This is a genomic window from Nocardia sp. NPDC003726 (assembly GCF_053586955.1).
Window position 1 is genome coordinate 1 of sequence record NZ_JBSFNF010000010.1, and the last position, 112482, is coordinate 112482.

A 112482-nucleotide genomic window follows, 5' to 3' on the forward strand; every position below is an offset into this window, starting at 1 on the left:
CGACCGCCGCTTGCTCCTTCGTCGCGTACGCGGCGGCCGCGCACACGCGAGCCGGGCCGCGAACGGCGGATGCTCGGTCTCGCTTCGCTCGAAAGTCGTGGTCGAGGTGCGCTGGGCGCGTCGGTGTCGCGGCTCGCTGCCGGGGGCACGCCCGTTCGTCGTGGCTGGTGTCGGCTTTCTTCGACCGACCCGCGCGCTCCTTCTTCGCGTATGCCGCAGCTGGGTAGACACGAGCGGGCCGCGAACGGCGGTTGCTTGGTCTCGCTTCGCTCGAGAACGTGGTCGAGCTGGTTGATGGTCTGCGGCGGCAATTCGAAGCGGCGCTGCGGCGTTCGATGTATTTGCGGCAGCGGTCGTTCAGAACAAGGTGGGCTCGCCGAAGCCCGGGGTGCGCTCGATGGCCAAGAGGCGCTGCTTGGTGTCGATGCCGCCGGGGGCGGAGAAGCCGTGTAAGGCGTGGTCGGCGGCCAAGACGCGGTGGCACGGGATGATCAGGGGGATCGGGTTACGGCCCAGGGCTTGTCCGACCGCCTGTGCGCCGCCCGGGGCGCCGACGAGGTGGGCGACCTGGCCGTAGCTGAGGGTGTGGCCCGGGTCGATGGCGCGCGTGACGGCGTAGACGGCGCGGTGGAAGTCGGGAATCCCGCTGGTGTCCAGTGCGATCCAGCGCAGGTCGTCGAGTTCGCCGGCGAGGTGGGCGCGGATGCCCGCGATGGCGGCGGCCACGGCGCCCGTGGGCGGCTCTTCGTGGATTCGCTCGCCGGTGCGTCCGCGTGTGATGCGCGCGCGGGTAGCCGCTGGGGTCGCCTCCGGGAGCTGGAAACGGATCACGCCGTGCTCGTTCCACGCGATCGCGCAGCAGCCGATCGCGGTGTCGAACAGCGTCGCCGCGATCGGGCCGGACGGTGCGGGGCGGCCGGAGACCTCAGGCTCGGTGGCCTCGGCCGCCGGACGATCGGCGGCGAGGCGAGCGGCGTCACTCATGAGGCAAGTCTGCACCGCGGGACCGACAAGTGCGCAATGAGCGGTCCAGTTTTCCGAAACTGGCTTTAGATATCCGGATCGCTTATGGCGCTTCGCCACGGCTGTGGATCGCGGCGAGGTCGGAGTATCTCCGCTGGTGCTCGTAATAGGAGAGAGGTTGGTCCGACATCGGTGTCCGGGGGTGGAAGCGTTCGAGGCGGAAGGTGCGGGTGTCGCGGTCCGGCGCGAATCGGTGGATCAGGAAGCCGAGCAGGGCGGCGGAGAGCAGAGTGGCGAGGACGGTCATGTCCGCCAGCGTGCGCGCCACTGGCCTTGCCAATGAATATCCAATCAGCCGATACTGGACCGATGGCGACGAGAGTGATCGGCGCGGGCAGCCTGGCTCGCGATCTGGGCCGTTGGCGGCACGCGCACGACGGCGATCCGGATGCGGCCGGGCGGCGGTCCACTCGCCCGGCCTACTTGGCGCTCGCCGAGGGCATCCGGCTGCTGATCCACGACGGGCGCGCGCCGCTGGGCGTCGCCTTGCCCAGCGAACGGGATCTCGCCGCCACCCTCGGGGTCAGCCGCACCACCATCACCTCCACCTACGCGCTGTTGCGCGAGCACGGCTACCTGATCAGCCGCCAGGGCTCGCGCAGCACGGTGGCCCTGCCTCGCGACGTGCAGCACGACGGCGTCAAACCGGCCCGCAGCATCCTGGCGATGATGGGCTCGCCCGAGTTGCCCACCGTCGACATGACCTATGCCGCCATGGCCGCCCCGCTGGAGATGCAGGACGCGTATTCCGTCGCTCTGGAAGGGATTCCGGCCTACCTCGGCACGCACGGTATGGACCCGGTCGGCGTGCTCGCGCTCCGCGAGGCCATCGCCCGCCGCTACACCGCGCGCGGGCTGCCCACCGAGCCCGATCAGATCCTGGTCACCCTCGGCGCCCAGCACGGCCTGCGCCTGCTGCTGAACGTGCTCACGGTGCCCGCCGCCCGCGTGCTGATCGACCATCCGACCTACCCGAACGCCATCGAGGCGATCCGCGACGTGGGCGCGCGGCCGGTGCCGGTGCCGCTGCGCCCGGAGGACCCGGCGGGCGGCTGGGACCTCGACGGCATCCGCAGCGCCGCGCGGCAGACCGCGGCGGGCCTGGCCTATCTGGTGCCGGACTACAACAACCCGACCGGCCTGCTGCTCGACGCCGACGGCCGCGCCGAACTGGCCGCCATCGCGCGGGAGACCAGGATGACCATCGTGATCGACGAATCGATGGCGGACCTCGGGCTCGGCGACGAAGTTCCGCCGCCGCCGGTCGCCGCCTTCGCCAAAGGCTCCGAGATCGTGACCATCGGCTCGGCCTCGAAATCGTTCTGGGGCGGTCTGCGCGTCGGCTGGATCCGGACCAGCCAGGCGCTGATCACCAAGCTGCTCGGCATCCGCTCCACGGTCGACCTCGGCACCCCCGTGATGGATCAGCTGGCCACCGTGCATCTGCTGGAGCACGCGGAGGCGATTCTCGACCGGCGCAGGGACCAATTGCGCTCGCAGCGTGCCGCACTGCTCGACGCGCTCGCCGAGGAACTGCCGGACTGGCGCGTCAGCGTCGGCGCGGGCGGAATGTCGGTGTGGGCGCAGCTGCCGACCTCCGTTTCGACGGCGTTGGCCGCCACGGCTCCCAACCACGGCGTATTGCTCGCGGCCGGACCCCGATTCGGTGTGCAGGGCGCGTTCGAACGGTTCCTGCGGTTGCCGTTCACCCACCAGGAACCCGAATTGCGTTTGGCGGTCAAGGCCATCGCGTCCGCCTACGCGGCGCTCACGCCGCGCGCCGCGGATCCGTTGACGCCGTTGACCTGCTACTGAGGCGATTTCGACGAGGTGGGAGTGCCTCCGCCTGCGGCATGTTCCCACACCGCCGAGCACGATCGGCCTGCCACCCCTCGGGACTGGCCCTCGTCGTGCTCGGGCGGTGTGCAGAAGCTCGCACGGCGCGAAGGCCTCCGGCGAGAGCGGCGGTCAAGGAGCGGACCGCATGCGGTCCGCGATTCTCGAAAAGCCACCTGCTCGCGGACAGTATGGCAGGACCGGCACGAAACTGTCGAACCGGTTGGTATGTTACAAGTTTCAATTATCGGCCACGGGGCGGGATGGCGCCACGCCACCCCGCCCGATGCTCACTCGGCCCAGACCGCTTCGATCGGGGTGGCGGTGGTCGGCGGCGGGGTCGGAATTCCGTTCGGGGTGCGGGAGAATCGCGGCGCGGGGGCGTGCTGAGTGATGTTGTCCAGCTCGAGCAGTGAGCCGCGGGCCGCGATGTGCTCGTTGCGCGTCGCCTCCTCGAACGTGAGCACGGGGGAGACGCACGCGTCGGTCCCGACGAAGATCTCGGCCCACTCGTCCCGCGTCTTGGTCCGGAAGCGTTCGGCGAAAAGCTTTTTCAGCGTGTCCTGCCCGGCGGGATCGAGCTGGAACGGCAGGCCGTCGGCGTCGATCTCCAGCCCGGCGAGCAGCTGGGCGTAGAACTGCGGTTCGATCGCGCCGACCGCCATGTACTTGCCGTCGGCGGTTTCGTAGGTGTCGTAGAACGACATTCCGGTGTCGAGCAGGTTCACGCCGCGCTCATCGGACCAGGCGCCCGCGCCGCGCATGCCCCAGATCATGTGCGAAAGGGCAAGGGCGCCATCGACCATGGCCGCGTCGATCACCTGGCCCTTGCCGGACTGCTGCCGCTCGACCAGCGCGGCGAGGATGCCGAACACCAGGAACATCGAGCCGCCGCCGAAATCGCCCACCATGTTCAGCGGCGGAACGGGGCGTTCACCCTTGCGGCCGATGGCGTGCAGCACGCCGGTGATGGAGATGTAGTTGATGTCGTGCCCGGCGCGATCGGCCAGCGGGCCCTCCTGACCCCAGCCGGTCATCCGTCCGTAGACCAGGCGCGGGTTGCGGGCGAGCGCGTCGTCCGGGCCGATGCCCAATCGCTCGGTGACGCCGGGGCGGAAGCCCTCGATCAGCACGTCCGCCTTCTCGACCAGGCCGAGCACCTTCTCGATGTCGGCGGGGTCCTTGAGGTTGGCCTCGACGATGGTCCGGCCGCGCAGCTGCGGACGGTCGAACCCGCCGGGCAGCTGGCCGGCCCGCTGCACCCGCACCACGTCGGCCCCCAGATCGGCGAGCAGCAGCGCGGCGTGCGGACCGGGGCCGATCCCGGCCAGCTCGATGACCTTGATGCCCGCGAGCGGGCCCTGCTTGGCGGTGGATGGAGTGCTCACGCCCTACCTCGGTTCGTCGTTCGATCCAGCGCACCGGTGGCCGGTGCGTCCTCCCGGCAGCCACCGGGAAGGATGTATTGACAGTATGACAATAACGTGGGGGCCGAAGCCCTGGGCATCCTCGAACGTCCACGGGCGCTGAATCGACGGCTCGCCCGATGGTGCGCCCGGCTCTAGGCTGCACGTGTGGAAGCGCTGTCTGATCAGGGGTGGTACAACCTTCTCGCCGGTCTCGCGATCGTGGTCGGTCTGGCCGGGATCGTCGTGCCGATCCTGCCGGGCGTCATCCTGATCTTCGCGGCCATCGCCGTCTGGGCATTCCTCACCGGGGGCGCCACGGCCTGGACGGTTTTCGCGATCAGCACCGTGCTGCTGGTGCTCTCGGGTGTCGTCAAATACACCTGGCCGGGGCGGCGGATGAAAGACGCGGGAGTGTCCAACCGCGCGCTCCTGCTCGGCGCGATCCTCGGCGTGATCGGTTTCTTCGTGATCCCGGTGGTCGGCCTGTTCGTGGGTTTCGTTCTCGGCGTTTACCTCTGGGAACTCCAGCGGCTGCGGGTCAACCGGCAGGCGTGGCAGGCGACGGTGCACGCGTTGAAGGGCGTCGGCCTGTCCATGCTGATCGAGCTGTTCGGCGCGTTGCTGGCCACCGGGGTCTGGCTCGCGGGCGTCTTCGCCGTCTGAGCGTTACCGATCGATGGCGGGAAACGGGACAGTGTCGCCCGCTCGGCTTCCCGGGAGTTCGTCGCGGCGCAGCCGGAGGGTCGGCGGTTCCGGCCGGTGCAACGGCAGCGTGGGAGGCGTGTCGTCGCTGACAGCGCGCTCGCGGGCCGGGAGCCGGTAGAAGGCGCGGGCGTTGTCCTCCAGCACCGCGTACATGTCGGTGCCCACCACGTCGCAGAGCAGGTCCACGTCCGAGTCCCGGAACGGGCGCCCGGCTCTGGTGCCGGGCAGATCGGTGCCGAACATGAGGGCTTCCGGATTCACCGCGTGCACCCGGCGCAGCGTGTCGGCGACATTCATCGCGACCCGGCCGAAACCGGTCGCCTTCACCTTGGCTCCGCGGTCGACCAGATCCAGCAGGAAGGGCACCCCTTCGGCGGACATGCCCAGATGGTCGACCGACAGCGCGGGCAGCTTGGAGATGACCGGTTGCAGCGAGGCCAGCATCGTGCCGTCGATGTAGACCTCGACATGCCAGCCGGCCAGGTCGTAGGCGCGCAGCGCCTGCAACGTCATGCCGGTGATGTCGGTGGCCGCGCGCTTGAGGTTGAACCGCAGCGCGCGCACCCCGATCCGGTCCAGTTCCAGGATCTCCTCGTCGGTGGCGTCCAGATCGAGCCGGGTGACGCCGACCCAGCCCTCGCCCAGTTCGGCGAGGGCGGCCTTCAGGTAGGTCTGGTCCGTGCCCTGGAACGACCCGCTGACCACGGCGCCGCCGCTGATGTCGTAGCGCGCCATGCGCTTGCGGTAATCGGCGATGGTGAACGGGTCGGGCAGGTAGCCCTCGTTCTCGGCCAGCGGAAACCGCGGGTCGAAAATGTGCAGGTGGGCATCGAACACTTGTACAGAATGCCTCAGGGTCGGATTTTCCGCTGCCAGAGCTGGGGTGTCGCGACGGCGGCGGAGCGGTCACTCGGTGGGTGATCAGACCTTGTGCGGTTCGCTGGCGCGCAGCATGTCCTCGCGCTCGACGACCTTGACGCGCTCGCGGCCCTCCGGTTCGCCGAGGGAGCGTTCGTGCGCGTCGAGGCGGTACCAACCGGCCCACGTGGTGAACGGGATGCCCTTGCCCTCGAGGAACTCGATGACGGCCTCCGGCTCGGGCCGCTCGGCCGGGGTGAAGCGGGGAGCGTCGTCCAGCAGGCAGGCGATAGTCTCGTTGGCGTCGCCCTTGGTGTGGCCGATCAGGCCGACCGGGCCGCGCTTGATCCAGCCGGTGACGTAGGTGGCGGGCATGTAGCGCGCGGCGCCGTCGGCGTTCTCGTCGACGAGCACGCGACCGGCTTCGTTCGGCACGGTGCCGGCCTGATCGTCGAACGGCAGGTTGGTCAGGTTCTGCGACAGGTAGCCGACGGCGCGATAGACCGCCTGCACGTCCCAGTCCTTGAACACGCCGGTGCCCTTGACGTTGCCGGTGCCGTCGAGCTGGGTGCGCTCGGTGCGCAGGCCGACGACCTTGCCGTTCTCACCGAGGATTTCGGCGGGGGACTCGAAGAAGTGCAGGAACAGCTTGTGCGGCCGGTCGCCCGCGTCGCGGATGGCCCACTGCTCGAGCGTGTTGGCCACCATGTCGACCTGCTTGGAGTGCCGCCGCGCGGCCTCGGAGCCCTCGTCGTAGTCGATGTCCTCGGGGTCGACGATGACTTCGATGGTGGGCGAGTGGTCGAGTTCGCGCAGCTCCAGCGGGGTGAACTTGGCCTGCGCCGGGCCGCGGCGGCCGAAGACGTGCACCTCGACGGCCTTGTTGGCCTTGAGGCCCTTGTAGACGTTCGGCGGGATCTCCGTCGGCAGCAGCTCGTCGCCGGTCTTGGCCAGCACGCGGGCGACGTCGAGGGCGACGTTGCCGACGCCGAGAACGGCGACCTTCTCCGCGTCCAACGGCCAGGTGCGCGGCACGTCGGGGTGGCCGTCGTACCAGGAGACGAAGTCGGCGGCGCCGTAGGAGCCGTCGAGGTCGATGCCGGGGATGGGCAGGGCACGGTCGGCGTTGGCTCCGGTGGAGAAGATCACCGCGTCGTAGAAGGCGCGCAGGTCGTCGAGGGTGATGTCGGTGCCGTAGTCGATGTTGCCGAGCAGGCGCACCTGCGGCTTGTCGAGGACCTTGTGCAGGGCGGTGATGATGCCCTTGATCCTGGGGTGGTCGGGCGCGACGCCGTAGCGGATCAGGCCGAACGGCGCGGGCATGCGCTCGTAGAGGTCGATCGACACCTCGGCGTCGGACTTCATCAATGCGTCGGCGGCGTAGATCCCGGCCGGTCCGGCGCCCACGATCGCGATGCGGAGCGGGCGGGTCCTCGCGGTGTGCGCGTCAGGCCCGGAGGAGGAAGCCTGCGTCACCACGGAGGGCTCGCGGACACCGCCATCCTCTACTGCACTCTGTTCGGTCATCTCTTTACGCGCACCTTTATGGTCGAAACAATTAATGACGTCTGGGCTTAGCTTAGGCTAAGTTGACGCACCGGCTCGGTCGCACCCGTCCGGTGCGGACGCCGGCGTTGCCGGCTCGTGGCTGCACGGTGCTCCGTTCGCCGCGGCGTGGAGCTGCCGATTCGCTATGACAGCAGGCCGCCGTCCCGCGATTCTATCGGGATGGCCGATGCCGCCCCGCGTCGGTGCGTGAACCCGGCGGATGCCATCCACGGTCATGATCGTCGTCTACCCGCTCGAGCCCGGTCTATCGCCGCCCCTCGCTTCGGATCGGCGTCGCGCCTGGTCCGCAGCCGGGGGGGCGAGCGCTCGATACCGCCGCCGACCAGGGATCATCGACTCATGACCGAACAGCATCCCGCCGCGGACGAGGACGAGATCATCCGCGTCGACCAGACCGACAAACGCTCGGTGGTCCCGTTCGTCGCCGCAGCGGTGGTCGCGGCGATCGTGCTGATCGCGATCGTGCTCGGCGGTGTGCTCTCGCCCGCTGAGAAAAATGTCACAGAGGCCGACCGCATCGCGGCGGCCGTCCGCAACTTCGTCGACGGCTCCAACCGCAGCGACGCCGTGCCGCCGCCCGGCACCGCGTGCCAGGGCTTCGACGCGACCCACTCACCGCTGGCGGGCCAGGACGGCGCCGGAAAGCCGGTCGAGATCACGAAAATCGACTCGCCCATGGTGGACGGCGACCGGGGCAAGGCGACCGTCACCACGAAGGTGGACGGGCAGGAGAAGACGACGACCTGGAATCTCACCAGATCCGGTGACAAGTGGCTGGTGTGCACCTGAGCGTTCGCGCAGGGTGCGCCACCGTTTGACACGGTGACCCGGGTCGGTGCAATCTCAGTCGAAGGTCATGAGAACCAGTGTCAAGCCCCGGCATTGCTGGTCGGCAACCCTCCTCCGCGGTGGGGTGCTCCGGGTGACGACCTGGCGGCGCCTCGGTCCCGGGCGCGGCAAGTGCGGATTCACAGGAGGTGCACATGAGTTATGCCGGTGACATCACCCCGCAGCAGGCATGGGAGCTGTTGCAGAACAATCCGGAAGCCGTCTTGGTGGACGTGCGGACGGAAGCGGAATGGAAGTTCGTGGGCGTCCCCGACACCAGTTCGATCGAGCGGCCGACCGTGCTGATCGAGTGGGTCGACTCGACGGGCGCGCGCAACGAGGCGTTCGTCGAGCAGTTGAAGCAGGCGCTCGACGGCCATGACCCGGAGGCTCCGGTGGTCTTCCTCTGTCGCTCCGGTCAGCGTTCGGTGGGCGCGGCGATCGCCGCCACCTCCGCGGGTTACCGCACCTCCTACAACGTGCTCGAGGGCTTCGAGGGCCCGCTCGACGAATTCGGGCATCGCGGCGGCTCCGGCTGGCGTGCTCTCGGACTGCCGTGGCGGCAGTCGTGATCACCGGCGGCGCGTTCGACAAGCCGCTGCCCGACGGCGTCGGCCCCGCGACGCTCGGCGTGCGCGGCGGCCTGCGGCGCTCCGGTTTCGAGGAGACCGCGGAGGCGCTCTACCTGACCTCCGGCTTCGTCTACGAGAGCGCCGAGGCGGCCGAGGCCGCGTTCACCGGCGAGGTCGAGCACTTCGTCTACTCCCGCTACGGCAACCCGACGGTGGCCATGTTCGAGGAGCGGATGCGCCTGCTCGACGGCGCCGAGGCGTGCTTCGCGACCGCGAGCGGCATGTCCGCGGTGTTCACCGCGCTCGGCGCGCTGCTGGGCGCCGGTGACCGGCTGGTCGCCGCGCGCAGCCTGTTCGGCTCGTGCTTCGTGGTGTGCAACGAGATCCTGCCGCGCTGGGGCGTTGAGACCGTCTTCGTCGACGGCGAGGACCTCGACCAGTGGGAGCAGGCGCTGTCGGTGCCCACGCAGGCGGTCTTCTTCGAGACGCCGGCCAACCCGATGCAGACGCTGGTCGACGTGCGGCGGGTGACCGAGCTGGCGCATGCGGCGGGCGCGAAGGTCGTGCTGGACAACGTGTTCGCCACCCCGCTGCTGCAACGCGGCTTCGAGCTCGGCGCCGACGTGGTGGTCTACTCGGGCACCAAGCACATCGACGGCCAGGGCCGCGTGCTCGGCGGCGCGATACTCGGGGCTCGGGACTACATCGACGGGCCGGTGAAAACGCTGATGCGCCACACCGGTCCCGCGCTGAGCCCGTTCAACGCGTGGACGCTGCTCAAAGGCTTGGAGACGATGCCGCTGCGGGTGCGCCATTCGACGGAGTCCGCCCTGCGCATCGCCCGCTTCCTGGAGAGCAACCCGGCCGTCAGCTGGGTGCGGTACCCGTTCCTGGAATCGCATCCGCAGTACGCACTGGCCGCCGGCCAGATGAGCGGGGGCGGCACCGTGGTCACCTTCGAGTTGAACGCTCCCGAGAACGAGGCAAAGAAGCGCGCGTTCGAAGTCCTCAACCGGTTGCGCGTCGTCGACATCTCCAACAACCTCGGTGACGCGAAGTCGCTGATCACCCACCCGGCGACCACCACACACCGCGCCATGGGCCCCGAAGGCAGGGCCACCATCGGCCTGACCGACGGCGTCGTGCGCATCTCGGTGGGCTTGGAAGACGTGGAGGACCTGCTCCAAGATCTCGACCAAGCATTGGCCTGACCGGGAAGCCGTGGCCCGAGCGGTCAGCGGATCGGCACGGTTACGCCGGGTGACGACGGATCGCCGTGCAGGACCAGATGGCTCGGGGCCTCGTCCTTCTTGTCGTTCTTCTTGCCGTTCTTGTTCTTGCCGGGCAGGTCGAAGGCTAGGCGGAAAGTACCGGCGCGGCCGGGAGCGATGCGCGCGAAGTCGCCGGGCGGATTCAGCTCGGCGGTGCCCGCCGCGTCCGGCGGGAGCGAACGCCCGCCGGTGGTGACCAGTCGTTGCTCCGGGATGGACCAAGTCTGTTCGTGGTCGGACACATTGGTGACGGTAAGCGTCACGATCGTGCGCGAACCGCTTCCGGTGGCCGCGTCGGTGACGGTGAAGGCGAAGTTTCCGTCGCGCGTGGCGGGGCCAGGATTCGCGGACTGCGCACCGGTCGAGGAATTGGTCGCCATCGCTTCGCGGTCGGTCGTGCTCGCGACGGGCGCGGACCCGTTGTCGATGCCGCCTGCCACCAGCCACACCGCCGCCGCGGCGGCCAGCGCCGCCGCCGCTGCCGCGGTCGCGATGCGAAGTTTCCGCCGAGGGCCGCGCTGCCCGGTCGGGGCGGGGGGCCGGACCTCGGGTGGCGGTTGCGTGGAGGTGACGACGGGCATGATCCTGGTCGGCGTACGGCCGGACGGTGGCATGGAGCCCGGTACCGGCGTGTTCGGTCGCGCGGACGGGTTCAGGGCTGCCGATGCCGCGGCGGCGAACTGTCCCGCGCTGCCGTAGCGCGCGTCCGGCTCCTTGGCCATTCCGCGGGCGATGACGTCATCGAGTGCGGCCGGGACGCCGTCGGCCGCACGTGACGCGCGCGGCGGCTCGGTCATCAGATGCGCGCGCATCTGCTGGGCCGGATCGCCAGCGCCGTAGGGCGGTTGTCCGGTCAGAGCCTCGTAGAGCACGCAGGCCAGCGAATAGACATCCGACCTGGCGTCGACCGTGCCCGTGAAGCGTTCCGGCGCCATGTACCCCAGCGTGCCCACCACCAGCCCGGTCGCGGTGAGCGCCGTGCCGTCGGCGGCGCGGGCGATGCCGAAATCGATCAGATACACGAAACCGCTGGTGTGCAGAAGGATGTTGCCGGGCTTCACATCCCGGTGCACGAGTCCGGCCGCATGCGCGGCATCCAGCGCCTCGGCGGCCTGGGCGATGACGTCCACGGCCCGGTCCGGCGGTAGCGCGCCCGATCTCAACCGGGTGCCGAGATCGATGCCATCGATGTAGGCCATCTCCAAGAACAGGTGGCCGTCGACCTCGCCGAACGCGTGGATGGGCACGATATGCGGATTGCGCGCCCGAGCCCCCAACCGCGCCTCCCGCTCGAAGCGCTGCCGATAGAGCGGATCGGCGGTATATGCCGAGGACAGCACCTTGAGCGCCACGGCGCGGCCGTCACGGTCGTGTGCCAGCCACACCTCGCCCATGCCGCCACGACCCAGCAAGCGTTCGAGGAAGTAGTTCCCGAACGTGCCACCGGCGCTCTGGATGGACATGCCTCGACGGTAGCGCCGGGTTCGGCCGCAGGCGCGGGCGGGCTTCGATGCCGCGCGTCATGCGGAGACGGCTGTCGAGGGCCGAGCGATGGCCCGCAGGCCTGCCGGCGCCGGGCGTTCCGCTGGTCAGCCGTCGGTGCGTTCGATGTCGGTGAGATGGGCGATGTTGGCCTGGTCGTCCGGGGCCGAGCTCGGTTCGGTGGTGAACCAGGCGTCGAGGATTTCCCTGAGTTCGGCGCTCGAGGTCGAACGCAGGCTCAGGGCAAGGACATTCGCGTCGTTCCAGGTGCGGGCGCCCGCCGCGGTCGATGCGTCGGCGCAGAGCGCGGCGCGGACGCCGGCGACCTTGTTCGCGGCGATCGATGCGCCCGTGCCGGTCCAGCAGCAGACGACGGCCTGCTCGGCGTGACCGGAGGCGACGTCGCGGGCGGCCGCTTCGCTGGCCCACGCCCAATCGTCGCGTTCCTCGTCGGACAGCGCGCCGTGCAGCAGGAGTTCGTGGCCGCGCTTGCCCAGCTCGTCGACCAGTTCCGCGGCCACACCCACCCGCTCGTCCGCCGCCACCGAAATTCGCATGCGTCCAGCGTAGTTGCCGGTTCGCGGGTCCGCCGTTCCGCGATTGACAGCATACTGTCAAATATGACAGCATACTGTCATGATACAGACAGTGCACATGGCCGTTTACGACACGCTCGCCGACTGGGAGGTGGGCGCGGCCACCGCGCACATCAACAAGCCGAACTGGCATCGGGAGCCGGGAACGTGGCAGGTGCAAACGGTCGGCCCGACGACGGAACCGATCACCACGATGGGTGGCATGCGCATCGTGCCGGACATCGCGCTCGCCGACCTGACCCCCGCGGACAGCGCAATGCTGATCCTGCCGGGCGCGGAGACCTGGGAGGGGCCGCAACTCGATCCGTTCGCGCACAAGGCGCGCGAGTTCGTGGACGCCGGTGTTCCGTCGCCGCGATCTGCGGCGCGACGTTCGGCTTGGCCAAGGCGGGACTGCTCGACACCCGCAGGCACACCAGCAATGTCGCCGAGTACCTTCGCTACAGCGGGTATTCGGGCGCGGATCACTACGTCGACGAACCGGCCGTCACCGACGGTGACGTGATCACCGCCGGTGCGAGCGCGCCGTTCGAATTCGCCCGCGAGGTGCTCGGCAGGCTCGGCGTGTACGAGCCGCATGTGCTGGACGGCTGGTACGCGTTGTACGCGCACTCCGATCCGGCCGGATGGGCGGTGCTCGCGGAGTACGACGCGCAGCATGCGTGAGCGAGAATCGTCGGTGATCCGGGAAACCGGCCGCGGGTACCGGAGGTGAGCATGACCCCTGAACAGGAACTGTTCGCGGGGGCGGCGATCACGTCGTTCCGCCTGAACGGTCAATTCCTCGCGGTGGCCGAGGATTTGGCGCGACCGGCTGGTCTCACCGCCGCGTGGTGGCAGGTGCTCGGCGCGGTATTGCGAGCGCCGTTACCCGTCGCGGGGATCGCCCGCGCAATGGGCATCACCCGGCAGAGCGTCCAGCGCATCGCGGATCTGCTGGTGGACAAGGGTCTTGCCGAATACCGTCCCAATCCCGCGCACCGCCGCGCGAAACTCGTCGCGGTCACCGACGCGGGCCTGGCCGCGGTCGGCCGGATCAATCCGCAGCACGCGGTGATGGCGGAGCGGCTCGCCGAAGAACTCGGCCGCGAGCAGCTGGCGCTGACCGTCGAGGTGCTCACCAGGTTGTCCGCCGCGCTGGACGCGATCACCGTCGGCCGCGCGTAGTACGGCGCGCGCAGTTGGGCGCCGGTAACGGCGGCACCGGGGGTGCGGGTGGATTTCACCCGCGGACGACTGATCCTGCGACGATCCGAAGCCTTCGGACGCCGGCGTTCCGCGTCGCGCGGGTCCGGTCGGAAGGGGCGTCGATCCCCGGCCCACTGTCCGCTCGGCGGAGGTCGCTGGACGGGCGCCCTGCCTCGCTGCGCCTTTCGAGGCGATCGCCCGACAGGTCGGTGCCCATCGCGCGGTGGCGAGCGGCTGGATATCGATCAGTCCGTGAACGGGGCTTTGGTCTTGCCGATCAGATCGGCGACCGAGTCCACGACCATCGTGGGACGGTAGGGGTAGGCCTCGAAGGACGCTCGGGTGGAGATGCCCGAGGTGACCAGGATGGTGCGCATGCCCGCTTCCAGGCCGGAGATGACGTCGGTGTCCATCCGGTCGCCGATCATCACCGTGGACTGGGAATGGGCGCCGATGCGGCGCAACGCGGAGCGCATCATCAGCGGGTTCGGTTTGCCGACGTAGTAGGGATCGCGGCCGGTGGCGCGGGTGATCAGCGCGGCCACCGAGCCGGTCGCGGGCAGCGAACCCTCGCGGGACGGGCCGGTCGGGTCCGGATTGGTCGCGATGAAGCGCGCGCCGCGCTCGACCAGCCGGATCGCGGTGGTGATCGCCTCGAACGAGTACGTCCTGGTCTCGCCGAGGACCACGTAGTCCGGGTCGCTGTCGGTCAGCACGTAGCCGATCTCGTGCAACGCGGTGGTGAGCCCGGATTCGCCCACCACGTACGCGGTGCCGTTGGGGCGCTGTTCGTTCAGGAATGTGGCGGTGGCCAGCGCGGAGGTCCAGATCGCTTCTTCGGGGATGTCGAGGCCGGTGTGCCGCAGCCGCGCCTGCAGATCGCGCGGCGTGCGGATCGAATTGTTGGTCAGCACCAGGAATGGCGTGTCGTTGGCGCGCAGTTCGGCGAGGAACTTGTCGGCGCCAGGGATGAGGTGGTCCTCGTGCACCAGCACGCCGTCCATATCGGTCAAGTAGGACAGGATCGGCTCGTCGTCTGCGTTCACGCGGCCATTATCCGCTATCGCTCAGCATCCGCCACGGCGGAAACATTTCGCCCCCTCGGCGGCGTTCTCCGCCGTGAAGATCATCCGCGCCGGGTCGTCGGCGCGGAGGGCGGCGGGGTTGACTACTGTCGATGACGGATCGCGATGGCGGCGAAACGAAACGCGAGGAGCGTGGCAGATGAGCGGACTCAAGCTCGGATACAAAGCATCGGCGGAGCAGTTCGGTCCCCGTGAACTCGTCGAGATCGCGGTGCTGGCCGAGGAACACGGCTTGGACAGCGCCACCGTGAGCGACCATTTCCAGCCCTGGCGGCACAAGGGCGGCCACGCGCCGTTCTCGCTGGCGTGGCTGGCCGCGGTCGGCGAGCGCACCGAGCGCATTCAGCTCGGCACGTCGGTGCTCACCCCGACGTTCCGCTACAACCCCGCGGTGATCGCGCAGGCGTTCGCCACCCTCGGCTGCCTGTACCCCGATCGCGTCATGCTCGGCGTCGGCACCGGTGAGGCGCTCAACGAGATCGCCACCGGGTACACCGGCGAATGGCCGGAATTCAAGGAGCGTTTCGCGCGCCTGCGCGAGTCGGTCGACCTGATGCGCGCCCTGTGGACCGGCGACCGCGTCGACTTCGACGGCGAGTACTACAAGACCGTCGGCGCCTCCATCTACGACGTGCCCAAGGGCGGGATCCCGATCTACGTCGCCGCGGGCGGCCCGCTGGTCGCGCGGTACGCCGGGCGCGCGGGCGACGGCTTCATCTGCACCTCGGGCAAGGGCATGGACCTCTACACCGAGAAGTTGATGCCCGCCGTCGCGGAGGGCGCGGCGAAGGCGGGGCGCAGCGCCGACGACATCGACCGGATGATCGAGATCAAGCTCTCCTACGACACCGATCCGGAGCTGGCCAGGGAGAACACCCGGTTCTGGGCTCCGCTGTCGCTCACCGCCGAGCAGAAGCACAGCATCACCGACCCGATCGAGATGGAGGCCGCCGCCGACGCGCTGCCCATCGAGCAGATCGCCAAGCGCTGGATCGTCGCCAGCGACCCCGACCAAGCGGTGGAACAGATCAAGCCCTACCTCGACGCGGGCCTCAACCACCTGGTCTTCCACGCCCCCGGCCACGACCAGCGCCGCTTCCTCGACCTCTTCCAGCGCGACCTGGCCCCCCGCCTCCGCGCGCTGGCCTAGACGTCCGCGAGTGGCACACCACGGAGAGGTCTTCTCGGCCGATGCCACGGTGGTGTGCCACTCGCGGGGTTACGCCCGGGGTTCCGCCCGGCGGAGGGCGAAGATGCGCAGGTCGCGGGTGGTGCGGGTGCGGTAGGCGGCGTAGGCGCCGGTGATGTCGACGAAGCGTTGGAAGATGGCGTCTTTGTCGGGGTCCGGGACCGGAGTCGCGGTGACCTGGATGCGCTCGCCCGCGATCGCCACCGTCGCGGTGGGGTTGGCCAGGAGGTTGGCGGTCCAGGCGGGGTGGTGCGCCTGGCCGAAGTTGCTGCCGATCACGTAGAGGGTGTCGCCGTCGTGCACGTACAGCAACGGCTGGGTGCGCGGCTGACCGGACTTGCGTCCGATGGTGGTGAGCAGAATGACCGGCGCGCCGATCGGGCCGAGCACGGTGTACTTCGCGCCGGTACGCTCCAAGACCGCCCGGTCCAGCGGGGTGAGCGCCCGAACGAGCCGGGAGCCGGCCTTCGTCGCCGCGAATCTGCTTGCCGCGCGAGCGAATAGGTTGGTCCGCGAACCCCACTGCCGATCCGGAAATTGCTCAGCCATGCCCGGACTATAGCGGCAGGGGAGCCCCGACCCCGGCGGCTTCGCGCCCGCAGCAGCACCCCCGCGGGTGACGATCGTCGCGCGGCGGGGTCCGGTTGCCGCTGGTTCACTAAGCTCTCGGACATGGCCGACAACGCTCCATCCGCCGTGTACATCGCCTCTCCCGAGGGCGACACCGGTAAGTCGACGGTGGCACTCGGGGTACTGCAGACGCTGTGCGCGACGACCGCGCGGGTCGGGGTGTTCCGGCCGATCACCCGCTCGACCACCGAGCCCGACTACATCCTGGAACTGCTGCTCGAGCACAGCACCGCGGACATCGACTACGCGCAGGCGGTCGGCACCACCTACGAGCAGGTCCACGCCGACCCGGACGCGGCGATCAGCGAGATCGTCCTGCGCTTCCACGAGGTCGCCAAGCTCTGTGACGCGGTGGTCGTGGTCGGCAGCGACTACACCGACGTGGCCAGCCCCAGCGAGCTGCGCTTCAACGCCAGGATCGCGGTCAACCTCGGCGCGCCGGTGTTGCTCGTGCTCCGCGGCGCGGGCCGCACGCCGGACGAGGTGAAGCAGCTGGCCGAGCTGTGCGCGTCGGAGCTGGCGCACGAGCACGCGCAGCTGGTCGCCGTCATCGCCAACCGTTGCGACCCGCAGCGGCTGGACGAGGTGGCCGCGGCGCTGGGCGGCTTCGACGTCCCGTCTTGGACGTTGCCCGAGGTCCCCTTGCTGATCGCTCCCACCATGGCCGAGCTGTGCGCCGCGATCGGCGGCGAGATGTACAGCGGCGACCCGGAATTGCTGCACCGCGAGGCGCTGAAGGTCATGGTCGGCGGCATGACGGCCGAGCACATCCTGGAACGGCTGACCGAGGGCGTGGTGGTGATCGCGCCTGGCGATCGGTCCGACGTGCTGCTCAGCGTCGTGAACGCGCACGAAGCGGAGGGCTTTCCGTCGCTGTCGGGCATCATCATGAACGGCGGCCTGCTGCCGCATCCCGCGATCGCCCGGCTCATGACCGGCCTGAAGCCCAAGCTGCCGATCCTCACCACCGAGCTCGGCACCTACGACACGGCGGGCGCCGCGTACCGCACCCGCGGCCGCATGTCCGCGGGCAATCCGCGCAAGGTGGACACCGCCCTGGCCCTGATGGAGCAACACGTCGACGGCGCGGAGTTGCTGCGGCGCATCGACGTTCCGCCCAGTCCGGTGGTCACGCCGCAGATGTTCGAGTACCAGCTCATCGAGCGCGCGCGGGCGGATCGCAAGCGCATCGTGCTGCCGGAAGGCGACGACGACCGCATTCTGCGCGCGGCGGGACGGGTGCTGCAGCGCAAGATCGCCGATCTGATCATCCTCGGCGACGAGACGACGGTGCGCGCCCGAGCCGCCGAACTCGGGGTGGACATCTCCGCCGCGCAGGTGCTGGACCCACGCGCCTCCGGCTACCTGGACGAGTTCGCCGCCGAATACGCCGAGCTGCGCAAACACAAGGGCATGACGCTGGAGCGGGCCCGCGAGACCGTCGCGGACATCTCCTATTTCGGCACCATGATGGTGCACAAGGGCATCGCCGACGGCATGGTCTCGGGTGCGGCGCACACCACCGCGCACACCATCCGCCCGTCGCTGGAGATCATCAAAACGGTGGACGGCGTCGCCACCGTCTCCAGCGTGTTCCTGATGTGCCTGGCCGACCGGGTGCTCGCGTACGGCGACTGCGCGGTCGTGCCCGATCCGACGGCGCAGCAGCTGGCCGATATCGCGATCTCGTCCGCGGCGACCGCCGAGCGTTTCGGCATCGAGCCCAGGGTCGCGATGCTGTCGTATTCCACCGGCGAATCGGGCAGCGGCGCGGACGTGGACAAGGTGCGCGTGGCGACCAAGCTGACGCGGGAACGCGCACCGCAGTTGCCGGTGGAGGGGCCGATCCAATACGACGCCGCGATCGAACCGACCGTCGCCGACGCCAAACTGCCCGATTCCGAAGTGGCCGGGCGCGCGACGGTATTCGTGTTTCCCGACCTCAATACCGGCAACAACACCTACAAGGCGGTGCAGCGCAGCGCGGGCGCGATCGCGATCGGCCCGGTGCTGCAAGGGCTGCGCAAGCCGGTCAACGACCTGTCCCGCGGCGCGCTGGTGGCCGACATCGTCAACACCGTGGCGATCACCGCCATCCAGGCGCAGGACAGCTGATGCGCGCCGGCGCCGCCGCGGCGCGTGCGCGTCGCGGAACAAGCGCGTCGTGATCGTGGTTGCCGAGCGAGTGCGACGCGAGCGCGCGACACAGGAGGCGTGATGAGCAAGACGGCCGAAGGCATGGTGCTGGTGATCAACTCCGGCTCATCGTCCATCAAATACCAGCTGGTGGACCCGGATTCGGGTGTGGTCGCGGCATCGGGCATGGTCGAGCGGATCGGCGAGGACGAAGGCGGGATCGAGCATCGCGCCGACGGCGAGACCACCGAGCGCCGCGAGCGGATCGCCGATCACGCCGCCGGGCTGCGACTGATCTTCGACACCTTCGCCGCGACGGGTCACGATCTGGTGCGCGAAGGCGTGCGTGCGGTCGGGCACCGGGTGGTGCACGGCGGCGAGGTGTTCTACCGGCCCACCCTGATCGACGACGGCGTGGTGGCCGCGATCAGCGAACTCGCGGCGCTGGCGCCGCTGCACAATCCGGCCAACGTCGCCGGGATCGAGAGCGCGCGGCAGCTGTTGCCGGGCGTGCCGCAGGTGGCGGTGTTCGACACGGCGTTCTTCCACGGCCTGCCCGCGGCCGCGAAGACCTACGCCATCGACGCCAAAGTAGCGGCGGCGCACGGCATCCGGAAGTACGGCTTCCACGGCACCTCGCACGAGTACGTGTCCGGCCGTGCCGCCGAGCTGCTCGGGCGCGATCCCGCCGAGCTGCGGCAGATCGTCTTCCACCTCGGCAACGGCGCGTCGGCGTCGGCCATCCGCGGCGGGCATCCGATCGACACCAGCATGGGCCTCACACCGCTGGAAGGCCTGGTGATGGGCACCAGGTCCGGTGATCTCGATCCCGGCATCGTGGCGCACCTGGCGCGGTCGGCGCACCTGGACATCGATGCGATCGACACACTGCTCAACCGGGATTCCGGGATCAAGGGCCTGTCCGGCGTGAACGACTTCCGCGAACTGCGCCGCCTCATCGACAGTGGCGACGAGGCGGCGCGGCTGGCCTACGACGTGTACATCCATCGGCTGCGGCGTTACCTGGGCGCGTACCTGATCGAACTCGGCGGCGTCGACGCGATCACCTTCACCGCAGGAGTCGGCGAGAACAGCCCGCAGGTGCGCGCGGACGCCCTGGCCGGTCTCGGCGGGTTCGGCATCGAGGTCGATCCGGCGGCCAATACCGCCGAAGACCGCGCCGCGCGGCGTATCTCCCCGCCCGGCGCGCAGGTCGCGGTGCTCGTGGTGCCGACCAACGAGGAACTGGCCATCGCACGCGCCGCGCGGCAGGTGGTCGACGGCTAGATCCAGGTCTTCGCGCGAATCGAGTTGGCCAGGTCGACGAGCGCGTAGCGATGCCTGCGGTTGGGCGCTCCGCGAGCCAGCGAGCGCAGGCCCGCTTCGGCGCCTGCTCGCAGTTCCCGTTCGGTGAACGCGGCGCCGAACAGCGTGGCATCGGGACGTTTCGGCGTGTTCCCCGCCTGCAGCCACGCCAGGGCCGCGCCGAGCACCAGCACCCGCATCTGCGCGGCGCGACTCTCGCCCGCGGGCAGGCTCAGCACGCGGGACGCCGAGATGTGCAGGGTCGCCTCGTCGAGTTCGGCCACCGGCTCGGCGGTGACCATGAGCAGCACGGCCGTCATCCGCGCGGTGGTGAAATGCCGCGACGCGGCGGGCACGGCGTCGAGCGCCCGCACGGCCTGGTCCACCCGCCCGTCCGCCGCCAGTTGCCTGGCCAGCCCGAAAGCGGCGCTCACCACGGTGCGGTCGGTGCGCCAGACGGTCTCGTAAGCCTGCTCGGCGTAACTGCGCCATTGTTCGGGGTCCGGCGAATCCCAATGCTGGAGGATCAGTTCGGCGGTAGCGGCGAGCGCCAGTTGCGGCGCGAGTTCGCCGGGGAGCACGCGGAAGACCTCGTCGAAGTCGGTGAAGGCGCGCTCGTACTCCCGGTCGAGCAGTTCGGCCATGCCTCGATACCAGCTCACTCGCCAATCGCGTTCCGGCAGTCGCGAGAGCAGGTCCAGGACCGTGGCGGACTCACGCAGATCGAGCCGCACCCGCGCCTCGGCGAGGGTGAGTTCCAGATCGAGCGACTTCGGGGCGTTGCCCGGATCGGCCTCGGCTCGCTCGCGTGCCTGCCGTAGCGCCTCCAGCGCGTGGGCGGGGTCGGGGTGCACGGCGGCCGAGAGCAGGGGGGCCGACGGATCGGCCGGGTCCAGCAGCGGAATCGGCAACGCCGCCGCCACGTCCGGGGCATCGAGCAAGCTGCTGCGGGGGCGGCCGTCGGTGTAGGCGTCGGTCTGGCTGATCAGTTCCTCGGTGCCGAAACTGGCCCGCGGCGGCGTGAAGACCGTGGACAGCTGCGGGTGCTCGGTGTCGGTCTCCTGGGCGAGGATCTCCCGCAGCACGCCCGACATCTGGGCGGACATCGCGCGGGCGGAGGGGAAGCGGCGCTGGGGGTCCGGGTCGGTGGCGCACAGCAGCAGACGATGGAAGCACTGGTAGCGGGCCAGCACGGGCTGATCGTCGGGCTCGGGCAGGCCGTCGAGATAGCGGCCGTGCTCCGAGGGCATGTTCAAGGTGAGCACGGCCAGCGTGCGTCCGACGGTGTAGATGTCGGAGGCGATGGTCGGGCCGGTACGCGCGATCTCGGGCGCTTGGAACCCCCTGGTGCCATACAGGTTTCCGTACGCTTCGATAGTGGCGACGGCCCCCAGATCGATCAGTTTGACCTGATCATCGGTGACCATCACGTTGTCGGGCTTGAGGTCGTTGTAGGTCAGCCCGGTCGAGTGCAGGTAGTCCAGCGCGGGCAGGATCTCCAGCAGGTAGGCGATCGCCTCGGTGACCGGCATGCGCTGCGGGCGTTCGTAGGAGTCCAGGATGTCGCGCAACGACCGGCCGCCCACGTACTCCATGACGATGTAGCCGACGGGCGTGCCGTCCGCGCCGGTGTGCTCGACGAAGTTGTAGATCTTGACGATGCTGGGATGCGCCACCTCGGCGAGGAATTGGCGTTCGGCCACGGCGACCGCCTGCGCTTCGGCGTCACCGGCGTGCAGCAGGCCCTTGAGCACCACCCAGCGGTCGCTGACATTCCGGTCGATCGCCAGATAGATCCAGCCGAGTCCGCCGTGCGCGATGCAGCCCTGGATCTCGTACTGCCCGGCCACCATGTCGCCCGGGTACAGCGTGGGCCGGAAATCGAAGGGCGCGTCGCAGGTCGCGCAGGTGCCCGCCGTGGTCGCGGGCCTGGTCGCCGTCGCCCGGCCGACCGGTTTGCCGCAGCGCCAGCAGAATCGCCTCCCCTCGGAGACCACCGCGTCGGTGAGGACGGCGTCGCGGGGATCGGCGGGCGTCACCGTCGGGATCGGCACCAGCCCCGCGCCCAGTCGCCGGACCGCCGGGCGGGTGCGCGCGGTGCGCACGCTGCGTCCGGAGGTGCGCTGCGGAGCCGACGCGGGTTCGGAGTCCGTGCGCCGCGTCTGGTCCGATGTTGCTGCGGTCGCCGGCTCGTGCGCAGCCGTGCCCTGGATATCCACCGCTTCCGGTGGCTGTTGGCGTCCGGTGGGATCGGGCGACCATGCGGCCGTGCTCGACGTCGCTTCCGGTCGGTTCGTCTGCGGTCGGGTCGCGTCCGAACCCGCCTCGGCTGCCGACTGTTGCGCGTCCTTGGACGACGCTTCGCGTTTCGCGTCCCGCGCGCTGTCCCGCGTGGCCGTGCCGTGCTGTTCCGTGCGGGTGCGGTGGCGTGGGTCATCGGTGTGGGATGCCGATTCCCCAGTGACGGGTGCGGCTTGGTGCGGCGTCGCCGGTGCGTCGTCGGTGGGCGGGGCCGATTTTCCGGCTTCGCGAGCGGCCTGGTTCGGGTTCGCCTGCGCGTCATCGGTGGGGGAGGTCGATTCCCCGGCGGCCGGGGCGGCTGGGTTCGGTATCGCCGGTGCGTCGTCGGGCGGGTCCGTGTCTTCGGCGCGGTTCCAGGCGACCGTGCCGAACGCGGTGGCCGCGCGACCGATCGGCGTGTATGTGGTGTGCTGGAGTTCTTCGGGCGCAAGAGGTTCGGCGTCGTCGATCCTTCCGCGCCGCCCCGTCCCCGCGGGGCGAGACCCCAGGTGGCGCGGGCTCGCGTGGTCTGCGCGCGGTGGTTCGGCCGCCTCCTGTCCCTGCTGTCGCCCGGCCGACGCGGTGGATTCACCCTCGCACACGGCGGCCGGGCCGGGCCCTCCCGCGGCGTTCTCGTCCGGGTCGGGCTCGGGGGCGGACCGTGTGTTCATCGGCCCGTCAATCCTGATAGGTAGGGGCGGGCGGAGCGGGGACGGGGCCGAGGACGGTGAGATATTTCTGGTACAGCCCGACCCAGGTGCCGTCGTTGCGGATGCGTTCCAGCGTGCCGTTGACGAAGCGCACCAGGTCGTCGTTGCCCTTGGTGATGCCGAGGCCGTACGGCTCCTCGCTGATGCTGGCGCCGACCAGTTCGGTGTACGGGTCCTGGGCGGCCAGGCCCGCGAGGATGGCATCGTCGGTGCTGACCGCGTCCACCTGGCGTTGTTGTAGCACGACCAGGCAGTCGGCCCAGCTCGGAACGGTGAGGATGGTCGCGGCGGGCTGGTTGCGGCGCATGTGCTCCAGCGACGTGGTGCCGGAGACGATGCAGACCCGGCGACCCGCCAGATCGGCCAGGCTGCGGATCCCGGAGTTCTTCACCGCGAGCACCCGTTGATTGGCGCGCAGGTAGACGGTGGAGAACGTGACCTTCTCGCGCCGCTCGCAATTGATCGTCATGGTCTTGGCGACCAGGTCGACGGTGCGGTTCTGCAACGCCGACTCCCGCTCGGCGGAGCCGAGGCTGCGGAACTCGATCAGATCCGGGCTGCCGAGCAGATCGCGGGCCACCTCCCTGGCGATATCGGCGTCGAAACCGACGATGGCGCCGGAGACCGGATCGCGGTAGCTGAACAGATTGCTGCCGGTGTCCAATCCGACCAGCAGCCTGCCCCGCGCCCGGATCGCGTCGATCGCGGGGCCACGCGCGCCCGCTCCGGTCGGACGCAGGCTCGCGGTCGGGTCCCCGCACCGCGACGCGCCCGGCGCAGGCGGGACCGGCGAATCGGTCAGCACCGGAACGGCCTTGGCCGGCAACGGGGGATCGGTGTATTTCGGCGTCTTGCTCGACACCGGCGCGCCGGTATCGCTCGCACAGCCGCTCGCCACCGTCACCACGACGAGGGCGGTCACCAGAATGCCGCGCGCGGATCTCATCGGTACTCCCGAAGCCGGGGCCAGATGCCCAGTCCGACATAGCCTGCCGCCAGAATGCCGAGCACCATCGCGCCCGCGCCCAGGAAGTCCAGGATGCGAGCGGCATGGGAGATCTTGTCCCGCAGCGTGTCCCTGGTCGCGGCGACGCCTTGCTCGAGCGAACGGTCCAGCGCCTCCACCTGCACGGTGACGTCCGCCGAGCCGGGGCCGGTCGCCACCACGGCCGCGCTGTTGAAATCGCCCTTGGCCAGCGCGTCGTTCATGCGCTGGTGCGCCACGCGCCAGCGCGCCAGCGCCGGTACGGCATTGCGCATCTCGTTCGCCGCGGGGGCGGAGCCCGGGTAGTTGCCGATCAGATCGGCCAGCCGTTCGATGTTCGCGTCGTAGGTGCGGTCGTAGTCGCCGGTCGCGTCGCGGCGCACCAATTTCAAGGTCTCCGCGGCCCGGGCCTGCTGCACCAGGATCCGGCTCTCGGTCAAGCGCGAGGATGGCACCGCGCCGTCGTCACGGGCGCTGATCATCGCCGCCGCCGACACCGAGCCCGCGATCACCGTCCAGGCCAGCAGGATCAGCATGGCCACCGACGCGAGCACCAGGCCGGGGTTGAGCACCCGCCGCCAGCGGCGCGCCAGATCACGCTGAACCCAGACCAGCACGCCGAGGGTGAGCAGCAGCAGGCCGATCGCCGACCAGGGCGGCCGCACGTGGTTGCGCTGCGCCGTGGTGACCGCCGCCGAGCGATGATTGTGCAGTTCCTCGGCCATCGGCAGCAGCTTGGTCTGCATCTGGTTGGACGCCTCGCTCAAATACGCGGCGCCGACCGGATACCCGCTGCGGTTGTTCGTCCGTGCGGTTTCCACCAGACCGGAGTACACCGGCAGGCCGGTGACTATGCCGGTGCGCAGCCGGGCATCCGGATCGGTCGCCGCGTCGGATTGGGTCACCAATTCCGCGGCTGCTTCGCCCATCGCCTGGGTGTAGCGATCGCGCACCGCTTGTGGTTCCAGCCCGCCCGCGATGAAGGCGGTGCTCGCCGCGGCGTCGGCGATCGACAGCGAGGTGTAGAGCCGCAGCGCCGAGTGCGCGTCCGGTTCGGTGTCCCGCAGCAACACGTCGAGGTCGTGCTGTCGATCACCGACCGTCCCCGCGGTGACGGAGCCCGCGGCCAGGCACAACCCGATGAGCAGCAGTCCGAGCGCGATCAGCCGTCCCGGTGAGGAATTGGCGAACGAACGCAGATTGGCCAGGTCGAGACGTTCGCGCACCACCGCGACGCTCAGGCCGCCCGGATCGTCCCGACCGGCGGGCTCTGGCGCGGACGACGGCCGGAGTTCGGCCGTCGTCGGCTCGGAGCTAGCCATGTCCACCTCCCCAGTTTGGGCCGCGTACGCGGATTTCTCGACGGCTGGACCGGATATCCGATCGATCCGTGCGTGTTGGTGCGGAGTTTATTGTGGTCGTACGGGCGCCGCGGCGTGTGAAACACCCCCGATTGGGAGGAGAAGGCGCTGCCACGGCTGGACGAGGATGGGTAGGACATGCGTGGTGACGGTGACGGGTGGTCGCATGGCCCGGACGGACTGCGGCACTGGGGGCGCTTCGGCGCCGCCGGACTGCTCCTGCGCGCTCCGCTGGCCGGTGGCGGTTCGGCGGTGCTGCTGCAACACCGCGCTCCGTGGAGTCATCAAGGCGGCACCTGGGCGTTGCCCGGCGGCGCGCGGGACAGTCACGAGACGCCGGTGCACGCGGCGGTCCGCGAGGCGTGGGAAGAGGCGGGCATCGATCCCGCCGACGTCCGGGTGCGCGGCGAGCGGGTGACGGCGTCGGCGCTGAGCGGCTGGACCTACACCACGGTCGTCGCCGACGCGGTGATGACCCTGCCGACCAGCAGCAATCGCGAGAGCCTCGAGCTGGCCTGGGTTCCGGAGGACGAGGTCGAGGCCCGTCCGCTGCACCCCGGTTTCGCCGCGTCCTGGCCCACCCTGCGCGCCGCGCCCGCGCGGGTGCTGCTCGCCGAGCTCGGCGACGATCGAGCCGTCGCCGCCGCGCTGCCGCGCACGCTCGACCTCGCCGATCTCGGTTTCGTTTGGCTGCACTCGGATCCGGGCGGGCCCGGCGATTACGCCAGGATCGTCGACGAGCCCGGCGCGCAGGCCGCGGAGCCCGCGTCGAACGGGAACACGGCCGTGGAGACCGCGCTCTCGTTCACCCGAGGACAGGTGCTTTCCTGACCGTGGCGCTCACCCGTTCGCCAGCAGCGCCGTCTTGAGTTCGCGCGCCGCGGCTTCCGGATCTCGCGCCTCGGTGATCGCGCGCACCACGACGACCCGCTTCGCTCCGGCTTCCAGCACCTGCGCGAGGTTGTCGGCGTTGATCCCGCCGATCGCGAACCAGGGCCGGGTGGGATGGGCGTCGGCGGTGGAGCGGACCAGCTCGGGGCCCGCCGCCTGCCTGCCGGGTTTGGTCGGGGTCGCCCAGATGGGACCGGTGCAGAAGTAATCGATGTGCTCATCGATCGCGGCGAGTCCGGCCTGCGCGCGATTGTGCGTCGATCGTCCGATCACCACGTCGGGCCCGAGGATCCGGCGCGCGTACCACGGCGGCAGGTCGCCCTGCCCGAGGTGCAGCACGTCGGCGGTCGCGGCCAGCGCGATGTCGGCGCGATCGTTCACCGCGACCAGCCCGCCGTGCCTGCGCGCGGCGGCCTTCAGCTCGGCCAGCGCGCCGAGCTCGGCCCTGGCCTCCAACGGGCCGAACTTGGCCTCGCCCGGTGATCCTTTGTCCCTGAGCTGGATGATGTCGACTCCGCCTGCGAACGCGGCCTCGGCGAACTTCGCCAGATCGCCCTTCTCCCGGCGGGCGTCGGTGCACAGATACAGCCGCGCGTTCGCCAGACGCTCCCGCGGCGAGGCGGGTCGATTGGGGTGGGAGGGTTGCACGCCTTCGACCGTAGCCGCGCTACCGTGGGGATGCGAAACAGGAGGCAGGTGGATCGGATGCGGACTCTGGCCGTCGTCGGTGGCGGCGCCATCGGGCTCGCCGTGGCCGGGCGGGCCGCCGAGGCCGGTTGGTCGGTCACGCTGTTCGATCCGGCGATCGCGACCGGGGCCTCCTGGGTGGCGGGTGGCATGCTCGCGCCGCTGTCGGAGGGCTGGCCCGGCGAGGACCGGGTGCTCGAATTCGGCGCGGCGTCGCTGGCCCGCTGGCCGGAGTTCGCCGCCCGACTCGCGGCGGCGACCGGCGTCTCGGTCTTCGTGGCGGACGAGACCATGACCCTCGCGCTGGACGCGGCCGACGCGGCCGACTTGCGCACGGTGGCCGACTGGGTCGGCGCGCGCGGGCACGAGCTGCGGCTGCTCGACCGTGCCGGGGTGCGCGAGCTGGAACCCGGCCTGGCCAGGACGGTGCGCGCCGCGCTGCTGGCGCCCGCCGAACCCGCGATCGACAATCGCAAGCTGGTCGCCGCGCTGCGGCAGGCGGCGGAGGCAGCGGGCGTCGTGGTGCGCGCGCAGTCCGTAGACTCGCTGACGGAACTTCCGCACGACCAGATCGTGCTGGCCGCGGGCGCCGTATCGGCCCGGTTGTGGCCGGAGCTGCCGGTCCGCCCCGTCAAGGGCGAGATCCTGCGCCTGCGGCACCGGCCGGGCGTCGCTCCCGCGCCGCGCCGGGTGATCCGGGCCAGGGTGCACGGGCGCGCGGTGTACCTGGTGCCGCGCGGCGACGGGATCGTCGTCGGCGCCACGCAGTACGAGGCGGGTTTCGACACCGCGGTCACCGTCGCGGGCGTACGCGACCTGATCGCCGACGCGGAGGCGGTGTTCCCCGGCATCGGCGAATACGAGCTCGCCGAGGCGAGCGCCGGTTCCCGGCCAGGCAGCCCGGACAACCTGCCGCTGATCGGCAGGCTCACCGACCGGATCATCGCGGCCACCGGGCACGGCCGCAACGGCATGCTGACCATGCCGCTCACGGTGGACGCGGTGGCGGGCCTGCTCGGCGGGGCAACGCTGCCCGAAGCGGAAGTAGCCGACCCGCAACGCTTTTCGACGACTGTAGGAGGAATACGATGACGCTGTCATCCGTCCCCATCGGTGTCACGGTGAACGGCGAGGAGCACGAGTTCGCCGAGTCGCTGACCGTGCGCGAGTTGCTGGAACGCCTCGAATTGCCGTGCCGGGGCGTCGCGCTCGCGGTGGACGGAGCGGTGTTCCCCAAGTCCCGCTGGGACGAACCGGTCGGGCGCGGCTGGCAGATCGAGGTGCTGACGGCGGTCCAAGGTGGCTGAGGCTGCGGCGGCGTCCGCGCATGCCCCACTGCGGATCGCCGACCGGGAGTTCGGTTCCCGCCTGATCATGGGCACCGGCGGCGCGGAGAACCTCGCCGTCCTGGAAGAGGCGCTGATCGCCTCCGGCACCGAGTTGACCACCGTGGCCATGCGGCGCATCGACGCCGCGGGCGGCACCGGCGTACTGGACCTGCTGAAACGACTGGACATCGCGCCGCTGCCGAACACGGCGGGCTGCCGCACCGCGGCAGAGGCGGTGCTCACCGCGCAGCTGGCCCGTGAGGCGCTGGACACCAACTGGGTGAAGCTCGAGGTGGTCGCCGACGAGCGCACCCTGCTGCCCGACCCGGTCGAACTGCTCACCGCCGCCGAACAGCTCGTCGACGACGGGTTCGTCGTGTTGCCCTACACCAACGACGACCCGGTGCTGGCCCGCCGCTTGGAAGAGGCGGGTTGCGTGGCGGTGATGCCGCTGGGCGCGCCCATCGGCACCGGTCTCGGCATCGGCAATCCGCACAACATCGAGATGATCGTCGCCGACGCGAACGTTCCGGTCATCCTGGACGCGGGCATCGGCACCGCCAGCGATGCCGCCCTCGCCATGGAACTCGGCTGCTCGGCGGTGTTGCTCGCCACCGCCGTGACCCGCGCGAAGCGCCCCGAGCTGATGGCCGCGGCCATGGCCGACGCGGTGCGCGCCGGTTACGCGGCGCGCTTGGCCGGACGAATCCCGAAACGGTTCTGGGCCCAGGCGTCGTCCCCGGCGCTGTGAGGCGTCGAGTCGAGTCGCCGACGCCGGGTTCGGGACTCAGCCGTTGACGAAGGCGAGGTTCGTCGCGTCGTAGCGGTCGCCCGCGATCTGCTCCGGCGGGGCGGCGGCCTCGATGGCGGCGAGGTCGTCGGCGGACAGGTCGATGGTCAGCGCGGCGAGGTTCTCCTCCAGGTAGCGCTGCCGCCTGGTGCCGGGAATCGGCACTACGTCCTCGCCGCGGTGCTGCACCCAGGCCAGCGCGAGCTGCCCTGCGGTGACGCCCTTCTCGGCGGCGAGTTCGTTCAGCTTCGCGACGATCGCCAGGTTCCGTTCGAGGTTGCCGTCGGCGAAGCGCGGCTGGCTGCGCCGCACATCGTTGTCCGCCAGAGCGTCCACCGAGCTGTACCGGCCGGTCAGGAACCCGCGCCCGAGCGGGGAGAACGGAACCACGCCGATACCGAGTTCGCGGCAGACCGGGACGATTTCCGTCTCCAGGTCGCGCGTCCACAGGGACCACTCGCTCTGCAACGCGGCGATCGGATGCACCGCGTGCGCGCGCCGAATGGTGTCCGCGCTCGCCTCCGACAGCCCGAGGTGCCGGACTTTTCCTTCCCGCACCAGTTCGGCCATCGCGCCGACGGTCTCCTCGATCGGCACCTGTGGGTCGACCCGGTGCAGGTAGTAGAGGTCGATGTGGTCGACGCCGAGCCTGCGCAGCGAAGCCTCGCATGCCTGTCGCACGTAGACGGCGTCGCCGCGGATGCGGGTGGGCTCGCCCAAGCGGTTGGCGAAGCCGAATTTCGTGGCGAGCACCACGTCGTCACGGCGCCCGGCGATCGCCCGCCCGATCAACTCCTCGTTGTGCCCGGCGCCGTAGAAGTCGGCGGTGTCCAGCAAGGTGACCCCCAGGTCGAGGGCGTGGTGCAGCGTCGCGATCGATTGCTCGTCGTCCGCGGCGCCGTATGCGTGGCTCATACCCATGCACCCGAGACCCTGCGCCGATACCGCCAACTCGCCGAGCTGCCGCCTGCGAATGTCGCTCATACTGCTACCTCCTGCACTCGAATCCGTCGCCCCCGACGCTAAAAGCTGGAGTGCGCTCCATGTCAAACCCCGTATCGATTCCCGCGAGTGGCACATGGTGGAGACCCTTCTCGCGCTTCGCCGCAACCATGTGCCACTCGCGGCCGCTACGCGCGAGCCGGGCGGCGTTGGTGGCGGGTGCGGGCTAGTTCGTAGGCGGTGTGGAGAAGGGTGCGGGCGGGTTCGGCGGTTCGGGGGCCGGGGTTGATGACTGCCAGCCACGCGGCGGATGCGTAGACGGGGTGGGGGAGCACCGTGTCTACCGCGCTGGGATCGGCCGGGGTGGGGTGTTCGCGGGGGGTGTGGCCGGTCCAGTGGGTGAAGGCCTCTTTACCTGCGGCGATGTTGACGCGGAACGTGTTCGGGCGGTTGAGATCGGAACTCTCGTCGCCGGGGTAGTTCTTCGTGACGATCGTCGCGAAGGGTTGGGTCGCCTTCGGCACCACGCCGTCTGGTGAGTAGTAGAAGAACGTATCGCCCCAGCTGATTTCGGGGGAGCCGTCGCCGGGGCCTGGGCGCAGTGTCAGGACGCCCTCTAGGCCGGATACGAAGGCGATGATCTCTTCGATGGTCATGGCATCCAGCGTTTCATTGAAGTGCTTGTGGAGACTTCGACGCGGATATGCCGCAATATGGAGTGTCAACTCTCAACTGGCTGATGCATGCCGAGTCGGGCAGCCCGAGGCTCGGCGGCCTCACCGGGGCGGCACGGCCGCGGATCGAGCGTTCCTGGAGGCTGCTGGATGGAAGAACGCGGGGTTCCTTTCGCCCCGTTCCTGCGCACGGCCGATGTGGCGCGGCGGGCCGGGTATTCCGTGCAGCAGATACGCAACCTCGAACGCGACGGGGTCCTGCCCACGGCGATGCGCACTGCCACCGGCTATCGCAGATACGGCGAGGTGCATGTGCGGTCCGCGCTCGCCTATCGGGCGCTGGCGGCGGGCGTCGGTCCGGTGGAGGCGAAGCGCATCGTCCGCGCCGCCCACGAGGAACCGTTCGCCCAGGTGCTCGCCCTGCTCGACGCGGCACATGCCCGGCTGGACCGGGAGCGCGCCGATCTGGCCTTGGCGAAGCGGGCGGCGGAGGTGATCTCCGCCGAACCGATCGCCGACGTGCGGCCATCGGACGCGATGAGCGTCGCCGAACTCGCCGCCGCGCTGGGAGTGCGCCCGTCGACACTGCGGCATTGGGACGCGGAGGGACTCGTCGTCCCGGATCGCGCGACCCCGCAGGGCACGCGACGGTACTCGCCCGCCCAGGTCAGGGATGCCAGGATCGTCCATCAGCTGCGCAGGGCCGGATACCGCGTCGACACGCTGAAGACCTTGATGCCCGATCTGCCGCGCGGCCACCGAACCGATGACGTGGAGGCGGCGCTGGCGGCCCGGGACGCGAGCATCACGGCACGCTCCCGCGCCCTGCTCGACGCGGCCGCCGCGCTCGCCGGCGTGCTCGCGCTGTAAACGTCCCACGGCCCTGCCGCGATCCTGTTTACAGAGGATTTGCTCGAACGGCGCTGCCAGGATCTTCCAAGCTGCGGCAAGGTCGCTCCCCCATCCTGACGAAAGGGTCGTCTCGACCGGGAGACAGCATCTGCGCAGTGAGAACGTAAATGGGAAGCGGGACCGACCATGGGCGTGCTGATAGTGATGATCTTCGTGTCGGTCGTCGTGCTGATGGCCGTGGTGATTCCGCTGTCGATTCGAGCCGAGAAGTCCCGTAAGGCGGCCATCCGGCAGTGGGCTGCGGCGAACGGATGGACGTTCGCCGAGTCCGGCCGCGCCCAGTGGACCGCGCGCTTACCCGGCCACAACTCGCGCGGGCTCGGCGTGATCCTGAGCCGGCAACTCGGTGGCCGCTGGGTGACGGTGGCGGAGTACTCGTACCGGACGACGTCGTCGAGCAGTTCCTCGACGACCGGCACCACCACGACCACGACCACCACCCATCACTTCGTCGTGGCGCTCGTCCTGCTCGATCGGATGTATCCGCCGATCGGGGTGGTTCCCCGCGGCCTGCTGTCCCAGATGGGACGCGCCCTTTTCGGGGACAAGCCGACGGCGACGGGCAACGCCCTGTTCGACTCGCAGTACAAAGTCGTCACCGCTGATCCGGGCTGCGCGAAAGCACTGCTGGGTCCGCCGCTGATCGGCGCGCACGTCGCCAGGGCGGTCCCGCCGTGGACCCTCGCCGGGGCCGAGCTGCTCACCTACGTTCGAACGTCGGGAGCGCTGCGCGATCCGACCACGATCCCCGGTTACGTCGCGCCACTGCTCCATGTCGCCGAACTGCTCGGCCGCCGGGACATCGACCTCGCTCGAGCACACGAACTGCGCTGACCGGCGCTACGACCATCCCGGTATGGGACCCCACGCCCCTTAGGGGTGCCCGATTCCTCCCCTCATCCTCGAGGATGATCCAACTCGGCACTAATTACCGACGCGCGCGCCGGTGATTTGCGGAATGCTGGGCGGCATGATCGAGCTGAAAGGCCTCACCAAGCACTACGGGCAGACCGTAGCGGTGCAGGATCTGACCTTCACCGTTCGACCGGGGCAGGTGACAGGCTTCCTCGGACCGAACGGCGCGGGCAAGTCGACCACCATGCGCATGATCCTCGGGATGGACAAGCCGACCGCGGGCACCGCCTTGATCAAGGGCAAGCCGTACCGGGAGCTGGACCATCCGCTGCGCACCGTCGGGGCGCTGCTGGACGCCAAGTGGGTGCATCCGAACCGCTCGGCGCGGGCTCACCTGGAGTGGATGGCCGCATCCAACGACATCCCGAAGTCCCGGGTGGAGGAGGTGCTGCGGCTGGTCGGCCTGTCCGAGGTGGCCGGCAAGTCCGCGGGCGGCTTCTCGCTCGGCATGTCGCAGCGGCTCGGCCTGGCCGGCGCGCTGCTCGGCGACCCGGAGGTGCTGCTGTTCGACGAGCCGGTGAACGGCCTCGATCCGGAGGGCATCCTGTGGATCCGCCGGTTCATGCAGCGGCTGGCCGCCGAGGGGCGCACGGTGCTGGTCTCCAGCCACCTGCTGTCGGAGATGGCGCAGACCGCCGAGCACCTGGTGGTGATCGGGCGCGGCAAGCTCATCTCCGACTCCACCACCCAGGAGTTCATCGAACGCGCCTCCGAACAGTCGGTGCGGGTGCGCAGCCCGCAGCTCGACCAGCTGCGCAGCGTGCTCACCTCCAACGGCATGACCGTCCGCGAGGACGGCGCGGGCGCCGACGGCCCCGCGCTCATGGTGGCGGGCGTGTCCAGCGACGCGGTGGGCAAGCTGGCCGGCGAACACAACATCACGCTGTTCGAGCTGGCCCCGCAGCGCGCGTCGCTGGAAGAGGCGTTCATGCGGATGACCGGCGGCGCGGTGGAGTACCACGGCGAAGGTTTCGATTCGCCGGGAGCGACGGGCCCGCAGGCGGCAGCCGGCGTAACCACGAAGGGCCCCGCGGACGGCGGCTCCTACACAGCGATGGGAGGTGCGCTCTGATGGGCGTGCTGGCAGCGGAACGAATCAAGCTCACCTCCACCAGGTCGCCTTGGTGGTGCTCGGCGATCGTCATCGCCCTCGCGCTCGGCATGGCCGCCCTGCTCGCCTCGGTGGCGCGCGCGTCCTACGGCACCGAAGGCGCGATCGACCTGACGGTCTCCACCGCGGTGGTCGGGGTCAGCGGCTTCGGCGTGATGGTCCTGATGATCATGGCCACCCTGTCCGTGACCAGCGAATATCGCTTCGGCATCATCCGGACGACGTTCCAGGCGACGCCGGACAGGACCAAGGTCATCCTGACCAAGGCCGGGCTGGTCAGCGTCTACGGCGCGGTGCTGACCCTTGCCTTGGCGCTGCTGGCCTACGTGGTCGCCAAGGCGATCAGCGGCCCGGACGCGGGCGTGGCCCTCACCCTGTCCAGCGCGGCCGACTGGCGCGAGGTCTACGCCATCCCGATCTACGCGTTCCTGTGCGTGCTGCTCGCGGTCGGCGTCGGCGTGCTGGTGCGGCAGTCCGCCGCCGCGATCTCGCTGATCGTGCTGTGGCCGCTGCTCATCGAGGGGCTGCTCGGCGCGTTCGGCAGCTTCGGGCGCAACGTCACCCCGTTCCTTCCTTTCGCGAACGCGAACCGTTTCATGAGCGCCTCGCCGTCCACGGCCAACTGGCATTGGGGGCCGTGGGGCAGCCTGCTGTATTTCACCGTCTTCGTCGCGATCGTCTTCGGCGCTGCCCTGGTCGTGGTGAACCAGCGGGACGCTTGAGGCGAGTCCCCCTGACGACCCGAGTCGCCCTCCCTCGCCACTCGGGTTGACGGGGCGCCGACCTTGTCGGGAGGTCCGGCGCTCCCGCCACCGCCCGTCACTGCCCGGCGGACGGTGCCATGATCGGCCCGGTGCGACTGCTCGCGCCGGGCCGATCATGCGTGTGAACATCGAGGAAACTATGCCGCTCGGCGCTTTCGAGACCCCTTCTCACCCGAGTAGCGTCGGTGCAGCAACCAGCTCGTTATCCAACGCCGGGCCCGACGACGTGCTCGCTGAGGTTCGTAGCGGAGGGGCGCATGGTGTTGATCGGTGACCTGCCGACGTCCGATCGGCTGAGATACCCTCTGGGCGTGAGTGAAACACCTTCCGGCGGCGCCGAGCCGGGGCCGGGGCCGGAGGCCGATGGAGGCGTACCGCCCGAGGTGGTCATTCCGTTGGAGCCGTCCGATGCGGAAGATGCTCCCCGCCGTTCCGCCGGATTTCGCCGCGGTCAGATATCCGCGCTGGTGAGCGCGGCGAATCAACGGGCGGATCTGATCGGCGTGCTGCGGAAGGCGCGTCAGCAGCTGCCGGGGGACCCCGCTTTCGGCGACCCGCTGTCGGTTTCCGGGCCCGGCGGCGCGCGAGCGGTCGCCCGCGCGGCGGACAAACTGGTCGGCGACTCCCCGAGCGCCGCGCGCGAGATCGGCTTCGGCGCCTTGCAGGTCTGGCAGGCCGCCCTGGAGCGGATGGGACGCGGCAGAGGTAGCCAAGAAGTAACTGTCATGTTCACCGATCTGGTGGCCTTCTCGCGCTGGTCGCTGTCGGCCGGTGACGAGGCCACCCTCGAACTGCTGCGCAAGGTCGCCAAGGCCATCGAGCCGCCGATCGCCGAGCGCGGCGGACACGTGGTCAAGCGCATGGGCGACGGCTTGATGGCGGTGTTCCCCTCGGCGGACCGGGCGGTGCGCGCCGCCGTGAGCGCCAAGCGCAATCTGGCCGACGTGCAGGTGCGCGGCTACACCCCGCAGATGCGGATCGGTTTGCACACCGGTTCCCCGCGCGAGATCGGAGGCGACTGGCTCGGGGTGGACGTCACCATCGCGGCCAGGGTCATGGAAGCGGGCGGCAACGGCAACACCATGCTTTCGGAGTCCACGTTGCAGGCGTTGCGGCCGGAGACGCTGGCGGAACTGGGCCTTGCGGTCAAGCAGTACCGGCGCAGCTTCTTCGCCGCCCCGCTCAACGGCGTCCCCGATGACCTGCGCATCTTCCGGTTGTCGAAGGGCTGACCGGCTGCCTCGCTCGGCCTACCCCAGCCACCAGGCGAGCGCGCCGCCCGCCGCGAGGACGGCGCAGACGGCGAGCGCGATGGACAGCGGCCGGGCCGTCTTCCAGGTGGTGTAGACGCCGCCGAGCAGGAAGCCCGACAGGGCGAACAGAACTATCACGGTGACGTCGCTGGACACGGTGCCATCTTGCTCCAGCCCGCTCGATCACCCGGCGGCCGGGGCGGGCAGTAGTAATTAACAATCACGCATGCTTGCTTTTTTCTTGCCCCGGTGTGATGCTGGTCGCGGAACGCGGACTTCACGGGTGCGGCATGCGGCCCATCCTGCCGGTTCGCCGCACAGGAGGCATTCCCGCTGATGAGTATGCTGGCCGCCGACCCGGACGTGCTCCGGATCGGCAATTGTTCCGGCTTCTACGGCGATCGGCTCGGCGCCATGCGCGAGATGCTGGAAGGGGGACAGCTCGACGTCCTCACCGGCGACTACCTCGCCGAACTCACCATGCTGATCCTCGGCCGGGACCGGATGAAGGACCCGGACCTCGGCTACGCCAAGACCTTCGTCAAGCAGATCGAGGACTGCCTCGGCCTCGCGCTCGAACGCAACGTGCGCATCGTGGCGAACGCGGGCGGCCTGAACCCGGCGGGTCTGGCGCAGCGTTTGCGCAAGGTCGCCGCCGATCTCGGACTGGACGCGAAGATCGCGCACGTCGAGGGCGACGACCTGGTGGCGCGGGCCGGCGACCTCGGCTTCGGCGCGCCGCTGACCGCCAACGCCTACCTCGGCGCGTGGGGCATCGTCGAATGCCTGAACGCGGGCGCGGACATCGTGGTCACCGGCCGGGTCACCGACGCGTCGGTGATCGTCGGCCCGGCCGCCGCGCACTTCGGCTGGGGCCGAACGGATTACGACCGCCTGGCCGGCGCAGTGGTGGCCGGGCACGTCATCGAGTGCGGCACCCAGGCCACCGGCGGCAACTACGCCTTCTTCACCGAACTCGCCGATCTGGGCAGGCCGGGCTTCCCGATCGCGGAGATCCGCGCCGACGGCAGCAGCGTCATCACCAAGCACGCGGGCACCGGCGGCGCGGTCACGGTGGACACGGTCGAAGCCCAGCTCATGTACGAGATCCAGGGTGCGCGCTACGCCGGGCCCGACGTCACCTCCCGCCTGGACACCATCCGGCTCGATCAGGACGGCCCCGATCGGGTGCGGATCAGCGGCGTCACCGGTGAGGCCCCGCCGCCCCGGCTCAAGGTCTCGCTGAACACCCTCGGCGGGTTCCGCAACGAGATGGAATTCGTGCTCACCGGTCTGGACATCGAAGCGAAAGCGGAACTGGCCCAGCGGCAGCTGGAGTCCTGGCTGCCGGCCCGCCCCGCCGAACTGACCTGGACCCTGGCCCGCCTGGACCGCCCGGACGCCGAAACCGAGGAGCAGGCCAGCGCGCTGCTGCGCTGCGTCGTCCGCGACCCGGACCCGAACAAGGTCGGGCGCGCGTTCTCCAACGTCGCGGTGGAACTGGCGCTGGCCAGCTACCCGGGATGCAGCTTCACCACCTTGCCCGGCAACGGCTCTCCCTATGGCGTGTTCACGCCGGGCTTCGTCGACGCCGCCGAAGTGCCGCACACGGCGGTGCTGCCGGACGGCGCCCGCGTCGAGATCGCCCCGGCGACGGAGACGGCCGAACTCGCCGCCGTCGCCGAGCCGCCCGCCCCGGAACCGCTGCCGGCCGGGGAAACCCGCCGCGTGCCGCTGGGAACCATCGCGCTGGCCCGCAGCGGCGACAAAGGCGGCGACGCGAATGTCGGCGTGTGGGTACGCACCGACGAGCAATGGCGCTGGCTGGTGCACACGCTCACCGTCGAGCGCGTCAAAGAACTCCTGCCGGAAGCCGCTTCGCTGACCGTCACCCGGCACGTCCTGCCCAACCTGCGGGCGCTGAACTTCATCATCGAAGGCCTGCTCGGTCAGGGCGTGGCGTATCAGGCCCGCTTCGACCCGCAGGCCAAGGGACTCGGCGAATGGCTGCGGTCTCGTCACCTCGACATTCCAGTGGAGCTTTACGCATGACCGGTCAGGCCCGGAGGCGGCAGCTCGCTTCACCACGCAGGGCCCCCGGTCATGCGAGAAAGGACACCGCATGACGAAACTCTGGGAAACGCCGGAACGACGCGAATTGCGTTCCACAGTGCGTGGATTCGTGGAACGCGAGATCCTGCCGTACCTCGGCGGCTGGGAGCGCGCCGGGGAGATCCCGCGCGAGCTGCACAAGAAGGCGGGCGCGCTCGGCCTGCTCGGCGTGCAGTTCCCGGAATCCGCGGGCGGTTCCGGCGGCGACGGTGTGGACGCGATGATCGTCTGCGAGGAGATGCACCAGGCCGGCGCGTCCGGCGGGCTGTTCGCCTCCCTGTTCACCTGCGGCATCTCCGTGCCGCACATCATCGCCTCCGGCGACGCCGAACAGATCGAGCGTTGGGTGAAGCCGACGCTGGCGGGGGAGAAGATCGGTTCGCTCGCGATCACCGAGCCCGGCGGCGGCTCCGACGTCGGGCACCTCACCACCACCGCGCGCCGCGACGGCGACCACTACATCGTCAACGGAGCCAAGACCTACATCACCTCCGGCGTGCGCGCCGACTTCGTGGTCACCGCGGTGCGCACCGGCGGACCAGGCTCCGGCGGCATCTCGCTGCTCATCGTGGACAAGAACACTCCCGGCTTCACGGTCAGCCGCAAGCTGGACAAGATGGGCTGGCTGGCCTCCGACACCGCCGAGCTGTCCTACGTCGACGTCCGGGTGCCGGTGGAGAACCTGGTCGGCCCGGAGAACTCCGGCTTCTACCAGATCGCGGGCGCGTTCGTCAGCGAGCGCGTCGGCCTCGCGGTGCAGGCGTACTCCAGCGCGCAGCGCTGCCTCGACCTGACCCTGGAGTGGGTGCGCAACCGCGAGACCTTCGGCCGCCCGCTGATCAGCAGGCAGGCGGTGCAGAACACGGTCACCGAGATGGCGCGGCGCATCGACGTCGCGCGCGTCTACACCCGTGACGTGGTGCAGCGCAGCGCCGAAGGCGAGACCGACCTGATCGCCGAGGTGTGCTTCGCGAAGAACACCGCGGTGGAAGCGGGCGAATGGGTCGCCAACCAGGCCGTCCAGCTCTTCGGCGGCCTCGGCTACATGCGCGAATCCGAGATCGAGCGCCAGTACCGTGACATGCGCATCCTCGGCATCGGCGGCGGCACGACCGAAATCCTGACCGGACTGGCGGCGAAGCGATTGGGGTACCAGTCATGACCATCCTGCGCAGCGCCTTGGACACCGCGGCCCCCGAATACGAGGCGGCGGCCGACGCCATGACGGCCAAGCTCGCCGAGGTCGAGGCGGAGTTCGCCAAGGCCATCGCGGGCGGCGGGCCGGACAAGCTGGCCAGGCATCGCAAGCGCGGCAAGCTGACCGCGCGCGAACGCATCGAACTGCTCGTCGACGAGGACTCGCCGTTCCTGGAGTTGTGCCCGCTGGCGGGTTGGGGCGGCGAATTCCACGTCGGCGGCAGCACCATCGCGGGCATCGGCATCGTGGAGGGCGTCGAGTGCATGATCGTCGCGCCCGACCCGACCGTGCGCGGCGGCACCTCGAACCCGTGGACGCTGCGCAAGACGTTGCGGATCAACGACATCGTGCGGGAGAACCGGCTGCCGGTGATCTCGCTGGTGGAATCCGGCGGCGCGGATCTGCCCACGCAGAAGGAGGTCTTCGTCCCCGGCGGCCGGATGTTCCGCGACCTCACGCAGGCGTCGGCGGCGGGCATCCCGACCATCGCGCTGGTGTTCGGCAACTCCACCGCGGGCGGCGCGTACATCCCCGGCATGTCCGATCACGTGGTGATGATCAAGGAGCGCTCCAAGGTGTTCCTGGGCGGACCGCCGCTGGTCAAGATGGCCACCGGTGAGGAGTCCGACGACGAATCGCTCGGCGGCGCCGACATGCACGCGCGGGTCTCCGGCCTCGCGGACTACTACGCCGTGGACGAGCAGGACGCGATCCGCATCGGCCGCTCCATCGTCAAGCGGCTGAACTGGCGCAAACAGGGTCCCGCTCCGCGTGCCGAGGTGATCGAGCCGCTCTACGATCCGGAGGATCTGCTGGGCATCGTGCCGTCGGACCTGAAGATCCCGTTCGACCCGCGCGAGGTGATCGCGCGCATCGTGGACGGATCCGACTTCGACGAGTTCAAGCCGCTCTACGGCAGCAGCCTGGTCACCGGATGGGCGGAGCTGCACGGATATCCGATCGGCATCCTGGCCAACGCGCGCGGTGTGCTGTTCTCCGAGGAGTCGCAGAAGGCCACCCAGTTCATCCAGCTGGCCAACAAGACGAACACGCCGCTGCTGTTCCTGCACAACACCACCGGCTACATGGTGGGCAAGGAGTACGAGCAGAAGGGCATCATCAAGCACGGCGCGATGATGATCAACGCGGTCTCCAATTCCAAGGTGCCGCACATCTCGGTGCTGATGGGCGCGTCCTACGGCGCGGGCCACTACGGCATGTGCGGTCGGGCTTACGACCCCCGCTTCGTCTTCGCCTGGCCCAGTGCGAAATCCGCCGTGATGGGCGGCGCGCAGCTGGCGGGCGTCATCTCGATCGTCGGCCGGGCCGCCGCCGAGGCGAAGGGCCTGCCGTTCGACGAGGAGGCCGACGCCGGGATGCGCGCCATGGTGGAGGCGCAGATCGAGGCCGAATCGCTGGCGATGTTCATGTCCGGGCGGCTCTACGACGACGGCGTCATCGACCCGCGCGACACCCGCACCGTGTTGGGAATGTCCCTTTCGGCCATTCACAACGCCCCGATCAAAGGCGCCGACGGCTTCGGCGTCTTCCGAATGTGAGGCCGCGGATGGTTATCTCGAACGTTCTGGTCGCCAACCGTGGCGAAATCGCCCGCCGGGTCTTCGCCACCTGCCGCCGGATGGGTCTGGGCAGCGTCGCGGTGTATTCCGACGCGGATGCCGCCGCGCCGCACGTCACCGAGGCGGACGCCGCGGTGCGACTGCCCGGAAACACGCCGGGGGAGACCTACCTGCGCGGTGAGCTGATCATCGAGGCGGCGCTCGCCGCGGGCGCCGACGCGATCCATCCCGGATACGGATTCCTCTCCGAGAACGCCGAATTCGCCAAGGCCGTGCTCGACGCCGGACTGGTCTGGATCGGCCCGCCGGTCGAGGCGATCGAGCAGATGGGCTCGAAGGTCGCCGCGAAGAAGATGATGGACGCCGCGGGCGTGCCGGTGCTCGCCGAACTGGACCCGGCCGAGGTCACCGAGGCGCACCTGCCGGTGCTGATCAAGGCGTCCGCCGGTGGCGGAGGGCGCGGCATGCGGGTGGTCCGCGAGCTGGCCGACCTGACCGCGCAGATCGAGGCCGCCCGGCGCGAGGCGGAGTCCGCGTTCGGTGATCCGACGGTCTTCTGCGAGCGCTATCTGGAGACCGGCAGGCACATCGAAGTGCAGGTTATGGCCGACACGCACGGCACGATCTGGGCCGTCGGCGAGCGCGAGTGCTCCATCCAGCGCCGCCACCAGAAGGTGATAGAGGAAGCTCCGTCGCCGCTGGTGGAGCGCACCGAGGGGATGCGGGCGCGGCTGTTCGAGGCGGCGCGGCTCGCGGCGGGCGCCATCGGTTACACCGGCGCGGGCACCGTCGAGTTCCTCGCCGACGAGCAGGGCGAGTTCTTCTTCCTGGAGATGAACACCCGGCTGCAAGTGGAGCATCCGGTCACCGAGTGCACCACCGGCCTGGATCTGGTCCGGCTGCAACTGGAGGTCGCCGCCGGTGGCGCCCTGCCCGCCGAACCGCCCGAGATGCACGGACATTCGATCGAGGTGCGGCTCTACGCCGAGGACCCGGCGCACGACTGGCAGCCGCAGAGCGGAACCGTGCACCGGATCGATATCCCGGCGGTGCGCACCGAGTTCGACTTGCTGGACCGCCCTGGCGTGCGCCTGGACACCGGTGTGGTGGACGGCTCGGTGGTGGGCGTGCATTACGACCCGATGCTGGCGAAGGTCATCTCCTATGCCGAAACGCGGGGCGAGGCAGCTCGATTGTTGGCTTCGGCACTGCACCGCGCGAAGATCCACGGCCTGGTGACCAACCGGGACCTGCTGGTGCGCGTGCTGCGTCATCCGGCGTTCCTGGCCGGTGACACCGACACCGCGTTCTTCGCCACGCACGGGCTGGACGCGCTGGCCGCGCCGCTGGTGTCGCAGCCGGACGAGGAACTGTCCGTCATCGCCGCCGCGCTCGCCGACGCCGCCGCCAACCGGCGCGGCGCTCGGGTGGGCGGCGGCCTGCCCAGCGGGTGGCGGAACCTGCCCTCGCAATCGCAGCGCAAGTCCTACGAGAGCCGCGCCACCGGGACGCACGAGGTGGGTTACCGGTTCGGCCGTAGCGGCGTCACCGTGGACGGTCACGACGGGCTCGAGCTCGTCGAGTCGGCTCCCGATCGCGTCGTGCTGTCGGTGCCTGGCGAACGCGGGCCGGTGCGCAGGCAGTTCGAGGTCGCCCGCTACGGCGATCAGGTCTACGTCGACTCGCCGCTCGGGCCGGTGGCCCTGCGCAGGCTGCCGCGCTTCAGCGACCCGGCCGACCAGGTTGCGACCGGCTCGCTGCTGGCCCCCATGCCGGGCAGCGTGATCCGGCTCGCCGCCGAGGTCGGCAGCCACGTCGAACAGGGTCAGCCGATCCTGTGGCTGGAGGCGATGAAGATGGAGCACACCATCGCCGCGCCCGCCGCGGGCGTGCTCAGCGCCGTCAACGTCACCGTCGGCCAGCAGGTCGACGTCGGCGCCGTGCTCGCGGTCGTCGAACCCGTAGAAAACCAGGAGAGCTGATGTCCTTCATCGAAACCGACGAGCAGAAGGCGCTGCGGGCCGCCGTCGCCGCGCTGGCCGCGAAGTACAACTACCGCGACTACGTGCTGCCGAAGGCGCGCAAGAACGAGCCGCTGGACGAATTGTGGCAGGAGGCGGGCAAACTCGGCTTCCTCGGCGTGAACCTGCCGGAGGAATACGGTGGCGGCGGCGCGGGCATGTACGAGCTGTCGCTGGTGATGGAGGAGCTGTCGGCGCAGGGTGCGGGCCTGCTGCTGATGGTGGTGTCCCCGGCCATCTGCGGCACCATCATCGCCAAGTACGGCACCGAGGAGCAGAAGCAGGAGTGGCTGACCAAGCTCGCCGACGGCTCCGGCAAGATGGTGTTCGGCATCACCGAGCCGGACGCGGGCTCCAATTCCCACCAGATCACCACCACCGCGCGCCGCGACGGTGACGACTGGATCCTCAACGGCCGCAAGATCTTCATCTCCGGCGTCGACCAGGCCGAGGCCGTGCTGATCGTGGCCCGCACCTCCGACCACAAGACCGGCAAGCTCAAGCCCGCCCTGTTCATCGTGCCGACCGACGCCGAAGGCTTCACCAAGACGGCGCAGGAGATGGACATCATCGAGCCGGACCACCAGTACAACCTGTTCCTCGACGACGTCCGGCTGCCGTCCACCGCGCTGGTCGGCAAGGAGGACGCGGCGCTGATGCAGCTGTTCGCGGGCCTGAACCCGGAGCGGATCATGGGCGCGGCCATGGCCGTCGGCATGGGTCGCTACGCCATCGAACGCGCCGTGGAGTACGCCAGGGAGCGCACGGTGTGGAAGACGCCGATCGGTGCGCATCAGGGCATTTCCCATCCGCTGGCGCAGGTGAAGGTGGAAGTGGAGCTGGCGAAGCTGATGATGCAGAAGGCCGCCACCCTCTACGACGCCGGCGACGAGATGGGCGCCGCCGAGGCAGCCAACATGGCGAAATACGCCGCGGCGGAAGCCAGCATCAAGGCGCTGGATCAGGCCGTCCAGACCCACGGCGGCTCCGGCCTGACCAAGGACGTCGGGCTGGCCGCCATGCTCGCCGCCGCCCGCATCGGCCGGATCGCGCCGGTGAGCCGGGAAATGGTCCTGAACTTCGTCGCCCAGTACTCGCTGGGTCTGCCGAAGTCGTACTGAGAGGACGCGCATGACCGAGACGGCTCCGTTCGTCCGCTACGAGGTGAGCGGTGGCGTCGCGACGCTCACCTTCGACTCGCCGCACAACCGCAACGCGCTGTCGTCCAAGCTGGTCGCCGAGCTGCTGCGCGGACTCGACGACGCCGCTGCCGACGAAAAGGCGCGGGTCATCGTGCTCGCGCACACCGGCAACACCTTCTGCGCCGGCGCTGATCTGAGCGAGGCGAGCGACGCCGATCCGGCCGTGGCCGCCGACGAGCGCACCCGGGTCATGATCGGCGTGCTGCGCAGGCTGGTGGAGATCCCCAAGCCGGTGATCGCGCGGATCGACGGCAACGTGCGGGCGGGCGGCATGGGCATCGTGGCGGGCTGTGACATCGTGGTGGCCGGCCCGGGCTCCAGTTTCGCGCTCACCGAGGTGCGCATCGGGCTGGCGCCGTTCATGATCTCGCTCACCCTGCTTCCCAGGCTCGATCCGCGTGCGGCCAGCAGGTACTACCTCACCGGCGAGAAGTTCGACGCGCACGTGGCTCGGGAGATCGGCCTGGTCACGGTGACCGCCGACGATCCGGCCGCCGAGGTGGCGCGGCTGTGCGGCGAGGTGCGCAAGGGCTCACCGCAGGGGCTGGCGGAGGCCAAACGGTTGGTCAACGCGGGCATCCTCGCCGAGTTCGACGCCTCCGCCGAGGAGCTCGCGCGGCGTTCGGCGAGCTTCTTCGGCACCCCCGAAGTGCACGAGGGCATGCTGGCCTTTTTGCAGCGCCGCCCGCCGAGCTGGGCAGAATAGCGACCATGGCGACACCCCACGAACCCAAGCAGGACCGCAGCCGAGCCACCCGGCAGCGCCTGCTCGAGGCGACCATCGACTGCCTGGCCGAGATGGGCTGGGCGGCCGCGACGGTCGCGGTGGTCGCCGAACGGGCCGGGGTGTCGCGCGGCGCGGCGCAGCATCACTTTCCCACCAGGGAGGATCTGATCACCGCCGCGCTGGAGTACATGTTCGACACGCGCAGCGGGCAGGCGGTGCAGGAAGCGTCGACGCTGACGGAGCTGGGCGACGGCGTCGCCCGCACCGAGGCGGTGGTGGCGGGGCTGGTGGAGTCCTACACCAGCCCGCTGTTCAAAGCCGCGTTGCAGGTGTGGACGCACGCCGCCGCCGACCCGGTGCTGCGCGAACGGATCGTCCCGCTGGAAGCTCGCTTCGGCCGTGCGTCACACCGGCGCGCGATCGAGGCGCTCGGTGTGGACGACTCCGATCCGGTCACCCACCACCTGGTCCAGGCGACCCTGGACATGGCACGCGGCCTGGGGTTGGCCGACGTCCTCACCGACGACTCGGCCCGCCGCAAGCGGATAGTCGAGCAATGGGCGGCCACGCTCCACGCCGCTTTGCACGCACCGCGCTGAGCGGGGGTGCGCGCCGGTCGCCGGAAGCGCTACCTGTCCTCCGGCTCTCGGCGCGCCTGTGCACCGCGACCGATCAGCACAATCCTCGCTGCTCGAGACGGCCCGAATCGATGGCGTAGGAAGAGGCTCCGACGGCCGCGCCGATCAGGCCGACGATGATCGCGCCGGGGATCGCGCCGATGAAGAAGACGGGCAGGCCGACCAGCGCGCCGATGGCGGCGCCGATCGCCGCGCCGATGCCCGTGCGCAGTTCGATCGTGTCGCCGGGCGGCAGGCACGCTTTGATGTAGGTGACCTGCGGGGGCTCGCTGGTCGCCGCGGCGACCGGTTCGACGCGGTCGGCGGGCGCGGCCGACGCGGTGGCGGCGAATCCGACGGTGAGCGCGGTTGCGACCAGTGCGCTGACCACCGTCACGGCCAGCTTCATGAAAGCGTTCAACTGTTTCCCTGCATGTTCGCGATGGACACGTGACCTGATGGCCCGGTACTCGGCCGGGGCCCGTCATACGTCCGAACATCATCGCTGGAGTTTTGCGGGATGCCAAGAGCCGGATGCCAGGGGCGGGAACGCGATCCGCACCGGCGCCGAGGTATGACGCCGGTGCGGACGCGGTGTTCAGCGGACGCAGGGGGATTCGCGCTGAACACTGGAAAGCGGTGCGGTCCCGAGGGAATGCAGGGCGGCGGGGCCGCACCGCGTGGTTTCAGTGGGTGGCGGTCAGGTCGTACAGCGTGACGCCGTCCACCTGGATGGCGGTGAAGTTCTCCTCCACCCACTGCGTGATCTGCGCGCTGGGTGAGGAACTCGATGAACCCGGTCCGCCACGGCCGCCGCCGACGAAGTAGTGGATCTTCCCCTCGGCCACGTACTGCTTGAACTGCTCCAGCGTGGGCGAGGGGTCACTGCCGTTGAAGCCGCCGATCGGCATCACCGGAAGCTCGGTGGCCAGCTGCAACCCTGCGGCGCTGTTCGAGCCGATGGCCGCGGCCACCCAGGTGTAGTCGCCGCCGTTCTGCTCGAGCAGGGACACGATCCGCGCGCTCGGTTCGCTCGCCCCGAGCAGACCGCCCATACCACCGCCGCCATTGGGGCCGGGGCCGCCGTCACCGGGCATACCTCCGGTTGCCTGCGGCATCGCGCCGTCCGGTGCCTGGCCGGGCACGTTACCTTGCGGTCCGGCGCCGGGAGCCGCGCTGCCCGGCTGCGGGATTCGGCCGTTCGGCGCCGTTCCAGGCGAACCGCCGTCCGGCGGCGTGCCGCCCGGACCTTGCGCGCCGCCGTCGCGGCCGGTGGTTCCCGTTCCGTCCTGCATGCGGCGGCCCATTCCCGGCATGCCCTCGCCCCACGGGGGCCTGCCGCGCATCGCGACGTTCGGTCCGGCGGAGGGAATCGAACCGGCGTGCGGCGTCGCGATGGTGTCGACGGCATAGGCCACGGGCCCGGCCAGGAAGGTGAACGCGACCGCCAGCGCCGACACCACGGCCAGCTTGCGCGGCGCGGGCAAGAGCACGGCGATCGTCGCCAGCACACCGACGACCAGCACCGCCCAGCGCAGCCACGGCTGCCATTCCGGACTGCGGGACAACAGCATCCACGCGGTCGCGGTGGTGAGTCCCACCGCGAGCGCCGATGCCAGCCGCACCCACAGCTGGTGCCGTCCCCGCCACGCCAGCACCGCGCCCGCCCCGACCAGCGCGGCGATGGCCGGAGCCAGGGCGACGGTGTAGTACTGGTGGAAGATGCCGGCCATGAAGCTGAACACCAGCCCGGTCGCCAGCAGCCAGCCGCCCCAGAGCACGAGCGAAGCGCGTTGCCGATCGGTGCGAGCGGCCCGGCCGCGCAGCAGGATTCCGACGACCAGCGCGACCAGCGCCGCGGGAATCAGCCAGGCGATCTGGCCGCCCTGCGCGGGCTCGAACATCCGCGTGATGCCGGTTTCCCCCCACATGCCGTTGCCGCCGGGCGGAAGATCGCCGCCCGGTCCGACGCTGCCGCGCTCGTTGCCGTTGAGCCGTCCGAGCCCGTTGTAGCCGAGGGTGAGTTCCAGGATCGAGTTCTCGTGCGAGCCGCCGATCCACGGACGGGAGGAGGCGGGCCACAGTTCCACCGCCAGCAGCCACCAGCCCGCGGCCACCACCATCGCGGCAGCGGCAGCGAAGAGTTGCAGGATGCGTTTGCCCGGTTTCGGCGGCCCCGCGAGCAAGTAGGTCAGCGCGAGCGCAGGAACCACCAGCAGCACCTGCAATTGCTTGGTGAGGAAGCCAAAACCGATCAGAGCGCCGGTGAGCACCAGCCACCGCCAGCGTCCGTCCTCCACCGCCCGCGTCATCGCCCAAGCCGCCGCGACCATCAAGAACACCAGCAGCGCTTCGGGATTGTTGAACCGGAACATCAGCGCCGCGACGGGCGTCACCGCCAGCGCCGACCCGGCGAGCAATCCGGCCGCGGGTCCGAACGGCCTGCGCACCGTCGCCCACAGCAGTGCCACACTGGCCACGCCGAGCAGCACCTCCGGCACCAGGATGCTCCAGCTGTTGAGCCCGAAGGCCCGCACAGAGAGCTCCATCACCCACAGCGAGGCGGGCGGTTTGTCCACGGTGATCGAGTTCGCCGCGTCGGAGGACCCGAAGAAGAACGCCTTCCACGAGACCGAACCGGCTTGCACCGCTGCCGAGTAGAACGAATTGGCCCATCCGTTGGCGCTCAGGTTGCACAGGTAGGCCACCGCCGTGCCGAACAGCAGCGCCGCCAGCGCCGGGTACTCCCAATTCCTCGTGGCCCGTGGCCGCGGTTCGGCCGCGACCGGTTGCGCGGTCAGCGTCGCCGTCATCGACGAACCTCCACCGCGGAAGCCTCCCGATCGCTTCCCCCGTCGCGGAACACCCAGCGCAACCCGACGAACCGCAGCAGCGTCGCCACCAGATTGGCCGCCACCAGGACGAACAGTTCCAGATGCACCGAGGCGTCCGGCGCCCACCGATGCAGCGCGAACAACGAACCGCTGGTCAGCGCCAACCCGATGCCGAAGATCAGCAGGCCCTGGAACTGATGCGACACGGCGCCGTTGGAGCCGCGCACGCCGAAGGTGAAGGCCCGGTTGGCCGCTGTGTTACCCACCGCCGTGATCAGCAGGGCGGCGAAGTTCGCCACCTGCGCGCCGGTCAACGGTTGCAGCACCATGTAGAGCAGCAGATAAGCCAGCGTGCTCAGCACACCGACGATCGCGAACCGCACCAACTGTCCCACCATGCCCAGCGGCACCCCGGCCACCAGCGGCTCCCGGCCCACCGATCGGCGCAGTTCGTCCAGTGGCAGCGCGCCGGTCGCCAGCGCCCGGCCCAGCCGCCAGATGCCGAGCAGATCCTTGCGCGCGGTGTCGATGATGTCCACGCGGCTGTCCGGATCGTCGATCCAGTCCACCGGGACCTCGTGGATCCGCAGGCCCGCCCGCTCGGCGAGCACCAGCAATTCGGTGTCGAAGAACCATTCCCCGTCGTGCACCAGCGGCAGCAGGCGGCGCGCCACCTCGGTGCGCATCGCCTTGAAGCCGCACTGGGCGTCGGAGAAGTGCGCGCGCAGCGAGGCTTTCAGCAGCAGGTTGTAGCAGCGGGAGATGATTTCGCGCTTGGGTCCGCGCACCACGCGCGACGCGGCGTCGAGCCTGGTGCCGATCGCCAGGTCGGAATGCCCGGTGATCAGCGGCGCGACCAGCGGGAGCAGGGCGTTCAGATCGGTGGACAGGTCGACGTCCATGTAGGCGACCACCTGCGCGTCCGAGCGTTCCCACACCGCCCGCAACGCCCGCCCGCGCCCCTTGGCGGACAGGTGCACGACGCGCACGTCGTCCAGTTCCTCCGCGAGCAGCTGTGCGACCTGCAGCGTCGCGTCGGTGCTCGCGTTGTCGGCGACCGTGATGCGCGCCGGGAAGGGGAACCCGTCGCGCAGGTAGGCGTGCAGTCTGCGGACGCACACGCCGAGATCGGTCTCTTCGTTGTAGACGGGAATCACCACGTCCAGCACGGGCGCACCCGTGGTCTCGGTCCGTTCCGTCGCCGCGACGGTCAAGGTCTCGGTCATGCGAACCAGAGTCGAGGCCCACACTGCCACACGGCTGGGCCTCAGCTGTGAGGTTCCTGGTAGCCGTGAGGCCCGGCAGACGCCCGGTCAACCGGGCCGTTCGGTGCAGGTAGCATCCGGATTCGTGATGCGCGGCCGGACGGAAGACGACCAGCGGCCGAAACGTGCGGACGCGCGCACCGAGCGCTGGCGCGAGCATCGCCACAAGGTGCGCGCGGAGTTCGTGGACGCGGCGTTGCGCGCGCTCGACAAATTCGGTCCCGCCGTCAGCATGGGCGACATCGCCAAGGAGGCCGGCGCGGCCAAGCCCAAGCTGTATCGCCACTTCGAGGACAAGACCGACCTCTACAACGCGATCCTGGACCGGGTTCGCGACCTGCTCTGGGAACAGGTCATGACCAGCTTCGACCTGACCGGCGACTCGGCCGGTGACCTGGTGCGCCGGGCCGCGTCGGAATACGTGCTCGTGGTGTCGCGGCAGCCGAACGTCTTCCGGTTCATGCTGCACAGCCACTTCACACAACGGTCAGGCGACGCCGACCGCGCGCTGCGAGCGGCCAGGCAGTCCGCCCGGCGCGCCGCGGAGTTGTTCGCCGGCGTGGTGGACGACGAGTCGGTGCGGATCGAGAACATCGAGCTGGTGATCTATTCGATCTTCGGCGCGGTGGCCTCGGCCACCGATTGGTGGCTGGGCGTGAACCGGCCGGAGCCGCCCGCCATGCCGGTCGAGCAGTTCGCCGCCTATCTGAGCGAGATCATCTTCGCGCTGGTGGCGGCGAGCGCTCGGCTGCACGGCATCGCCATCGCGGCCGATCGTCCGCTGCACCTCGCCTTTTCCACGCTGTGACGCCTTTTCCACGTTGTGACCGGAGCGCCCCCCGGGCCGGGCGCCGAGGTCTTGCCGCGTCCACGCCGAACGTCGTTGTTCCGATCGCCTCGCCGTTGAAGCCATCCGTGTCGGCGACGTCCTCAGTATCGCAGCGCCCACCGACAAGAAACGACGCTCAGCTCCGGTGCAACCGCCACAGCGGGGACACCGGCCCGTGGCCCGCGCCGAGATCGTAGGACGCGGCCAGGCAGCGGTAGGTCCATTCCTTGGCGAACTCGACCGCTTCGGGCACCGGATACCCGTGGGCCAGCGCGCAGGCGATCGCGGCGGCCAGCGTGTCGCCGCCACCGTGGTCGTTGCCGGTCGTGATGCGCGGTGCGGTGAACTCCAGGAACTGCTCGCCGTCGAACAGCAGGTCGGTGCTGTACTCGGAGGAGCGCAGGTGCCCGCCCTTGACGATCGCCCACCGCGGTCCCAGCTTGTGCAGCGCCTCGGCCGCGCGCCGCGCCGAATCGTCGTCCTCGACGTCGATGCCGGTGAGCAGGCGGACCTCGTCCAGGTTGGGCGTCACCACGGTCGCGAGCGGAATCAGGGTGCCGCGCAGCGCGTCGAGCGCTTCCGCGTGCAGCAGCGGATCGCCGTGCATCGAGGCCGCCACCGGATCGACGACCAGCGGAATCTCGCCATCGCGGCCGATGCCGACCTCCTGGCACACCGCCGCGACCGCCTCGATGATCGCGGTGGAGGCCAGCATGCCGGTCTTCGCGGCGCCGACGCCGATGTCCCCCGCGACCGAGCGCACCTGATCGGCGACCACCTGCGGCGGAATCTCGTGAAATCCGCTGACGCCCACCGTGTTCTGCACGGTCACCGCCGCCACCGCGACCAGTGCGTGCACGCCGCACATGGCCATGGTGCGGGTATCGGCTTGGATCCCGGCGCCTCCGCCGGAATCGGTACCGGCAATGGTGAGCGCCCGGACGGGGGTCTGCCCCTCGGCGGGCAATGGCAGCAATTTCACGACACAAACCCTACGGGCGACCTCGTCCACCCGCGACGGGCAACCGGCCCCACCCGTCGACGGCAAATGAAAATCGTTATCATTAATCTCATGGACTCCGATCTGCTTCCCGTCACCGTGCTGTCCGGCTTCCTCGGTGCGGGCAAGACGACGCTGCTCAACCACATCCTGGCCAACCGGGACGGCCGCCGGGTGGCGGTCATCGTCAACGACATGAGCGAGGTCAACATCGACGCCGCGCTGGTCGCGGGCCAAGGCCACCTCGACCGCACCGAGGAGAAGCTGGTCGAACTGACCAACGGCTGCATCTGCTGCACCCTGCGCGAGGACCTCATCGAGGCGGTCGCCCGCCTCGCGCGGGAAGGACGGTTCGATCAGCTGGTGATCGAGTCCACCGGCATCTCCGAGCCGATGCCGGTGGCCGCGACCTTCGACTGGGAGTTCGAGGACGGATTCCGGCTCGGCGATATCGCCCGGCTGGACACCATGGTGACCGTGGTCGACGCCTCGACCTTCCTCGCGGAGGTGGCGCGCGGCCAAGCGCTGGCCGAACGGAACCTGGAGGCGGGCGACGGCGACGCGCGCACCATCGCCGACCTGCTGGTGGATCAGGTCGAGTTCGCCGACGTCGTGCTGGTCAACAAGACCGACCTGGTCGGCGCCGCGGCGGCGGGCGCGGTGGAAGCCACGGTACGCAGACTCAATCCCCGCGCGCACGTGCTGCGCACCAGCAACGGCGTGGTCGACCTGCGCGAGGTGCTCGACACCGGCCGCTACAACCCGGTGGTCGCGGCGGAGGCCGACGGCTGGGCCGAAGAACTGGCGGGAGGGCACACGCCGGAGACCGAGGAGTACGGCATCCGCAGCCTCACCTACACCGCCGACCGGCCGTTCCATCCGCTGCGTCTGGCCGACGCTCTGGAGCGGTTGCGTGGGCTGTTGCGCAGCAAGGGATTCTGCTGGATCGCGAGCCGCTCGACACTGGCCGCGGTGTGGTCGCAAGCGGGACCGAACCTGGTGTTCGAACCCGCCGCCTGGTGGTCGTCGCTGGAGGTGCCGCCGGGACAGGAGATCGTGTTCATCGGGGTGAAACTCGATTGCGCGAAGGTGCGCGCGTTGTTGGACGAAGCACTTCTCACCGACGCGGAGTTCGCCGCGGGCCCGGGCGCTTGGGCCGAGTATCCCGATCCCTTCCCGGCCTGGGGTGAACTGCACGAGCACGCCTGATGGCTGTGTCGCTCCAGGCGCCTCGGTGTCGCCGCATGACGTGCTCAGTTCGAGATACCGGGCGCCTGGCGCAGGCAGTCGATGCGCTTGAATCCGCCGTCGCCACACTGGGTCCGGCGCTCGCCAACTACCCCGACGCCAACCCGATTACCTTCCTGGACGACGACTACCGGGGCGTCGCGAGCATGAGGTCCGAAGACGAACCCGGTTTCGACCCGTCCCGGGTGCCGTTCGTGCCCGCCGACCAAGCCGCCGCCGTCGCGACCGCGCACTACGTCTCCGACGCCGCGGTACGGTCGAGCAGAACACCGTGCGGCAGCTCGACGGGATCGAGGTCGAGCGCACATTCGTCGACAAGGCCTCCGGGAAGGACACCGCACGCCCGCAGCTGGACGAGCTGATCGCGTTCGTGCGCGACGGCGACACCGTGATCGTGCACTCCATGGACCGCCTCGCCCGCAACCTGGATGACCTTCGCCGGTTGGTGCGGACCCTGACCGGCAAGGGCGTGCGGGTGGAGTTCGTGAAGGAGTCGCTGACCTTCACTGGGGAGGACTCGCCGATGGCGAACCTGCTGCTGAGCGTGATGGGTGCCTTCGCCGAGTTCGAACGCGCCCTCATCCTCGAACGACAGCGCGAGGGCATCGCCGCGGCGAAGGTCCGCGGCGTCTACACCGGCCGCAAACCTGCCCTCACCACCGAACAAGCCCATGCGCTACGCGCACAGGCCGCGGCGGGGGAGCGCAGGTCCGTACTGGCGAAGGAGTTCGGGGTCAGTCGCGAAACTGTCTACAGCTACCTGCGGGCGGGCGCCGCACCAGCCTGACCCATCTCGCATGTCACTGATCGCTGCCGTCCGATGGAACTCCATCATCCGAACCACGCAGGGAAGCGAGGTGATCGCGGGCGACCACCGTGCGGGGATGATCTAGGCCCAGAATCCGCTCGCGGTCGGCCAGGATCTGCTCGTACAGACTGATCGCCTCGTCCGTCAGACCCACCGCCCGGTAGATGTGGGCAAGGTTGTTGCGTGAGTTCAGGGTGTCGGGATGGTGGGGGCCGAGGACCCGCTCGCGGTCGGCGAGGGTCTGCTCGTACAGGCTGATCGCTTCCTCCGTCCGGCCTGCCGAGTCATAGGCGTGGGCGAGGTTGTTGCGAGAGATCAGGGTGTTGGGGTGGTGAGGGCCGAGGACCCGCTCACTGTCGGCGAGGGTCTGCTCATGCAGCGCGATCGCTTCGTCCGTCCGGCCGGCCGAGTCATAGGCGCTGGCGAGGTTGTTGCGAGAGATCAGGGTGTCGGGATGGTGGGGGCCGAGGACCTGCTCGCGGTCGGCGAGGGTCTGCTCGTACAGGCTGATCGCTTCCTCCATCCGGCCTGCCGAGTTATAGGCGCTGGCGAGGTTGTTGCGAGAGATCAGGGTGTTGGGGTGGTGGGGGCCGTGGACCTGCTCGCGGTCGGCGAGGGTCTGCTCGTACAGGCTGATCGCTTCCTCCGTCCGGCCTGCCGAGTCATAGGCGTGGGCGAGGTTGTTGCGGGCGGTCAGGGTGTCGGGATGGTGGGGGCCGTGGACCCGCTCGCGGTCGGCGAGGTTCTGCTCATGCAGCGGGATCGCTTCGTCCGTCTGGCCTGCCGAGTCATAGGCGCGGGCGAGGTTGTTGCGGGCGGTCAGGGTGAGTGGGTGGTGGGTGCCGAGGAGCCGCTCGAAATGGTTGAGCAGGTGTTGAGTGAGGGGGATAGCGCGCTGCACGTCCACGGCGGTGACCAGCTGTCTGGTCGCCCACACAAGGACATTCAGAAATCTGATGACAAGAGAAAGTGGCTGCCGACGTCGCCGCAGCCACCCTCTGCGGGGCGCTGGTGTGGTGAAGTCGACCAGGTCCGCCCTATGGATGGCGTCGATCTGGTCGACCAGATGCGCACCTTCGACCCGTCGTGTCCACGCCTCGCTGTTGTCGAACAGTCGCGGCTCGATCAGCTCCAGTGCGTGTGTGAGGAGACTGTCTGTGGTGCCGTGGTCGCGGGCTCGTTCGAGTAGCACCCGGGCGGTGAGCCGATGGGCGAGCAGCGTTTCGCTGGTGGTCGACCAGCTCAGCAGGGATCGCTGCACGCAGTGGGTGATCGCCGCGTCGACGAACTCGTTGCACTTGGGATCCGGGTGCACGAGCAGGGACCGATCGACCCCGGATGGAGCGAGGACGGCGAAGAGCCCAAGCACCCAGCCGACCACTTCGTCCAGATCGGAGTTGCCGGTGGGTGCTTCGGCAGCGTGGATGGCGAGCAGGATGGCCTGGTCCACGCGCCAGGGGTATTGCTGGCCTTCACGACGTTGCAGAGCCTGCGGCAGTGGCTGCGCCCGCAGCTGCTGCAGATAGGTTCGGTAGGACAAGCGAGGCCCGTAGGGCGGTGCGATCGCGGTGGCCGCGGCTGCCAACGCCAATGGCAGGTAACCGAGTTCGGCGGCGAGTTCTTTCTCGCCGTCCGGGTCGTCGGTGATGCCGGTGGCCTCGCGCAGGTAGCGATACGCCTGATCAGGGGTGTACCCGGTGCCAGCATCGACGGTGACCGCGGCCAGCCCGAGCATGGCCTGGTTGGTGGTGGTGATCACGACCCGGGTGCCGCCGTGGACCGGGAGCAGTTCACGCACGAGGTCGACGTGTTCGGCGTTGTCGAACACCAGCAGATGCCGATCCTGCGTGGAGCCGAGATAGTCCCGCAGCAGACGCGCCGACTCGATCGTGTCGCCATCCGCGGCCGCGACACCGAGCCGGTCGGCGATCGCGGCCAGCCCGGTGTACAGGGTTTCCGGAGTTTCGGCGTTGACCCAACCGACCAACCCTTCCCGGCGATCGAGCACGCGGCGGGCATAAGCGGCGGCCACGTGAGTCTTCCCCGCTCCTCGCATCCCGGTGACGACCACCGCGCTCCGGTCCGCGGCCAACCCCCCCTCCACATCATCGACCTGTTCACGCTCCACGAAATGCTGCGGCTTCTGCGGAATCAGCCCCGACACCCCCACAGTCACCCCCGCCAACGGAGAAAACTGCACCCGCCCCACCGGTCCGCTGCCCCCGTAATAGTGGTGATTGCTCGTGACTCGGATGTCGCCGCCCGCAGACACCTCCTGCATGGAGGCAGCCACCCCTGGCACGGCGGTTTCTCGGGCCTTGCTCACGGGTGTGAGGCATCACCGCGGCCAGCGTCGATGTCCTTGAAATCCAAGTCGCCGCCGAAACGCGCCTTGCTCACTCTGACACCGGTGCCCGGCGCGCGAACCCCCTCGGCCCGCAAACCCCCTCGGGCTCTCACATTCCCCAGCTCGATACCACTGGCGGGTTCCGCCACCACAGCAGAGGACTGGGCGCGCTGCATCCACAGCGACGCTGCGAACACGCCCACGGTCAATACCGCGACCGCAAGCCACATCCACACCGAATGACCGCCGCCGGTCGCGTAGTTCACCGCCACCGCCAACCCTGTCGACAACGCCGCTGTAGCAGCCGTGGGAACCATCACGCGCCTCACCGCCTGCCCTGAAGCCACGGCAACCCCCTCTATCCCGAAGAAACCCGAAATCTCAGTCAGCCCCCATCCTCACAGCCTCACACCCCAAAAACCAGCCGACATCCACACCGCCGCCCCACCAGCACCCACCCACTACAAACCGAAGCGCCACAGCCTCCTTCGCATCCTGGCGGGCACATCACCTGCACAGGTGATGCCCAACAACCCGGAAACCGCATCAACGGACTTCGCTTCGCCTCGGCGGAGGTGGATGGGCTCATGTCCAGTTGGCGTGGCGGTGCAGTGGCGCGAAAGCGGCAGGAGATCGTGTTCATAGGGGTGAAGCTGCATTACGCGAAGGTGCGCGCGTTGTTGGACGAAGCACTTCTCACCGACGCGGAGTTCGCCGCGGGCCCGGGCGCTTGGGCCGAGTATCCCGATCCCTTCCCGGCCTGGGGTGAACTGCACGAGCACGTGTGAGCGCTGTGTCGACCCACACGTCTCTGTGCCGCCGCATCACGCGCTCAGTTCGAGATGCCGGGCGCCTGGTGCAGGTAGGTGGTGTCGGTCAGTTGCTCGATCATGAAGTCGGCGATGTCGGCGCGGGAGATCTTCAGGGTGAGTCCGGGCTCGTTCGCCGGGAACCCGCGCCGGTAGCTGCCGGTGGCCGGCCCATCGGTGAACGCGCTCGGCCGCACGATCGTCCAGTCCAGGTCGCTCGCCATGACGTGCTTCTCCTGCTCGACGTGATCGGCGTAGGCCGGGCGCAGCAGCAGCCCGAACATCACGTACTTCCACAGGAAGTTCAGGTTGCCCCTGCTGTCGCCCACGCCGAGCGTCGTCTGACAGATCAGCCGTTTCACGCCGGTGCGCCGCATCGCGTCGATGATCGCTTCGGTCCCACCGGCCCGAACCACGCCGTTGCGGCCGTTGCCGAGCGAAATCAGCACCGCATCCTGGCCCTCCACCGCGCGTTGCACCGAATTCGGGTCCAGCACATCGCCTTCCACGACGCGCAGCCGCTCGTGCCGCTGCGTGACGCTCGCGGCGCTGCGGGTGAAGGCCGTCACCTCGTGGCCCTCCCGCAGCGCCCGCTCGACGACGAGACGCCCGACGGTGCCGGTGGCTCCGAAGACCGCGATTCGCATGGTTTCTCTCCTGGTTCGAAAGCTGTTGTGCTGTTGCTGAATCCAGTACATCAGCGTGGATCGAGACGAACCATGGCCGCGACGCTCGATGCCATAAGCGACTGTCTCACCGCAGCGGGGCGAAGAACTCCGTGATCTCCTGCGCCATGAGCGCGGGCGCCACATGGTGCAGGTAGTGGGTGAACACGTCGTGCGTGCGCCACGAGACGATGTTGTGATCGCGCTCGGCGAAGCGGCGGATGCCGTGGAAATCGCCGGTGGAGCCGCACAGCGCGAGCGGAACCGTGCTCGGCGCGGTGGGGTGTTCGGCCTTGTCCTTCTCGAAGTAGTGCCGGATCGCCGAGCCCGCGGTGCCGGTGAGCCAGTGGATGGCGATGTTGGTCAGCACGAAGTCGTCGTCCAAGTCCGGGCCGAGCAGTTGGCCGTTCCAGCCGACCAATCCGGCCGGCGAATCCGTGATCGCGTGCGCCAGCGTCTGCGGCTGCTGCGATTGCAGCACGTTGAAGCCCATCTTGTTCCGCATGAACCAGTCCAGGGTGGCCAGTGACCGCTGCTCGTCCTCGTTCAGATCGGCCAGTTCGGCCGGGTCGCCGGACGGGAACGAGTACACCTGCGTGACGTGCACGCCGACCACGCTTTCCGGCGCGACGCGCCCCAGTTCCGGCGAGATCTGCGATCCGCCGTCGTTGCCCACCGCGCCGTAGCGGTTGTAGCCGAGCCGCCGCATCAATTCGGCCCAGGCACGGGCGATGCGGGCGTCGTTCCAGCCGGCCTCCGTGGTGGGTCCGGAGAAGCCGTAGCCCGGCACCGAGGGGATCACCAGATCGAATCCGGCCGCGGTGAGCGGCTCGATGATGCCGACGAATTCGACGAAGGTGCCGGGCCAGCCGTGCGTGAGGATCAGGGGGAACGCGTCGTCCCGCGTGGACTTCACGTGCAGGAAGTGGATGTTCTGGCCATCGATCTCGGTGGTGAACTGCGGGTAGGCGTTGAGCGCGTTCTCGACCGCGCGCCAGTCGAACCCGTCGCGCCAGTACCCGACCAGGTGGCGCACCCGCTCGACGCTCACGCCGTAGGTATCGCCCGAGCCGGGGATCTGCTCGGCCCAGCGGGTGCGGGCGAGCCGGTCGCGCAGATCGTCCAGCTCGGCTTGGTCGATGTCGATGCGGAAGGGGGTGATCGCGGTCATGTCCAGCTCCTCGTGAAACGGAATGCTCTGTTCTGTTTGAACCGTAGCAGAACGGACCATTCCGTTTCAAGTGCTACGCTGAACCCATGCCGAGAACATCCGCCGCCCCAGCTCAGAAGGGTCTGCCCGGCCGCAAGGCGCAGGCCGCGCGTAATGACGGCCTGATCCTGGAGGCCGCCCGCGCGGTCTTCCTCGCCGACGCCACGGCCCCCATCTCCGCCGTCGCCGAACGCGCCGGCGTCGGGATCAGCGCGCTCTACCGCCGCTATCCGAGCAAGGAGGTGCTGCTGCGCACGCTCTGCCATGAGGGGCTGCGGCGGTACAACGCGGAAGCCGATGCGGCGCTGGAGGATGCGGACGGATGGCGCGGTTTGGTCGGTTTCCTGGAGCGCGTGGTGGACGCGGACGTCCACTCCCTCGCCGTGCACCTGGCGGGCACCTTCACCCCGGACGAATCGATACTGCCCGACGTGCGGCGCTCCGCCGAAGCGACGGAGGAACTCGTCCGCCGCGCCCACGCCACCGGCAAGCTGCGCCCCGACGTCACCCCGCAGGACCTCGGCCTGATTCTGGAGTCCTGCGCGGCAGTCGCGGTGCCCAGCCCGGAGCGCACCACCCAGTTGCGCCGCCGCGTGCTCGCGATGCTGGTGGCCGGGCTGAGCGCCGAAGGCGAACTCCCGGGCCCGCCGCCCGCGCCGGACGAATTCTCCTGGCGTTGGGCGCGGCGATGAATTTCCCCGCGCGAACCGGTCGGCACTGGTACGAATACCGCTGCCCGCCCGAAAGGATGCGCCGTGAACTGGACACTCGAGGTCGTGATCGTCCCCGTCTCGGATATCGACCGCGCCAAGCGCTTCTACGCAGAGCAACTGGGCTTCGTCGTCGACCATGACACGAAGATCGGCGAGGACGCGCGAATAGTGCAGCTCACCCCGCCCGGCTCCGGCTGCTCGATCGTGATCGGCCACGGCGCGGTGCCGGACATGCCACCGGGCTCCCAGCAGGGCCTGCAACTAGTGGTCAACGACCTGCGCAAAGCCCACGAGGAACTGACCTCCCGCGGCGTCGAGGTCACCGAAATCCAAGTCCTCGGCCAAAACCCGCGCCCCGTGCCCGACCCGCTCGACAACGTCGGATTCTTCTTCTTCACCGACCCGGACGGCAACGGCTGGGGGGTGCAACAGATCTCGACCCGTCCATGAGCGACCCCGTGCGGACGGTGGTTCCTCCCGAGCGATTATCGACGGCAAGGCAGTGAGCGCGGCACGGCGCAGGCCGCGCGGGTCAGCGGATCGATTCGTTGACCAAGCTCATCAGTCGGTCGGCGAGGACGGGGGAGGCGGCAATCGTGTCGGGGGAGCCGAGGCTGTGGCGGCGGGAGGTCGAGTCGAGGACGACAGCACCCGCCTCGCGGGCGATGAGCACACCGGCGGCGGTGTCCCAGGGCTTGTTGGACAACATGACGCAGGCGTCGGTGCGCCCCTCGGCGACCCACACCAGATCCAGGGCGGCAGATCCGAACATCCGGACCCGCTCGATGGTGGCCGCCAGCGCGGCGGTCCATCAGATCCAGACCCGTCCGTGAGTGCGTCGGTGACGAACGCCGGGTGGGTCTGCCTCGGTTATCGGGGGCCGAGGAAGAGGGTTTGTGTGCTGCGGCCCAGAGGGCCCTTTTCGTCGTAGAGCGCCGATTCGGCCATACCTATGCCATGGGGTTGGGGGTAGGTGACGGCGTCGAGGCAGACCCATTCGCCCGCAGGCTGGCGGTGCAGGGTGACTGTGAGGTCGGTGTTGATGAAAAGGTACTTCGACCAGTCCAGGACCGCGCTGACGCCGTTGCCGGAATCGGCGGCCGCGAGGGTGCGCTCCAGCGGGCTCGGGTCGGTGCCCGCGACGATCGGGTGCTTGATCCTGATCCAGCAGATCGCCGGGCCGGGTTCGGCGAAGGAGCCGCTGACGAAGCGGTAGTCGATGGCGGTGTGGAAGCCGATCGGCTGGTTGGAGGGGAACGGCTCGGGCGCGTCCGCGTGCTCAGGGCCCGGTCGCGAGCCGGTCGGCAAGAAGCGTTCCGGCAGCGGCAACTCCGGTTCGGACAGCTTGAATCGCCAGGCATTCGCCCGCATCACCGGCCCGCGCTCGCTGGACAACGTCGCCTCGATGAGTTCGACGCTGCGGCCCGGACGCGCGACGCGCGCCTGCGCGGTGAGCGGTGCCAGCGGCACCGGGCCCAGGATCTCTACCGCCACCCGGCCCACCTGGAATCCGGCGCGCGGCTCGCAGCGCTCGATCACGTGACCGAGTAGCGCCGAGGGCGGTCCCGCGTGCTGCGCGTCCGGCGACCAGGGGCCGCGGGTCAGTTCGGTCGAGAGAAAGCGGTCCGGCCGGTCGGGATCGGGGAGGTAGAAGGCGTCAGTCATGACCGTGCCTCGCCCGCGCTCGATTCGATGTGCGCCCGCGCGCCGAGTCCTCGGTTACTTCTCTGACGCTCGCTCACGTCGTCGTCCATCCTTCGGCCGATCGGTCGGTTGCACAACGACGGTAACGCGCACCATAACGCGGTTCATCCTCAGACCCGGCCGAACGCGAGCGCGACGTTGTGCCCGCCGAACCCGAACGAGTTGTTCAGGGCGAAATCGATGCGCTGAGTGCGCGGCGCGCCCGCCACGATGTCCAGATCGATCTCCGGATCGAGATTGTCGAGGTTCAGCGTGGGCGCGACGACCTGATCCCGCAGGGTGAGCATGGTGACCAGCGATTCCAACGCGCCGACCGCCCCGATCGAGTGACCGAGCGCGGATTTCGGAGCGTAGACCGAGGCGTCCGGCACGACGGAGGCGATCGCGTTGGCCTCCGAGGCGTCGCCGATGGAGGTCGACGTGGCGTGGGCGTTCACATGCTGGATGTCCGAAGGCCGCAATCCGGCGGTCTCGATGGCCTTGCGCATCGCGCGGGCCGCGCCGAGCCCTTCCGGCTCGGAGGCGACGATGTGGTAGGCGTCGGAGGTGATGCCTGCGCCGAGCACCCGCCCGTGCACGGTAGCGCCGCGCGCGCGTGCGTGCCGGTCGGACTCGAGCACCAGCAGCGCGCCCGCTTCACCGAAGACGAACCCGTCGCGGTCCCGGTCGAACGGGCGGGACGCGCGTTCGGGCTCGTCGTTGCGGGTGCTCATGGCGCGCATCATGGCGAAGCTCGCGATGGGCACCGCGTCGATGTGTCCTTCGACCCCGCCCGCCACCACCACGTCCGCCTCGCCGGTGCTGATCAGCCGCCAAGCGTGCGCGATCGCCTCCGAACCGGACGAGCAGGCCGAGACGGGAGCGAAAACTCCCGCTCTCGCCCCGATTTCGAGCCCGACGGTGGCGGCGGGACCGTTCGGCATCACCATCGGCACCGACATCGGCGACACCTTCCGGTAGCCGCCCGCGCGCATCGCGTCGACGGCGGAGATCAGCGCGTCACCTCCGCCGAGCCCGGTGCCGATGGCCACCGCCAAGCGGTCGCCGTCCACCTCGGGCGCGCCCGCCGCGCGCCAGACCCGGCGGCCGAGCACCAGCGCCATCTGCTCGACGTAGGAATGCCTGCGCTGTTCGACCCGGCTCAGTTCCGCGCCGGGCTGTGACGTCAACTTGCCGCCGATGCGGACCGGCAGGTCGTACTCGGTGACGAAATCGTCGTCGAGCGCGCCGATGCCGCTGTGCCCCGCCAGCAATTCGGACCAGGTCGTGTCCATGTCGTCGGCCAGCGACGTGGTCGCCGCGTATCCGGTGACCACGACCGAATCCCGAAATTCTGAAGCGATTGTTACAGTCACGGTGTCATGGATACCTGTACCGATCGCTACAGTCAACCTATGGCTCGCCCCCTCGACCACGCCAAACGCGCCGAACTGCTCGCCGCCGTCGTGCGCTACATCGCCGAGCACGGCCTCGCGGACCTCTCATTGCGCCCCCTGGCCGCCGAGTTGGGCACCAGTTCGCGCATGCTCATCTACTACTTCACGACCAAGGAAGAACTGCTGGTCCAAGCCCTGGCGACGCAGCGGCCCGACATCGCTGCCGTCTTCGCCGACATCGCCGACGCTTCGGATCTGCGCGAGCGGCTATGGGACTTCTGGACCGCGAACGTGTCGGGCGACGGCCGCACGAGCGTCAGGGTGATGCTGCAAGTGCTCGGTGCGGCCTGTGCGTCCCGCAGTCCGTATGCCGATTACGCCAATTCGGCCATCGCCGTCTTCGTATCGGCGCTGGCCGACGGACTGCGCGGCCTCGGTTCTGTCGATGACCCGGAAATTATTGCCACGCTCTTGATTTCGGGCCTGCGGGGCATTTTGCAGGACCGGCTGATCACCGGAGAGGTCGAGCGCACCGATCGCGCGGCCCGCCGTTTGATCGAACAGACGGTGCGCTGATTGTCTTGTCGGCGCATCGGCGCATCGGCGCATCGGCAGTGAGCGGCGTCCGGGCGGTGGTGCGGCCGGTGACGGTGGAATCCGGTAGCGACGCTGTTGCGGTTCGTCGGGCTGCGCTGAATGTCCGTGACGGCGGGGGGTGATCGTGAGTCGAACGCATCGGTCGCTGCTGGACCGTGACCTCGGGCCAGACGGAATCGGGGGTATCCCACGCTTGCGGCGCTGCTGCTCGGCACGGCCGTGGCCCCACGTGTGCGACTCGCTCCGCGACGACGGCGGGGTAATCGTAGTGCCCGGATGGTCTCTCGCGGCGGCGATCACTCGGGCCGGGACTCCGGGTACGCATGCGCGAAGAGGCGTTCCAGGATCGCATGCAGCTGTTGTCGCTCCGCCGGGTCGAGCGGGGCGAGGATCTCGTCACCGACCCGGCGGGCTTCGCGGTCGAGGGAACGCAGTGCGGTGCGTCCGGTCCGGGTGATGCGCACGGTGATGCGGCGACGGTCGCGCTCATCCCGCGCACGTTCCACCTGACCGGCGACTTCGAGTTCGTCGACGACCTTGGCCACGTCGCTGGGGTGGATGGTCAGACGCTCGGCCAAGTCGCGCTGGGCATGCGGGCCGAAGTCGGCGAGCGCGGCGAGGATCGCCATGTGCCACAGGCGCAGTCCGCGCGCGGCGAGACGGTCGGCGAACCCGGCACGCGCGGCCTTGCCGACCCGCGACAGGAGATAGACGTCGAGGCCGAGCAGGCGCGGTGGGAGTGCGCGTTCGGTGCTCATCGGCCTATTGTAGGTCTCGACCTACAATAGGTACCTACCAACTGATAGGAGGCTCGCCGTGGACGCGCTGCATCCGAGGCTCCTGGTCACCCGCTTCGCCGACTGCTTCGAGTTCTACGCGGCGGTGCTGCCCGAGCTGATCGGGGCGACTCTGGTCACGGGAACCGCCGCAGGCCCGTACGCGAACTGGGATGTCGGGGACCAAGGCGCGCTGGTGCTCTTCGATCGCGCCGCGATGGCGGAGGTCGTGGGTACGACGTCGTGGCCGGAGCGGCCCGCGCCATCTCAGGACGCGGCGATGCTCGTCTGCCGGGTGCGCGACGTCGACGCGGGTGCGAACTTGTGCGCCGGGCACGGCGCGACCGTTGTCGCGGCTCCAGCCGATCGGCCGCAGTGGGGCCCCGGGCTGCGCACCGCCCACCTGCGCGATCCGGAGGGGACGCTGATCGAACTTCAGTCTTACTGAGTACGGCGGTCGGCGGCATCTGCGACCCGTCGACTCAGGCGGAGCGGCTCGCCTCCATGGACGGTTGCCTGCGCGGTCGCCAGCGTCGAGCTAGCCTGCGGGTTCGATCCGGAAGACCGGGTATTGGTCGGCGATCCGCGCGAACTCGTCGAGCGGGGCGGTGCGGTCGATCGGGAAGTGTGGGCGGGCTCCGGGGGCGACGGCGAGGTAGCGGCGCAGGATCGGCGCCCGTTCCCCCACCTCCACCTCGGTCAGGTGTACCGCTTCGCGGCCGCGCCGGTGCAGGAACGCCCGGCCGTGCGCCGCGTAGACGTTGCGCACCCACCCCGCGTCCCGGCCCAGCATCGACACCAGGTAACGCCGACCCTCGTACTCGGCGACCACGATCGGCAACTTCACCGGGCGCCCGCTGCGCCGACCGGCCACTTCGAGCGTCATGGCATAGCCGGGGGACAGCACACCCGCCGAATACATCCATTCCGAAGCCCGGTTCAGCACCCGGGCGAACATCCCCGGACGGTTGCCCCGATACATCCCGCGTTTCGCCGCGAAGAGCAGATCTCGCACGCTGTCCATACACCCACCTACCTCGTATGCGCCCCCGGCACCGCAAACAGTACTGATCGCCTGCCGCCACCGCGCGCTTCCACTCCGACACCGATCCCATACCACAGCAAGACATTTGACCTACCAACGCCGCTGTGACACCTTCTGGCCTCGGCTCGCGCCAGACGACGGTTGTTCGGTCGTGATCGACCGCCTGTGCGTCAGGCCCCGTGCACGGCAACAGCGGCAGGCTCGACCGCCGAGTGCAGCCGGCGGCCACGAGCAGCCCCGCGGTGAACCGGCGTCAGCACCGTCCCGCCGCATCGTCGGGATGCGGCGGGACGGCGCCGGGTCGTCACGAGACCACGGGCAGATAGACCGCGTTGCCGCGGCTGGCGAACTCGGCGGACTTCTCCGCCATGCCCGCCTCCAGCGCCTCGGCCTCGTTCAAACCCTGCCGTTCGGCGTACTCGCGGACGTCGGCCGAGATTCGCATCGAGCAGAACTTGGGGCCGCACATGGAGCAGAAGTGCGCGGTCTTCGCGGGTTCGGCGGGCAGCGTCTCGTCGTGGTACTCGCGGGCGGTGTCCGGGTCGAGGGACAGCGCGAACTGGTCGCGCCAGCGGAATTCGAAGCGCGCCTGCGACAGCGCGTCGTCGCGCTGCTGGGCGTGCGGATGGCCCTTGGCCAGGTCGGCGGCGTGCGCGGCGATCTTGTAGCTGATCACGCCGACCTTCACGTCGTCGCGGTTGGGCAGGCCGAGGTGTTCCTTCGGGGTGACGTAGCAGAGCATGGCGGTGCCCGCCTGCGCGATGATGGCAGCGCCGATGGCCGAGGTGATGTGGTCGTAGGCCGGTGCGATGTCGGTGGCGAGCGGGCCGAGGGTGTAGAACGGCGCCTCCTCACACAGCTCCTCTTCCAGCCGCACGTTTTCCACGATCTTGTGCATCGGCACGTGCCCCGGACCCTCGATCATCACCTGCACGCCATGCGATTTGGCGATCTTGGTCAGCTCGCCGAGCGTGCGCAGTTCGGCGAACTGCGCCTCGTCGTTGGCGTCGGCGATGGAGCCGGGCCGCAGGCCGTCACCGAGGGAGAAGGTGACGTCGTAGCGGGCCAGGATCTCGCAGAGTTCCTCGAAGTGCGTGTACAGGAACGATTCCTGGTGATGCGCCAGGCACCAGGCCGCCATGATCGACCCGCCGCGCGAGACGATGCCGGTCACCCGCTTGGCGGTCAGGGGGATGTAGCGCAGCAGCACGCCCGCGTGCACGGTCATGTAGTCCACGCCCTGCTCGCACTGCTCGATCACGGTGTCCCGGTAGATCTCCCAGGTCAGCGCGGTCGGATCGCCGTTCACCTTCTCCAGCGCCTGGTAGATCGGCACGGTGCCGACCGGGACGGGGGAGTTGCGCAGAATCCACTCGCGGGTCTCGTGGATGTTCTTGCCGGTGGACAGGTCCATGATGGTGTCCGCGCCCCAGCGGGTGGCCCACACCATCTTCTCCACCTCCTCGGCGATCGATGAGGACACGGCCGAGTTGCCGATGTTCGCGTTGATCTTCACCAGGAACTTCTTGCCGATGATGGTCGGCTCGAGCTCCGGATGCTTGTGGTTGGCCGGGATCACCGCGCGGCCAGCGGCGACCTCGTCGCGCACCAGCTCCGGCGCGACGCCTTCGCGCGCGGCGATGAAGCGCATCTCCGGCGTGACGATGCCCTCGCGGGCCCACGCGAGCTGGGTGCGCGGACCTTTCCCCTCGGGCTTGGTCCACGTGTCGCGCAGTTTCGGTAGACCGCCTTCGAGGTCGATCGTCGCGGACTCGTCGGTGTACGGGCCGGACGTGTCGTAGACGTCGAAGTGCTCGCCATTGGTCAGATTGATCCGGCGCACCGGAATGCGCAGGTCATCGACCTCGAGATAGTGCTTGACGCTGCCCTCGATGGGGCCGGTGGTGACGCTGTCGACGGGTGCGGATCCACCGTCGGACGCAGCGGCGCGTGCCATTCTTCCTCCCTACGCCGGCATTACCCGGTCAGGTTCATACGGTCGACGGCCCTGACGCCTCTCGGCTAGCCGTCCTCTCAGCCCGCTGGTGCGAGCCCCCGTTGGTGTGTGAAATTTCCCCGCCCGACCATACCCGGACCGCACGGGCGCGCGCCCGGCGATTCGGCGCGATCGGGCGAACTTCCAGGCAGGGGTGTCCGCACTCGCACGGGTCGGGTGGGAATCGAGTGCGCCAGGACCGGGTATCCAGTTCGCGCGCCGAGCGAGCGAGTCCGGTCGCCGGGAATCCTGGCCGCGATCAGGACTTCTCGGCGCTCTCCGGCTTGGCCGAATGGCCCGGTGCGCCGTGGGTGCGGCGGGCTTCTTTCATCTCGGCTTCGTAGACGTGGCGGCGGCCGTCCAGCAGTTCGTCCCTGGCGGCCCGCTCGATGTCGCGGAACAGACCGTAGTAGCCGTCCTCGTATTCCTCGACGATCTGGAAGGTCCAGCGCCCGGCCAGCACGTTGCGGCCGATCAACTCGGTGGAGATCCGGTCGGCGATGTGATCGTGCCCTGCTTCGCGGAACAGTTCCACCGCCGTGTCCAGCGCCAGATCCGCCCCGCCGGTCAGCTGGTGGAAGGCGTACAGATGGCCGCGGGCACGCTCGATGGTCTCCAGCGCCTCGGAGAGTTTGCCGGTGGCGGCGACCGTGTTGTCGTCCACGCCGGTGGGGCGGCAGTGCGCTGTATCCGGGCGATCGTTCATGACCTCGCTCCTTGTCCGGAGGGTGGGTGCGGCCGTGAACTCCGCGATCCGGCGGCGGAGATCGAGGCGCTCGGGTAGCGGCGTACCCGCGCGACGCCGTTCTCAAGCATCGAGTGCCCGTCCGAGGCAACCTCGGGCGAAGGCCGATCGACCGGCCACAAAGGGAAGTCGGGCACACCATCGCCGCCCTGCCGATGGCGTTCGCCGGACGGCAGTCCGCCCGTTTCGTAAGCGGGCGTTCGACAGATCGGCCGAAGAAGTCGATCGCGGCATCAGCTCCGTACCGCGCAGCACATCCGCCATGGTGTACCGGGCGGGTCGCGCCCCTGGTACGACGCCGAGCGCCCGGCCGTGTTCAGTGCGGGTGTGCCGGAAGGATACGGCCGGTGACCTCGCCCAACCCGATCCTGGCCGCGTGCGGGCCCGGAGCCGACGCGGTGATGGTCACCTCGTCGCCGTCCTCCAGGAAGGTACGTTGCCGATCGTTCACCGATACCGGCCTGCTGCCGCCCCAGGACAACTCGATGAACGAGCCGCGTTGATCCGGTTCGGGGCCGGAGATGGTGCCGGAGGCGTACAGATCGCCGGTGCGCGTCGATGCGCCGTTCGCCGTGAGATGAGCCAGCATCTGCGCCGGTGACCAGTACATCCGGGAGTAGGGCGGATAGGTGACCGGTTGTCCGTTCCAGGCCACGGTGAGGTCGATGTCCAGGCTCCAGTGCTCGGCGCCGTGCAGGTAGGGCAGCGGCGCGGGCGACTGCTCGGGCAGCGGTATGCGGGCGGACTCCAGGGCGGCCAGCGGCGTGATCCACGGCGAGATCGACGTCGCGAACGACTTGCCGAGGAACGGGCCCAGCGGCTGGTACTCCCAGGCCTGGATGTCGCGGGCCGACCAATCGTTGACCAGCGCGACGCCGAACACCCGCTCGGCGAACTCGTCGATCGGGACCGGCACGCCGAGCCGCGAGCCGACGCCGATCACGAAACCGAGCTCGGCCTCGATGTCCAGCCGCCGCGACGGGCCGAAAACCGGTGCGCCGGAATCGGTCTTGCGCTGCCCGTACGGCCGTGCGATCGCGGTGCCCGACACCACCACGGTGCCGGCCCGCCCGTGATAGCCCACCGGCAGGTGCCGCCAGTTCGGCAGCAGCGGGTCGCCGTCCGGCCGGAACAGGCGGCCGAGGTTCGTCGCGTGGTCGATGCTGGCGTAGAAGTCCACGTAATCGCCGATGCGCACGGGCAGCCGCAACACCACGTCGGCCAGGCGGTGCACCGCGGCGTCGTCCAGCTCGCCGTCGACCGCCTCGCGAATCCGGTCGCGCACCGTGCGCCAACGGGCAGGTCCCTGCGCCAGGAAGGCGTTCAGGCTCGGCTCGGCGAAAACTGGATCATCCAGCAGCACAGCCAGATCGATGACATGGTCACCGAGCCGCACCCCCACGCGGGGGCGCGCGCCGGTCGTCGCGAAGACCCCGTACGGCAGATTGTCCGGACCGAACAGCGAGGCCGGCGCTACCTCGACCCTGGTCCTCACGCGGGGCCCCGGCCCGACCAGGTCCACGCATAGGTCGGGTCTTCGCAGGCCAGCGCCCCTTCGCCGAGTTCGAGCGGGCGGAACGTGTCCACCATGACGGCCAGCTCGTCGAAATACTCGATGCCGATGCTGTTCTCGTAGGCCCCGGGCTGCGGACCGTGGGCATAGCCGCCGGGGTGCACCGACACCGAGCCCTGCGTGATCCCGGAGCCTTTGCGCGCTTCGTAATTGCCGCCGCAATAGAACATGACCTCGTCGGAATCGACGTTGGAGTGGTAGTACGGCACGGGAATCGACAGTGGGTGGTAATCCACCTTGCGCGGAACGAAATTGCAGATCACGAAGTTGCCGCCCTCGAAAGCCTGATGGACGGGCGGCGGCTGGTGGATGCGGCCGGTGATCGGTTCGAAGTCGGCGATATCGAAAGTCCAGGGGTACAGGCAGCCGTCCCAGCCCACCACGTCGAACGGGTGGGTGGCGTAGACCATCCTGGTGCCGACGACCTGTCCGCCGGGACGATGTTTGACCAGCACTTCCACCTCGGTGCCGGTCGCGGTGATGGTCTCGGCCGGGCCGTGCAGGTCGCGCTCGCAGTACGGGGCGTTTTCCAGCAGCTGGCCGAATTTCGACAGATAGCGCTTCGGTGGCGTGATGTGACCGGTCGCCTCGATCACGTACGCCCGCAACGGTTCCGGACCGGTGGGCCGCCAGCGGTGCGTCGTGGCGCGCGGGATGAGCACCTGATCGCCCTGCCGCGCGGGCAACGCGCCGAACACGGTCTCCACCACCGCCGCGCCGGCCTCCACGTACACCAGTTCGTCGCCGATCGCGTTGCGGTACAGCGGCGAGCCGCCCTTCGCGACGACGTAGGAGATGCGCACGTCCGCGTTGGCGAGCAGCAGGCGGCGCCCGGTCACCGCATCGGTCTCCGCCGGGGTGTCGCCGGGGAACAGCGTGTGCAGGCGCAGATGGCGGTGACGCAGCGGATGGTTCGGCGTGGTCCGCTGATCGGGCAGCTCCCAGACCGTCGAATCGACCAGTGCCGGCGGCAGGCCGCGGTGATAGAGCAGGGAGGAGTCGCCGGAGAAGCCCTCCTCGCCCATCAGCTCTTCGTAGTAGAGCCGGCCCTGCTCGTCACGATGCTGGGTGTGCCGCTTCGGCGGTACCGTACCCACTTGCCGATAGAACGCCATGACCGTTCCTCCGCCAGCCGGTGGTCGGACAGTTGATCACCATCGTAGTGCGGCCGACGCGTCTATCAGGCGTTTCGCAGGGCGCGGTAGACCGAGGCCCCGACGAACGCGCCGAGGTCGGCCGGTGTCCAGCCGTCCTGGTCGGCGAGCAGCGCGCGCACCGCCCCTTCCCCCGCCGACACCCACTGCTCCACCAGCACGGGCAACTTGCGTTCGGCGTCCACCGTGCCCCACGCGCGCAGCGTGGGGCGCAGGAGTTTGGTGCAGCGCTCGATGACGAGCGCGCGGCCGCGCCCGAACGACTTCGCGACGGCGGGGTCGGGATTGCCGTAGACCAGCCGCCAGGCGTCGGGCCGGGTCGCCGCCTTCGTCAGCAGTGCGCGAAACCCCTGGACGAACACGGTCTCGTCGGCGTCCACATCGCGTGGCTTCACCACCTCGAGCACGCCGCTGACCAGGTAGCCCTCCTCGCGCTGGATCAACGCCTCGATCAGCTCGACGCGATCGGCGAAGCAGGCGTAGACCACCGGCCTGGTCACGTTCATCCGTTCCGCGATCGCGGCCATGGTGACCGCGGCGATGCCGTCCTCGACGGCGATGGCGAGCGCGGTGTCGAGCACCTGCGGGCGGCGGCGTTCCGGGCCGAGGTGCTGCGCCCGCTGCCGTTGCCCCACGGACGCGTCGCTGTTCATGCCGCCCAACCTGCCGCCGGTGGTCCGGTTGCCGCTGCTGCGGCGGGGGAAGGGCGGCTGTGCCGGGCGGGTCACGCGGACCCGGGTTCGTCGGCGAACTCGGCGATCACCGGGGCGTGGTCGCTGGCGCCCTTGCCCTTTCGCGCCTCACGATCGACCATCGCGTCCCTCACAGTGGCGGCGAGCGCGGGGGAGGCGAGGATGAAATCGATGCGCATGCCCTCTTTGCGCGGGAAGCGCAGCTGCGTGTAGTCCCAGTAGGTGTAGACGCCCGGTCCGGGCGCGAACGGACGCATGACATCCGCGAACCCGGCGTCCACGACGGCCTGGAAGGCGTCGCGCTCCGGCTGCGAGGTGTGCGTCTTCTCGGCGAAGTACTCCACGGACCACACATCGTCGTCGGTCGGCGCGATGTTCCAGTCGCCCACCAGGGCGATCTTGGCCTGCGGGTCCTCGGCCAGCCAGCGCGCGCCGTTGTCGCGCAGCGCGGCAAGCCATTCCAGCTTGTACGTGTAATGCGGATCGCCCAGCGTTCGCCCATTGGGCACGTACAGGCTCCACACCCGCACGCCGCCGCAGGTGGCCCCGATCGCCCTCGACTCGACCACCGGCGTGCTGATCAGCGACTCACCCGCGTCTTTGTCGAAGCCGGGCTGGCCGGGGAAGGCGAACTCGACGTCGGAGAGGCCGACGCGGGAGACGATCGCCACCCCGTTCCACTGGTTGATCCCCAGGTGGGCGACTTCGTAGCCGAGTTCGTCGAAGCGCTCGAAGGGGAACTGGTCGTCGCGGCACTTGGTCTCCTGGATGGCGAGCACGTCGATGTCCTGGCGGTCGAGCCAGTCCGCGACGCGGTCGAGCCGGGAGCGGATGGAGTTGACGTTCCAGGTGGCGAGACGCACTACGGCCTTCCTTCGGGGTGTCAGATCTGTTCTACCGCAGGCCGCCGGGCCCGGCGATCGGTTCCGGCGCGGCGTAGCGATAGGTGTGGTGCTCGATGAAGCCCAGTTCGCGGTACATCGCGCGGGCCGGTTCGTTGGTGGCTTCCACCTGGAGATAGGCGTGGGTCGCGCCGCGGTCGCGGCCCCAGCGGATCAGTTCGGCGCAGACCAGCGAGCCGAGTCCGTGCCTGCGGTGCGCGGCGGCGACGGCCACGCAGGTGAGGCCGATCCAGCGTCGCCCGTCCGGGGCGGTGGTCAGCGCGCCGCGGCCGATCGCGATGGGACGCGGTAGACCGAGCGAGGCGAAGCCGAGTTCGCCGCCGATGACCGCGGTGAGCACGTCGGGATCGGGCGCGGGAACCGTCTGCGCGCCGGGGTCTTCACCGCTGTGACGGTGCATCTCCAGCCAGTCCGCGTGGGGAGCGGGCGCGATCCGCACCATCGAAGGGCCTTGCGGCAGCACGAAGTTGTCGATATCGATGGCGAGCACGATCGTCTCCCGCCAGCTGTGCCAGCCGGGCGGCACCGGGGCCAGCCGATCGGGCAGCGCGAGTTGCACGGGCAGGCCGTGCGCGGTGTACCACTCGCCGATCCGGTGCAGCGTCTCCGCCGACACGGTGGCGGGACCGTCGGAGTTGCCCAGCGGCACAGCGGAATTCGCGCGCCCGGTGTATCCGTGGCCCGCGCGCGCCAGCCAGCCGTCGATCCACGCGTGCTCGACGCCAGGCCAGCCGTAGGCGGCCGCGGCTTCCAGCGCGCGGATCTCCCTGATGCGGATCGGTCGCGGACCGATGGCTTTCAGCGCGATCACGCGTTCCGGCGCGACCGATACCAGCTCGCCGCCCGCGCCGCGCACCGTCGGCGGATCGAGGGAGACGAGTTCGCCGATCACGTCGGTCAGTGGTTGTGGATAACCCGCGGGCAGTTGGTAGCGCAGCACCACGCGACGGCCGAGCGGGATATCGGGCAGGCCGGCCGCGGGATCAGTCGTCATGCCCGAACGGGTCGGGGTCGGTGCCGGGCAGCCAGCTCAGACCCGGTGTGCCCCAGCCGTTGCGTTTGATCGCCTTCTTCGCGGCCCGCGCGTTGCGGCCGATCAGCACGTCCACGTAGAGGAACCCGTCGAGGTGCCCGACCTCGTGCTGGAGCATGCGGGCGAAGAAGCCCTTGCCCTCCACCTCCACCGGCTCGCCGCGCTCGTCGGTGCCGGTCACCTTCGCCCATTCGGCGCGGCCGGTGGGGAACTGCTCGCCTGGCACCGACAGACAGCCCTCCTCGTCGTCGTCCGGGTCCGGCATGGTCTCGGGGACCTCCGAGGTCTCCAGCACCGGATTGACCACGACGCCGCGGCGGCGGGTGGCGGTGCCGTCCGCGCCGAGGTCGGGGCAGTCGTAGACGAACAGGCGCAGCGGAACGCCCACCTGATTGGCCGCCAGCCCGACGCCGTGCGCCGCGTCCAGCGTCTCGAACATGTCCGCGATGAGCGGAGCCAATTCCTCCGGCGATCGAGTGACCCGCTCGGTCGGGTTGTGCAGAACCGGGTCGCCGACGATCACGATCGGGAGGATTGCCATGCGCCAATTATTGCCGTGCGCGCCACGTCACAGCGCCTCGGGTGCCGAACCCGTGACCGGGACTACCGGCCGGTAGGGAACACGCCGCGCTGTGGGCCGGGCGATTCTCCCGGCGCGTGGTTGAATGTTCCGCGACGTACAAGCACCATTTTCGTCTGGTGGTCACTCGGCGAGGGAGCGAGATGGACGGCGCAGCGGCACGGGATCTTCCCGCGACCCACAACGGCCCTTCCGCGAGCGAAGACGGCACGACGGAGCACGCCGCGGCCGAGCAGGCCGACGGTAGCGGACTGACCCGTCGCGAACTCGACATCCTTGCCTTCGAGCGGCAGTGGTGGAAGTACGCGGGGGCGAAGGAGGAGGCGATCCGCGAGCTGTTCGCCATGTCGCCGACCCGGTACTACCAGGTGCTGAACGCGGTGGTGGACCGGCAGGAGGCCCTGGCGGCCGACCCGATGCTGGTCAAGCGGCTGCGCAGGCTGCGAGCGAGCAGGCAGAAGGCGCGCGCGGCGCGGCGGCTCGGATTCCAGGCCTGACCCGGCGATGCGGACCCGGACCCGCTTCGTGCGACTAGGCTCGCGGACGTGAGCTACCCGAACCCCACCTCCGGTGGGCCACCGTTGCGCGCCCTGGCGATGGTGCTGATCGCGTTGGCCATCGTCTTCGCAGGGCTCGGCGCGATGTCGCTGTCGAATTCCGACGCCGACACCGACGCCTCGGGAACCAGCGAATCGCCGACCTCGAGCGCGAGCGCCGCGCCTCAGGTGCCGGCGAGCACCACCGCGCCCAAGGCGTCGATCTCGTCCACCGCGGCGGCGACCGTGACGCCGACCACCACCGCCGCGCCGACCACCTCCACGGCGGCGCGCTCGGTCCCGGTACGCGTGCTCAACAACAGCATGGTGCCCGGACTCGCCGCGAAAACCGCGGGTCAGCTCGAGGCGAGCGGGTGGACGATCGCGGAAACGGGCAACTACCCGGGCGCCAGCATCGCCAAAACCACCGTGTACTACGGGGATTCGTCCGGTGACAAGGAGGCCGCGCAGGCCATCGCGGACCAGCTCGGCGCGTCGGTGGCGCCGAAGTCGAGCGCGATCGGGGACACCGCGCCGGGTGTAACGGTGATCGTCACGGGTAACTGACCCGTGTGGACGCTGGTCGCACGCTCCGACCGGCGAACACAGGTGAGGGCGCGCCGCCCTGTCGGGGGCACGGCGGGACGGCGTGGCATCATCTTGTCCGGTAACGAACGTGTCCACCCAGCTTTACTCGTAAACTCGGTACTCGTAAAGGAGTTCCCCGATGGCCCCGTCCACAACTCGACGCCCTTCCTGGCGGACTGTGACCCCGGTGCTCGCGGTCGCGGTGTTCGGCCTCGCCGCCTGCTCGAACAGCCAGGAGTCGAGTGACGTCCAGGGAACGACTCCGCCGGTGTGGACCGGGTCCCCCGCCCCCGCCGGGCAGTCGAGCACCGAGCACGGCGGAACGCCGAACACCGAGCAGGGCGTGAACGTCCAGCTGAAGGACCCCTCGGGCGCCTCGGTCGGCACCGCGAACTTCGCCAAGGACGGCAACCACCTGCAGATCACCGTCGAGGCCCACGGGCTGCGTCCCGGCTTCCACGGCCTGCACGTGCACCAAGTCGGCAAGTGCGAGCCGAACTCGGTCGCGCCGACCGGCGGCCCGGCGGGCGATTTCCTTTCCGCCGGTGGTCACCTGCAGGTCGGCAGCGCCAACGCGCATCCAGCCAGCGGTGATCTGACCTCGCTCGAGGTGCGTGGCGACGGCGTCGGCAAGCTGGTCACCACCACCGACGCGGTGACGCTGGACGACGTGAAGGGCAAGGCCCTGATCATCCACGCCGACGCCGACAACTTCGGCAACATCCCCAACCGTTACTCCCGCGCCGACGGCGTCGCGGGTCCCGACGAGTCGACCCTAGCGACGGGCGACGCGGGTGGCCGTGTCGCCTGTGGCGTGATCCAGTAGCGCGGGTGGTATATGGCCGGGGCAGGAATCGAGCACGTTCCCTTCGAAGGTTCGCCCCGGCCCACCATCGGGGTCGAATGGGAGATCGCCTTGGTGGACAAGGTGACCCGCGATCTGTCGAATACCGCCGCCGAGGTCTTCGATTCCCTCGGTGACCTGCGCGCCCACGACGGAACGCCGCAGGTCACCAAGGAATTGCTGCGCAACACCGTCGAACTCGTCACCGGCGTGCACGACACGGTGGGCGCGGCGGTGGAGGATCTCACCGGCACGATGAACACGGTGCGGCGCGCGGCCGACCCGCTCGGCGTCGATCTGTTCTGCGCGGGCACCCATCCGTTCGCGCAGTGGTCGGCCCAGCAGCTGACCCGGTCGGAGCACTACGACGAGCTGATCGAGCGCACGCAGTGGTGGGGTCGCCAGATGATGATCTGGGGCGTGCACGTGCACGTCGGAGTCTCGCACCGCGACAAGGTCTTTCCGATCCTCAACTCGTTGCTGCTGTCGTACCCGCACCTGCTGGCGCTGTCGGCGGGCTCGCCGATGTGGTCCGGATCGGATACCGGCTACGCCAGCAACCGGACGTTGATGTTCCAGCAGTTGCCGACCGCGGGTCTGCCGTTCCAGTTCGAGAACTGGACCCAGTTCGAGCATTTCGTGCACGACGAAGTCAAAACCGGTGTGTTCACGCAGTTGGGCGGGATGCACTGGGACATCCGCCCGGCGCCGAAGTGGGGCACCATCGAGGTGCGGGTCTGCGACGGCATCTCCACACGCGCCGAACTCGCCGCGATGGCCGCGCTCATCCACTGCCTGATCGTCGACCTCGACCGCCGCGTCGAGAACGGCGAGACGCTGCCCACGCTGCCGCCGTGGCACGTGCAGGAGAACAAGTGGCGCGCCGCGCGTTACGGGCTGGACGCGATCATCATCACCGACTCCGACAGCAACGAGCGGTTGGTCACCGACGATCTGGACGATCTGCTGAACCGGCTGGAGCCGACGGCCGCGCGCCTCGGCTGCGCGGACGAACTCGCGCTGGTCGCCGAGATCCCCAAGCGCGGAGCCTCCTATCAGCGGCAGCGCCGGGTTGCCGCTGCGTCGCAGGGCGATTTGGTCGCCGTGGTGGACGCGCTGGTCGAGGAGTTGAAACAGTAACGACCCGCCGGGTACCGGTCGGTTGCTGTTCAGCTGGCCAGGGGGACGGCGTTCACCCCCCGTTTACTATGGTCGGATGCTTGTCGAAAACCCGGGTTCCAGCGTAGGAAGCGCGGTCGCGCGCCGCGTATCGCCCACTCGGGTCCGGGTCGCCGCGGCGGTGGGCGCGGTGCCGGTTCTGCTGATCGTGCTGCAGGGCGTCGCCATGTGGCAGGGATTCGAAGGTCCGCTGGAGAGCTTGGGGCGGGACTACATCGGCACACCCAAATCCATGTCGGTGCCGTGGGCCGGACTGGTGCTCGCGCTGGTCGGCCTCTCGGCCCGGCGCCGGGTGATCGCGGTGGGCGCCGCGGTCGCCGTCGACGTGGTGTGGGCGGCCGTCCGCTTGCTTGCGGGCGAGCCGTTCGCGATCGGAAACGGCCCCGTGCTCGTGCTGACCGGCCTGGCGCTGGTGGCCTGGCTGCGCTGGTCCGGCGCCGAACGGCGGGACGCGCTGCACGCCGTCGCGCTCGGCGCGTTGCTCGTGCTGGCCACCAAGGTCGGCGATGTCTGGCTGCACATCACCGTGCTCGGCAGCCCCACGGTGCTGGACGAATACGTGATCCTGGCCGATCACGCGCTGGGTGATCCGTCGTGGGTGCTCGGGCGGGCAGTGGACGCGCTCGGGCCCGTCGCCTACGCGGTACTGCACTGGGTCTACATCGAGCTGCCGGTGGCGGCGATCGTCGTGGCCGTGTGGCAGTTGCGCCGAGTGACGTCGTCGGGCCGGTGGCCGTCGCACTACCTGGTGCGCACCTTCCTGGTGCTCGGCTTGATCGGCCCCCTGGTGTACGTGCTCTTCCCCGTGGTCGGTCCGATGTTCGCGTACGGGCCGGACGGCAACGGGCTGCAACTGGGCAACTACTGGCCGGGAGTGGTGCCGCCGATCGATCGGACGCCGATGCCGCTGTCGTTCGACGCGCCGATTCCGCGCAACTGCATGCCTTCGATGCACACCGCGTGGGCGCTGTCGGTGTTCCTGCACACCCGCCGCGACGACGACGGCGAACCCGCCCCGCGCTGGTTGCGCTGGGGCGGCGCGTTCTGGCTGCTGGCGACGCTCGCCGCCACCCTCGGGTTCGGCTACCACTACGGCGTCGACCTGGTCGCGGGCGCGGTGCTGTGCCTCACCGTCGAGTCGGCGCTGCGCGAACCGGAGCGCGGCTGGGGATGGTTCCGGATCCGGCTGGTCGGCACCGGTGCGGTCGTGCTTGCCGCGCTGCTGCTGTCCTACCGGTACCTCGCCGTCCCGATGGCCGAGTATCCGGTGCTCGCGGGCACGGTCGTGCTCGGACTGCTGGCCGGACTGGCCGCGGCGTTCCACGCGACGTGGTTCGCGACCGCGCGGCAGCCGCGGCAAGCGACACCCGAGGTCGAGCCCGTCGCGCGCTGAGCCGTGCGCGCGACTGGTCGGCGTCGAGCCCGTCGTGGCGCTGAGCCCGTGGTGCGCCAGCCCGTGGTGCGGCTGGTCGGCGTCGAGCCCGTCGTGGCGCTGAGCCCGTGGTGCGCTAGCCCGTGGTGCGCTGCGGCCCCGTGCGTGCGGCTGGTCGGCGTCGAGCCCGTCGCGCGCTGAGGCCGGTCGCGGCTAATCGATGTCGTCGTCGCGCAGCTCGTTGACGCGCAGCAGGCCGTCGCGGTGGCGCTGCTCGCGGTAGGCGGTGCGGCCGATCAGGTGGGCGATCACCGGGGCGGTGAGCAGGGTGAACAGCCCGACGAGCACCAGCGCCCAGACGTTGCCGTGCCCGCGCAGCTGGATCGCGGCGCCCGCCAGCACCAGGATCAACCCGATGACCTGCGGCTTGGTGGCGGCGTGCATCCGGGTCAGGGTGTCGGGGAAGCGCGCGATCCCGATCGCGGCGGTGAGCGCCAGCGTCGAGCCGAGGAGGATCAGGACGCCCGCGAAGACGTGCCACAGATTCATGTGTCGTCTCGCACCCGGAATCGCGACACCGCGGCCGAGCCGAGGAACCCCACCAGCGCCAGCGCGACGATCGCGGGCACCACGGTGGTGTCGGCGCTGTAGGCGGCCCACACGGCCAGCCCGGAGGCGGCTATGGCCATCAACGAGTCGATGCCGACCACCCGGTCCAGCGTGCTCGGGCCCATGACTACGCGATATGTGGTGAGCAGTGCCGCCGCGGTCAGGATGACGGCGGCGATGACGGCGACGACGGTCACGATGTCACCTCCGGGGGTGAGGGCGGCCGGGAGTACGGCCACCCGGTCGGGCGTTCGAAGGCTTCGATCAGCAGGCGTTCCAGCCGCCGGGTGGTGCGGAAGAAGGCGGCCACCGCCGCGTCGCTGCCGACGTCGAGCACGTGCACGTAGACGACACAGCGCCTGCGGTCGATCTCCAGCACCATGGTGCCCGGGATCAGGTTGAGCAGGTCGGTCCACAGCACCAGCACCAGGTCCGAGCGCGTGGCGGAATACACGCGCAGCACCCCGGACACCGGTGGCGGCGCGGGGCGGATCGCCAACCAGGCGACCTGCAGACTCGACTCCAGCGCGTAATACGCGCTCGCCAGGATCAATTCGGGCAGGGGAAGCGGGTTCAGCCGGCCGGACACCGGCACGCGGGGCAACGGCAGCGCGACCATGATCAGCGCGGCGACCGCCAGTCCACCCAGCACATTCGCCGTGCTCAGATCGCCCCACAAAGCCACCCAGACCACCGTGAGCCACATGAGGATGCCGATGCGGACCGTCAGATCGCGCTTGCGGCTCCGCCCGGTCTGCTCGATGCTCATCGCGGGCCTCCGTGCGGATCACCGAGCACCGCGCCGATGTACACGCCGGGATCGCGCAGGTCCGCCGCGGCCCGGTCGGCGATCGTGAGGATCGGCCCGGCCAGCACCGTCAGGCCCAACCCCACCGCCAGCAGCGCCGCCGTGGACAGCACCATCAGCGGCGGCATCCGGCCGGGATCGGTGCGCTCGTCGTAGTGCACGTCGGTCGCTTCCTCGATCAGCGTGGGCGGCTTGGCGGCGGTGAGATGGCCCTCCGGCGCGTCCTCGCGAGGCCGCCAGAAGGCTTTGCTCCACACCCTGGCCATGGCGTAGAGGGTGAGCAGGCTGGTGAGCACGGCGCCGCCGACCAGCACCCAGGCCAGCACGCTGCCGCTCTCCGCGCCCGCCCGCAACAGCGTGACCTTGCCGATGAACCCGGAGAACGGCGGTATTCCACCCAGATTCAGCGCTGGGATGAGGAACAGCACGGCAAGCAGTGGGCTGGCCGCGGCGAGCCCGCCCAGTCTGCGCAGCGAGGTCGATCCGGCCTGTCGCTCGATCAGACCGGCCACCAGGAACAGGGTGGTCTGCACCAGAATGTGGTGCGCCACGTAGAACACCGCGCCCGACAGCCCGGCCGCGTTGGCCAGGCCGACGCCGAACACCATGTATCCGATGTGACTGACCAGCGTGAACGACAGCAGACGGCGGATGTCGCTCTGCGCGATGGCGCCGAGGATGCCGATGAGCATGGTGAGCAGGCCGCACACCAGCAGCACCGAGTCGAAGCCGCCGTCGGGGAACAGCAGCGAATGGGTCCGGATGATCGCGTACACACCGACTTTGGTGAGCAGACCGGCGAACACGGCCGTGACCGGCGCCGGAGCGGTCGGATAGGAGTCGGGCAGCCAGTTCGACAGGGGGAAGACGGCCGCCTTGATGCCGAACGCCACCAGCAGCACGCCGAAGATCGCCGTGCGGGTGCCGTCGGGCACGGCGCCGAACCGGACCGCGAGCTGGGCGAGGTTCAGGGTTCCGGTGGCGGCGTAGGTGAGTCCGATGCCGGTGAGGAAGATCAGCGACGAGACCATGGAGACCATCACATAGGCCACGCCCGCGCGGATGCGTTCGGTGGTCGCGCCGACGGTGAGCAGCACGAAGGACGCCGCCAGCAGGATCTCGAAGCCGACGAAGAGGTTGAACAGGTCTCCGGCCAGGAACGCGGCCGAGACGCCGGCGCTGAGCACCAGATACGTGGGCCGGTAGATCGAGGTCGGCTGCCGCTCGTCGCCGTCGCGGATGTTCTGGCCCGCGCCGTAGAGGTTGACCGACAGCAGCACGATGGACGAGACGAGCAGCATCGCCGCCGACAGCCGGTCCACCACCAGTGTGATGCCGATCGGCGCCGCCCAGTCGCCCACCTGCACCGCCGTGGTGCCGTCCCGGTCGACCAGGAACAGCAGCAGCCCGCAGATCACCACGCCACCGGCGAGCGCACCGACGCTGACCGCGCGCTGGATGCGCGGCCTGCGGCCGAACACGAGCGTGGCCGCGGCGCCCAGCAGCGGGACGAGCACCGGTAGCGGAGCGAGGATCGGCAGCAGGCCGGGGGAGAGGGTCACGTCTCCGGGTCCTCTCCGGCGCGCCGCCGGGCGACATCGACGTCTTCCTGATCGTTGGCGACGTCGTCGCTGGTGGTGAGCGTGTAGGCGCGGTAGGCGAGGGCGAGCACGAACGCCGCGATGCCCATGGTGATCACGATGGCGGTGAGCACCATCGCCTGGGCGAGCGGGTCGGCCATCTCCTCGGTGTCGGCCGAGCCGTGGATGGGCGGTTTGCCGTTGCCGCCGCCCGCGGTGATGATCAGCAGGTTCACCGCGTTGCCGAAGAGGATCAGCCCGAGCAGCATCTTCGACACGGCGCGTTCCAGGATGAGATACACCCCGCACGCGACCAGGATGCCGATCACCACCAGCAGGGTCAGATTCGCGGTCACGTCCGGGGACCTCCGTTCGCCGCGGGGGGCTCGGCGTCGGCGAGTTCGCTGTCCAGCCGCGCGCCGAGACTGCGCAGCACGTCCAGCACCAGGCCGACCACGATGAGGTAGACGCCGAGATCGAACAGCAGCGCGGTGACCACCTTGACGTGGCCGATCACCGGCAGCGAGACGTCGATGATCGCCGAGGACAGCGGCGGCGCGCCGAGCAGCAGCGACGACACCGCGGTGCCGGCGGCCAGGGTGAGGCCCGCGCCGAGGACATGGCCCGCGTCCACGGGCAGCGCCTCGCCCAATTCGTAGCGTCCGCCCGCGAGATACCGCAGCGTGAGCGCCAGCCCCGCCGTAAGCCCGCCCGCGAACCCGCCGCCGGGAGCGTTGTGGCCGGAGAAGAAGAAGTAGACCGACAGCACCATGATGGTCGGGAACACCAGCCGCGTGGTGATCTGCAGGACCATCGACCGTTCGGCCCGGCCGATCAATCTGCCCGCGGGCAGCCAGCTCACCAGTTCCGGATCGTAGTCGGGGGAGTCCGTCGCACGCGGCGCGCTGCCGAAACGCCTGCTGCGGAACACCAATGAGGCGACCCCGGTGGCCGCGACGACGAGCACCGAGATCTCGCCGAGGGTGTCCCAGGCCCGCAGGTCGACGAGCAGGACGTTGACGGCGTTCTTCCCGCCGCCGAACGCGTAGGCGGCGTCGGGTATCCGGGGCCAGATGGGTTCGGCGGTGCGGGCCGCGACGGCGAACCCGGCCATGACCGCGACCACCGTCCCGGTTCCGGCGGCCAGCATCGCCCTGCGCACCTTGAATGCGGCGGTTCGGCTCGCCTCGATCCGCGCGGGAAAAGCGCGCAGGACCAGCACGAAGATCACCAAGGTCAGCGTTTCCACGAGGAACTGGGTCAGCGCGAGGTCGGGGGCGCCGTGCAGCGCGAAGATCACGCCGCTGCCGTATCCGGTCACGCCGACGACCAGCACGCTCGCCAGCCGGTTGCGCAGCACCGTCGCGGCGAGCGCGGTCACCGCCATGACGGCGCCGACGGCCGCTTGCAGCGGCGAATCCCACAGGCGCAGCGTGACACCCGTGCGGGTGCCCACGGCGAGCAGGACCGTCGGCAGGACGATGAGCGTGACCAGGATCGCGGCCTGGCTCAACGGCAGTGAGCCGCGCTGCACCGCGCCGGTCATCCGCAGCGAGAGGGTGTCCATCGCGCGCAGCGTGGCGTCGTAGGCGCGGTCGGCGTTGCCGAGGCGCGGGTGCGCCGATTCGGCGAAGCGGTCGCGCAGCCGCCACAGCACCACACCCACCGCGACGATCAGCAGCGTCGACGCCAGCGCGGGGTCGAATCCGTGCCACAACGCCAGATGCGGAGGCGGCGGCCCGGCCAGTGTCTCGGCATAGGGGCTCAACCGTGCGTCGAGCCAGGCCAGGGCGAAGCCGGCCGCGAGGCTCGCGACGGCGAGGATCACCGGCGCCGCGAGGAACAGCGCACCCGGCGGGTGCCAGCGCAAGCGACGCTCGGCTTCCGGCTGGTCCTCGGCGACGGGTACCTCGCTGGGATGGTGGGCGACGGGCGTCGCGCCGGCAGTGGGTTCCGGCGCGCCGCGCTTGTCCGCGAAAGCGCCCCAGACGAACCGGACGCTGTAGCCGACGGTCAGCATCGATCCCAGTACCACCCCGGCGAATACCACGCCCCGCACGGGCGCGGCCAGCACGTCCGAGTCCAGGACGGCGTTCAGCGCGCTCTCTTTTCCGGCGAAGCCGATCAGCGGCGGTATGCCCGCCATGCTGAGCGCGGCGAGCGCCGCGGTGGCGCACAGCACCGGAGCCCGGCGGCCCAGCCCGGACAGCCGGCGCAGATCCCGCGTCCCCGCACCGTGATCGATGATGCCGACCACCAGGAACAGGCAGGCCTTGAACAGCGCGTGCGCGATGATCATCGTCACTCCGGCCAGCGCGGCGGCGGGCGTGCCGAGGCCGACCAGCACGATCAGGAATCCCAGCTGGCTCACCGTGCCGAAGGCGAGCACCAGTTTCAGATCCACCACTTGGAGCGAGCGCAGCCCGGCCAGCAGCATCGAGGCCAGGCCGAGAGTGAGCACCAGCGGATGCCACACCGGATTCTGCGCGAACGCCGGTGCGAGCCGCGCGATCAGATACACCCCGGCCTTCACCATCGCCGCGGCATGCAGGTACGCGCTCACCGGCGTCGGCGCCGCCATCGCGCCGGGCAGCCAGAAATGCAACGGCACCACGGCGGATTTGGTCAGCGCGCCCACCAGCATCAGGGCCACCGCGACATTCACCGCCGTCCCGCTCGGGGCGGGTGCGCCGAGCAGATCCGACAGCAGATAGCTGCCGTTCGCGGCGCCGAGCACGACGATGCCCGCCAGCATCGTCAACCCGCCCGCGCCGGTCACCAGCAGCGCCTGGATCGCCGCCCTCCGGCTGGCCGCCTGCTCGGCGTTGTGCCCGATCAGCAGGAACGACAGCACCGTCGTCGCCTCCCAGAACACATAGAGCAGCAGCATGTTGTCGCTGGTCACCAGTCCGAACATGGCTCCGGCGAACGCGACCAGCTCGGCGGCGAACACCCCGAGGCGCGGCTCGTCGTCCTCGAAGTACCGGGCGCAGTAGACCAGCACCAGCGCCCCGATGCCGAGGACCAGCGCGCACAGCACCGCCGCGAGCGTGTCGAAGCCCAGATCGATGTTCAGGCCGATGCTAGGCGCCCAGGTGAGCCGAACTCGCTGCGGCTCGGACCAATTCGCGAGCACCCAGACGAAGCCGCCGAGCGGGACCACCGCGAGCAGGTAGAAAGCGTTGCGCCCCAGTGCCCGCACCCACAGCGGAGCCGCCAGGGCGGCTGCCGCATGCACGAGCAGGATTGCGAGCAAACTTCACTCCGTCGGGTAGGGGCGGCGGGGTGTCCGGCACAAGCCTACGGAAGGCGTGCTTTTTCCGGGGAAAGGGTGAGTATGGTGTACGCCATCCGCCCGAACCGAAGCTATATGTCCGCTAATGACTCGCTCTCCGGTTGCCCATTCGTTTGGGACTTGCTGCGCGGCCGCAGGCTGCGCAGCATGACGAGCCCGACGGCGCTGCCGATGACGATGGCCAGCGCGGTGCGGCCCGGAGCCGCGTCGTGTACCGCCACGTCCTCGCGCCAGTCCTTGACCCGGTCCGGCATCACCGAGACCGCCGAAGGCAGATAGAGCGCGCTGATCGCGAGCACGCCGCTGGGCGCGTAGTGCGGCCGGGCCGTGCCGCAGCAGTAACCGGCGGTCAGCGCGATGACTCCGCTGATCACCGCGAAGGCGACGGTGCCGGCGGACGTCGAGGTGATCAGGGCGAAGACCGTGATGCCCGTCAGCAGCAGGATGGCGAGGGCGGTCGACGGCATCCTGACGCCGACGACGAGTCCGGCCGCGGTCAACGCGATGAGCACCGCGGAGGTCCAGCCGGGCCGCACCGCGTACCCCACGGCGTCGACCGCGGCGGTCAGGCTCACGGCCAGATACACGCCGGTGCCGTCGCGGCCGGGCAGCAGCATGGCGGCCGCCGTCGCGCTGACGATCGTCGCCGCGACGACGATCGCGATCTCCACCGCGTGACCTTCCGCCGGCAGTTTGCTGTACTGGCGGCCCAGCCATTCGGTGCCCGCCAGCACCACCAGCGCGAGCACCATGGCGGCGAGGATCGGCGTCACCGGCAGGGCGATCGCCATGCGCGGCGTCTTCGCCTCCTCGGTGCGCTTCCAGTTGTGCAAGGTGCTGATCACCAGCAGGGCGAGCGCCACGCCGATCATCCAGCGCGTGGGGGTCTCCAGGACCGCGTACGGGTCGGCGTTGATGTTCAGCACGCCCGCGAGATCGCCGAAGCCGAAGAAGCCGACGCCGCCCACCGCGAACGCCGCGGCGGGCAGCGGCCTGCGCAGCACCACGGCGCCGAGGCCGCCGAGCAGCACCGCCGCGCAGATCGAGTCGATGTAGTTCTGCGTGGTCAGTATCTCGGCGGTGGCCACCCGGTGTCCGGCGAAGTGGTTGATCAGCTGCGCCAGCGCGGCGGCGGTCGCCGTCGCCCACCCGGTCAGCGGCCGCGATGTGGTGGCGACCAGCACGGCGACCGCCACGGCGACGATCACGCCCAGCGCCGCGCTGCGCGGCACGCTGTTGAGCAGCCCGGCGATCCGGTACGAGGCGGACTGGCCGGAGGGGCTGACGGTGACCGGCAGGAACAGCGTGACGCCCGCGACCGCGGCTCCCGTGAAGGCCGTGGTCGCGTCGACAATGTCGCCGACCCTGCGCACGGTTGTCGAACATACCCGTGGTGATCACGTGATCTTGTGATTGCCGACGATTCGCCCGTAAATGTCTCCGATGGGAAAAATGCGGGAAGCGACGATTTGCCGAAGATTGTCCAATGGGGGTGGTTGGTGACCTAGCCGCGGCTGTCCGCGTACCGGCGCAGCGTGTCTATCTGCGACGGGTCCAGCGAGGGCCGCACCACCGCCTTGGCCGCGAGCACGTCCGCGGCGGTCACGTCGGCCGCGTGCACGTCCCTGCGCATGGCCGCGAGCGCGGATTCACGCAACAGCGCGGCGCAGTCGGCGGCGGAGTAGCCCTCCAGTTCCTCCGCGAGCGCGTCGAGGTCGACGTCGGCGGCCAAGGGCACCGCGCGGCCCGCCGTGCGCAGGATCTCCCTGCGCGCGTCGGCGTCCGGCGGCGGCACGAACACCAGCCGCTCCAGCCTGCCAGGACGCAGCAGCGCCGGATCGATCAGCTCAGGCCGGTTGGTCGCGCCGAGCACCACCACGTCGCGCAGCGGCTCCACGCCGTCGAGCTCGGTGAGCAGCGCCGCGACCACCCGATCGCCGACGCCCGCGTCGGCGCTCTGCCCGCGGCGCGGGGCAAGCGCGTCCACCTCGTCCAGGAAGATCAGCGATGGCGCGGAATCGCGGGCGCGCTGGAACAGCTCGCGCACCGCGCGCTCCGACGAGCCGACCCACCGGTCCAGCAGTTCGGCGCCTTTGACCGCGTGCACGCTGAGCTGACCGGTACCGGCCAGCGCCCGCACCAGGAAGGTCTTGCCGCAGCCCGGCGGGCCGTAGAGCAGCACACCGCGCGGCGGCTCGATGCCGAGCCGGGCGAAGGAATCCGGATGCTTCAGCGGCCACAGCACCGCCTCGGTCAGCGCCTGCTTGGTTTCGGCCATGTCGCCGACGTCGTCGAGGCTCAGGCTGCCGATGGCGAGTTCCTCCATGCCCGAGCGCGACAGCGGCCGGATGACCTCGAGCGCGCCGAGCAGGTCGGGCTGGGTGAGTTGCGGCTCGCCGTGCTCCCTGGCCCGCGAGGCCGCGCGCAGGGCCGCCTCCCGGCACAGCGCCGCCAGATCGGACACCACGAAGCCGGGCGTGCGCTCGGCGATCTCGTCGAGCCGCAACTCGGCGGTCGGCACCCGGCGCAGCAGATACTCGAGCAGCGCCTTGCGCACGGCGGTGGTCGGCAGCGGCAGCGCGAGTTCGCGGTCGCACAGATCGGGGGCGCGCAAGCGCTGGTCGATGCCGGCCGGGTGCGACGTGGTCGCCAGGAAGGCCACGGACGGTCCGGCGATCGCGGCGCGCAGCTGGTCGAGGATGAGCGTGGCGACCGGCTCCGGGTCCGCGGGCAGCAGGGCGTCGATGTCGGTGATCAGCAGGATGCCGCCCTTGCCGCAGCCGATATCGGCCACCGCCTCGGCGACCTCGCGCAGCCGCGCTCCGCTCTCGGCGGCGCCCACGCTGGGGCCGTCGAGCTCCACCACGCGCCGCGATCCAGCGACCGCGCGGGCCAGCGTGGCTTTGCCGACACCGGCCGGACCGGTGATCAGCACGCCGAGATGTGGGCGCGCGCCCAGCGTGCGCAGCAACTCGGGTTCGTCCAACGCGAGGCTGAGCCACTCCTGGAGTTTCGCGGCCTGGCCGCGCGCGCCCGCGAGCTCTTCGACCGAGATGCTCGGCAGGTCGGCGGCCGAGATCCTGGCCATCGCGGCGCCGTTGGTGGCCGCGGCCGTGTCCATGGCGGCGGCTTCGGTGGCGCCCCACGACGCCGTGCCCACCGGTATCGGGGTGCCCGCCCCGGCCAGATCGGCGGCGTCCCGCGCGGCGACCGCGCCGGCCCCCCAGGACACCGCGGTATTCGGCTGCACGCTCACCGGCCCGCGCGGGTCGGTGCCGGTGACGGTGAGCAACTCCGTGGTCCAGGCGATGCCGAAGGTGCGCGACAGCGCCTGGGTGGCCGCCGTGGAGCTGATGTCGGGGCCCAGGTCGCGCGGCAGCAGGGAGACCGCGTCGCCGACGGTGACGACCTTGCCCAGCAGCGCCTGGCGCAGGGTCGCGGCCGGAATGGTGCGGGTGGCGTGCACCGAACCGCTCACCGTGATCTGTTTCGCGCCGTAGACGGTCGCGGGGGAGACCACCACCGTCGCATCCTCGCGCAGCCCCGCGTTGGACAGCGTGACGTCGTCGAGCAGGGCCACCCCGGCGGGCGTGCCCTGGCGGGCGATGCCGACCACCGCGGCTGTGCGCCGCGAGCCGACCAGCATGATCCCGTCCCATTCCCGCAGCCCCAGCGCGGTGAGCGCCTCCGGGTGCAGGCGGACCACCCCGCGCCGGGCATCGGCGGCCGACGAATTCAGGCGGGCGGTGAGTGCCAGTTCTGCCACTGTGCCATTCTGCCGCGCGGCCGGTGATCGGTCACGGCCCGCGAGCTGATCTGCGGCTACTTCTCGACGATTCCGGCGGCGACCGCGACCGAGGTGTCGGCCACGCTCGGCGCCAGGCACACCAGCTTGGCGGTGCCGAGCGCGACATTCGGGCTGCCGTCGAACGGGCCGCCCGGGTTCTCCGCGAGGATCTGCTCGATCAGCGCTTTCTCCGCGTCGGTGTCGAGCTTGCGGAACTCACCGCAGGTGGTGCTCGACGCCGGACCGAGCGCGGGATCGCGCTGCTTCGTCGTGGTGGTGGTGTCCGTATCCGCCGGGGCGGTCGATGTCGCGGTGCCGGAAGCGGTCGTCGTACGGGCGGCCGAGGCTGCCGCCGTCGCGCTCACCGAGCCCTTGCGCAATCCGTTCGCGTCGGTGGACTCGTCCCCTCCGCCGCAGCCTGCCAGCAGGAAACCCACCGTCCCGGCGACCAGGACGATGGCGGAAGTTCGTTTCATACCGTGCTTTCCCGGGTGGATCGTTGCGCCGGAGGCCCCGGCGTTCGCAGCAGCGTACCGGTTGCGGCGCGGTCAGTGGATGTGTGCCTGCCAATCCGCTGGCACCCGTCCGCGCGGGCCCGGCGCGCCCTGATCGGCGGGATGACTGTGCGGCGGCGCCAATTCCGGTCCGCCGCTGAACATCTCTTCGGTCTCGAAGTTGTAGTACCAGTCCTCGCCCGGCTCGAAGCTCTGGATGAACGGGTGCCCGGTGCTCTTGGCGTGCGCGGTGGCGTGCTGGGCGGGTGAGGTGTCACAGCAGCCGACATGCCCGCACTGGGCACAGCGGCGCAGATGCACCCACCAGCCGGAGACCTGCTCGCACTCCAGGCACCCCGGACCGCTCGGTGGTGCGGCCGGGTCGATGCCCGCGATCTGCTCGGTCATGCCTGTCCTTCCTGGTCGGTCGTGGCGACGACTTCCGCTTGGGGGCGGCGCAGCGGCAGCCAGACGGTGAACCTGGTGTCGCCGGGCTCGGAGTCCACCCTGATGTCGCCGTTGTGTTTCTTGACCACGATGCGGAACGAGATATCAAGCCCCAGGCCGGTGCCCTCACCCATCGGCTTGGTGGTGAAGAACGGTTCGAAGATCCGGCCGCGGGCCTCCGGCGGTATCCCCGATCCGGTATCGCCGATCTCCACCACAGCGCAATCGTTCTCGTGCCTGGTGCGAATGGTCAGCGTGCCCTCGCCGTTCATCGCGTACACGGCGTTGTCGATGAGATTGGTCCAGACCTGATTGAGTTCCGCCGCGTAGCACGGCACTTGCGGCAGCGTCCGGTCGTATTCCTTGACCACGTGCACGCCGTCGCCGATCTTGCGGCTGAGCATCACCAAGGTGCTGTCGAGCAGTTCGTGGATGTCGACCACCTGGAACGGCGCCCGGTCCATCTGCGAATACTGCTTCGCGGCGCCGACCAGCGCGGAGATGCGCGTGGTCGAGTCGGCGATCTCGTTCATCAGCAGCTCGGTCTCGATGGTGTAGTTCAGCCAGCGGACGGCCCCTTGGAACACCTGCTCCGGCGCGCCGTCCAGGGTGGCGGCCACCCGCTCCAGCCAGTCGGTGTCGAACCCGGCCTGCACGAAGTTCGGCGCGAGATTCCAGCCGTCGGCGATCCCGTGCTCCTCGAGCCATTCGCCGAGCACGTCCTCGCGGTCGGCGGCCTCCAGCGGCGTCAGCTCCGGAGCCTTCGCGACCTGGGCGGCGGCCTCCTCCTGCAGGCGCACCAACGCGCCGAGGGACGACGGATCGAATTTGCCCTCCGCCATCATGGCCAGCTTGTGCCGCATGCCCGCGACTCGCTCGCGCAGGCCCGCCGTGGCGCGCACCGCGGCGGCGGCCGGGTTGTTCAGCTCATGGGTGAGGCCCGCCGACAGCGAACCGAGCGCGAGCAGCCGTTCCCGCTCACCGATGCGCGCGTTGGTGTTGCGGTTGCCGAAGAACACCCCTTCGAGCAGGTGCACGGCCATCGGGAACCACTCGTGCATCATCCTGGCGAAGATGTCGGCGTCCAGCACGAAGAACCGCGAAGGCCGCGTCACCTGCATCGTCCCGCTGTAGGTCTGATCGACCTTGTCGCCGATGTAGGACATCCAGGCGCCCGCGTAGGCGCCGTGATGCTCGGTGCGGACCAGTTCGATCTCCGCGCCGCCGGACTGCTTGGAGAGCACCAGCTCGCCGTCCATCAGCACGTAGAAACACGTGGCCGGGTCGCCTTCGCGGAAGACCACCCCCGGCTCGATCGTCTCCACCCGGCCGTCGGCGCACAGCCAGGCCAGCTGCTCGTCGTTCAGCTTCTCGAACAGGAACAGGGTGCGCAGCTCGGCGGGATCGCACACCGACCGGCTGCTGCGATCCGCGGTCTGGTTCGAAGTCATCTGCGGGCCTCCTGGTTACGCGAGATAGCGGTGCACGAGCATGACGGCCATGGCGCCCTCGCCGACGGCGGAGGCGACGCGCTTGGCCGACTCGGCGTGCACGTCGCCCGCCACGAACACGCCGGGCACGCTGGTCTCGAGATGATGCGGCGGCCGCGACAGCTCCCAGCCCGCCGGACGCGCGCCGTCGACCATCAGGTCGGGACCGGCGAGCACGTAACCGGCGTCGTCGCGGCTGACGACGCCGTCGAGCCAATCGGTCTGCGGCGCGGCCCCGATGAACAGGAACAGCCGCTCCGCGTCGGCCTTCTCCTCGGCGCCGGTGCGGTTGTCGCGCAGCACGATCTGTTGCAGATGATCGTCGCCGTCGGCGGAGATCACCTCCGTGTTGGTGTGCACCTCGATGTTCGCGATCTGCCCGATCTGCTGGATGAGGTAATGCGACATGGACTGTTCCAGCGAATCCGCCCGCACCACCAGATGCACGGTGCGCGCGTTGCGGGACAGGAACACCGCGGCCTGGCCCGCGGAATTCGCGCCGCCGACGATGTAGACGTCGTGGTCGGCGCACTCGGACGCCTCGGTCATGGCCGATCCGTAGTAGACGCCGCGCCCGGTGAAGTCGTCGACGCCGGGCGCCGGGTGACGGCGGTAGTCGACGCCGGTCGCGATGATGACGGTGTGCGCGCACAGCCTGCCGCCGTCGGCGAACCGCACGGTGCGCGCCGAGCCGTTCACCTCCAGCCCCACCACTTCGCGCGTGGTGATCACTTCCGCGCCGAATTTCGCCGCCTGCCGCCGGGCCCGGTCGGCCAGCTGCGCACCCGACAAACCGTCGGGGAAGCCGAGATAGTTCTCGATGCGCGAACTCTGCCCGGCCTGGCCGCCGGTGGCGGTGCGCTCCACGAGCACGGTGCGCAGACCCTCGGACGCGCCGTAGACCGCCGCGCCCAGACCGGCGGGACCGCCGCCGACGACGATCAGGTCGTAGAACTCGCCCGCCGGGTCGACGGTCAGGCCGACGTGCTGGGCCAGTTCGTTGTCGGTTGGCTGCACCAGCGCCTCGCCCGCGGACGTGATCACCACCGGACAGCGCTCGGGGTCGGCGCCCGCCGCCTCCAGCAGGCGCGCGCCCTCGGGCTCGTCGGCCAGGTACCACCGGTAGGGCAGCTGGTTGCGGGCCAGGAATTCCCGCACCTGCGACGACCGCGGCGACCAGCGATTGCCGACCACCTTGGTCTCGGTGACGGGCCGGTGCTCGCTGCCGCGCCAGGCGTCGAGCAGCCCGTCGAGCACGGGATAGAGCTTCTCCTCCGGCGGGTCCCACGGTTTGAGCAGGTAGTGGTCGAGGTCGACGACGTTGATCGCGTCGATCGCGGCGTTGGTGTCGGCGTAGGCGGTCAACAGCACGCGGCGCGCGTACGGGTGCAGGTCCATCGCCTGCTCCAAGAACTCGATGCCGTCCATGCCAGGCATCCGATAGTCGGCGATCAACACGGCGACCGGCTGCCCGCGCAACTTCATCTCACGCAGCGCCTCGAGCGCCTGCGGCCCCGATTCCGCGCGCAGAATCCGGTAATCGGCGCCGTAACGGCGGCGCAGGTCGCGGACGACCGCACGGGAAACGCCCGGGTCGTCGTCGACGCTCAGGATGGCCGGTTTCGTAGCAGCGGGTGAAGTCACCTGACGAGTATGGAGCCTCGCGGCGCGGTCTGTCGTGGGCGTTCGCCCAGGGCTCAGAGCCGATGATGCAAGACGAGATCGAGTTCACGGGGAGTCAGCAGCCGCTCCAGGCGCTCCTCCTGCACGGCCCCGCGAACGCTCTGTGGCGGAAATACCGACGCGCCGTGCGCTTTTCGCCCGTCCTCCGGCTCGATGGCGGGGAGCAGCGGAACCGGGTTCGCCGGTCGACGATGGAGCAGGGAGCGCAGTTTCACGGCCGATCACCTCACGTTGGTACGCCGAAATGTTGGAGGCGGTGTCTGTGCTTCATGTATCTGTTATTGTGCGCCGAGCATTACACCGGGGGGGCGCGAGTGGCGAAAACGTGACGCAACTGTCGGGCGCTTAAAATGTCAGCGACTCGTTCCACCGCGTTCGGACGGACGCCCGTCGGTCCGTCGCTGATATCCCGGAGGCAGCGTTGCCGAAGAATCTCGAAGCCAGTATCGACATCTCCGCGCCCCCGGAGCGCGTGTGGGCGGTGGTCTCCGATCTGAAGCGGATGCCGGAGTTCAGCCCGCAGTGCGTGCGGATGGTGGCGCTCGGCTCGTTAAAAGCGGGCACCTGGACGATCAACTTCAATCGCGAGGGCAAGAAGTTCTGGCCGACCACCGCCCGCATCGTGCGAGTCGAGCCGAACCAGGCGTTCGCCTTCCGGGTCAACGAGAACCGGACGGTGTGGAGCTACACCCTCGAGCCCACCGAGTCCGGCACGCGGCTGATCGAGCGGCGCGACGTGCCCAACGGCACCACCTGGCTCTCTCGCAGGGCGATCGATGCCGCGCTCGGCGGCGAGGCCCCGTTCGAGGAACTGCTGGTGCGCGGCATGAACGAAACGCTGGGCAAGATCAAGACGGCGGTCGAAGCCGGCGCCTGAGCGCGGGTCGCCGCGGCGGGTCCACGAGAGGTCGTGGCCCGGCCGCGGCGAGCGTCACTTCCAGTTCGGCAGGTTCACGACCTGAGCCGCGTAGGACAGGCCCGCGCCGAACGCGATCAGCAGCGCCGTGTCGCCCGGCTTGGACTCGCCCTTGCGCAGCAGCGCCTCCATGGCCAGCGGGATCGAGGCGGCCGAGGTGTTGCCCGCTTCCTCGATGTCGTTGGCGAGCGCGCAGTGCTCAGGCAGCTTCAGCACTCGGGCCATGATCTCGATGATCCGGCCGTTGGCCTGGTGCGGGATCATCGCGTCCAGGTCCTCGGGGGACAGTCCGGCGCGGTCGATGGCGTCGCGGCACACCTTCTCCAGCGAGTGCGCGGCCCACCGGAACACCGCGGTGCCCTCCATCGCCAGGTAGGGCCGCACCGCGTCCAAGCCCTTCTCATCGATCTCGTGGAAGAACTCCATCCAGTCCTTGTCCTGCCGGATGGCGTGGTGCTGGGTGCCGTCGGAGCCCCACACGGTGGGGCCGATGCCCGGCTCGTCGGAGGGGCCGACGATCACCGCGCCCGCGCCGTCGGCGAACAGGAAGGCGGTGGAACGGTCCTTCGGGTTGACCGTGTTCGTCAGTTTCTCCACGCCGATCACCAGCACGTGCGCTGCGGTGCCTGCCCGGACCAGGTCCGACGCCAGCGCGATCGAGTGGCAGAAGCCGGCGCAACCGGCGGAGACGTCGAAGGCGGCCGCGCCGTTCATGCCCAGTTCGGTGGCGATGCGCGGGGCGGCGGCCGGGGTCAGCAACAGGTGGGTGGATGTAGCAACTATCACGCAATCGACTTGGTCGACCGCGATGCCGGAGGATTCCAGCGCGCCGCGCGCGGCGGCGACGCTCATGCTCTGGATCGTCTCCGATTCGTCGGCGAACCGCCGGGTCCTGATTCCCGACCTGGTCCTGATCCACTCGTCACTGGAGTTGATCGGACCGGCCACCTCGTCGTTGGTGACCACGCGAGCAGGGCGGTAAACGCCGAGCCCGAGGATCGCCGTGTGCTCAGCGCCGGTGGTCTGGGCGATTCGAGCAGCCATCTGCGTCTCCTATGTACCTGCGGCGGCGCCGCCGGGGGTGCCCCGAAGCATCGAAATCGGTCCCTCATCAGCCACTGCCCATTGGCGAATAGACATGAGGCTTCCTCATATTAGCTTGAAAGTCGCTCATCTGCCGCGCGTATTCCGACAATCCGTGGGTATCTCGACTCAGCGACGCCACTGCTGCACGAAGGCGTGGCCCAACTGAATGCGAGGACACCATGCTCGGTCTCGGGATTATCGGATGGATCATCATCGGCGGTCTTGCCGGATGGATCGCGAGCAAGATCATGAAGACGGACGCCCAACAGGGCATCCTGCTCAATATCGTCGTCGGCGTGATCGGCGGCCTGCTCGGTGGGTTCCTGTTGAAGCTGCTGGGAGTCGACGTCGAGGGCGGCGGCCTGTGGTTCAGCTTCTTCACCTGCCTGGGTGGCGCGGTGATCCTGCTGTTCCTGGTTCGACTGGTCACGGGCGCCCGAGTCAGGTCCTGACACCGCGTGCCACAGGCTCCTTTCCCGTAAGGTGTGAACGCTTGCGCCCGGCCTATCGTTGAGAGGGCGCAAACCGTCTGCATCGAGCACGAAAGAGGAGCCTGTGGCCCGCCGTCCCACCCCGCCCGGCACGCCTGAACGCACCGGAGTCGGCCACGTCGCCGACCTGGTCCGCAACGCGATCCCTCCGTTGCATCCCGCCGGGCTTCCGTTCGTCGCCGCACCCCTCGCGGTCGCCGTAGTCGGCGGCAAGCGCAAATGGGTGCGGCGCACCGGACTGTTCGCCGCGGCAGCCTGCGCGACCTTCTTCCGTCATCCGCATCGCGTGCCGCCGAATCGTCCTGGTGTCGTGGTCGCCCCCGCCGACGGCGAGATCGCCTTGGTCGACACCGCCGCTCCGCCCGCGGAACTCGGTCTCGGCGACGCGCCGCTGCCTCGGGTCAGCATCTTCCTGTCCGTGCTCGACGTGCACGTGCAGCGCACACCGGTCTCCGGCGTCGTGCGCTCGGTGCTGCACCAGCCCGGTCAGTTCCGCTCCGCCGACCTGCCCGAGGCGAGTTCGGTGAACGAGCGCAACAGCATGGTGCTGGAGACGCCGGAGGGCGACCAGCTCGTGGTGGTGCAGATCGCCGGGCTGCTCGCGCGCCGCATCGTCTGCGACGCCCAGGTCGGCGACGTGCTGACCATCGCGGACACCTACGGCCTGATCCGCTTCGGTTCGCGGGTCGACACCTACTTCCCTCCGGGCACCGAACTGCTCGTGCAGCCCGGCCAGCGCACCATCGGCGGTGAGACCGTGCTCGCCGTGCTCGGCACATCAGCCGACGCGTGATGGAAGCGGCGGTATCCACGCAGCGGCGCAGGCGGCGCAGCGTCCGCCTGCTGCCGAGCATCGTCACCATCCTGGCGCTGTGCGCCGGGCTGTCGGCGGTGAAGTTCGGCCTCGACGGCAAACTCGGTATCGCGCTGGCCATGATCGGCGCGGCGGCGGTGCTGGACACCCTGGACGGCAGGCTGGCCAGGATGCTGGACGCGACCACGAAGATGGGCGCCGAGCTGGACTCGCTGTCGGACGCCATCTCCTTCGGCGTCGCTCCCGCGCTCGTGCTGTACGTGACCCTGCTCAGCAGCAACAGCGTCGGCTGGATCGTCGCGCTGCTGTTCGCGGTCAGCATCGTGCTGCGCCTGGCCCGGTTCAACACCCTGATGGACGACGACACCCGGCCGGACTGGGCGCGTGAGTACTTCGTCGGTGTGCCCGCCCCCGCGGGCGCGCTCATCGCGGTCGTGCCGGTGGCGCTGTACGTGCAGTTCGGCGACGGCTGGTGGGTCGGCTTCTACGAAGTGGCCGCGTGGACGGTGTTCGCGGCCGCGCTGTGCGTCAGCACCATCCCGACGCTGGCCATGAAATCGGTGTCGGTGGCGCCGCAGGCCGCGGCCGGGCTGCTGGTGCTGGTCGCGCTCGCCGCGGCCGCGCTGGTCACGTATCCGATCGTGCTGCTGCTGGTGCTGGTCGCGTTGTATCTGGGCCACATCCCGTTCGCCTGGCATTCCCAGCGCTGGGTGGCCGCGCGGCCGGAAACCTGGACGCACAAACCGGCCGAGCGGCGCGCCCAACGACGCGCGGACCGGCGGCTGCCCGCCATCCGCCGCCCCGCCATCCCGCGCCCGGCGATCCGCGGTTCCGCGCGGCTGCGGCTGCGCCGACCTGGGGCGAAGCAACGCCAGAACGGGAATCGCCCGCCGGGCGCCGAGTTCTAGCGGCGGCGGCGAGCCCCGGCTCGGCTTCCTTGCCCTGTCGCCGGGGCGGCGCACCGGCACTCTCACCCGCTCCGCGCGGAGCGGTACGGTCGTATCCGTCGGCCGGGGTGGAGGAGGGTGTCAGATGGAGCCGTCCGCGTTGCGGGAGTTCGAGGGGCATCGCCCGCGATTGTTCGCGCTCGCCTATCGGATGCTCGGCTCGGCTGGTGAAGCCGAGGACGCGGTGCAGGAGACCTATCTGCGCTGGGACGGCGCCGATCGTCGCGATATCCGTTCCGCCGAGGCGTGGCTGACCACCGCGCTGGTGAATCTCTGCCGCGGCTGGCTGGTTTCGGCGCGTGCCCGGCGGGAGAGCTACGTCGGCCCGTGGCTGCCCGAGCCGGTGCCGACCGCGCGCGGCGAACTCGGCCCGCTGGAGACCGTCGAGGAGCGCGAACAGGTCTCCCTCGCGCTGCTGACCGCGCTGGAGCGGCTGACCCCGATCGAGCGCGCCGTGTTCGTGCTGCGCGAAGCCTTCGGCTACGCGCACCGCGAGATCGCCGACATGCTCGACATCACCGAGACGAACTCGCAGCAGATCTTCCGCCGGGCCGGCCTGCGCGTGCGCGAGGACCGCACCCGCTTCGGCGCCACGCCCGAGCACGCCCGCGAGCTGGTCGAACGATTCCTGAAGGCGGCGCGCGATGGCGACGTGGCGGCGCTGGAGCGGATGCTCGCCGCCGACGTCAGCGCGACGGCCGACGGCGGCGGCAAGGTCACCGCGGCGCGCCGCCCGATCCACGGCGCGAATCAGGTGGCGCGGTACCTCGCGGGCCTGCTGCGCTGGGAGGTGCCGGGCATGCGGCTGGTGGTGGAGGAGATCAACGGCGCGCCCGCCGCGGTCGCACGGGTGGATGGCGCGCCGCTGGTGGTCGTCGGGATGGACGTGGTCGACGGCGTGGTCACCGCGCTGCGGTTGATCGTGAACCCCGACAAGCTGGCCTATCTCGCCGGCGCGAGCGGCGCGGAGGGCGCGGTGGGCACCTTGCCGGACCGCGTCCAGCCTCCGCTGTGACACGCTTCACGGTGCCGATCTGTCAGGAATCGGGGGCCTGTCCGGTCTGAGGGTTGATGGCCGATCGAAAGGAGCCTCGACATGACCGGACAGCATCGGATCGTCGTTCTCGGCGCGGGATACGCGGGACTGGCGGCGGCCCGCAGGCTCGCTCGCACGGCGCGTGACGCGCGGATCACCGTGGTGGACGCGCACGCCTCGTTCGTCGAGCGGGTGCGACTGCATCAGCAGGCGGCCGGGCAGCGGATCGCGGCATGGGATCTGCGGGAAACCCTGGAGAACAAGGGCATCGGCTTCGTGCGCGCCATGGCGACGGAGATCGATACGGGCGCGCGGCGGGTGGTGCTCGACGCGGCGCCCGCGCTCGAGTACGACACCTTGATCTACGCGCTGGGCAGCGTCGCCGATCGGGAGAGCGTGCCCGGCGTCGCCGAACACGCCTACTCGGTCGCCACCCGAGAAGACGTGCGCGGCCTGGCCTTCGCGGGCGGGCCGGTGGCGATCGTCGGCGCCGGGGCGACCGGCATCGAGCTGGCGGCCGAACTGGCCGAATCGCATCCGGACTCCGGGGTGCTGCTGCTCGGGTCGGAGGAGCCGGGCGCGTGGCTGTCGGCGCGGGCGCAGGCGCACATCAGGCGGACGCTGCAGCGTCTCGGGGTCGAAATCCGCTCCGGCGCCAAGGTGATCGAAGTGACGCCCGAGGGGCCGCGCTCGGCCGACGGCACTCTGGTCGAGGCCGCGGCGACGGTGTGGACCACGGGCTTCCGCGTGCCCCACCTCGCCGCCCGCTCCGGGCTGGCGGTGGATCCCGACGGCCGCGTGCTGACCGACGCCACCTTGCGTTCGGTGTCGCACCCGGAGATCTTCGCCGCGGGCGACGCCGCCGTGGTCGCGGGGCCGGGCGGGCGCGAGCTGCGCATGGCCTGTGCCACCGCGCTGCCGACCGGCAAGCACGCTGCGGACGCCGCCGTCGCCAGGATGCGCGGTCGCGAGCCGGGTGAGCTGCGGTTCCGCTATGTGCTCCAATGCATCAGCCTGGGCCGCAACGACGGGGTCGTCCAAGCCGTGCACGCCGACGACGCACCGGCTCGGACGGTGCTGACCGGGCGCACGGCCGCGTGGGTGAAGGAGCGCATCGTGCGCGGCGCGGCCTGGGCGGCGCGCCCCTGAATCGAATCGTCAACCAACGGTTGACGCACCGTTTTCGTCAACCTATGGTTGACGCATGACTTCTCAATTCCGCCTCGACGACCTGATCGAAGGCATCAAGAAGGCCCGGCCCGACAACGTGCTCGAGCAACTGTCCGACGCCGTCGTCGCGGCCAACCACCTCGGCGAAGTGGCCGATCACCTGATCGGCCACTTCGTGGACCAGGCCCGCCGCTCCGGCGCCTCCTGGACCGACATCGGCGCCAGCATGGGCGTCACCAAACAGGCCGCGCAGAAGCGGTTCGTGCCCAAAGTGCCCGAGCCGGACGCGGCGGCCGCCATGGACCCGAACGCGGGCTTCGCCCGTTTCACCCCGCGGGCGCGCGCGGTCGTGATGGCGGCGCAGGAGGCCGCGCGCACCGCAGGCAACCGGGAGATCGCCGTCGGGCACGTGGTGCTGGGGCTGCTCACCGAACCGCAAGGTCTCGCGGTGCAGGAACTGCTCAACCAAGGCGTTTCCGTCGACGTCATCTCCGCCGCCGCCACCGCGTCGCTGCCGCCGAGCGAGGGGGATGTCCCCGCGCTGGTGCCGTTCGGCGCGGAGGCCAAGAAGGTTTTGGAGCTCACCTTCCGCGAGGCGCTTCGGCTGGGACACAACTACATCGGCACCGAGCACATCCTGCTGGCGCTGCTGGAACAGGAGAACGGCGCCGGTCTGCTCAGCGATCTCGGCGTCGACAAGGCCAGTGCCGAAACGCATCTGGGCGAACTGCTCGCGTCCATCACGCCCGAGAAGTCCTGATACCCGTGGGCGACGGGAAGCTCCGTGCGCGGACCGCGCTCGCCATCGCCGCGCCGTTGCTGGTGATCGGCGCGGCCCGGCGAGCGAACGCCGCGCACGGCATCCGCAACGTCGTCAACGGGGTGCGTGGCGCCCACGCCGCGCGGGCGCGCCATCGCCGGGCGCGGCGCGCCTGCATCCGTGGGCCACGCCGGGCCGCTCCGGTCGCACACCGTGCGGCCCGAGCGGCCTGATCACGCTCGTCCGGCCAGTCCTCCGCCCCATCGGGGCCAGCGGGCCTGCGGCTTCGGTTCGGGAACCAACGGCTCGCGGTGGATGTCGGTGACGTACAGGGGTAGTCGCGGTTCCAGCTCGGCCAGCAGTGCCAGGGCGCGTCCGCCCTGCGCCGCGCGGTACTCCCGCATGGTCAACCCGACGATCTGCAAGAACAGCACGCGGCCGTGCGGGCTGTCGATGACGCCGAGTTCCGGGTCGGCCGTGAAGCAGACCGCCTGATTGGTGCAGTCGGCGTGGTCCGCCGCGATCGGTCCGTTCGTCTTGATGGTGTGGCCCGGTTCGAACCACTTGCCGGACTGGAAGACATAGCGAGCGAGGTTCTGCATGAAGTTCGCGGGCCACACGGGCGGTTCGGTGTCCTCGGGCCTGCGCGTCAGGCGGAAAGTGAACTCGAAGCCCCAGCCGGACTCCGCCGGGTTGTCCCACTCCTTCTCGTACAACTCGGTCATCCCGTAGCTGATGTAGTGCCAGTGCGGCACCGGGTCGGTGCGGGAGTAGGCGCTGATCCCGTCGAGAGGGTCGGACCCGCCCAGCGACCACGGATGGTCGGAGGCCCAGTGAAAGGGTTCGATGTCGCCGTACAGCGGCCGCAACGCATCGTCGATGGCATCCCAGCCGGGTTTCTCACTCACGCAGTCACCATAGGCAGGGGTGTGTCCGGCCCTGTCCGGGGCTCTGACGCCGCTACGGTCAGGCGTCCGGCACGTTGCGGGCGAGCTCGTCCAGCCAGGCCGCCGCGGACGCGTCGCTCGGCGCGCGCCAGTCGCCGCGCGGCGAGAGCGAACCGCCGGAGCCGACCTTCGGCGCGTTCGGCAGCGTCGAGCGCTTGAACTGGCTGGTCTGCACGAACCGGCGCAGGAACTCGCCCAGCCAGTGCTTGATCGTGGCGAGGTCGTAGGCGTTGCGCTGGTCGGCGGGGACCAGATCGGGCCAGCGGCCGGTGGCGGGATCGGACCAGGCGTGCCTGGCCAGGTAGGCGATGCGGCTGGGCAGGTAGCCGAAGCGCAACAGGTAATAGAGGTGGAAGTCCTGCAATTCGTACGGGCCGACCGTGGCCTCGGAACTCTGGGCGGGCGCGGAGGAGTCCGCGTTCGGGATCAGTTCGGGCGAGATCTCGGTGCGCAGGATCGACGACAGCGCCTCGTTCGCCTCCGCGCCGAACTGCTCGGTGTCCACCGCCCAGGCGATCAGGTACTTGATCAGCGTCTTCGGCACCGACGCGTTCACGCTGTAGTGCGCCATGTGGTCGCCGACGCCGAACGTGCACCAGCCGAGCGCCAGCTCGCTGAGGTCGCCGGTGCCGACCACCAGCGCGCCGTGCATATTGGCCAGCCGGAACAGATGCGAGGTGCGCTCGCCCGCTTGCACGTTCTCGTAGGTGATGTCGTACACCGGCGCGCCGTCGGCGGCCGGATGGCCGAGGTCGCGCAGCATCTGCGTGGCCGAAGGGGTGATGTCGATCTCCCGGGCCGTGACGCCGAGGGCGGCCATCAAGCGGTGCGCGTCGGTTCTGGTCCTGGTGCTGGTCGCGAAGCCGGGCATGGTGTAGGCGAGCACGTTGGAGCGCGGCAGCCCGAGCCGGTCCATCGTCTTGACCGCCACGATCAGCGCCTGGGTGGAATCCAAGCCGCCGGACACCCCGATCACCACGCGCTGCGTGCCGGTGGCGCGCAATCGGGTGCTCAAGCCCTCCACCTGGATGTGGTGCACCTCGGCGCACCGCTCGTTGCGCAGCGCCGGGTCGGCGGGGACGTAGGGGAAGCGCTGGATCTCGCGCTCCAGCGCGACGGGGTGCTCGGGGACCGGCAGCCGCACGTCGATGTGCCGCATCGCGGCCAGCCGGTCGCGGTGGTCGTGCACGTTGTCGGCGAAGCTGGTGGTGCGCAGCCGGTCCGCGGCGAGGCGGCGCAGATCCAGGTCGGCGGTGACCAGCTGGGGATGATCGCCGAACCGCTCGCCCTCCGCGAGCAGGTCGCCGTTCTCGCAGATCAGCGCCTGCCCGTCCCAGGCGAGGTCGGTGGTCGACTCGCCGGTCCCCGCGGCGGAATACAGGTACGCCGCGAGATAGCGCGCCGAATGCGAGGTGCACAGCGACCGCCGGTAGTCCGCCTTGCCGATCACGATATTGCTCGCGGACAGGTTGATCAGCACGGTGGCACCGGCCAGCGCGGCGAACCCGCTCGGCGGCAGCGGAACCCAGCCGTCCTCGCAGATCTCCAGGTGGAAGACGAAGTCGTGCAGATTGCTCGCGCGAAACAGCAGATCGGATCCGAACGGCGCCCGGTGCCCCGCGACGACGACGTGGTCGTCCACCGCCTCGCGCGCCGCCGCGAACTGGCGCTTCTCGTAGAACTCCCGGTAGTTGGGCAGGTAGCTCTTCGGGGCGACCCCGAGCACGATGCCACGGCAGATCGCGATCGCGCAGTTGAACAACCGGTGGTGGGACCGCACCGGCGCGCCCACGATCAGCACCGTGTCGATGTCGGTGCTCGCCGCGACCAGCCTGGCCAGCGCCGCCTCCACCGCTGCGTCCAGCGCGTCCTGGTGGAACAGGTCGTCGGCGGTGTAGGAGGACAGACCCAGTTCGGGGAACACCGTCAGCACCGCCCCGGCCGCAGCGGCCTGCGTGGCCAGCTCCACGGTCTGCTCCACGTTGTAGGCGGGGTCGGCCACCCGGAGCCGGGGCACCGCGACCGCCACCCGGGCGAAGCCGTGCCGGTAGAGCGAATCGAACGGCAGGTCGTCCACCCGCGTCCCCTTCCGGGATGAGTTGATCATGGTTCACCCGGAATCTACGCCGTCACGGCCGCCTCGGTGCGGTTCCGAGACCATCGAACGCCAGGGAGAGGTGCGATGACCTGCGCTTATGTCGTTCCCGCCGGGCGGTGCGAATCGTCCGGCCGGAGAAGTGAACCGCCGACGGCTAAGCTATAGCAATGGCGGATGACACGGATTCCGACCTAATAGCGGGGGAACGGCGCGCAGATCTACTGCGCGCTCTTCCGTATGTGTCCACCGAGTCCCAGCCGGACGGCGGCACCGTGGTGAACGGCGATCTGCCGCCCGAGGTCGCCCCTCCGTTCATTCGCGCCATCATGCGGGTGGAGGCGGAGCTGCTGCTGCGCGACGCCGAGCTCGTCACCGAGGACGGCGAGCCGCGCACCCAGGAGGAACGCCGCAACGACGCGATCATCGCGCTGCTGTTCCGCTTCGACGACCGCCATTAGGACTCGCGGACCTTGCACTCGACACCCCTGAGTGCTAAAAATGCTTTTGGCACTCTCGACCTGTGAGTGCCAGGTCGGGACGGTGAGACCGGGTTCCGTAGACACCCTCGGTCGTCCGTCGCGGGCACCGAACCTGGCCAGCGTAACTGGGGCGACCCAACCAGCGGTCGTCCTGTGTGTCAGCCATACACATGGAGGATCTCAACAACGCCATGGCCAAGACAATTGCGTATGACGAAGAGGCCCGCCGCGGCCTCGAGCGGGGTCTGAACAGCCTCGCCGACGCGGTCAAGGTGACGCTGGGCCCCAAGGGTCGCAACGTTGTCCTGGAGAAGAAGTGGGGCGCCCCCACGATCACCAACGATGGTGTGTCCATCGCCAAGGAGATCGAGCTGGAGGACCCGTACGAGAAGATCGGCGCCGAGCTGGTCAAGGAAGTCGCCAAGAAGACCGACGACGTCGCGGGCGACGGCACCACCACGGCGACCGTGCTCGCCCAGGCGCTGGTGCGCGAGGGTCTGCGCAACGTCGCGGCCGGCGCGAACCCGCTCGGCCTGAAGCGCGGCATCGAGAAGGCCGTCGAGGCCGTCACCGCCAAGCTGCTCGACACCGCCAAGGAGGTCGAGACCAAGGAGCAGATCGCCGCCACCGCCGGTATCTCGGCGGGCGACGCGTCCATCGGTGAGCTGATCGCCGAGGCCATGGACAAGGTCGGCAAGGAAGGCGTCATCACCGTCGAGGAGAGCAACACCTTCGGTCTCCAGCTGGAGCTCACCGAGGGCATGCGCTTCGACAAGGGCTACATCTCCGGTTACTTCGTCACCGACCCGGAGCGTCAGGAAGCGGTCCTCGAGGACCCGTACATCCTGCTGGTCGGCTCGAAGGTCTCCACCGTCAAGGACCTGCTGCCGCTGCTGGAGAAGGTCATCCAGGCCGGCAAGCCGCTGCTGATCATCGCCGAGGACGTCGAGGGCGAGGCCCTGTCCACCCTGGTGGTCAACAAGATCCGCGGCACCTTCAAGTCGGTCGCCGTGAAGGCCCCCGGCTTCGGTGACCGCCGCAAGGCGCAGCTGGCCGACATCGCCATCCTGACCGGTGGCGAGGTCATCAGCGAAGAGGTCGGCCTCTCGCTGGAGAACGCCGGCATCGAGCTGCTCGGCCAGGCGCGCAAGGTCGTCGTCACCAAGGACGAGACCACCATCGTCGAGGGCGCGGGCGACGCGGAGGCCATCAAGGGCCGGGTCGCGCAGATCCGTACCGAGATCGAGAACTCCGACTCGGACTACGACCGCGAGAAGCTGCAGGAGCGTCTGGCCAAGCTGGCCGGCGGTGTCGCGGTGATCAAGGCGGGCGCGGCCACCGAGGTGGAGCTCAAGGAGCGCAAGCACCGCATCGAGGACGCCGTGCGCAACGCGAAGGCGGCCGTCGAGGAGGGCATCGTCGCCGGTGGTGGCGTGGCCCTGCTGCAGTCGGCTCCGGCGCTGGACGAGCTGAAGCTCACCGGTGACGAGGCCACCGGCGCGAACATCGTGAAGGTCGCGCTGTCGGCTCCGTTGAAGCAGATCGCGTTCAACGCGGGCCTCGAGCCCGGCGTGGTCGCCGAGAAGGTCGCCAACCTGCCCGCGGGTCACGGCCTGAACGCCGACTCGGGCGAGTACGAGGACCTGCTGTCCGCCGGTGTCGCCGACCCGGTCAAGGTCACCCGTTCGGCGCTGCAGAACGCGGCCTCGATCGCGGCTCTGTTCCTGACCACGGAGGCCGTCGTCGCCGACAAGCCGGAGAAGACCGCGGCTCCCGCCGGCGACCCGACCGGTGGCATGGGCGGCATGGACTTCTGAGTCCCGCTACCGCGCAACACATTTGGAACCGGAAGCCGGTCCACCGCGAGGTGGGCCGGCTTCCGGCGTTCCGGCGTCAGATTCCGTCCAGCGTGACGACGGTGAACGGCGTCTTCGGTGTGCCGGGCGCCATCGGACCGCCCTTGTCGAACTGGGAGGAGACGATCAGGGTTCGGTCACCGGCGCGGGCCAGGGTGGTGGGGATGGCGAGATTCTCGTCGGTGCGCTGCTGCGCGAGCGTCGCCGTTGCGCCGTCGTCGGTGAGGGTCCAGCGGCTGATGGTGTTCGTCGTGTTGTGCGCGGCCCACAGGGTGTTGTCGCGCAGTTCCAGTCCGTCGCCCTGACGCAGATCGCCGCCGCGCAAGGCCACTTTGCGGATCGGGTTCTGGTCCGGAGTCAACGCGATGCGGTACAGGTCGCCACGGGGCATGTCGACCGTCAGCAGGTAGCGGCCCGCCGGGTCGGCGACGATGCCGTTGAGGCTGAAGCCGCCCGGTTCGATCGGCGGCAGCACGGAGTGCAGGTCGAACTGCGGGGTCAGTTCGGCGCGGCCGCCTTGTGCTCTGGCGGCGGCCAGTTGATCGGGCGTCACGCGATAGACGACAGCCCGTGTGCTGTCGGTCAGATACGCCGTGCCGTCGGGGGTGATGGCGAGATCGTTCACGAAGCGGGGGTCGCCACCGGGCACGGTGAGGTCCGCGAGCAGGGAACGGGTCGCGATGTCGTAGACCGCGACGCCGGTGGTCGAGTCGGTCACCCACAGCCGTCCGGCGGCATCGACTTTCAAGCCGTTGGCGGTCTTGTGGTTGTTGGCGCCTTCGGGCAGGAACACTTCGGCTCGGTGCGCGTTCGGCGTCGCCCGATAGACGGCGCCGGTGGTGTAGGAGCCGACGTAGCTGTCTCCCGTCCGCGCGTCCACGGCGATGCCTTCGGGGTAGGCCCGGTCGCCCGGCAACTCGTAGGCGGTGTGAACTGCGGCGCTCGGCGCATCGCTCGTGCCGCAGGCGGCGAGCGTGAGACAGGCGGAGCCTGCGGCCAGGCTCGACAGCAGGCGGAGGGACAGGCGGTGGGGCATGGGGTTACCTCTTAGAGTCCGTGCATGAGAATGTGCCCGCATTGAGCAACTGGCACGAATTTAAGTTAGAACTCTAATATCAGTCAAGGGTCAAACAAGAGGACGTGCGGATACCATGCGGTTATGACGTCGATGCCCGCCGCCGAACGGATCGGCTCGTATGTGAAACGTGCCGAGCAGTCCCTCAACACGGCCAAGAACGCCGCGTTGAAGCCGGCGGGCGTCACCGTGCCCCAGTACGCCGCGCTGCTGTTCCTCGCCGAGAACCCCGGTATCTCGGCCGCGGCCCTGGCCCGGCTCTGCGGCGTCACCCCGCCGTCGATGAACACCGTGCTGAGCAATCTGCAGGACCGCGGGCTCATCGAGCGCACCCCGCACCCGTGGCACAAGAACGTCCTGGAGACCACGTTGACCGACAAGGGCGAGGCGGTGATGCGCGACGCGGACGCCCGCGCCGTGCGCGTCGAACGCGCCCTGGCCGAGGAATTCACCGACGCCGAGCGAGCCGCCTTGCAGGACTTGCTGACCCGCTGCGCCGACCGATTGGACTCGATCCGCCCCGGCCCTGCCGCTTAGCCGCCGGAAGCGGGGGCACCGTGTATCGAAGTGCCCCGCCGATCCTGCGACGGGTTCGTCACCGGGACGCGGTCGCGATCAGTGCCGCCATTTCGCCAGTCCGGATCGATGACTTCACTGATTCGCGCCCGTTCTCTCCCGTATCCGTTGCGATGACGAGGCGCAGCCCCGGATGCGCAGCGACGCCGCGTTTGTGAGCGCTGAAGGCGGTGCGCGCCCTCGTAATAGATTCCCGGATTCCGCCGTATGGGCCGGAGCGGGAGAGGCCGCCAGCGGCGGGACCCGATGCCGCGCCGCCGGCGGATGGGTCATGCCGGAGCCGGAGCCGAAGCCTTGGTGGCGGACGGAGCTTTCTGGAGCGCGAGAGCCAGGGCCGGCGTGGCGATGAGCGCCGAGGTCCACGGGAGCCACTGGCTGCCGGAGGAATCCAGCACGGTGCCGCCGATGATCGACCCGATTCCCGCGCCGAGGTAGATGGCCGATCCGTTCAGGCCGAGGGCGACCGTCGGCGCGTCATGGGCGATGCCGAACAGGCGATACTGCTGCGGAACCAGGACCGCAGAACCGAACAATCCGGTCAGGGCGAGCACCACGAACACCGCCCACGCGGCATGGATGGCCACGCCGAGCAGCGCAAGGCCGATCAGCGCGCCCGCCAGGCCCACGGTCAGCGTGCGCTGTGGGCCGTAGCGGTCGACCGCGCGCCCGGCCTGCGCGTTCCCGATCACCTGGCCGACGCCCATGGCCAGCAACAGCCAGGCGAGCATGCTCTGCGGCACCGATGCCGCGACCACGACGGGCAGGTAGACGGTGGTGGTGTAGACGGCGGTGATCTGGATCGTCGTCACGATCAGCACCCGCAGCACCGGCGGCCGGGTCAGCACGCCGATCCGGGCGCGCAGTCCCGTGCTCGGCAGCGTCACCCGCGGCAGCAGCAAGACCAGCAGCGCCGCGACGGCTCCGCCGACCGCGATGCCCCACAGCACGCCACGCCAGCCGATCCAGCGTTCGGCGAAGATGCCGATCGGCACGCCCGCGACGCTGGACAGCGTGATGCCCGCGGTCACGATCGACAGCGCCCGTCCCCGGTGGGCGTCATCGGCGACGACGCCCGCGACGGCGAACGCGTTGGCCTGGAAGGCCGCCGCCCCGATGGCCGCCACGACGCGCGCCGTGGCCATGACCGCGAAACTCTCCCCGGCGGCCTGCCCGATCATGCCGATCACGAAGAGCGCGGCGCCGCCGCCGAGCAGCACGCGGCGATCCCAGGAGCCGGTCGCCGCGGCGATCAGCGGTGCGGCGATGGCGTAGGTCCAGGCGAACATCGTGGTCAGCTGCCCGGCGGTGGACACGGTGACGTGCAGGTCGGCGGCGATCAGCGGAAGCAGCCCGCTGAGTACGAAGCCGTCGGTGCCGAGCACGAAAGTGCCCACGGCGAGCGGCAACAGCGATCGGTATAGATCATTCGATGGTTGTCGAAGCATCATAGGATGAGGGTGCGGTACTCTTCGATTGTTGTCAAACGATCGGAGAATGGAGATGCGCGCGCTGCCACAGCCGAGTACCGCCGACATCGATTTGGTCCGTGTGCTGAGCGCTCTCGCCGACCCGGTGCGGCTGGAACTGGTCCGCGCGCTCGCCGGCGAACGAGAACCGTTGAGCTGCAACGTCCGCGAGTTCGACGTGGAGATCACGGCGGCCACCGCCTCGCACCACTGGAAGGTCCTGCGGGACGCGGGCATCACGACGACCTTCGTCTCCGGCCGCAACCGACTGGTCCAGTTGCGGCGGGAGGATCTGAATCAACGCTTCCCCGGCCTGCTGGACGCGGTCATCAACGGCGCGCGGCGCTGAGCGGGTGCCCCGCCCGCGAGTCGGCCGTACGCTGAAGCCATGCCTGACCGCGGTCGGATCCGAGGCGTGCTCTACGACATCGACGGCGTCCTGGTGACCTCCTGGCGGGAGATCGCCGGCGCCGCCGCGGCGGTGCGCCGGATCCGGGAGAGCGGGCTGCGTAGGGCATTTCTGACCAACACCACCTCGCGAACCTGCGCCGAGATCGCGAAACGCCTGCGGGACACCGATATCGAGGTCGATCCCGCCGAGATCGTCACCGCCGCAAGGCTCACCGCGGAGTTCGTGCGCGAGCGATACCCCGGCGCCGCCGTCTGGGTGCTCAACCACGGCGACATCGAGGCCGACCTCGCCGGTCTCCGGCTCGACGAGCGACGTCCGGACGTGGTCGTGCTCGGCGGCGCGGGAGCGGAATTCACGCACGCGGCGCTGAGCCGGGTGGTGGAACTGATGCTGGACGGCGTGCCGGTCGTCGCCATGCACAGCGGTTCGACCTGGGCGACCGCGGACGGGTTGCGTATCGACACCGGTGCGTACCTGCCCGGTTTGGAGGCGGCGGGCAACGCCCGCATCGAGGTGGTCGGCAAGCCCGCGGCGCCTGGTTTCCGGACCGCGGCGGCGCTGATGCGGCTCGACCCGGCGCAGGTCGTGATGATCGGTGACGATCTGTACTCGGATGTGCTTGCGGCACAGGACGCCGGGCTGACCGGCGTCTTGGTGCGCACCGGAAAATTCCGGCCCGAAGTGCTCGCGTCGGCGGACCGCGCGCCCGATCACGTCATCGATTCCGTGGCCGATCTACCGGAATTGCTGGCCGGTTCGGCGGGAGCGGGCGAATCCGCCGTAACCGACGAATCGGAATGAAACAAAAAATTCTACAGATTCCCTCTAAAATTGCCCGCAACCGCGCCGCTGCTAGGTATGGTCTGTTCCGGCAAATAGCCAGTGACAAGAAATCTCCTACGGCCAGATCGGAGTTGCCGAATGCTCGATCCGTGGATAGGCGTGCTTGCGCACAAGCTACTATGGTCGCCGGGTTTCGGCCCGGCGACCATTTGATGAGGTAGCAACTGCTCAGCCAACTTTCGGCTAACTCGAGGTCGGCCGAGGGTTGTAACGAAGGGCCCGATCCGTGACGATGAGTTCGGGCCCTTCTGTATTGTCTGGCCCAATGTCACAGGATGCGAATACGGGTCGAATGTATGCCGGGCAACCCGTGGAGGACCGGCAACGTCAGCGGCGTGCGCGTTTTCTGGAGTCAGGCCTGACGGTCTTCGCGCGGGACGGCTACGCCAACAGTTCGGTCGGCGCCATCTGCAAGGACGCCGGACTCTCCTCGCGGCAGTTCTACGAGGAGTTCACCGGTCGCGAGTCCCTGCTCCTAGAGCTGTACGAGCAGATCGACCGGGAGTCGCGGGACGCCGTGAAGAAGGCGTTGGACGCCAAGTCCGGTGCGAAATCGCTGGACGTCATCGACGCCGCCGTTCGCGCCTACGTCGAATCCATCGGTTCCGATCCGCGCAAGGCGCGCGTCGCCCTGGTGGAGGTGGTCGGCGCGGGCCCGAAGGTGGAGAAGTTCCGTCTCGCGGTGCGCCGGGAGTGGGGTTCGCTGCTGGCTGGCGCCGCCGAAGACGCCGCCCTGCACGGCGAGATACCCGCGGGCGACTACGAGATGCGGATGCTCGCCATCATCGGCGGCGTCAACTACGTGGTCGACTCCTGGAGCGGCGCGGACCCGCGCCCGCCGCTCGACGACGTGATCCGGGTGCTCAGCAGGGTGATCATCGGCGCGGTCCGCGCGTAGCGTCGCCGGCTTGCGCGACCGGGCGCGACCAGCGCGGTAACGTGCCGGGGATGCAGACAGTTCCGATCCAGATGCCGGACGGCACCACGGTTCCGGTGCGCTTGATCCCCGCCGGGGGTCCGCACCGGCACGCGGTCACTCCGGACGCGCCACGACCGGTGCTGGTGATCGTGCCCGGACTCGGCGTTCCCGGGGGCTACTACGAACTGTTCGCCTCCGGCCTGGCCGCACGCGGGTTCGACGTGGCGATCGGCGAGCTGCGCGGCAACGGCGACAGCAGGCCGAAACCCAGCGCCGCCAGCACTTTCGGCTACCACGAGCTGGTCTCGGTGGATTTCCCGGCGATCTTCGAGGTGGTTCGCGAGCAGTTCCCGGACAGCACGCCGTACCTGCTCGGGCACAGCATGGGCGGACAGCTCGGCGTCATGTACGCCGCGCGCGTCCGCGGCAGGCTCGGCGGGCTGATCCTGGTCGCCTCGGGCACCCCGTATTACCGTGGTTACCGGGGACTTTCGGGTCCGGGCATGCTGGTGGGCACCGCGGCGATCTCGCTGACGGCGAACCTGGCCGGCTTCTGGCCCGGCGACCGGGTGTCCATGGGTTTCGGCCGCCAGTCCAAGGTGCTGATCTCCGACTGGGCCCGGCTGGCGCGCACCGGCCGGTTCGTCCCGGTCGGCGCGGACATCGACTACGAGGAGCGCATCGCGCGGCTGAAGCTCCCGGTGCTGTCCATCACGATGACCGGCGACGACCTCACCCCGCCCAGCTCGGCCGAACACCTGCTGGAGAAGCTGCCCAACGCGGAGGTGACGCGCTGGCGGCAGCCGGAGCCGCTGGGACACAACGGCTGGATCCGGCAGTACACCAGCACCGTCGACCAGATCGAGAAGTGGTTGCGCGACCGCTGAGCGCCGCTCAGGCGCGTCGTTCGATCAGCATCTGGGTGAAGAACTCGTAGATCAGCGCCGCCTGGAAGGCCGATTGCTTGTTGTCGGCGGCGCCGCCGTGGCCGCCTTCGATGTTCTCGTGGTACCAGAACTCGTGCCCCTGTTCCTCCAGCAGCGCGGCCATCTTCCTGGCATGGCCGGGGTGCACGCGGTCGTCCCTGGTCGAGGTGGTGAGCAGGATCGGAGGGTAGGCGCGGTCGGCGCGCGCGTTCTGGTAGGGCGAGTACTTGCCGATGTACTCCCATTCCTCCGGCTTGTCGGGGTCGCCGTACTCCGCCATCCACGAAGCGCCGGCGAGCAGCAGGTGGTAGCGCTTCATGTCCAGCAGCGGCACCTGGCAGACGATCGCGCCGAACAGTTCCGGGTAGCGGGTCAGCATCACGCCCATCAGCAGTCCGCCGTTGCTCCCGCCCACCGCGCCGAGCTGGTCGGCGGTGGTGATGCCGCGCGCGACGAGGTCTTTCGCGATCGAGGAGAAGTCCTCGTACACCTTGTGCCGGTTGGCTTTCTGCACCGAGGTGTGCCACTGCGGCCCGTACTCGCCGCCGCCGCGGATGTTCGTCATCACCCAGGTGCCGCCGCGCTCCAGCCAGCCCATGCCCGAAGCGCCGCTGTAGGCGGGGGTCCGCGAGATCTCGAAACCGCCGTAGCCGGACATCACCGTCGGCCCGGGCACGCCCTTCCGGTCGCGATGGCGGATCACGAAATACGGCACCCGCGTGCCGTCGTCGGACGTGGCGAAGAACTGCTCGGTCTCCACCCCGTCGGCGTCGAAGAAGCCGGGTTCCTGCTTGAGTCGCTCGGTGCGCCCGCCGACCGAGCTGGTCAGCAGCGTCGCCGGGGTGGTGAAGCCGCTGGTGTTGAGCATGAACTCGTCACCGCTTTCCAGCGGGTCGAGATTCAGCACGCTGGTGGTGGCCATCGGCGGGGTGTCGGCCAGCGGCTCGCGGCGCCAGCCGTCCTGGGCGGGCGTCAGCACGTAGAGCTTGGTCTGCACGTCCTCGAGCGTGATCAGCAACAGGTGGTTCTCGGTCCAGCCGTAGCCGTGCAGCGAGGTGCGCGCGTCCGGGGTGAAGAGAACCTCGAACTCCCGTGCGCCGGAGAGGAACTTCTCGAAGTCGGTGGCCAGCAGCGCGCCGGCGGGGTAACTCGCGCCGCCGACCTCCCACGGCGACTTCAGGCGCACCAGCAGCCAGTCCTTGTACCAGGACTCGCTGGCGTCGCTGGGAATGTCCAGGTGCCGCAGGGCGCCGTCGTCCTCGAGCAGGTAGACCTCTTCGTTGAAGAAATCGGTGGCGCGGCCGACGTAGTGCCGTTCGTAGCCCGGCGTGCGGTCGTAGCCCGCCGAGACCGCGACATCGCCGCTCTCGCCCTCGAAAACAGTGGTCGCCTCCGCCAGCGGGGTACCGCGACGCCAGCGCTTCGCGATCCGCGGATACCCCGAATCGGTCATCGAGCCGGGGCCGAAGTCGGTGCCGACGTACACCGAGTCGATGTCGATCCAGCGGATCTCCGACTTCGCCTCGGGCAGGAAGAACCCGCCGTCGGCCGGATCGAGGAACACCCTGCGCTCCAGGTCGAACTCCCGGACCACCTTCGCGTCCGCACCGCCGCGCGACAGGCTGATCAGCGCGCGCGACTGTTCCGGGCGCAGCACCGTCGCCCCGCCCCACACCCAGTTCTCGTCCTCCTCGGCGGCCACCGCGTCCAGGTCGATCAGCACGTCCCAGTCCGGCGCTTCCTCGGCGTACTCGGCGAAGGTGGTGCGCCGCCACAGACCGCGCGGGTGCTCGGCGTCCCGCCAGAAGTTGTAGAGCCAGGGCCCCCGGCGGGCGGGGTAGGCGATCTTGGTGTCGGTGTCGAGCATGTCGAGAATGCGGCGCTCCAGGTCACGGAAGCGATCGGAGTCGGCGAACCGGGCGTGCACGACCGTGTTGTGCGCGCGAGCCCAGTCCAGAGCGCGCTCACTGGTCACTTCTTCCAGCCAGAGGTAGGGATCGGTCACGTTCCGCTCAACACCGCTCATCCCCACATTGTGGCCGAGCCGTGCGGCGCGGGGTCACCAGGAGTGTGCTACGTCGATCACGACGCGCGATCCGCCGCCGGGTCCGCCGAGGGTGGAGACCTGGAACGGCAATCGCGCGCGCGTGCCCAAACCGAGGGTGGTCTGGCCTTCGAAGGAACCGGCCCAGGCCACCTGGCGGAAGGTGCGGTAGTCCCGCACGTCGGCGAGTTCGGCCCGGTTCGCGGGGGTGTAGGTGGGGTTGAACCCGTCGTCGTAGGCGGGGGCGTAGACGGCGATGCTCAGGA

Annotated in this window: 109 protein-coding genes, 2 pseudogenes and 2 riboswitches (1 of these 113 only partly in view); of the genes and pseudogenes, 54 read left to right on the forward strand and 57 right to left on the reverse strand. The window is 69.7% G+C overall.

Going from position 1 to position 112482, the window contains the following annotated elements; all coding sequences use genetic code 11:
- Positions 1–357 precede the first annotated feature (357 nt).
- Both ACWDMM_RS15345 and ACWDMM_RS15350 read right to left on the reverse strand, forming a co-directional pair.
- Positions 358–984: a methylated-DNA--[protein]-cysteine S-methyltransferase gene (locus ACWDMM_RS15345; RefSeq protein WP_195080821.1), complete on the reverse strand. Its 627-nt coding sequence runs from the start codon at positions 982–984 to the stop codon at positions 358–360.
- A gap of 82 nt (positions 985–1066) precedes the next feature.
- Positions 1067–1303 carry a hypothetical protein gene (locus tag ACWDMM_RS15350; RefSeq protein WP_449937909.1) on the reverse strand — a complete coding sequence of 79 codons (237 nt, stop codon included), beginning with the start codon at positions 1301–1303 and terminating at the stop codon, positions 1067–1069.
- A gap of 29 nt (positions 1304–1332) precedes the next feature.
- On the opposite strand from ACWDMM_RS15350, the gene yczR reads away from it, so the two are divergent.
- Positions 1333–2838 carry a MocR-like transcription factor YczR gene (gene yczR / locus ACWDMM_RS15355; protein WP_195080819.1) on the forward strand — a complete coding sequence of 502 codons (1506 nt, stop codon included), beginning with the start codon at positions 1333–1335 and terminating at the stop codon, positions 2836–2838.
- A gap of 311 nt (positions 2839–3149) precedes the next feature.
- On the opposite strand, the gene ACWDMM_RS15360 is transcribed toward yczR, so the two are convergent.
- Complete coding sequence (locus tag ACWDMM_RS15360; RefSeq protein WP_195080818.1) at positions 3150–4247, reverse strand: CaiB/BaiF CoA transferase family protein; 1098 nt, start codon at positions 4245–4247, stop codon at positions 3150–3152.
- Positions 4248–4433: 186 nt separating this feature from the next.
- Here ACWDMM_RS15360 and ACWDMM_RS15365 point away from each other — a divergent pair, with 186 nt between their 5' ends.
- Positions 4434–4931 carry a DUF456 domain-containing protein gene (locus tag ACWDMM_RS15365; protein WP_323124527.1) on the forward strand — a complete coding sequence of 166 codons (498 nt, stop codon included), beginning with the start codon at positions 4434–4436 and terminating at the stop codon, positions 4929–4931.
- Between the two features lie 3 nt (positions 4932–4934).
- Here ACWDMM_RS15365 and ACWDMM_RS15370 read toward each other — a convergent pair whose 3' ends face one another.
- Together ACWDMM_RS15370 and ACWDMM_RS15375 are read right to left on the reverse strand one after the other, a co-directional pair.
- On the reverse strand, positions 4935–5810 hold the full coding sequence (locus ACWDMM_RS15370; RefSeq protein WP_449937914.1) for an amidohydrolase family protein: 876 nt from the start codon (positions 5808–5810) through the stop codon (positions 4935–4937).
- Positions 5811–5894: 84 nt separating this feature from the next.
- Complete coding sequence (locus ACWDMM_RS15375) at positions 5895–7358, reverse strand: FAD-dependent oxidoreductase (protein ID WP_323124528.1); 1464 nt, start codon at positions 7356–7358, stop codon at positions 5895–5897.
- 381 nt (positions 7359–7739) lie between these two features.
- On the opposite strand from ACWDMM_RS15375, the gene ACWDMM_RS15380 reads away from it, so the two are divergent.
- The 3 genes from ACWDMM_RS15380 to ACWDMM_RS15390 all read left to right on the forward strand — a co-directional run bounded on the left by ACWDMM_RS15380 (position 7740) and on the right by ACWDMM_RS15390 (position 10011).
- Positions 7740–8189 carry an Rv0361 family membrane protein gene (locus tag ACWDMM_RS15380; RefSeq protein WP_195080816.1) on the forward strand — a complete coding sequence of 150 codons (450 nt, stop codon included), beginning with the start codon at positions 7740–7742 and terminating at the stop codon, positions 8187–8189.
- Positions 8190–8252: 63 nt separating this feature from the next.
- Positions 8253–8369, forward strand: a riboswitch (SAM riboswitch).
- A 14-nt stretch (positions 8370–8383) separates the two neighbouring features.
- Entirely contained in the window at positions 8384–8800 is a 417-nt protein-coding gene (locus ACWDMM_RS15385; RefSeq protein ID WP_195080815.1) for a rhodanese-like domain-containing protein, read from the forward strand.
- Positions 8797–10011 carry an O-succinylhomoserine sulfhydrylase gene (locus ACWDMM_RS15390; RefSeq protein ID WP_195081035.1) on the forward strand — a complete coding sequence of 405 codons (1215 nt, stop codon included), beginning with the start codon at positions 8797–8799 and terminating at the stop codon, positions 10009–10011. Before ACWDMM_RS15385 ends, ACWDMM_RS15390 begins: the two co-directional genes overlap by 4 nt.
- A gap of 23 nt (positions 10012–10034) precedes the next feature.
- Here ACWDMM_RS15390 and ACWDMM_RS15395 read toward each other — a convergent pair whose 3' ends face one another.
- On the reverse strand, positions 10035–11534 hold the full coding sequence (locus ACWDMM_RS15395) for a serine/threonine-protein kinase (protein ID WP_195080814.1): 1500 nt from the start codon (positions 11532–11534) through the stop codon (positions 10035–10037).
- A 126-nt stretch (positions 11535–11660) separates the two neighbouring features.
- Entirely contained in the window at positions 11661–12110 is a 450-nt protein-coding gene (locus tag ACWDMM_RS15400) for an RpiB/LacA/LacB family sugar-phosphate isomerase (protein WP_195080813.1), read from the reverse strand.
- A gap of 79 nt (positions 12111–12189) precedes the next feature.
- Between ACWDMM_RS15400 and ACWDMM_RS15405 the strand changes: the two are divergent.
- Together ACWDMM_RS15405 and ACWDMM_RS15410 are read left to right on the forward strand one after the other, a co-directional pair.
- Positions 12190–12815, forward strand: a pseudogene (locus tag ACWDMM_RS15405) (type 1 glutamine amidotransferase family protein).
- 51 nt (positions 12816–12866) lie between these two features.
- The gene (locus ACWDMM_RS15410) at positions 12867–13316 is read left to right on the forward strand and encodes a MarR family winged helix-turn-helix transcriptional regulator (protein ID WP_195080811.1); all 450 of its coding nucleotides are present in this window, start codon (positions 12867–12869) and stop codon (positions 13314–13316) included.
- Between the two features lie 266 nt (positions 13317–13582).
- Here the strand turns inward: ACWDMM_RS15410 and ACWDMM_RS15415 are convergent, their stop codons facing one another.
- Positions 13583–14341: an HAD-IIA family hydrolase gene (locus tag ACWDMM_RS15415; protein ID WP_195081034.1), complete on the reverse strand. Its 759-nt coding sequence runs from the start codon at positions 14339–14341 to the stop codon at positions 13583–13585.
- A 220-nt stretch (positions 14342–14561) separates the two neighbouring features.
- On the opposite strand from ACWDMM_RS15415, the gene fgd reads away from it, so the two are divergent.
- Positions 14562–15572: a glucose-6-phosphate dehydrogenase (coenzyme-F420) gene (gene fgd, locus ACWDMM_RS15420; protein ID WP_067796748.1), complete on the forward strand. Its 1011-nt coding sequence runs from the start codon at positions 14562–14564 to the stop codon at positions 15570–15572.
- 69 nt (positions 15573–15641) lie between these two features.
- Here fgd and ACWDMM_RS15425 read toward each other — a convergent pair whose 3' ends face one another.
- Entirely contained in the window at positions 15642–16160 is a 519-nt protein-coding gene (locus tag ACWDMM_RS15425; RefSeq protein WP_449937920.1) for a nitroreductase/quinone reductase family protein, read from the reverse strand.
- A gap of 123 nt (positions 16161–16283) precedes the next feature.
- Between ACWDMM_RS15425 and pta the strand changes: the two genes are divergently transcribed.
- Entirely contained in the window at positions 16284–18356 is a 2073-nt protein-coding gene (pta, locus tag ACWDMM_RS15430) for a phosphate acetyltransferase (RefSeq protein WP_195080809.1), read from the forward strand.
- 102 nt (positions 18357–18458) lie between these two features.
- Complete coding sequence (locus ACWDMM_RS15435) at positions 18459–19664, forward strand: acetate kinase (protein WP_357109111.1); 1206 nt, start codon at positions 18459–18461, stop codon at positions 19662–19664.
- Here ACWDMM_RS15435 and ACWDMM_RS15440 read toward each other — a convergent pair.
- The 3 genes from ACWDMM_RS15440 to ACWDMM_RS15450 form a co-directional block, all read right to left on the reverse strand.
- Complete coding sequence (locus ACWDMM_RS15440) at positions 19661–21895, reverse strand: tetratricopeptide repeat protein (RefSeq protein ID WP_449938183.1); 2235 nt, start codon at positions 21893–21895, stop codon at positions 19661–19663. The two genes, ACWDMM_RS15435 and ACWDMM_RS15440, sit on opposite strands and share 4 nt — an antisense overlap.
- Before the next feature lie 745 nt (positions 21896–22640).
- Complete coding sequence (locus ACWDMM_RS15445; protein WP_449937924.1) at positions 22641–23618, reverse strand: glutamate ABC transporter substrate-binding protein; 978 nt, start codon at positions 23616–23618, stop codon at positions 22641–22643.
- The gene (locus ACWDMM_RS15450) at positions 23615–24979 is read right to left on the reverse strand and encodes a hypothetical protein (protein WP_357109118.1); all 1365 of its coding nucleotides are present in this window, start codon (positions 24977–24979) and stop codon (positions 23615–23617) included. Before ACWDMM_RS15450 ends, ACWDMM_RS15445 begins: the two co-directional genes overlap by 4 nt.
- A 177-nt stretch (positions 24980–25156) precedes the next feature.
- On the opposite strand from ACWDMM_RS15450, the gene ACWDMM_RS15455 reads away from it, so the two are divergent.
- Positions 25157–25849, forward strand: coding sequence for an NUDIX hydrolase (locus ACWDMM_RS15455; RefSeq protein WP_195080805.1), 693 nt, complete (start codon positions 25157–25159; stop codon positions 25847–25849).
- A 9-nt stretch (positions 25850–25858) separates the two neighbouring features.
- Here ACWDMM_RS15455 and thiE read toward each other — a convergent pair whose 3' ends face one another.
- Positions 25859–26557 (reverse strand): thiamine phosphate synthase, encoded by a 699-nt coding sequence (gene thiE / locus ACWDMM_RS15460; protein WP_195080804.1) that lies wholly within the window; start codon positions 26555–26557, stop codon positions 25859–25861.
- Positions 26558–26614: 57 nt separating this feature from the next.
- On the opposite strand from thiE, the gene thiO reads away from it, so the two are divergent.
- Genes thiO through thiG form a run of 3 tightly spaced genes read left to right on the forward strand, consistent with a single transcriptional unit; the run spans position 26615 to position 28675 of the window.
- A complete protein-coding gene (gene thiO / locus ACWDMM_RS15465) occupies positions 26615–27688 on the forward strand; it encodes a glycine oxidase ThiO (RefSeq protein WP_449937928.1) in 1074 nt (357 codons plus the stop codon).
- Positions 27685–27903, forward strand: a complete 219-nt coding sequence (gene thiS / locus ACWDMM_RS15470) for a sulfur carrier protein ThiS (protein WP_195080802.1) — start codon at positions 27685–27687, stop codon at positions 27901–27903. Before thiO ends, thiS begins: the two co-directional genes overlap by 4 nt.
- Entirely contained in the window at positions 27896–28675 is a 780-nt protein-coding gene (gene thiG, locus ACWDMM_RS15475; RefSeq protein ID WP_195080801.1) for a thiazole synthase, read from the forward strand. The genes thiS and thiG overlap by 8 nt, the downstream gene beginning before the upstream one ends.
- Positions 28676–28711: 36 nt before the next feature.
- On the opposite strand, the gene ACWDMM_RS15480 is transcribed toward thiG, so the two are convergent.
- Positions 28712–29689 carry an aldo/keto reductase gene (locus tag ACWDMM_RS15480; protein ID WP_449938186.1) on the reverse strand — a complete coding sequence of 326 codons (978 nt, stop codon included), beginning with the start codon at positions 29687–29689 and terminating at the stop codon, positions 28712–28714.
- 155 nt (positions 29690–29844) lie between these two features.
- Positions 29845–30312 (reverse strand): DUF6194 family protein, encoded by a 468-nt coding sequence (locus ACWDMM_RS15485; RefSeq protein WP_449937931.1) that lies wholly within the window; start codon positions 30310–30312, stop codon positions 29845–29847.
- 168 nt (positions 30313–30480) lie between these two features.
- On the opposite strand from ACWDMM_RS15485, the gene ACWDMM_RS15490 reads away from it, so the two are divergent.
- The 5 genes from ACWDMM_RS15490 to ACWDMM_RS15510 all read left to right on the forward strand — a co-directional run bounded on the left by ACWDMM_RS15490 (position 30481) and on the right by ACWDMM_RS15510 (position 35264).
- A complete protein-coding gene (locus ACWDMM_RS15490) occupies positions 30481–31200 on the forward strand; it encodes a MerR family transcriptional regulator (RefSeq protein WP_357109131.1) in 720 nt (239 codons plus the stop codon).
- Positions 31201–31368: 168 nt separating this feature from the next.
- Complete coding sequence (locus ACWDMM_RS15495; RefSeq protein ID WP_449937934.1) at positions 31369–32076, forward strand: hypothetical protein; 708 nt, start codon at positions 31369–31371, stop codon at positions 32074–32076.
- Positions 32077–32212: 136 nt separating this feature from the next.
- Positions 32213–33229, forward strand: a complete 1017-nt coding sequence (locus ACWDMM_RS15500) for an ABC transporter ATP-binding protein (protein ID WP_357207285.1) — start codon at positions 32213–32215, stop codon at positions 33227–33229.
- On the forward strand, positions 33229–33990 hold the full coding sequence (locus ACWDMM_RS15505; protein WP_357109139.1) for an ABC transporter permease: 762 nt from the start codon (positions 33229–33231) through the stop codon (positions 33988–33990). The genes ACWDMM_RS15500 and ACWDMM_RS15505 overlap by 1 nt, the downstream gene beginning before the upstream one ends.
- Positions 33991–34487: 497 nt before the next feature.
- Positions 34488–35264 carry an adenylate/guanylate cyclase domain-containing protein gene (locus ACWDMM_RS15510; protein ID WP_323124549.1) on the forward strand — a complete coding sequence of 259 codons (777 nt, stop codon included), beginning with the start codon at positions 34488–34490 and terminating at the stop codon, positions 35262–35264.
- Positions 35265–35282: 18 nt separating this feature from the next.
- Here ACWDMM_RS15510 and ACWDMM_RS15515 read toward each other — a convergent pair whose 3' ends face one another.
- Positions 35283–35441: a hypothetical protein gene (locus tag ACWDMM_RS15515; protein WP_195080794.1), complete on the reverse strand. Its 159-nt coding sequence runs from the start codon at positions 35439–35441 to the stop codon at positions 35283–35285.
- A gap of 180 nt (positions 35442–35621) precedes the next feature.
- On the opposite strand from ACWDMM_RS15515, the gene ACWDMM_RS15520 reads away from it, so the two are divergent.
- The 7 genes from ACWDMM_RS15520 to ACWDMM_RS15550 all read left to right on the forward strand — a co-directional run bounded on the left by ACWDMM_RS15520 (position 35622) and on the right by ACWDMM_RS15550 (position 44724).
- Positions 35622–37337, forward strand: a complete 1716-nt coding sequence (locus ACWDMM_RS15520) for an acyclic terpene utilization AtuA family protein (RefSeq protein ID WP_195080793.1) — start codon at positions 35622–35624, stop codon at positions 37335–37337.
- Between the two features lie 70 nt (positions 37338–37407).
- Complete coding sequence (locus ACWDMM_RS15525) at positions 37408–38559, forward strand: acyl-CoA dehydrogenase family protein (RefSeq protein ID WP_195080792.1); 1152 nt, start codon at positions 37408–37410, stop codon at positions 38557–38559.
- Entirely contained in the window at positions 38556–40154 is a 1599-nt protein-coding gene (locus tag ACWDMM_RS15530; RefSeq protein ID WP_449937941.1) for an acyl-CoA carboxylase subunit beta, read from the forward strand. Before ACWDMM_RS15525 ends, ACWDMM_RS15530 begins: the two co-directional genes overlap by 4 nt.
- A gap of 8 nt (positions 40155–40162) precedes the next feature.
- The gene (locus ACWDMM_RS15535; protein ID WP_449937943.1) at positions 40163–42157 is read left to right on the forward strand and encodes an acetyl/propionyl/methylcrotonyl-CoA carboxylase subunit alpha; all 1995 of its coding nucleotides are present in this window, start codon (positions 40163–40165) and stop codon (positions 42155–42157) included.
- Positions 42157–43317, forward strand: a complete 1161-nt coding sequence (locus ACWDMM_RS15540) for an acyl-CoA dehydrogenase family protein (protein ID WP_195080789.1) — start codon at positions 42157–42159, stop codon at positions 43315–43317. Before ACWDMM_RS15535 ends, ACWDMM_RS15540 begins: the two co-directional genes overlap by 1 nt.
- A 10-nt stretch (positions 43318–43327) precedes the next feature.
- A complete protein-coding gene (locus ACWDMM_RS15545) occupies positions 43328–44104 on the forward strand; it encodes an enoyl-CoA hydratase family protein (protein WP_449937945.1) in 777 nt (258 codons plus the stop codon).
- Positions 44105–44109: 5 nt separating this feature from the next.
- The gene (locus ACWDMM_RS15550) at positions 44110–44724 is read left to right on the forward strand and encodes a TetR/AcrR family transcriptional regulator (protein WP_039802584.1); all 615 of its coding nucleotides are present in this window, start codon (positions 44110–44112) and stop codon (positions 44722–44724) included.
- A 73-nt stretch (positions 44725–44797) separates the two neighbouring features.
- Here ACWDMM_RS15550 and ACWDMM_RS15555 read toward each other — a convergent pair whose 3' ends face one another.
- The 3 genes from ACWDMM_RS15555 to ACWDMM_RS15565 all read right to left on the reverse strand — a co-directional run bounded on the left by ACWDMM_RS15555 (position 44798) and on the right by ACWDMM_RS15565 (position 48802).
- Positions 44798–45163, reverse strand: coding sequence for a hypothetical protein (locus ACWDMM_RS15555; RefSeq protein ID WP_357109155.1), 366 nt, complete (start codon positions 45161–45163; stop codon positions 44798–44800).
- Between the two features lie 265 nt (positions 45164–45428).
- A complete protein-coding gene (locus ACWDMM_RS15560) occupies positions 45429–47555 on the reverse strand; it encodes a glycosyltransferase family 39 protein (RefSeq protein WP_449937950.1) in 2127 nt (708 codons plus the stop codon).
- On the reverse strand, positions 47552–48802 hold the full coding sequence (locus tag ACWDMM_RS15565) for a glycosyltransferase (protein ID WP_195080785.1): 1251 nt from the start codon (positions 48800–48802) through the stop codon (positions 47552–47554). Before ACWDMM_RS15565 ends, ACWDMM_RS15560 begins: the two co-directional genes overlap by 4 nt.
- A gap of 127 nt (positions 48803–48929) precedes the next feature.
- On the opposite strand from ACWDMM_RS15565, the gene ACWDMM_RS15570 reads away from it, so the two are divergent.
- Positions 48930–49649: a TetR/AcrR family transcriptional regulator gene (locus ACWDMM_RS15570; RefSeq protein ID WP_449937953.1), complete on the forward strand. Its 720-nt coding sequence runs from the start codon at positions 48930–48932 to the stop codon at positions 49647–49649.
- 157 nt (positions 49650–49806) lie between these two features.
- Here the strand turns inward: ACWDMM_RS15570 and thiD are convergent, their stop codons facing one another.
- The gene (gene thiD, locus ACWDMM_RS15575) at positions 49807–50652 is read right to left on the reverse strand and encodes a bifunctional hydroxymethylpyrimidine kinase/phosphomethylpyrimidine kinase (RefSeq protein ID WP_357109165.1); all 846 of its coding nucleotides are present in this window, start codon (positions 50650–50652) and stop codon (positions 49807–49809) included.
- Positions 50653–50742: 90 nt separating this feature from the next.
- Here thiD and ACWDMM_RS15580 point away from each other — a divergent pair, with 90 nt between their 5' ends.
- Together ACWDMM_RS15580 and ACWDMM_RS15585 are read left to right on the forward strand one after the other, a co-directional pair.
- Positions 50743–51879, forward strand: a complete 1137-nt coding sequence (locus tag ACWDMM_RS15580; protein ID WP_195080782.1) for a GTP-binding protein — start codon at positions 50743–50745, stop codon at positions 51877–51879.
- A gap of 310 nt (positions 51880–52189) precedes the next feature.
- Complete coding sequence (locus tag ACWDMM_RS15585; RefSeq protein ID WP_195080781.1) at positions 52190–52705, forward strand: recombinase family protein; 516 nt, start codon at positions 52190–52192, stop codon at positions 52703–52705.
- Between the two features lie 13 nt (positions 52706–52718).
- Here ACWDMM_RS15585 and ACWDMM_RS15590 read toward each other — a convergent pair whose 3' ends face one another.
- Positions 52719–55007, reverse strand: a complete 2289-nt coding sequence (locus ACWDMM_RS15590; RefSeq protein ID WP_449937958.1) for a tetratricopeptide repeat protein — start codon at positions 55005–55007, stop codon at positions 52719–52721.
- 41 nt (positions 55008–55048) lie between these two features.
- A complete protein-coding gene (locus ACWDMM_RS15595; protein ID WP_195080779.1) occupies positions 55049–55345 on the reverse strand; it encodes a hypothetical protein in 297 nt (98 codons plus the stop codon).
- A 315-nt stretch (positions 55346–55660) separates the two neighbouring features.
- Between ACWDMM_RS15595 and ACWDMM_RS15600 the strand changes: the two genes are divergently transcribed.
- A complete protein-coding gene (locus tag ACWDMM_RS15600) occupies positions 55661–55861 on the forward strand; it encodes a hypothetical protein (RefSeq protein WP_397069570.1) in 201 nt (66 codons plus the stop codon).
- Positions 55862–55905: 44 nt separating this feature from the next.
- On the opposite strand, the gene ACWDMM_RS15605 is transcribed toward ACWDMM_RS15600, so the two are convergent.
- On the reverse strand, positions 55906–56529 hold the full coding sequence (locus ACWDMM_RS15605; RefSeq protein ID WP_357109174.1) for an NAD(P)-dependent oxidoreductase: 624 nt from the start codon (positions 56527–56529) through the stop codon (positions 55906–55908).
- 106 nt (positions 56530–56635) lie between these two features.
- On the reverse strand, positions 56636–57718 hold the full coding sequence (locus ACWDMM_RS15610; protein WP_449937963.1) for an epoxide hydrolase family protein: 1083 nt from the start codon (positions 57716–57718) through the stop codon (positions 56636–56638).
- A gap of 86 nt (positions 57719–57804) precedes the next feature.
- Here ACWDMM_RS15610 and ACWDMM_RS15615 point away from each other — a divergent pair, with 86 nt between their 5' ends.
- Together ACWDMM_RS15615 and ACWDMM_RS15620 are read left to right on the forward strand one after the other, a co-directional pair.
- On the forward strand, positions 57805–58449 hold the full coding sequence (locus tag ACWDMM_RS15615; protein ID WP_357207302.1) for a TetR/AcrR family transcriptional regulator: 645 nt from the start codon (positions 57805–57807) through the stop codon (positions 58447–58449).
- A gap of 63 nt (positions 58450–58512) precedes the next feature.
- Positions 58513–58920, forward strand: coding sequence for a VOC family protein (locus ACWDMM_RS15620; protein ID WP_195080775.1), 408 nt, complete (start codon positions 58513–58515; stop codon positions 58918–58920).
- A gap of 82 nt (positions 58921–59002) precedes the next feature.
- Here the strand turns inward: ACWDMM_RS15620 and ACWDMM_RS15625 are convergent.
- From ACWDMM_RS15625 to ACWDMM_RS15635, 3 genes and pseudogenes are all read right to left on the reverse strand, one after another.
- A pseudogene (locus tag ACWDMM_RS15625) lies at positions 59003–59254 on the reverse strand (inositol monophosphatase family protein); the annotation flags it as partial.
- Between the two features lie 86 nt (positions 59255–59340).
- A complete protein-coding gene (locus ACWDMM_RS15630; RefSeq protein ID WP_195080773.1) occupies positions 59341–60135 on the reverse strand; it encodes a thioesterase family protein in 795 nt (264 codons plus the stop codon).
- A gap of 149 nt (positions 60136–60284) precedes the next feature.
- Positions 60285–61529 carry a KasA/KasB family beta-ketoacyl-ACP synthase gene (locus ACWDMM_RS15635; RefSeq protein WP_449937968.1) on the reverse strand — a complete coding sequence of 415 codons (1245 nt, stop codon included), beginning with the start codon at positions 61527–61529 and terminating at the stop codon, positions 60285–60287.
- A gap of 39 nt (positions 61530–61568) precedes the next feature.
- Here ACWDMM_RS15635 and ACWDMM_RS15640 point away from each other — a divergent pair, with 39 nt between their 5' ends.
- A complete protein-coding gene (locus ACWDMM_RS15640; protein ID WP_449937971.1) occupies positions 61569–62126 on the forward strand; it encodes a TetR/AcrR family transcriptional regulator in 558 nt (185 codons plus the stop codon).
- Positions 62127–62443: 317 nt separating this feature from the next.
- On the opposite strand, the gene ACWDMM_RS15645 is transcribed toward ACWDMM_RS15640, so the two are convergent.
- Positions 62444–62905 carry a MarR family winged helix-turn-helix transcriptional regulator gene (locus ACWDMM_RS15645; RefSeq protein ID WP_449937974.1) on the reverse strand — a complete coding sequence of 154 codons (462 nt, stop codon included), beginning with the start codon at positions 62903–62905 and terminating at the stop codon, positions 62444–62446.
- Positions 62906–62963: 58 nt separating this feature from the next.
- Here ACWDMM_RS15645 and ACWDMM_RS15650 point away from each other — a divergent pair, with 58 nt between their 5' ends.
- The gene (locus ACWDMM_RS15650; RefSeq protein ID WP_449937977.1) at positions 62964–63371 is read left to right on the forward strand and encodes a VOC family protein; all 408 of its coding nucleotides are present in this window, start codon (positions 62964–62966) and stop codon (positions 63369–63371) included.
- A gap of 90 nt (positions 63372–63461) precedes the next feature.
- Here the strand turns inward: ACWDMM_RS15650 and ACWDMM_RS15655 are convergent, their stop codons facing one another.
- The 9 genes from ACWDMM_RS15655 to ACWDMM_RS15695 all read right to left on the reverse strand — a co-directional run bounded on the left by ACWDMM_RS15655 (position 63462) and on the right by ACWDMM_RS15695 (position 72604).
- Complete coding sequence (locus ACWDMM_RS15655) at positions 63462–63947, reverse strand: nitroreductase/quinone reductase family protein (protein ID WP_449937980.1); 486 nt, start codon at positions 63945–63947, stop codon at positions 63462–63464.
- A 325-nt stretch (positions 63948–64272) separates the two neighbouring features.
- Positions 64273–65925 (reverse strand): phosphomethylpyrimidine synthase ThiC, encoded by a 1653-nt coding sequence (gene thiC / locus ACWDMM_RS15660; RefSeq protein WP_323124532.1) that lies wholly within the window; start codon positions 65923–65925, stop codon positions 64273–64275.
- Positions 65915–66037, reverse strand: a riboswitch (TPP riboswitch). Its footprint overlaps the gene before it by 11 nt.
- Before the next feature lie 186 nt (positions 66038–66223).
- Positions 66224–66670, reverse strand: coding sequence for a hypothetical protein (locus ACWDMM_RS15665; protein WP_449937985.1), 447 nt, complete (start codon positions 66668–66670; stop codon positions 66224–66226).
- Between the two features lie 355 nt (positions 66671–67025).
- On the reverse strand, positions 67026–68204 hold the full coding sequence (gene fahA, locus ACWDMM_RS15670) for a fumarylacetoacetase (RefSeq protein ID WP_449937987.1): 1179 nt from the start codon (positions 68202–68204) through the stop codon (positions 67026–67028).
- Positions 68201–69397, reverse strand: a complete 1197-nt coding sequence (locus ACWDMM_RS15675; protein ID WP_195080766.1) for a homogentisate 1,2-dioxygenase — start codon at positions 69395–69397, stop codon at positions 68201–68203. Before ACWDMM_RS15675 ends, fahA begins: the two co-directional genes overlap by 4 nt.
- Positions 69398–69462: 65 nt before the next feature.
- Positions 69463–70089 (reverse strand): TetR/AcrR family transcriptional regulator, encoded by a 627-nt coding sequence (locus ACWDMM_RS15680; protein WP_195080765.1) that lies wholly within the window; start codon positions 70087–70089, stop codon positions 69463–69465.
- Between the two features lie 71 nt (positions 70090–70160).
- Complete coding sequence (locus ACWDMM_RS15685; protein WP_195080764.1) at positions 70161–70991, reverse strand: exodeoxyribonuclease III; 831 nt, start codon at positions 70989–70991, stop codon at positions 70161–70163.
- 31 nt (positions 70992–71022) lie between these two features.
- Positions 71023–72024 carry an N-acetylglutamate synthase, CG3035 family gene (locus tag ACWDMM_RS15690; RefSeq protein ID WP_357207315.1) on the reverse strand — a complete coding sequence of 334 codons (1002 nt, stop codon included), beginning with the start codon at positions 72022–72024 and terminating at the stop codon, positions 71023–71025.
- Positions 72014–72604, reverse strand: coding sequence for a peptide deformylase (locus tag ACWDMM_RS15695; protein WP_449937993.1), 591 nt, complete (start codon positions 72602–72604; stop codon positions 72014–72016). Before ACWDMM_RS15695 ends, ACWDMM_RS15690 begins: the two co-directional genes overlap by 11 nt.
- Positions 72605–72786: 182 nt before the next feature.
- Between ACWDMM_RS15695 and ACWDMM_RS15700 the strand changes: the two genes are divergently transcribed.
- The 5 genes from ACWDMM_RS15700 to ACWDMM_RS15720 all read left to right on the forward strand — a co-directional run bounded on the left by ACWDMM_RS15700 (position 72787) and on the right by ACWDMM_RS15720 (position 77183).
- Positions 72787–73140, forward strand: coding sequence for a DUF3263 domain-containing protein (locus ACWDMM_RS15700; protein WP_195080761.1), 354 nt, complete (start codon positions 72787–72789; stop codon positions 73138–73140).
- 48 nt (positions 73141–73188) lie between these two features.
- Positions 73189–73746: a LytR C-terminal domain-containing protein gene (locus ACWDMM_RS15705; RefSeq protein WP_195080760.1), complete on the forward strand. Its 558-nt coding sequence runs from the start codon at positions 73189–73191 to the stop codon at positions 73744–73746.
- 160 nt (positions 73747–73906) lie between these two features.
- A complete protein-coding gene (gene sodC, locus ACWDMM_RS15710; RefSeq protein ID WP_195080759.1) occupies positions 73907–74593 on the forward strand; it encodes a superoxide dismutase[Cu-Zn] in 687 nt (228 codons plus the stop codon).
- 12 nt (positions 74594–74605) lie between these two features.
- Positions 74606–75751, forward strand: coding sequence for a glutamate--cysteine ligase (locus ACWDMM_RS15715; RefSeq protein WP_195080758.1), 1146 nt, complete (start codon positions 74606–74608; stop codon positions 75749–75751).
- A 76-nt stretch (positions 75752–75827) separates the two neighbouring features.
- On the forward strand, positions 75828–77183 hold the full coding sequence (locus ACWDMM_RS15720; protein ID WP_357207318.1) for a phosphatase PAP2 family protein: 1356 nt from the start codon (positions 75828–75830) through the stop codon (positions 77181–77183).
- 192 nt (positions 77184–77375) lie between these two features.
- On the opposite strand, the gene mnhG is transcribed toward ACWDMM_RS15720, so the two are convergent.
- The 13 genes from mnhG to ACWDMM_RS15785 form a co-directional block, all read right to left on the reverse strand.
- A complete protein-coding gene (gene mnhG / locus ACWDMM_RS15725; protein WP_357207320.1) occupies positions 77376–77711 on the reverse strand; it encodes a monovalent cation/H(+) antiporter subunit G in 336 nt (111 codons plus the stop codon).
- On the reverse strand, positions 77708–77968 hold the full coding sequence (locus ACWDMM_RS15730) for a monovalent cation/H+ antiporter complex subunit F (RefSeq protein WP_067797007.1): 261 nt from the start codon (positions 77966–77968) through the stop codon (positions 77708–77710). The genes mnhG and ACWDMM_RS15730 overlap by 4 nt, the downstream gene beginning before the upstream one ends.
- Positions 77965–78540 (reverse strand): Na+/H+ antiporter subunit E, encoded by a 576-nt coding sequence (locus ACWDMM_RS15735; protein WP_195080755.1) that lies wholly within the window; start codon positions 78538–78540, stop codon positions 77965–77967. The genes ACWDMM_RS15730 and ACWDMM_RS15735 overlap by 4 nt, the downstream gene beginning before the upstream one ends.
- Positions 78537–80141 carry a Na+/H+ antiporter subunit D gene (locus tag ACWDMM_RS15740; RefSeq protein WP_357207323.1) on the reverse strand — a complete coding sequence of 535 codons (1605 nt, stop codon included), beginning with the start codon at positions 80139–80141 and terminating at the stop codon, positions 78537–78539. Before ACWDMM_RS15740 ends, ACWDMM_RS15735 begins: the two co-directional genes overlap by 4 nt.
- Positions 80138–80515 (reverse strand): Na(+)/H(+) antiporter subunit C, encoded by a 378-nt coding sequence (locus tag ACWDMM_RS15745; RefSeq protein ID WP_195080753.1) that lies wholly within the window; start codon positions 80513–80515, stop codon positions 80138–80140. Before ACWDMM_RS15745 ends, ACWDMM_RS15740 begins: the two co-directional genes overlap by 4 nt.
- Positions 80512–83415, reverse strand: coding sequence for a Na+/H+ antiporter subunit A (locus tag ACWDMM_RS15750; protein ID WP_357207325.1), 2904 nt, complete (start codon positions 83413–83415; stop codon positions 80512–80514). Before ACWDMM_RS15750 ends, ACWDMM_RS15745 begins: the two co-directional genes overlap by 4 nt.
- A 110-nt stretch (positions 83416–83525) precedes the next feature.
- Positions 83526–84827 carry a hypothetical protein gene (locus ACWDMM_RS15755; protein WP_357207327.1) on the reverse strand — a complete coding sequence of 434 codons (1302 nt, stop codon included), beginning with the start codon at positions 84825–84827 and terminating at the stop codon, positions 83526–83528.
- 131 nt (positions 84828–84958) lie between these two features.
- Complete coding sequence (locus ACWDMM_RS15760; RefSeq protein WP_357109223.1) at positions 84959–87220, reverse strand: AAA family ATPase; 2262 nt, start codon at positions 87218–87220, stop codon at positions 84959–84961.
- A 56-nt stretch (positions 87221–87276) separates the two neighbouring features.
- Positions 87277–87717, reverse strand: a complete 441-nt coding sequence (locus ACWDMM_RS15765; RefSeq protein ID WP_449938005.1) for a hypothetical protein — start codon at positions 87715–87717, stop codon at positions 87277–87279.
- 72 nt (positions 87718–87789) lie between these two features.
- Complete coding sequence (locus tag ACWDMM_RS15770) at positions 87790–88143, reverse strand: UBP-type zinc finger domain-containing protein (protein WP_195080748.1); 354 nt, start codon at positions 88141–88143, stop codon at positions 87790–87792.
- Positions 88140–89633, reverse strand: a complete 1494-nt coding sequence (locus ACWDMM_RS15775; RefSeq protein ID WP_449938008.1) for an ATP-binding protein — start codon at positions 89631–89633, stop codon at positions 88140–88142. Before ACWDMM_RS15775 ends, ACWDMM_RS15770 begins: the two co-directional genes overlap by 4 nt.
- Before the next feature lie 15 nt (positions 89634–89648).
- The gene (locus ACWDMM_RS15780) at positions 89649–91316 is read right to left on the reverse strand and encodes an FAD-dependent oxidoreductase (protein ID WP_195080746.1); all 1668 of its coding nucleotides are present in this window, start codon (positions 91314–91316) and stop codon (positions 89649–89651) included.
- A gap of 53 nt (positions 91317–91369) precedes the next feature.
- Entirely contained in the window at positions 91370–91570 is a 201-nt protein-coding gene (locus tag ACWDMM_RS15785) for a hypothetical protein (RefSeq protein ID WP_195080745.1), read from the reverse strand.
- Positions 91571–91776: 206 nt separating this feature from the next.
- Between ACWDMM_RS15785 and ACWDMM_RS15790 the strand changes: the two genes are divergently transcribed.
- Positions 91777–92232 carry an SRPBCC family protein gene (locus ACWDMM_RS15790; protein ID WP_067796929.1) on the forward strand — a complete coding sequence of 152 codons (456 nt, stop codon included), beginning with the start codon at positions 91777–91779 and terminating at the stop codon, positions 92230–92232.
- 54 nt (positions 92233–92286) lie between these two features.
- On the opposite strand, the gene ACWDMM_RS15795 is transcribed toward ACWDMM_RS15790, so the two are convergent.
- Complete coding sequence (locus ACWDMM_RS15795; protein ID WP_039802496.1) at positions 92287–93315, reverse strand: beta-ketoacyl-ACP synthase III; 1029 nt, start codon at positions 93313–93315, stop codon at positions 92287–92289.
- A gap of 221 nt (positions 93316–93536) precedes the next feature.
- On the opposite strand from ACWDMM_RS15795, the gene ACWDMM_RS15800 reads away from it, so the two are divergent.
- The 7 genes from ACWDMM_RS15800 (at position 93537) to ACWDMM_RS15830 (ending at position 98808) form a co-directional block, all read left to right on the forward strand.
- A complete protein-coding gene (locus ACWDMM_RS15800; protein WP_195080743.1) occupies positions 93537–93809 on the forward strand; it encodes a GlsB/YeaQ/YmgE family stress response membrane protein in 273 nt (90 codons plus the stop codon).
- 103 nt (positions 93810–93912) lie between these two features.
- Positions 93913–94641, forward strand: coding sequence for a phosphatidylserine decarboxylase (locus ACWDMM_RS15805; protein ID WP_067797014.1), 729 nt, complete (start codon positions 93913–93915; stop codon positions 94639–94641).
- Complete coding sequence (locus ACWDMM_RS15810) at positions 94641–95570, forward strand: CDP-alcohol phosphatidyltransferase family protein (RefSeq protein WP_195080741.1); 930 nt, start codon at positions 94641–94643, stop codon at positions 95568–95570. The genes ACWDMM_RS15805 and ACWDMM_RS15810 overlap by 1 nt, the downstream gene beginning before the upstream one ends.
- 124 nt (positions 95571–95694) lie before the next feature.
- Positions 95695–96624, forward strand: coding sequence for an RNA polymerase sigma-70 factor (locus ACWDMM_RS15815; protein WP_195080740.1), 930 nt, complete (start codon positions 95695–95697; stop codon positions 96622–96624).
- An 81-nt stretch (positions 96625–96705) separates the two neighbouring features.
- Positions 96706–97794: an NAD(P)/FAD-dependent oxidoreductase gene (locus tag ACWDMM_RS15820; protein WP_195080739.1), complete on the forward strand. Its 1089-nt coding sequence runs from the start codon at positions 96706–96708 to the stop codon at positions 97792–97794.
- Between the two features lie 55 nt (positions 97795–97849).
- Positions 97850–98575: a Clp protease N-terminal domain-containing protein gene (locus tag ACWDMM_RS15825; RefSeq protein WP_195080738.1), complete on the forward strand. Its 726-nt coding sequence runs from the start codon at positions 97850–97852 to the stop codon at positions 98573–98575.
- A 5-nt stretch (positions 98576–98580) separates the two neighbouring features.
- Positions 98581–98808, forward strand: a complete 228-nt coding sequence (locus ACWDMM_RS15830; protein WP_357207332.1) for a hypothetical protein — start codon at positions 98581–98583, stop codon at positions 98806–98808.
- Here ACWDMM_RS15830 and ACWDMM_RS15835 read toward each other — a convergent pair whose 3' ends face one another.
- Together ACWDMM_RS15835 and ACWDMM_RS15840 are read right to left on the reverse strand one after the other, a co-directional pair.
- Entirely contained in the window at positions 98809–99483 is a 675-nt protein-coding gene (locus ACWDMM_RS15835; RefSeq protein ID WP_449938020.1) for a suppressor of fused domain protein, read from the reverse strand.
- A gap of 58 nt (positions 99484–99541) precedes the next feature.
- On the reverse strand, positions 99542–101629 hold the full coding sequence (locus tag ACWDMM_RS15840; RefSeq protein WP_357109242.1) for an NAD(+) synthase: 2088 nt from the start codon (positions 101627–101629) through the stop codon (positions 99542–99544).
- 230 nt (positions 101630–101859) lie between these two features.
- On the opposite strand from ACWDMM_RS15840, the gene ACWDMM_RS15845 reads away from it, so the two are divergent.
- On the forward strand, positions 101860–102078 hold the full coding sequence (locus ACWDMM_RS15845) for a hypothetical protein (protein ID WP_244891767.1): 219 nt from the start codon (positions 101860–101862) through the stop codon (positions 102076–102078).
- 212 nt (positions 102079–102290) lie between these two features.
- On the forward strand, positions 102291–103916 hold the full coding sequence (gene groL / locus ACWDMM_RS15850) for a chaperonin GroEL (RefSeq protein WP_357109246.1): 1626 nt from the start codon (positions 102291–102293) through the stop codon (positions 103914–103916).
- A 76-nt stretch (positions 103917–103992) separates the two neighbouring features.
- On the opposite strand, the gene ACWDMM_RS15855 is transcribed toward groL, so the two are convergent.
- Positions 103993–104991 carry an SMP-30/gluconolactonase/LRE family protein gene (locus ACWDMM_RS15855; RefSeq protein ID WP_357207342.1) on the reverse strand — a complete coding sequence of 333 codons (999 nt, stop codon included), beginning with the start codon at positions 104989–104991 and terminating at the stop codon, positions 103993–103995.
- 123 nt (positions 104992–105114) lie between these two features.
- Here ACWDMM_RS15855 and ACWDMM_RS15860 point away from each other — a divergent pair, with 123 nt between their 5' ends.
- Positions 105115–105567, forward strand: coding sequence for a MarR family winged helix-turn-helix transcriptional regulator (locus ACWDMM_RS15860; protein WP_323124534.1), 453 nt, complete (start codon positions 105115–105117; stop codon positions 105565–105567).
- Between the two features lie 308 nt (positions 105568–105875).
- Here the strand turns inward: ACWDMM_RS15860 and ACWDMM_RS15865 are convergent, their stop codons facing one another.
- On the reverse strand, positions 105876–107012 hold the full coding sequence (locus tag ACWDMM_RS15865) for an MFS transporter (protein ID WP_357109258.1): 1137 nt from the start codon (positions 107010–107012) through the stop codon (positions 105876–105878).
- A gap of 88 nt (positions 107013–107100) precedes the next feature.
- Here ACWDMM_RS15865 and ACWDMM_RS15870 point away from each other — a divergent pair, with 88 nt between their 5' ends.
- The 4 genes from ACWDMM_RS15870 to ACWDMM_RS15885 all read left to right on the forward strand — a co-directional run bounded on the left by ACWDMM_RS15870 (position 107101) and on the right by ACWDMM_RS15885 (position 110133).
- Positions 107101–107421: an ArsR/SmtB family transcription factor gene (locus tag ACWDMM_RS15870; RefSeq protein ID WP_323124536.1), complete on the forward strand. Its 321-nt coding sequence runs from the start codon at positions 107101–107103 to the stop codon at positions 107419–107421.
- Positions 107422–107460: 39 nt separating this feature from the next.
- Entirely contained in the window at positions 107461–108285 is an 825-nt protein-coding gene (locus ACWDMM_RS15875; RefSeq protein WP_449938026.1) for an HAD-IIA family hydrolase, read from the forward strand.
- A 307-nt stretch (positions 108286–108592) separates the two neighbouring features.
- Positions 108593–109225 carry a TetR/AcrR family transcriptional regulator gene (locus ACWDMM_RS15880; RefSeq protein WP_324722494.1) on the forward strand — a complete coding sequence of 211 codons (633 nt, stop codon included), beginning with the start codon at positions 108593–108595 and terminating at the stop codon, positions 109223–109225.
- Positions 109226–109275: 50 nt separating this feature from the next.
- Complete coding sequence (locus tag ACWDMM_RS15885) at positions 109276–110133, forward strand: alpha/beta hydrolase family protein (RefSeq protein ID WP_195080727.1); 858 nt, start codon at positions 109276–109278, stop codon at positions 110131–110133.
- Between the two features lie 7 nt (positions 110134–110140).
- Here the strand turns inward: ACWDMM_RS15885 and ACWDMM_RS15890 are convergent, their stop codons facing one another.
- Both ACWDMM_RS15890 and ACWDMM_RS15895 read right to left on the reverse strand, forming a co-directional pair.
- Complete coding sequence (locus ACWDMM_RS15890) at positions 110141–112198, reverse strand: prolyl oligopeptidase family serine peptidase (protein WP_449938029.1); 2058 nt, start codon at positions 112196–112198, stop codon at positions 110141–110143.
- Positions 112199–112231: 33 nt separating this feature from the next.
- Positions 112232–112482: the 3' portion of an AMIN-like domain-containing (lipo)protein gene (locus ACWDMM_RS15895; protein WP_323124537.1), read on the reverse strand. 259 nt of this gene lie beyond the right edge of the window; only the last 251 of its 510 coding nucleotides appear in the window; the start codon falls outside the window, past its right edge; the stop codon is at positions 112232–112234.

Coding starts and splice junctions, on each gene's coding strand:
- ACWDMM_RS15870 (WP_323124536.1), top strand. CDS start 107,101: ATGGAGATGCGCGCGCTGCCACAGCCGAGTACCGCCGACATCGATTTG.
- ACWDMM_RS15700 (WP_195080761.1), top strand. CDS start 72,787: ATGGACGGCGCAGCGGCACGGGATCTTCCCGCGACCCACAACGGCCCT.
- ACWDMM_RS15375 (WP_323124528.1), bottom strand. CDS start 7,358: ATGACCGAACAGAGTGCAGTAGAGGATGGCGGTGTCCGCGAGCCCTCC.
- ACWDMM_RS15820 (WP_195080739.1), top strand. CDS start 96,706: ATGACCGGACAGCATCGGATCGTCGTTCTCGGCGCGGGATACGCGGGA.
- ACWDMM_RS15675 (WP_195080766.1), bottom strand. CDS start 69,397: ATGGCGTTCTATCGGCAAGTGGGTACGGTACCGCCGAAGCGGCACACC.
- thiS (WP_195080802.1), top strand. CDS start 27,685: ATGACGCTGTCATCCGTCCCCATCGGTGTCACGGTGAACGGCGAGGAG.
- thiC (WP_323124532.1), bottom strand. CDS start 65,925: ATGGCACGCGCCGCTGCGTCCGACGGTGGATCCGCACCCGTCGACAGC.
- ACWDMM_RS15665 (WP_449937985.1), bottom strand. CDS start 66,670: ATGAACGATCGCCCGGATACAGCGCACTGCCGCCCCACCGGCGTGGAC.
- ACWDMM_RS15875 (WP_449938026.1), top strand. CDS start 107,461: ATGCCTGACCGCGGTCGGATCCGAGGCGTGCTCTACGACATCGACGGC.
- ACWDMM_RS15490 (WP_357109131.1), top strand. CDS start 30,481: ATGGAAGAACGCGGGGTTCCTTTCGCCCCGTTCCTGCGCACGGCCGAT.
- ACWDMM_RS15535 (WP_449937943.1), top strand. CDS start 40,163: ATGGTTATCTCGAACGTTCTGGTCGCCAACCGTGGCGAAATCGCCCGC.
- ACWDMM_RS15720 (WP_357207318.1), top strand. CDS start 75,828: ATGCTTGTCGAAAACCCGGGTTCCAGCGTAGGAAGCGCGGTCGCGCGC.
- ACWDMM_RS15410 (WP_195080811.1), top strand. CDS start 12,867: ATGACCCCTGAACAGGAACTGTTCGCGGGGGCGGCGATCACGTCGTTC.
- ACWDMM_RS15500 (WP_357207285.1), top strand. CDS start 32,213: ATGATCGAGCTGAAAGGCCTCACCAAGCACTACGGGCAGACCGTAGCG.
- ACWDMM_RS15530 (WP_449937941.1), top strand. CDS start 38,556: ATGACCATCCTGCGCAGCGCCTTGGACACCGCGGCCCCCGAATACGAG.
- fgd (WP_067796748.1), top strand. CDS start 14,562: ATGAGCGGACTCAAGCTCGGATACAAAGCATCGGCGGAGCAGTTCGGT.
- ACWDMM_RS15445 (WP_449937924.1), bottom strand. CDS start 23,618: ATGAGATCCGCGCGCGGCATTCTGGTGACCGCCCTCGTCGTGGTGACG.
- ACWDMM_RS15540 (WP_195080789.1), top strand. CDS start 42,157: ATGTCCTTCATCGAAACCGACGAGCAGAAGGCGCTGCGGGCCGCCGTC.
- thiO (WP_449937928.1), top strand. CDS start 26,615: ATGCGGACTCTGGCCGTCGTCGGTGGCGGCGCCATCGGGCTCGCCGTG.
- ACWDMM_RS15345 (WP_195080821.1), bottom strand. CDS start 984: ATGAGTGACGCCGCTCGCCTCGCCGCCGATCGTCCGGCGGCCGAGGCC.
- ACWDMM_RS15695 (WP_449937993.1), bottom strand. CDS start 72,604: ATGGCAATCCTCCCGATCGTGATCGTCGGCGACCCGGTTCTGCACAAC.
- ACWDMM_RS15505 (WP_357109139.1), top strand. CDS start 33,229: ATGGGCGTGCTGGCAGCGGAACGAATCAAGCTCACCTCCACCAGGTCG.
- ACWDMM_RS15645 (WP_449937974.1), bottom strand. CDS start 62,905: ATGAGCACCGAACGCGCACTCCCACCGCGCCTGCTCGGCCTCGACGTC.
- ACWDMM_RS15885 (WP_195080727.1), top strand. CDS start 109,276: ATGCAGACAGTTCCGATCCAGATGCCGGACGGCACCACGGTTCCGGTG.
- ACWDMM_RS15840 (WP_357109242.1), bottom strand. CDS start 101,629: ATGATCAACTCATCCCGGAAGGGGACGCGGGTGGACGACCTGCCGTTC.
- sodC (WP_195080759.1), top strand. CDS start 73,907: ATGGCCCCGTCCACAACTCGACGCCCTTCCTGGCGGACTGTGACCCCG.
- ACWDMM_RS15610 (WP_449937963.1), bottom strand. CDS start 57,718: ATGACCGCGATCACCCCCTTCCGCATCGACATCGACCAAGCCGAGCTG.
- ACWDMM_RS15450 (WP_357109118.1), bottom strand. CDS start 24,979: ATGGCTAGCTCCGAGCCGACGACGGCCGAACTCCGGCCGTCGTCCGCG.
- ACWDMM_RS15425 (WP_449937920.1), bottom strand. CDS start 16,160: ATGGCTGAGCAATTTCCGGATCGGCAGTGGGGTTCGCGGACCAACCTA.
- ACWDMM_RS15520 (WP_195080793.1), top strand. CDS start 35,622: ATGAGTATGCTGGCCGCCGACCCGGACGTGCTCCGGATCGGCAATTGT.
- ACWDMM_RS15795 (WP_039802496.1), bottom strand. CDS start 93,315: ATGGCTGCTCGAATCGCCCAGACCACCGGCGCTGAGCACACGGCGATC.
- ACWDMM_RS15800 (WP_195080743.1), top strand. CDS start 93,537: ATGCTCGGTCTCGGGATTATCGGATGGATCATCATCGGCGGTCTTGCC.
- ACWDMM_RS15395 (WP_195080814.1), bottom strand. CDS start 11,534: ATGTCCATCCAGAGCGCCGGTGGCACGTTCGGGAACTACTTCCTCGAA.
- ACWDMM_RS15855 (WP_357207342.1), bottom strand. CDS start 104,991: ATGCCCCACCGCCTGTCCCTCCGCCTGCTGTCGAGCCTGGCCGCAGGC.
- ACWDMM_RS15860 (WP_323124534.1), top strand. CDS start 105,115: ATGACGTCGATGCCCGCCGCCGAACGGATCGGCTCGTATGTGAAACGT.
- ACWDMM_RS15580 (WP_195080782.1), top strand. CDS start 50,743: ATGGACTCCGATCTGCTTCCCGTCACCGTGCTGTCCGGCTTCCTCGGT.
- ACWDMM_RS15815 (WP_195080740.1), top strand. CDS start 95,695: ATGGAGCCGTCCGCGTTGCGGGAGTTCGAGGGGCATCGCCCGCGATTG.
- yczR (WP_195080819.1), top strand. CDS start 1,333: ATGGCGACGAGAGTGATCGGCGCGGGCAGCCTGGCTCGCGATCTGGGC.
- ACWDMM_RS15415 (WP_195081034.1), bottom strand. CDS start 14,341: ATGGACGGCGTGCTGGTGCACGAGGACCACCTCATCCCTGGCGCCGAC.
- ACWDMM_RS15890 (WP_449938029.1), bottom strand. CDS start 112,198: ATGAGCGGTGTTGAGCGGAACGTGACCGATCCCTACCTCTGGCTGGAA.
- ACWDMM_RS15690 (WP_357207315.1), bottom strand. CDS start 72,024: ATGACGACTGATCCCGCGGCCGGCCTGCCCGATATCCCGCTCGGCCGT.
- ACWDMM_RS15570 (WP_449937953.1), top strand. CDS start 48,930: ATGCGCGGCCGGACGGAAGACGACCAGCGGCCGAAACGTGCGGACGCG.
- ACWDMM_RS15560 (WP_449937950.1), bottom strand. CDS start 47,555: ATGACGGCGACGCTGACCGCGCAACCGGTCGCGGCCGAACCGCGGCCA.
- ACWDMM_RS15825 (WP_195080738.1), top strand. CDS start 97,850: ATGACTTCTCAATTCCGCCTCGACGACCTGATCGAAGGCATCAAGAAG.
- ACWDMM_RS15590 (WP_449937958.1), bottom strand. CDS start 55,007: ATGCAGGAGGTGTCTGCGGGCGGCGACATCCGAGTCACGAGCAATCAC.
- ACWDMM_RS15385 (WP_195080815.1), top strand. CDS start 8,384: ATGAGTTATGCCGGTGACATCACCCCGCAGCAGGCATGGGAGCTGTTG.
- pta (WP_195080809.1), top strand. CDS start 16,284: ATGGCCGACAACGCTCCATCCGCCGTGTACATCGCCTCTCCCGAGGGC.
- ACWDMM_RS15770 (WP_195080748.1), bottom strand. CDS start 88,143: ATGACCGAGCAGATCGCGGGCATCGACCCGGCCGCACCACCGAGCGGT.
- ACWDMM_RS15605 (WP_357109174.1), bottom strand. CDS start 56,529: ATGCGAATCGCGGTCTTCGGAGCCACCGGCACCGTCGGGCGTCTCGTC.
- ACWDMM_RS15735 (WP_195080755.1), bottom strand. CDS start 78,540: ATGAGCATCGAGCAGACCGGGCGGAGCCGCAAGCGCGATCTGACGGTC.
- ACWDMM_RS15640 (WP_449937971.1), top strand. CDS start 61,569: ATGGCTCGCCCCCTCGACCACGCCAAACGCGCCGAACTGCTCGCCGCC.
- ACWDMM_RS15615 (WP_357207302.1), top strand. CDS start 57,805: ATGCCGAGAACATCCGCCGCCCCAGCTCAGAAGGGTCTGCCCGGCCGC.
- ACWDMM_RS15655 (WP_449937980.1), bottom strand. CDS start 63,947: ATGGACAGCGTGCGAGATCTGCTCTTCGCGGCGAAACGCGGGATGTAT.
- ACWDMM_RS15565 (WP_195080785.1), bottom strand. CDS start 48,802: ATGACCGAGACCTTGACCGTCGCGGCGACGGAACGGACCGAGACCACG.
- ACWDMM_RS15775 (WP_449938008.1), bottom strand. CDS start 89,633: ATGACTTCGAACCAGACCGCGGATCGCAGCAGCCGGTCGGTGTGCGAT.
- ACWDMM_RS15630 (WP_195080773.1), bottom strand. CDS start 60,135: ATGACTGACGCCTTCTACCTCCCCGATCCCGACCGGCCGGACCGCTTT.
- ACWDMM_RS15680 (WP_195080765.1), bottom strand. CDS start 70,089: ATGAACAGCGACGCGTCCGTGGGGCAACGGCAGCGGGCGCAGCACCTC.
- ACWDMM_RS15545 (WP_449937945.1), top strand. CDS start 43,328: ATGACCGAGACGGCTCCGTTCGTCCGCTACGAGGTGAGCGGTGGCGTC.
- ACWDMM_RS15380 (WP_195080816.1), top strand. CDS start 7,740: ATGACCGAACAGCATCCCGCCGCGGACGAGGACGAGATCATCCGCGTC.
- ACWDMM_RS15400 (WP_195080813.1), bottom strand. CDS start 12,110: ATGCGAATTTCGGTGGCGGCGGACGAGCGGGTGGGTGTGGCCGCGGAA.
- ACWDMM_RS15485 (WP_449937931.1), bottom strand. CDS start 30,312: ATGACCATCGAAGAGATCATCGCCTTCGTATCCGGCCTAGAGGGCGTC.
- ACWDMM_RS15525 (WP_195080792.1), top strand. CDS start 37,408: ATGACGAAACTCTGGGAAACGCCGGAACGACGCGAATTGCGTTCCACA.
- ACWDMM_RS15435 (WP_357109111.1), top strand. CDS start 18,459: ATGAGCAAGACGGCCGAAGGCATGGTGCTGGTGATCAACTCCGGCTCA.
- mnhG (WP_357207320.1), bottom strand. CDS start 77,711: ATGAATCTGTGGCACGTCTTCGCGGGCGTCCTGATCCTCCTCGGCTCG.
- ACWDMM_RS15715 (WP_195080758.1), top strand. CDS start 74,606: ATGGCCGGGGCAGGAATCGAGCACGTTCCCTTCGAAGGTTCGCCCCGG.
- ACWDMM_RS15455 (WP_195080805.1), top strand. CDS start 25,157: ATGCGTGGTGACGGTGACGGGTGGTCGCATGGCCCGGACGGACTGCGG.
- ACWDMM_RS15600 (WP_397069570.1), top strand. CDS start 55,661: ATGTCCAGTTGGCGTGGCGGTGCAGTGGCGCGAAAGCGGCAGGAGATC.
- ACWDMM_RS15810 (WP_195080741.1), top strand. CDS start 94,641: ATGGAAGCGGCGGTATCCACGCAGCGGCGCAGGCGGCGCAGCGTCCGC.
- ACWDMM_RS15495 (WP_449937934.1), top strand. CDS start 31,369: ATGGGCGTGCTGATAGTGATGATCTTCGTGTCGGTCGTCGTGCTGATG.
- ACWDMM_RS15550 (WP_039802584.1), top strand. CDS start 44,110: ATGGCGACACCCCACGAACCCAAGCAGGACCGCAGCCGAGCCACCCGG.
- ACWDMM_RS15765 (WP_449938005.1), bottom strand. CDS start 87,717: ATGAAACGAACTTCCGCCATCGTCCTGGTCGCCGGGACGGTGGGTTTC.
- ACWDMM_RS15880 (WP_324722494.1), top strand. CDS start 108,593: ATGTCACAGGATGCGAATACGGGTCGAATGTATGCCGGGCAACCCGTG.
- groL (WP_357109246.1), top strand. CDS start 102,291: ATGGCCAAGACAATTGCGTATGACGAAGAGGCCCGCCGCGGCCTCGAG.